Below are 115343 nucleotides of genomic sequence, written 5' to 3' on the forward strand. Positions count from 1 at the left end.
TGTACTCCAGCTGGCCGCGCATCTCGTCCGCGAACTCGAACAGGTCGAACCGCAGGTCGAAGATCGAGGTGGTGCGCACGTCGTCCAGTCGGGTCATCACCACGCCCGGCAGTTCGGCCCGGCGCCGGCGAGGAGGGATGTTCTGCAGGATGAACATCACCTGGAACAACGGGTTGCGGTTCACCACGCGCTCCGGCCGCACCGCTTCCACCAAGGATCTGAAGGGCAGGTCCCGGTGGACGAAGCCCTGGAGCGCGGTGGTGCGGGTACGACTCAGCAGCTCGCGAAAGGTGGGGTCGCCCCCGACATCGCCGCGCATCACCAGGGTGTCGGCGAAGTAGCCGACCAGCGGCCCCCACTGGGGCCTGTCCCGGTTGCCCACCGGGGTGCCCACCAACAGGTCCTGCTGACCGGTCAACCGCGACAGCAGTGCCGTGAATCCGGCGAGGGTAACCATGAACATGCTGGCCCTGGAGGACCTGGCGAGTCGGCTGAGCGAGGTGCGCAACTCGTCAGGTACCTGGAAGACGTACCGGTCGCCGCTGAAGTCCGCACCTTCGGACCGCGGACGGTCGGTGGGGAGGTCCAAGGCGGCGGGGGCACCGGCCAACTGCCTGGTCCAGTAGTCCAGCAGTGCCTTTCCCCGTGGGCCTGCGAGCCGTTCACGCTGCTCACGCGCGTAGTCGGTGAACTGCGCCACCAGCTCGGGCAACGGCACCTCGACGCCGGTGAGCTCGCCCGCGTACAGGTCCGCGACCTCTTGGAGCAGCACCTGCACCGACCAGCCGTCGGAGACGATGTGGTGGATGACAAGCGCCATCACGTGCCTCTCGGTGCCGGTGCGCACCAACTCCACCCGAAAGAGGGGCGGTCGACCGAGATCGAAGGGCCGGTGCGCAGCCTCGGCGACCGTCCGGTCGGCCGCCGCGCGGCGATCCGCGTCGGGCAGCCCGGTGAGGTCGGTGATGGTGAGCGGCACCTCGACCTCACCGACCAGCCGCTGGTGGGGTACGCCGTCGGCAACAACGACGCAGGCCCTCAGCATCTGCTGGCGGTGGACAACGGCAGCCAGCGCCCGCCGCAGGGCATCGACGTCCAGCGGACCGTCCAGCTGCCACAGCATGGTGGAGTTGTAGGCGGCGTTCCCGGGGTCAAGCCGGTCAAGCAGCCACAGCTGTTCCTGGGTGACCGACAGCGGAGCGAGCGCGTTCGGTGCCCTGGAACCGGGGCCCGGGCGGTGTCCGGCGGGTGTAGGACTATGCGGCATGGTGCGCCCCCGTGGTCGCGATGAGCGTGGCCAGCGGGATCCCGGGGTCCTCGGCGGCGGCGGCGACGACCGCGTTGAGCTCCGCCAGCAGCGACGTGGCGTCCTCGTCGGAGAATCGGGAGCGGCGGTGGCTGAGCAGCGCCCGCAGGTCGCCGTCCTCCTCGTAGAAGACGAGGTCGATGTCGTAGAGCGTGCCGGGATCGTGGTTGAGAAGCCGGGCCGTCAGGCCGGGGAAGGCCGGCGGTACTTCAGGGGTGCTCTGGTGTGAGAACAGCACGTTCACTGGGGAGCGGAAGCCCCCGCCGCGGCGCGGACCAAGCTGTTCCACCACCCGCTCGAAGGGCAGGTCGCGGTGTGCGTAGGCGCCCAGCGCGGCCCGGCGGACGTCCCCGAGCAGGTCCCGGAAGGCCGCCCCGGGGTCGACCTCGGTGCGGATGACCAAGAGGTTGACGAGGAAGCCGACCGCGGAGGCGAACTCGGGACGGCTGCGCACCGCTGTGCGCGTGCCGACCGCGATGTCAGTGGCACCCGACCGGCGGTGCAGCACCACGACAAAGGCCGCCAGTAGCAGCATGAACGGAGTCACCCGCTCGCCCCGGTACACGTCACGCATCCGGTCGTGTACGGCGCGCGGCACCGTACTCCACCGGGTGGCCACGGTCTCGCCGGCCCTCCCGTCGGAGTGTGCCCGCGCCCCGGCCGAGGCAGAGCGCGGACGGGGCAACGGCACCGGCTTCAGGCCGGCCAGCCGCTCCGACCAGTACTCCAACTGACGCTGATGGCCTGGGCTTTCGCTCCACTCGCGCTGCCAACGCACGAAGTCGGGGAACTGTGCCGCTGGCTCGTCAAGGTCCGCCGGTACGCCCTCGCGTTCGGCGCCGTACAGCACGGCGAGCTCGGGCAGCAGGACGTTCCACCAGGAATAGGCGTCGGACACCAGGTGGTGCATGGTGAGACGCAGGGCATGTTCCTCGCGCCCGAGGGCAACCACGAAGGCACGCACCACGGGACCTTGGGCCAAGTCGAAGGGGGTGGTCTGGTCGGCGGCCAGCAGCGACGCCAGCTGCGCCTCCCGCTCGGCTGCGGGGAGCCCGGAGAGGTCCATCACCGGTAGCTCGACGCCGCTGTCGTCCAAGACCTGCTGTACAGGGCTGCCGTCCACCAGCGGGAAGGTGGTGCGGAGCGCGGCGTGCCGGCTCCGCAGCAGTTCCAAGGCCCTTTGCAGCGCCGGGATGTCAAGCGGTCCTGTGAGCCGGAAGGTCATCGGGTCGGTGTAGACGGACGACCCCGACATGCGTTCCAGGAACCACATTCCCAGCTGACCGGGGGTCAGCGGATAGCGACCGCCTGCCCGGGTGGATGCGGCCGTCACGGCTTCTCCCGACGCGTGCGGGCGCTACGCGCGTTGGCCTGGGCCTCCCGCGCTATGGCCCTGAAGAACTGGGGGTAGCTGGGCGACGTGTGCTTTGCGTACGCCAGTGTCAGCTCGTGGCGGCCACGCAGCTGGTTGATCGGCACGATCATGGCAGCGTGGTGCTCAATGTGCAGGTTATTGCCGTTGGTGTACCAGGTACTGAACCAACTACCGGTGATTGAGCGCGTGTTGTGCAGCACGTCAGTGGACAGGTTGTCACAGAGGATGTGCTCGGGCAGCTCGATGAGAAAGTGCAGCGGCACCGCGACCAGCAGCGGAAGCAGCCAGAGCCACAGGACCACCTCGCCGTGTCCGAAGGCGGCTAGCGCCACGGCGGCGAGGATCGGCAGGGTGAACATCCGGTACTCGGCCTTCACTTCGCGCTCGCGGTCCTTGGAGATCTGACCGATGTCGTAGGACCACGTACCGGCCCAGCACCGAGAGATGTCCGCGACCGCGGCGGCCAGTCGACCGAAGGCGAACGTCTCCCGGACGAGCGCGGACCAGGTGACCGGCTGCCGCGAGTCGAAGCCGAAGAACTCCGAGTCCTGGTCCGTCCCCAGGTAGCGGTGGTGCTGCAAATGGCGCACCCGGTAGTGACTGTAGGACACCAGCATGGGCACTCCCAGCGGCACCCCGACCAGCCGGTTCAAGCGCGCCCTTCGGAAGGCCGAGTGGTGCAGGCACTGGTGCTGGAGTTCCAGCCAGTGGGCGTACATGGCGCCGATGAGCACCACGCCGAGCAGCCGGGCGGGCCATGCCTCCACGAAGAGGACGAGCGCCGCGCCAGCGGTCCACATGCCGTATGCGACAAGCAGTTTGGCGATGAAGACGCGTTCGTCGGCCGCACTGACCTTGGCCCGGCGGAACAGGTCCTTCGGCGACGCGGCACTCGCGTCGGGCGTCGTCATGGACGAGACACCTTCCTGCATCAGCCTCCCGAGGGAACACCACGACGACCTGGCGGCACGGGCCGGGCTGGCTACGGCGTGGACTCGATGAGGAACGGAGATCGAAGGTGTGCGGCCCCCGGACCCGGGCGGGCAGGGCGGACACGCACGCGTGAAGACGCCAGCGGCAGCGTCGGGGAGCCGCGGGCGCGCAGACGAGGGCCGGACGACCGGCCGGGACGTGGTGTTTCAGCGAGAAAGCACGGCGGCGGGGGCTCCCGGAAGCGACGGGAGTCGCGTCACCTCGGGAAGTTCGCGACGAGGCAGGCCGCTTGCGCGGCGGCGGTGGGCTGCTCGAAGAGCTCGTTGAGCAGCAGACCCTCCAGCTCCAGGGCCGTGTCCTGGTCGATGCCGTGAGCGGCGAGCAGCCGCCCGATGGCTTGGAGGGCGAGCAGGGAGTAGCCACCGAGAGCGAAGAAGTCGGAGGTCTCGGGGTCGATCTCGTCCGGCGCCACTTCGAGTACGTCGGACCAGATGTCCACGACGGCAAGTGTTGCCGTCGGCAACTCAACCGCCTCTACCGATGGCGTGGTCGCGGTGCTGCTTTCGTCCTGTATCACTTGCGGTTCCCCCATTGAGAACTCGGTGAACTAGCATCAACATGCTGGCTGTCGCAGGCGGGTTGGGAGTCAGCCACGCTGCCGGCGGCGAGTTGGTTGGAGCAGGCGTTCGCATCCAAGCACGCCCCTGACGCTCTCCGCAAGGGATCTGAATTCCTTGATCCGCACACGCTCTGGCCTGCACCGATACACCGGAGGCGGCGGTCAGGGCGACTGACTTGCGCGCGTGATCCCCTGTGGTACGGTACGCCGCAGCGATGGGATCATCCGACTTTCAGACCGGCGCAGTCTTCCTTGTTCTCGGGCGCTTCTCGTGTCGGTGCCATGACAAGCGCGTGACCCTCACGGGCCGCCCGTCGCCTTTCCCGACCGGGGGCCGCCACAGGCATTCGCCCCAGCGAATCACATTCGGCTAAGACAACGTGATCCCCGTGCCCGCGCCGGGATCCGCAGGGGGCAGAGGCGTGATACGAGTCGACCAGAGACCGGCCACCGGCACGACGGCCACCGCGTCCGCACGAACGCTCGGAGTGCTCGGCGGCATGGGGCCGGCAGCCACCGCGGAGTTCCTTCGGCTGCTCTCCCTCGCGGTCCCCGCGCGGTCGGACCAAGAGCACCCGCGCATCGTCATGCTGTCGGAGCCCGGGATTCCCGAGCGCACCGGCGCCATCCTCTCCGGCTCTGACGAACCGCTGCCGCGCATCCGCGCCGCCCTGGAACAACTCGCCTCCTGGGGTGCGGATTTGCTCGTGGTGCCATGTAACACCGCGCACGTCTTCATCGACCGACTCCAAGGCGGCCTGCTGCCCGTCCCCGTGGTGCACATCGCCGACGCCACATTGCAGGCCGCCATGCGTACCAGCCCAGCGGGCGGCTGGCTGGCGGCCACCACCGGAACCGTGCACAGCGGCATCTACCAGCGACGGGCAGCCGAACTCGGATACCGGCTGCTGATCCCGGACGACTCCGCGCAGGCCGAGATCCACCGGGCGGGTGTCCTGGTGAAGGCGAACCGCCCAACCGAGAGCGGCGCCGTGCTGGCCGCTGCGGTACGAGGGCTGTGGCAGCAGCACGACCTTCCGGTGATCACCGCATGCACCGAACTGCCCCTCGCCTACGAGGTTGCCGGACTGCCCGAGGAGCGCTCCGTGTCCAGTCTCGCCGCGCTGGTGACGGCCTGCGTGGACGATTTGTTCGCCCCGCGGGCCGCCACTCACCCCACCGGGGCCAGGAGTTGACCCGGCCCAGACGGGGTCCGCGACTACGACTGCCCGGCGAGGACCAGCTCGGCGACCTCGTCGGCGCGGGCGAACCGCACATCGCCCCGGGAGAGCGCGAACTGGATGAACTGCTCCAGGGCCCGCAGTCGCGAGGGCCGTCCGGTGAGGAACGGGTGCACGGTCAGCATGCACAACGAACCGAAGCCGCGCATGGCCTCCAGTTCGGCGGTCCACAGGTCAACCACCTTGGACGGCGCTTCGATCAGCTGGCCGATGTTCGGCTCGGGCAGAAAGGCGTACTGCTCCCAGTCGTCAAGCAACCACTGCACCGGCAGCTCGGCGATGGTCGCGCCACCGCCGCTCCGCAGCGCGTACGGGCGGTCGTCGTCCATCAGCGAGGAATCGTAACGCAGCCCGAATCCGCCCAGGAGATCAAGGGTGTACCGGGTCATCTCCCAGTTCGGCGCCCTGTACCCGACCGGCTGAACACCAAATCGGGAAAACGTCTCCAGGCTGCGCTCGATCTCCGCGCGCTGCTCGCCCTCGGAGAGGTGCACGGGGTGCCGATGGGTAAAACCATGCAGCGCGATCTCGTGCCCCCTTTCCATAACCGACTCCATCACAGAAGGCCATCGCTCAGCCGACACGCCGGGTACAAAAAAGGTCGCCGGCAGGCGGTATCTGTCCAGCAGGTCGAGTATCCGCGGCACCCCGGCCCGAGGCCCGTATGCCTGGTGGGACATGGTGGTGAGGTGGCTGATGTAGTGCTCTCCGCGGGCCAGCACGGGCGATTCGGCGTCCACGTCCACCCCGATCACCACCACGGCGGATGCGCCCTTGAGCCAGTCACCCGCCGGGCTCCGCTCCGGCCACCGGACTTGGGGAACCTGGATTTCATCCATCACTGAACAACCTTTTCCATGCGTTATCGGACAAGCCGTTGGACGGCGTTTCGGCGACACCCTAGCAATTCCACAAGGAATATAAGGAGGGAATCCAAGTGTCAAGTTCAGCGAATGACATTCAGGCTCCGGTCGCAGAGTACCGGGTCGTGATGAACCACGAGGAGCAGTATTCGGTGTGGCCGGCGGGCCGTGAGCTCCCGGCGGGCTGGCGGGACGCGGGAGTGCGGGGCGACAAGGAGACCTGCCTCGCCCACATCGAAGAGGTCTGGACGGACATGCGCCCGCTGAGCCTGCGCACGCAGCTCGCCGGTCCCGCGCCGGAAGCGGAGGCCCGGGCATGACACCGTCCCTGACCATCGGCGGCGCGGTGGTGCCCGGCGCAGCCGAACTGCCTGTGGAGGACCCGGCCACCGGTGAGCCCTTCGCTCAGTCCCCCGCGTGCTCCCCCGAACAGCTCGACGCCGCCGTCTCAGCCGCCGCCGCGGCCGCCGCGGACTGGTGCCGGCTGCCTGCCGACGAACGTCGCGCGGCCTTGCGCGCCTGCGGCGAGGCCCTCGGCGCACACCTGGAGGAGGTGGCCTCGCTGCTCAGCAGGGAACAGGGCAAGCCGCTGGCCGCCGCCCGGGCCGAAGTACGGCTTGCTGCTGACTGGTTCGAGCACACGGCCGGGCTGCGACTGGTCCCCGAGGAGCCGACCACCAAGGACGGTGCCCACATCACGGTGGAGCGGGTCCCACACGGGGTCGTAGCGGCGATCGCCCCGTCCAACTTCCCGATCATCCTGTCGGTCTGCAAGTTCGCCCCCGCGCTGCTCGCCGGCAACACGGTGGTCGTCAAGCCTTCGCCGGAGACCCCGCTCTCCACGCTGCGGATGGGCGAACTGCTCAACGACTGCCTGCCGCGCGGTGTGCTCAACGTCATCTCCGGCGACCACGCGCTCGGCCGGGCCCTCACCGCGCACCCCTCGGTGGACATGATCTCCTTCACCGGCTCGGTGGAGACCGGCCGGGCGATCGCCCGAAGGGCCGCCGACCGGCTGCTGCCCGTCGTCCTCGAACTCGGCGGAAACGACGCGGCGATTGTGCTCCCGGGTGCCGAGGTCACCGCGATCGCCCCGGCGCTGTTCCACGCCGCCCTCGCCAACAGCGGCCAGTTCTGCGCCGCCGTCAAGCGGATCTACGTCCAGCGGGAACAGGCTGAGGAACTCGTCGGGGCGCTGGCGGCCCTCGCCGCGGCCGCCGTCGTACGCCCCGGCAACGACGCCGAGGCCGAGTTCGGCCCACTGGTCAGCCGCGCCCAGCTGGAGCGCGTGGAAGCCCTGGTCGAGGACGCGGTCGCGCACGGCGCACAGGTGGTGACCGGCGGCGCCCGGCTGCCGGGCCCGGGACACTTCTACGCCCCGACCGTGGTGACCGGTCTACCCGAGGGCTGCGACCTGGAGGTGGAGGAGCAGTTCGGTCCGGTCATCCCGGTGATCGCGTACGACGACCCGGACGAGGCCGTCCGCCGGGCCAACGCCACCCGCTACGGCCTGGGCGCCTCGCTGTGGGGCCCGCCGGAGCTGGCCGAGGAGTTCGCCCCGCTCCTCGACAGCGGCACCGTGTGGATCAACACCCACGGTGATCTGCGGCCGGACGTTCCGTTCGGTGGCGTCCGGTCCTCCGGGCTGGGCGTGGAGTACGGCTACTGGGGGCTTGTCGAGTACACGCGGATCAAGGTCCGAAACAGCGCACGGCGCTGACCATGGGCGACAGGAGAGTCATGAGAGCCAGGATCCGCCGCGCGGCCGCGATGCTGGGCGCCGTCTGCACCGCTGCCGTGACCATGTTCGTGTTTGCCGTCGGCATCGGGCCGGTGCCCGCCCTCGGCACAGCCCTCATGCCCGGCGGCGGGGTGTGGCCGTCGGCCGAGGACGCACGGCTCCCCACGGACGAGCAGATCCGCATTCCCGGGCTGGACCGCCCCGTGGACGTGTCCTTCACAGCGGACGGCGTGGCCTCGGTCCGCGCCTCCTCGGACGAGGACCTGTTCACCGCGCAGGGCTACCTCGCAGCCCGGTTCCGCCTGGTCCAGATGGACGTTCAGCGGCGCCTGGGCAAGGGCAGGCTGGCGGAGTTGAACGGCCCCTCCGGTATCGACTCGGACATCTTTGAGCTGACTTTGGGCATCCACCGCACGGCGAAGGCCACCTGGGCGGCCACCCCCCGCGACGGCAGAGCCGCCAAGGCGCTCACCGCGTACGCGGCCGGCGTCAACGCGCGGCTTGCCGAGCTGGAAAAGAACGGGCAGTGGCCGACCGTCTACGGACTGACCGGCGTACGGCCGGAGCGCTGGACCCCGGTGGACAGCCTGGTAGTCCAGGGAGTACTCACCCAGACGCTGAGCTTCGACACCCGTCCGCTGACCTACGCCCTGCTGAGCACCTCGCTCGGTGCCAAGCAGGCGTCGGAGTGGTTCCCGGTGCTGCCCGCCAACAAGCAGCACCCGTACGACCCGGGCCCCTACAAGGACCTGGGCCTCGCTCCGCTCCACAGCCCCAACGCCAATGCGGCCGTGGTCGCGGACCGTCCGGGCGTCGCTGGCAACGGCACGTCCGCCTCGGCCGCTGACGCCCCCCGTTCCGCGTCCACCCCCGGCCCCGCCGCCACTGCGACCCCGGCCTCGGCACGCCCGGACTCCGCGGACCCGGCCACGACCAGCGAGGCGACCGCGGAGGCCGCCACCGCCGTGCTGCGGGACATGGCCAAACTCCCCGAGACCACCCGCCACCTCTACCCCAACAGCAACGCATGGGTGGCAAACGGCCCGGCGGCCGGCGGCGGGGCCCTCCTCGCCGGCGACCCGCATCTGAAGCTGGCACTCCCCTCGTACTGGTATCAGATCTCGCTCAAGTCCCCCGGCTACGACGTCACAGGTTCCAGCCTGCCCGGCATGCCCGCCGTCCTCATCGGGCGCAACGCCGACATCTCCTGGTCCATCACGGCCGTGCAGAACCAGTCCACCTTCTTCTATCGGGAGAAAACCGATCCCCGGCGTCCTGACTCCTACTTCTGGAAGGGCGCCTGGCGCCCCGTCGAGAAGGTCAAGTACACCATTCCGGTCCGCGGCGGCGCCTCCGTTCCGATCGAGGTCGGGCTCACCGTGCACGGTCCGTTGCTGACGAGCAAGGGCGAGACCACGTCGGTCGAGTGGATGGGCAATCGCCCCTCTCAGAACCTCGCCGCGCTGCTGGACCTGAACGCCGCCACTGACTGGGACAGCTTCCGCGACGCGCTGCGGAGCTGGCAGGCCCCGGCCCAGAACTTCGCGTACGCCGACAAGAAGGGCAACATCGGTGTGATCGCCCCGGGTTCCTACCCGCAGATCGCCTCCGGCGACGCCCGCGGTCCGCTCCCCGGCACGGGCGACTCGGACGTCGTCGGCGCGATCCCCTTCGAGGCGGTACCGCAGGTCTACAACCCGCCGTCCGGGTTTGTTGTCACCGCCAACCAACGACCGGTAGGCCCGGACTACCCGTACTACATCGGCCCCGCCGCGAACTTTGACGCCGGCTACCGCACGAATCGCATCCTCGCGGAACTGTCCCGGCCCGGCCGGCAGCACACCGCGGACGGCTTCGCGGCCCTGCAGAACGACGTCACCGACGAACTCGCACAGCGCATGGTGCCCAAGCTGCTCCAGGCGTTGGAGGGCGTCAAGTTGACGAAGCAGCAGAAGGCGGCCCGCGAGCTGCTGGCCGGATGGAACGCCTCCATGGACGTCGATTCCCCTGCCGCCACGATCTGGTTCGCCTTCTACGGCGGCTACGTCGAGGAGGTGTTCAGGCCGTGGTGGGACGCCGCCAAGGTACCGGTGGACATCGACCCGGCTGGGCTGGACCTACTGCGTACCCCGGTGGCTCTGATGCAGGCACTGGAGAAGTGGACTTTCACCAGCCCAAAGGACCCGGCGTTCACCGCCCCGGGCAAGACGCGGCGCACCGCACCCGACGCGATGCGCGCCGCGTTCACCGAAGCGGTCGCGTACCTGGACGGCCGGCTCGGCGGTAAGCCCGCCGAGTGGAAGTGGGGCCGCATCCACGAACGAGTGGTGCCCTCGCTGACCGGCGCGCCCTCTCTCGGCGAGGGTCCGTACCCGGCCGGGGGCAGCCCCTGGACCGTCAACGTCGCGGAGAACGGCCTGCGCTCCGACTACGGGCCCAGTCTTCGAATGGTCGTCGGCTGGAACTCGGCGGGCAAGGCGGACGCCCGCGCGATCTACCCCGGAGGCCAGAGCGACAACCCCGCCTCCCCTTGGTACAAGAACCTGGCTCCGGACTGGTGGGAGGGGTCGCTGCGCCCGCTGCGCACCGCCGACGAGCAGGGCGAGGGCGATATCCGCTGGACCTTGCGAAGCGAAGGGTGAGGTTATGCCGAAGACGACGGACACAAGAACGCAGGCCTCCGATCAGGACACTGACCCGTCCGTGGCGACACCCGGTGACCACACCCGCAGCTCCGACGCTGACGGGGGCTCGGACCCCACAACGACGGTCGACCGCGGCGCCCGCGCTCCACGCCGCCCGGTGGTCGCCGCGGTGACGGTCGGCGGCGGCATCGCGGCGACCGCCCTGGGCACGCTCGTCGGCCTCTGGTTCATGCCCTTCCTCGTCGGCGCAGTGGTCGGTGCTACCAGCCGGTTCCCCCGCAAGGCCCCCCGTACGTCCCGCGGCTACCTCACCGCGTCCGTGGCCGCGGTCCTGGGGTGGGCACTCCCGCTCGCGGTGCAGGCACTGGGCGGGGCTCCGGTGGCCGAGGTCGCCCGGACGACCGCCGCCCTGGCCGGCCTCCCGCCGCTCGCCGGCATCGTCCTGACCATCACCCTGCTGATCGCCCTGATCCAGGCACTGCTCGGAGTCTGGGTCGGGCGCACGCTGGCAGCCCCGACCGGGCAGCCGCCCGCCGCCCCGTAAGCAGCCGACCCGCCGCCCGGCCGAACCGGCCGCATCTGGCCCCCAGAGGGGAACACCGCATGATGCTGCCCGTCGGCGGCGGCGGGTCAACCGCGCCTTCGGACGTTCGCGGGGCATGGGACACATCCCCGTTTGTACCGTGTCTGAGGGGCCTCGAGGATCCCGGACAGCCCCGATGGCACGTTCTCCTCGACGACCTGTACGCCGGGCTCCGCGAACCCGCGAGCCGACGCCGCGTGTGCGCACCCCGAACCGCGTACCTGGTATCAGGTACGCGGTTCTTCGTCGTCGCAGGATGCGCAGCTCTGCTCCAGGAACACATCGCGTGCGATCATGCTCGCAGGCGGCGTCTTCCGCCCCGTCGAGCGCGAGCGCCCCGCCCTCTGCGCGAGATGCAGGGGCAGGGCGCTCGTTCACATCAGCTCAACTACCGACAAGTTGGCGAAGCACGTACTGCATGATGCCGCCGTTGCGGTAGTAGTCCGCCTCGCCCGGGGTGTCGATGCGCACCGGTGCGTCGAACTCCACGCCGGTGTTGGTGGTCACCTTCACCGTGCGCGGGATGCCGCCGTCGTTCAGCGCGGTGACGCCGGTGATCGAGAACGTCTCCTCACCGGTCAGGCCCAGGGACTCGGCGCCCTCACCTTCGGGGAACTGGAGCGGCAGCACGCCCATGCCGATGAGGTTCGAGCGGTGGATGCGCTCGTAGGACTCGGCGATGACGGCGCGCACGCCCAGCAGCGCGGTGCCCTTGGCGGCCCAGTCGCGCGAGGAGCCGGAGCCGTACTCCTTGCCCGCCAGGACGACGAGCGGGATGCCCGCGGCCTGGTAGTTCTGCGAGGCGTCGTAGATGAACGACACCGGCGCCTTGCCGTCACCCTCGGCTGCCCGGGTGAAGTCGCGGGTGTAGCCGCCCTCGGTACCCGGCGCGATCTGGTTGCGCAGGCGGATGTTGGCGAACGTGCCGCGGATCATGACCTCGTGGTTACCGCGCCGCGAGCCGTAGCTGTTGAAGTCGCGGCGGGCGACGCCGTGCTCGGTGAGGTACTGGCCGGCCGGGGTGTCGGCCTTGATGGCACCGGCCGGGGAGATGTGGTCGGTGGTGACCGAGTCGCCCAGCTTGGCCAGGACGCGGGCGCCCTCGATGTTGGAGACCGGCTCCGGGTCCGGGCCCATGCCCTCGAAGTACGGGGGCTTGCGCACGTAGGTGGACTCGGCGTCCCATTCGAAGGTGTCACCGGTCGGGACGGGCAGCGACTGCCACTGCTGGTCTCCGGCGAAGACGTCGGAGTAGGAGCGTCCGAACATCTCCTGGCCGATCGCGGAGGCGACGACCTCCTCGACCTCCGCCTCGGAGGGCCAGATGTCGCGCAGGAAGACGTCGTTGCCCTCGGCGTCCTGGGCCAGTGGCTCGGTGGTGATGTCGATGTCCATGGACCCGGCGATCGCGTAGGCCACGACCAGCGGGGGCGACGCCAGGTAGTTCATCTTGACGTCGGGGTTGATGCGGCCTTCGAAGTTCCGGTTGCCGGAGAGGACGGAGACGACGGCGAGGTCGCCCTCGCCCACCGCCTGCGAGACCTCCTCCGGCAGCGGGCCGGAGTTACCGATGCAGGTGGTGCAGCCGTAGCCGACGAGGTTGAAGCCCATCTTGTCGAGGTAGGGCGTCAGTCCCGCGCGGTCGTAGTAGTCCATGACGACCTTGGAGCCGGGGGCCAGCGTCGTCTTCACCCACGGCTTACGGGTCAGACCGCGCTCGACGGCCTTCTTGGCCAGCAGCGCCGCGCCCACCATGACCGACGGGTTGGAGGTGTTGGTGCAGGAGGTGATGGCGGCGACGGTGACGGCGCCGTGGTCCAGCTCGTAGGTCTCGCCGTCGGCGCCGGTGACCAGCACCGGCCGGCTCGGGCGGCCCCCCTCGCGGTCGGTGACGGCGGTGTGCCGCGGCTTGCCGGCGCCGTTCTCGCCGCTGGCGTAGGCCGGGGCGTCGGAGGCCGGGAAGGACTCGTCGCTGGCCTCGTCCACCGGGGACTTGGCCGCGTCGGGCGTCTGGCCGACGTAGTTCGGCAGGTCCGCGCGGAACTGCTGCTTGGCGCCGGACAGCGCGATGCGGTCCTGCGGGCGCTTGGGACCGGCGATGGAGGGGACGACGGTGGACAGGTCCAGTTCGAGCTTCTCGGAGAAGTCGGGCTCGGCGGACGCGTCCAGCCACAGGCCCTGCTCCTTGGCGTATGCCTCGACGAGGGCGAGCTGCTGGTCGTCGCGGCCGGTCAGGCGCAGGTAGTTGATCGTCTCGGCGTCGATCGGGAACATCGCCGCCGTGGAGCCGAACTCCGGGGACATGTTGCCGATGGTGGCGCGGTTGGCCAGCGGGATGGAGCTGACGCCCTCGCCGTAGAACTCGACGAACTTGCCGACCACGCCGTGCTCGCGCAGCATCTCGGTGATGGTGAGCACCAGGTCGGTGGCGGTAGTGCCGGGGGGCAGCTCGCCGGTGAGCTTGAAGCCGACGACGCGCGGGATCAGCATGGACACCGGCTGGCCGAGCATGGCGGCCTCGGCCTCGATACCGCCGACGCCCCAGCCGAGCACGCCCAGGCCGTTGACCATGGTGGTGTGCGAGTCGGTGCCCACGAGCGTGTCGGGGTACGCCCTGCCGCCGCGGACCATGACGGTGCGGGCCAGGTGCTCGATGTTCACCTGGTGGACGATGCCGGTGCCGGGCGGGACGACCTTGAACTCGTCGAACGCCGTCTGGCCCCAGCGCAGGAACTGGTAGCGCTCCTTGTTGCGCCCGTACTCCAGCTCGACGTTCTGCACGAAGGAGTCCGGGGTGCCGAACTTGTCGGCGATGACGGAGTGGTCGATGACCAGCTCGGCCGGCGCGAGCGGGTTGATGCGGGCCGGGTCGCCGCCCAGCTCCTTGACCGCCTCGCGCATGGTGGCGAGGTCCACCACGCAGGGCACGCCGGTGAAGTCCTGCATGATCACCCGGGCGGGGGTGAACTGGATCTCCTGGCTGGGCTGCGCCTGGGAGTCCCAGTTGCCCAGCGCGCGGATGTGGTCGGCGGTGATGTTGGCGCCGTCCTCGGTGCGCAGCAGGTTCTCCAGCAGCACCTTCAGGCTGTAGGGAAGGCGCGCGGAGCCTTCGACCTTGTCCAGCCTGAAGATCTCGTACGACTCGTCGCCCACCTGCAGCGTGCTGCGAGCGTCGAAGCTGTTCGCCGACACGACAGTCTCCTTCAGTGCATGAGTTCGCGCGTACCGCCGCCATCCTGCCTGCCCGCCCACCTTGCCCTACGAGCAAGGTGGGCCTAAGTTAGGCTTACCTAAGTCCCACGGGCGGCGGCACGCCCCGTCCTGTGATCTCTCAAGTTATCTCGATGTCGAGATAACTCTAGTACATCCCCGCCCCCACAGCCATGCCCGGCCCGCCGCCCGACGCACGGGCGCGGCGCATCGTCCACGCCGACGGGGGCGCCAGCGTGCGGTCGCGGCGCGGACTGGGACCCGCCATACCGACCCGACGTACCCGCTCCGGGCCAGCCCGACCCACAGCAGCGCGGCGCGTTTCCGCCGAACCCGGGACGGGCAGCCACCTCCGCCACTAGTGACACGCCATCGCCATCGCACAGTGATCGACAGGCGCCCATCTCACATGTGAGTTAATCTCGCCCGCATGAAGGATGACTACCTGGTCCGCATCGGACGGCTCATTCGCGACGCCCGCCAGCATCGCGGCTGGTCACAGACGCACCTTGCGGAAGCTCTGCGCACCAGTCAAAGCGCGGTGAATCGTATCGAGCGCGGACATCAGAACATCAGTCTTGAGATGATCGCCCGTATCGGGGAAGCCCTCGACAGCGAGATCGTCTCCCTCGGCTTCTCCGGCCCGATGCACCTGCGCGTCGTCGGCGGACGTCCGCTGTCGGGTGCCATCGACGTCAAGACCAGCAAGAACGCCTGCGTCGGCCTGCTGTGCGCGTCCCTGCTTACCTCCGGCCGGACGGTGTTGCGCCGCGTCGCCCGCATCGAGGAGGTCTTCCGGCTGCTGGAAGTGCTCAACTCCATCGGCGTGCGCACGCGCTGGATCAACGACGGCCTGGACCTGGAAATCGTCCCGCCCGCCGAGCTGAACCTGGCCGCCATGGATGACGACGCCGCCCGCCGCACCCGCTCGATCATCATGTTCCTCGGCCCGCTGCTGCACCGCACGGACAGCTTCCGCATCCCCTACGCGGGCGGCTGCGACCTGGGCACCCGCTCCGTCGAGCCGCACATGCAGGCGCTGCGCCGCTTCGGACTGTCCGTCACCGCCACCGACGGCGCCTACCACGCCGTCGTGGACCACTCCGTACGCCCGGACCGCCCCATCGTGCTGACCGAACGCGGCGACACCGTGACGGAGAACGCGCTGCTGGCCGCCGCGCGGCACGACGGCGTCACCGTCATCCGCAACGCGTCCTCGAACTACATGGTCCAGGACCTGTGCTTCTTCCTGGAGCGGCTGGGCGTGCGCGTGGAGGGCGTGGGCACCACGACGCTCACCGTGCACGGCGTGCGTGACATCGACGTGGACGTGGACTACTCCCCCTCCGAGGACCCGGTGGAGGCGATGAGCCTGATCGCCGCCGCCGTCGTCACCGGCTCCGAGCTGACCGTGCGCCGCGTGCCCGCCGAGTTCCTGGACATCGAGCTGGCCGTGCTGGAGGAGATGGGCCTGAACCACGACCGCGGCACCGAGTACGCGGCCGACAACGGCCGCACCCGCCTGCTGGACCTCACCGTGCGCCCCTCCAAACTGGAGGCGCCGATCGACAAGATCCACCCCCTGCCGTTCCCGGGCCTGAACATCGACCACGTGCCGTTCTTCGCGGCCATCGCCGCCAGCGCCCACGGCTCGACCCTGATCCACGACTGGGTCTACGACAACCGGGCCATCTACCTCACCGACCTCAACCGTCTCGGCGGCCGCCTCCAACTCCTGGACCCGCACCGGGTGCTGGTAGAAGGCCCCACCCGCTGGCGCGCCGCCGAGATGATGTGCCCGCCCGCCCTGCGCCCCGCCGTCGTCGTCCTGCTCGCCATGATGGCCGCCGAGGGCACCTCGGTGCTGCGCAATGTCTACGTCATCAACCGCGGCTACGAAGACCTCGCCACCCGCCTGAACTCCGTCGGCGCCCAGATCGAGACGTTCCGGGACATCTGACGAGCAGCTGCCGCACTTCGTCTGACCTGCTGCTCAGGGGCTGTCCCGGCCGCTCGTTGCCGCGTAGTAGTGCAGGTCCTGCACCTCGACTCTGTCCCTCACCTCGTACGGCAACTCGACCGTGGTAACGGTCGTGCTGCCCCGCAGGACCGTGGCCTCGCTGCTCCCGCTGCGCAGGGGCAGCAGCTTGGCGTGCGGTCCGGCAGGGGCCTCGTACGAGGAATCAGCAGTACCGACCGTGGCGCGGACGGTCGCGGGCGTGGTGAGGAAACTCAGCACTTCCACCGTGTCCCGGGGGGTGGCGCTGCCCTTGCGCAGGGACATCACCCGTTCCTGACCGCCCGTGGGCTGAGCGGCCGCGAACTGGGTGCGTGAGGTCAGGTACAGCGTGTCACGGACGATCTCCGGCGCTCTGCCCGTCTTGAACCGGGTGAGGTAATAGGAGGTGAGATCGAGGTAAGCGTGCCCGTTGTGCAGCGAGGGAGCGAAATGGCTGCCCTCGGAGTAGTCGTTCCACGTGGTCAGCTGCACCCAGTCCGCGCCGTCCTCGATAGCGCGGGTCCAGGTGGTGCGCAGGGTGGCGGTGTTGCCAGCCTCGTCGTAGATGCCCTGGTTGGGCCGGGTGTCCTGGACGGACACGGGCTGCATCCAGATCTTGCCCATGCCATGGGCCCGCTGGACGTCGCGCGCGGAGCCGCCCTGGCCGACGTAACTGCGGCTGCCCCACTCGGAGAATCCGTGACTGATGGGGGCGAACGACTCGTAGTGCGCGACGAAGTCGAGAAAGAGGGGAACGAAGGCGGTTCGGATGCCATGCCGGGTCTGGAGGACTTCGATCACCTCGGCCCACCAGCCGGCGCCCTTCTCCTCGGTTTTGAAAGGGGAGACGACGAGCCGACCGTCCCCGAGCCGATGCGCCGCCGGGGACTGTCCGAGGTCAGCGAGGGCGGCGGCAAGGGCGGCCGGATCACCCGACTTCAGTGAGGTCATATCCGGCATGAGCATGATCTTGAAGTCGGGATCGACATCGCGGGCCGCCTCCATCAGGAGATTGCACCGCTCCCAGTTCTTCCCGGAAAGGGAGAGGATGTTCAGCGTGAAGCCATCGAGGCCCGCGGCCCGTGCGGTGCGCACCTCCTGCCGCAGGTTGGCGAGCTCCCAGTCACCGCTCCTGGGCTCGACGGGCAGGGGACGGTCACGCAACAGGCCGCCGTACTCCTCGTGCTTGCCCTTCTCGCCGCTCGGGGTGAGGTAGTTGCGGGCGTAGTAGTCGTGGTCTGGCTTGGCGTTGTCGAGGGAGAGCGGGTACGGGGTGAAGTAGTGCGCGAACACTAGTTTTTTGCTCGCACGCAAGGTGGCGGGCGCGGGCATGTCGAAGGGAAGGGGCCCGTTGGGCCTCTTCCCTTCGGTTTCGCCGGGTATCTCCTTGCTCTGAGCGTCACCCTTGTCCTCACCCGGTCCCGTCTCCTGGCTGGAGGCGGTGGGCGAGGCCGGAGCGCTGGGTGCGGCTTCCTCGGTCGTGGGCCCGCCGGGATGGCTGGGCAGGGTGGATGGCCCGGCAGTGACGGGAGCCGCCGCCTCACCGGTTTCCGCGGTGGCGCCACGAGGGGGCCAGGACAGCCCTGCGGCGACGCAGACGCCGTACAGCACGACCGCCGACATCAGAACAGCGAGCAGCGGCCTGCGCCTCAACAAGCCGGCGGGCACACGCCGGTGTGACCCATGCCGCCTAGGACGATCCGTTCTCATCGCGTATCCCTCTCCCCTGAGGATGCCACCGCGAGGGTCCGCACTGACACAGCGTGACCTCCCACGGTACGGACAACCGTTTCCTCTCGCCCGGACGCCCCCACATGGACGTCACGCTTACCACAGTGACCACGCTGAGCGTAGGCCAGAGCGGCGAGTTACGGGGCCGTCTGCCCGGCATCGGCAGCGGATTCCCGGGGGAGGCTAGCGCGTCAAAGCCGTGATTCACCGCCACACCCCAGCCAGTGGGCATCTGCCCGCCTGGCTACGGCACCGTCAGTGGCCCGCCTCCGCGGGCATGGTTCCTGGGACCGGGTCCGCCAGCGACAGGGCACCGGTGAGCGGAGCTTTCCGGCAAGCGTTCAGAGGTGGGCGCCGGGGGCGGCGAGCTGGGTCGGGGAGAGAGCGGTGACGTGATCACCCCGGCCGCGCCCACCGCCGCCGTCCGGCCAGTCCAGCACACCGCTCCCGCAGCGCGGACTCACCCGGCCGGGCGGTGGCAGCCAGGCTGTCCACCGCCCGCTTCGTCGCCGGGTCAGTAGGTGCGGTTCAGTAGAGCTCGCCGGTGCCGGTCGTGGTGGGGAGGCGGTCGGCCGGAGCGGGTCCGAGCCAGCTTTCGAGCACCGGGTCCGCGGGGGCGGGGCCCGGCGGGTGGAAGGGAGCGGCGGTGAGCGGGGTGTTCGGGAAGCCGGGTTCCGGGGCAGGATCGGTGGCGTACTCCACCTGCTGGGTGGCGCAGTACAGCTCGCGGAACGCCACGGCTGAGCCGAACTCCTGGATCATGCGCTGGGAGTTCTCCCGGGCGAACCGCAGCGCGGCAGCGCGAACCGACGTCCCGGTGGTGTCGGCCTCGCGCATGAGGTCCCTAACGAGCGGGCGGATCTGCGCCGAGAGGCGGCCGCAGGCACCGGCGGGGCTGACCACCTCGCCCAGGATCACCCACCACGCTCCGGCGGCGGCCCCGGTGTTCGCGATGAAGTCCGGGATCACGGTGACCCCTCGGTGCAGCAGACGTTCCTCGGCCTCCGGGGTGATCGGCACGTTCGCCGCCTCCGCGATGAGCCGGGCCCGGATCTGGTCGCAGTTGTCCGCGGTGATCGTGTAGGAGACGGCGGCGGGCACCAGCAGGTCGACGTCCTGGCCCAGCCACGCGTCCCCGGGCAGCTGCACGTCGTCCTCGCGCAGCATCGAACGGTCGATGACGCCGGAGGCGCTGCGGGCGGAGAGCAGGAGTTCCACGTCCACGCCGCGCGCGGGGTTGAGGATCAGGCCGTGCGCGTCGGTGATGCCGGTGACGCGGACTCCGGCGCGGGCGAGGTAGAGCGCGGTGGAGCCGCCCATCGCGCCGAATCCCTGTACGACGGCGCTGGCCGTGGCGGCGGGGATGCCCCGCTGCTCCAGGGCCGCCAAAGCGGCTTCCGCCACGCCGAAACCGCCGACCAGCTCAGAGAGTTTCAGGCCCTCCGTGCGCGTGGCGAAAGCCTGCTTGATGCGGGCGCGCACGTCGGCCTCGTCCTCGGCGCGGACGACGGCGGCGTGGAAGGACGTCTCGCCGAGGCCCACCCGGGCGAAGCTGCGGTCGAGCTGCTCCTGCTGGGTGCCGAGGTCGCCCGCGGTGACCCAGAAGCGTTCCAGCAGCGGCCGGACCGCCTGGAGGAAGCGTTCCCGCACGTCTTCGGCGCGCGGGTCACCGGGGTCGAAATCGATGCCGCCCTTAGCGCCGCCGACGTGAATGCCGAAAGCGCCCATTTTCAGCGTCATTTCCCGGGCCAGCGCGGCCACCTCGTGAACGGTGCAGCCCGGGCGCATCCGCAGTCCTCCGGTGGCGATACCCGTGATCAGCTGGTCGATCACGACGTACCCCCGGGCACAGGTGTGGGTATCGCGCCATGTGACCTGAAGGTAGGGCTCATGCTCGACGGCCTGAAGCGGCGTCTCGACAGCGGTGTGCAGCATGTTGGCACTCACCCTTTCCAGCCACTGAACAGCGTTACCTGTGCGTGCGGTGCCGTGGGCGCTGCGCACCATGAAGGCGGGCAGCGGCCACGGTTGATCCGCGAGAAGAAAAATCCCTTCCAGCGATACGGGCTTTGTGACTCAGGGCAGTCATCGGGAACGGGCACGCCGAATTCACCCCGGCGACGGGCAACGCGAGTCACAAAGACCTGAAGACACAGAATGAGGTTTGGGAAAGCCGCAGAGAACGCTGTGAGTTGCGTTGAGCTGCGCCCTTAGCGCCCACTGTGAGGTCGCGCTTCCAGGGTTGTCAAGACACGACTTTGCCCCACTCCCCCACTCGGGTTCGGGGCGGAAGCGGGTTATTCGCTCAGGAAATCGAACGGGTCTCCCGGGTTTTGCGGCCGGACTCGCAAGGGGCCGGAATCAGCGCAGGTCAAAGGCGTGATGCTGAGGGACGAGCGGTCTCGGCCGTCCCGGACTCAGCCACCCCGGGGGCCGGATTCCGGGGCGGCGGCGCGGAAGGGCCCGGGCAGTGCGCGGGGCCGGACCCAGGGTCAGTCGCGCGAGCGGCGGGTGGCAGCGTCGCGCTGCTCGCGGCGGGCCCGCTCCTCGCGCTGCTTCTCCTTGACACGCGCCCCCTCCTTGCGGACCTCGGCCTGCGTGGCGCGCTCCTTGCGCAGCCACTCCGGGGCCTCCTGCTTCAGCGCCTCGATCTGCTCGGTGGTCAGCGGCTCGGTGACGCCGCCGCGTGCGAGGCCGGAGATGGACACGCCCAGCTTCTCCGCCACTACCGGGCGCGGGTGCGGACCGTTGCGCCGCAGTTCCCGCAGCCACTGCGGCGGGTCGGACTGGAGGGCGTTCAGCTCGTCGCGCGAGACAACACCCTCCCGGAACTCCGCGGGGGTGGCTTCGAGGTACACACCCAGCTTCTTGGCCGCGGTCGCGGGCTTCATGGTCTGGGTGCTCTGGTGCGACGTCATGGTGTCCAGGGTATCGAGCGCCCGCCGCGCCCCTGACCTGAGCCCGGTAGCCTGGCCTGGTGACCGGCTCGGAGACACCCCCCGCCCCGCCCGCGTTCCGGCTCGCGTACGTCCCGGGCGTGACGCCGGGCAAGTGGGTGCGGACCTGGCAGGAGCGCTGGCCGAAGACCCCGCTGCACCTGGTCGACGTCTCCGCCGCGGACGCCGCCGACACCGTGCTGCGCGGCGACGCCGACGCGGGTCTGCTGCGGCTTCCGGTCGACCGGGCGGTGTTCAGCGCCATCCCGCTGTACACCGAGACCACGGTGGTCGTGGTGCCCAAGGGCCACCTGGTGACGGCGGCCGACGAGGTGTTGGCCGGGGAGCTGGCCGACGACGTCGTCTTTCACCCGCTCGACGACACCCTCACCTGGGAGCGGCGCCCCGGCCGCCCGGCGCTCGAACGCCCCGCCACGACCGGTGACGCCGTGGAGCTGGTGGCGGCGGGCGTCGGCCTGCTCCTGGTCCCGCAGTCCCTGGCCCGCCTGCACCACCGGCGGGACCTGACCTACCGGCCGGTCACCGACGCCCCGCAGTCGAGTGTCGCCCTGGTGTGGCCCGAGGAGCGCACCACCGATCAGGTGGAGGACTTCATCGGCGTCGTGCGCGGCCGTACGGTCAACAGCACCCGCGGCCGCCGTCCCGCTGCCGCGGAGCCGTCGCGGGACAGCCGGCGGGGCGAACGGCAAGGCAAGCGTCCGGAGGAGCGCGCTCGTGGTGCGTCCGCACCGCGCGGGGCCGTCGGTGGCCGGACGTCGTCCGCCAAGAAACCCCGCCGGGGCTCCGGCCGCGGCAAGCCGCGCCGCCGCACCTGACGGGGCGCTCAAGGCTGCCCCGTCCTCCTCGCGGCTGCCGTAACGAGGGCCACGGGGTGGGCGTTCGGCGCGGCGTCCAGCTCGCCGTCCGGCAGGTCGCGCGGCGCGCGCAGGCCGAGCGCGGTGGCCGCCTGCTCGCAGCCCGCCCGCCGCTCGGCGTAGCCGCCCTCGACCAGTGGGCGCTGTGCAGCCGCAGCACGCCGTCGTCGCGGTGACGCACGGCCAGCTTCGCGGTGTGCGGCAGGGCGACGGGCAGGACGAAGCCGTCGCTGTGGTCGGTGTGCTCGCCGATCAGATTGACCCGACCGGGCGCGGCCCACAGGGCATCGGGCTCGCCGCCGTACACAGCGCGGAAACCGGCGCGGACGGCGGCGGGGGTGCGGGCACCGGGCGTGTGGGCGCGGATCATGAGGCCACCTTCCGCAGCCGCCGCGCCGCCGCTTCGGGCACGACATCGTTGACGAACGCACCCATGCCGGACTCGACCCCGGCCAGGTACTTCAGCTTGTCCGCACTGCGGCGGACGGTGAACAGCTCCGGGCGCAGCGCCAGGTCACCGCACCGGTGGCCGGGGCTGGCGCGGCGGCTCATGGCCGGGCGAGATGGCGGCTTGGGGCCGGGCCGGTCGCAAGGCGGGCGATTCGGGGCGCGAGGGCCGTGAGCGCGACGGGCGTACGCTGGCGGTATGGCTGGTTACCGGCCCGCGTCGCAGCCGCGCCGTGAGCGCCGCTACTTCGCCCTGATGGCGGTGTGCCTGACCCTGTTCGTCGGCGCCGGTGCGGTCGTGCGCCATTTCTCGGTCCCGCTGGCGATCGCGATGTGCGTCGTCGCCGCCGCGCTTTTGCCGGTAGCGGCCATCGCCGCGAACCGCCGGGAGCCGTCTGACCGGTGGTGGGACGAGGACCGCTAAGCCCTGCGGCGTTCCCTTCGTGGCTGCGTCTCGTGCCTGCGGCCGCGCCATGGCGCCTCACGGACCGGCGAGTGTGGCCACCAGGACGGCCTTGATGGTGTGCATGCGGTTCTCCGCCTCGTCGAAGACCACGGAATGCTCGGACTCGAAGACCTCGTCCGTCACCTCCAGCGAGGTCAGGCCGTGCCGGGCGTGGATCTCGCGGCCGACCGCCGTGCCCAGGTCGTGATAGGCGGGCAGACAGTGCAGGAACCGCACCTGCGGATTGCCGGTGGCACGCAGGACGTCCAGGGTGACGGCGTAGGGCGACAGCAGCGCGATCCGCTCGTCCCACACCTCCTTCGGTTCGCCCATGGAGACCCACACGTCGGTGGCGACGAAGTGGGCGCCGCGCACCGCCTCGGTGACCTCCTCGGTGAGTGTGACGCGGGCGCCGGTCTCCTTGGCGAGCGCGTGCGCGCGGTCGATGACGCTCTGCTGAGGCCACAGCGCACGGGGGGCCGCGAGCCGCACGTCCATGCCGAGCAGGGCGCCGGTGATGAGGTAGGAGTTACCCATGTTGGACCGGGCGTCGCCGAGGTAGGCGTAGGCGGTGGCGGCCAGCGGGCGGTCGCCGCTGTACTCGGTCATGGTGAGCACGTCGGCGAGCATCTGGGTGGGGTGCCACTCGTCGGTGAGGCCGTTGTAGACGGGCACCCCGGCGTGGGCGGCCAGTTCCTCGGCGACGTCCTGGCCGCTCCCCCGGTACTGGACGGCGTCGAACATGCGGCCCAGCACCCGGGCCGTGTCCTTGACCGACTCCTTGTGGCCGATCTGGGAACCGGCCGGGTCCAGGTAGGTGGTGGACGCGCCCTGGTCGGCGGCGGCCACCTCGAAGGCACACCGGGTGCGGGTGGAGGTCTTCTCGAAGACCAGCGCGATGTTCCGCCCGCGCAGGCGCGGCGTCTCCGTGCCCAGCTTCTTGGCGGCCTTCAGCTCGGCGGCCAGCCGGATCAGGGCGTGGAACTCCTCAGGAGTGAAATCCAGCTCCTTGAGGAAGTGGCGGCCGGTGAGGTCTGTCGCCATGGGGAGGCTCCTCGGTCACGTGCGGGAAGTCCCCGGAAGTATATACGATTCATTGCATCTCTATGCAGTCATGCTTGTGCAGGAACACGGTGGCGGCAGGGCGTGCTCACCGCGCTGCCCCGACGGCGTCCCGCTGCACCGGGCAGCTCATGCAGCGCGGGCCGCCCCGGCCGCGTCCCAGCTCGCTGCCCGGGATCTCCACTACCTCGATGCCCTGCTTGCGCAGGTGGGTGTTGGTGGTGACGTTGCGCTCGTAGGCCAGGACGACCCCGGGTTCCAGCGCCAGCACGTTGCACCCGTCGTCCCACTGCTCCCGCTCGGCCGAGCGCACGTCCTGCACCGCCGTCAGCACCCGGATGCCGTCCAGCCCGAGAGCGGCGGCGATGGCGTGGTGCATGTGCTCGGGCGGGTGCCCGGTGACCTTCAGCTCCTTGCCCGAGGCGGTCGGCTCGATCGTGTACGAGCGCAGCATGCCCAGACCCGCGTACTGGGTGAAGGTATCGCCGTCGATCATCGTCAGCACCGTGTCCAGGTGCATGAACGAGCGCCGCTTGGGCATGTCCAGCGCCACGATCGTGCGCGCCGAGCCCGCCTCGAACAAAGCCTGGGCCAGCATCTCCACCGCCTGCGGCGTGGTGCGTTCGCTCATCCCCACCAGCACCGCGCCGTTGCCGATCACCAGCACGTCGCCGCCCTCGATGGTGGAGGGGTGTGTGCTCTCGCCCCGCGACCAGAACTGGAAGCCGGCCCGCGTGAACAGCGGGTGATGCTGGTAGACCGCTTCGAAGTGCACCGTCTCCCGCTGCCGGGCGGGCCAGCGCATGGCGTTGATCGCCACCCCGTCGTAGATCCACGCCGAGGTGTCGCGGGTGAACAGGTGGTTGGGCAGCGGAGTGAGCAGGAAGTCGTCCAGGTCGGTGACATGGAAGCGCACGGACACCGGTTCGGCGTGCCGCTCCAGGAACTCCCGCTTCGTCTCGCCGCCCACCAGCACCCGGGCCAGCCCCTCGGAGTCCAGCTCGTCGTAAGCGGCGCGCAGGTGGTCGGCGGCCAGCGGACCGTAGGAGTTGTCATCGAAGACCCGGTCCAGGACCAGGGTCCGGGCGACCGGGATGTCCAGCGTCTCGGCCAGCAGGTCGGCGAACAGGTGCACTTCCACACCGCGCTCACGCAGCACGTCGGCGAAGCTGTCGTGTTCCTGGCGGGCACGCTGGACCCACAGGACGTCGTCGAAGAGCAGGTCGTCCTTGTTGGTGGGCGTGAGCCTTTTCAGCTCAAGACCCGGCCGGTGCAGGATGACACGGCGCAGCCGCCCGGCCTCGGAGTCAACGTGGAATCCCATGTCCTCATCCTGTCCGAGCCCGGCCCGCCCCACCCACGGATTGGCGTAGGTTGACCGTCCGTGATCATGTTCGTCGCCCGCGTGCGGTGCGCCGCGTGCTGTCCGACGTGGAAGGAGGTCTCGGCCGCCATGGCTGAGCTGTACCCGGAGATCGAGCCCTACGCGCACGGCATGCTCGACGTCGGCAACGGACACCACATGTACTGGGAAGCATGCGGCAACCCGGACGGGAAGCCCGCCCTCGTCGTCCACGGCGGCCCGGGCTCCGGCTGCACCCCGCACGCCCGGCGCTGCTTTGACCCGCGACGCTACCGCGTCATCCTGTTCGACCAGCGCGGCTGCGGCCGCAGCACCCCGCACGCAAGCGACCCGGCCACCGACCTCACCCACAACACCACGCACCACCTGCTCGGCGACATGGAAACGCTGCGCGCCCACCTGGGTATCGAACGCTGGCTGTTGTGCGGCGGCTCTTGGGGCTCCACACTGCTCCTCGCCTACGCCGAGCGGCACCCCGAGCGGGTGTCGGACATCGTCATCTCCGCCGTGACGACCACCCGGCGCACCGAGATCGACTGGCTGCTGCGCGGCGTGGGCCGGTACTTCCCGGAGGCGTGGGAACGCTTTCGCGCCGCCGCTGGAACGTCGCCCGGCGCCGACGGGTGCGCCCTCGCGGCCGCCTACGCCCGCCGCATGACCGACCCGGACCGCCGGGAACAGCAACGAGCCGCAGCCGACTGGTGCGCCTGGGAGGACGCCGTCATCTCTCTGGAGGAACACCACGGACCCACCCCGTACGGCGGTCGGCCTTCGGCTTCCCAGCTCGCGCTGGTGCGGATCGTCACGCACTACTTCGCGCACGGCGCGTGGCTGGAGGAGGGTGCGCTGCTCCGTGACGCCTACCGGCTGAGGGGGATTCCCGGCGTGCTCATCCACGGTCGGCTCGACCTCGGTTCGCCGCCCGACACGGCGTGGGCCTTGGCCCGGGCCTGGCCGGACGCCCGTCTGCTGATCTCTCCCCACGGCGGCCACCTCAGCACCGAGTGGTCCCGTGCCCGCCTGCTCACCGCCCTGGACGCGTTCGCCGAGCGGTGACGGGGGGCGGGGTGGCTGGTTGTGCCAGTGGCGGCCGGTGTTTGGGGCCCCTCCCCCTCCCCTCCCCAGCCGCCTCCGAGCGCCGCTTGCCCCGTGCGGTCGGGCCACAGGCCCGCTCGCGTGGGCAGCGTGTGCCTTCGCAGAGGCACACGCTGCCTCGCGCCTCGCGCCCCGGGTCCGGGCACCCGTACCGGCACTCTGGCTACAGGCCCGGGGAACAGGAGGCGCCCCGGCGGGTACGCCCGCAGCGTGCAGCGCACGCAGGGCGCTGACGCCTATGCGCCGTGCTGCTCACCTAGCGCCGCGGCGACGCGGGCGATGCTCGCGGGGCCGACACGGCAGCAGCCGCCGACCAGGCGGGCGCCCGCCGCACGCCAGCGGGGTGCGAGCACCGGCTCGTAGGTCGCCGGGCCCCGCCAGGCGGCGCGAACCGCGTCCCAGCCCTCGCCGCTGTTGGGGTAGGCGACGGCGGGCTTGCCGGTGAGGGATGTGGCCAGCCGCACCGCGGGCTCGACCTCCCGCGGGTCGCAGCAGTTGACGCCGGTGGCCACCACCTGGTCCCGGCCCGCCACCAGCGCGAACGCCTCCGACAGGGGCTGCCCCGCACGGGTGTGGCCGCCCGCCACGGTGTAGCTCAGCCACACCGGCACGCCGCAGCCCTCCGCCGCGCGCAACAAGGCCTCCGCCTCCCGTACGTCCGGCACCGTCTCCAGGGCGAGCACGTCGGGTTCGGCCGCCGCCAGGGCTTCGATCCGGGGGCGGTGGAACGCCGTCAGCTCGGCCGTCGTCCGCCCGTACCGGCCCCGGTACTCGCTGCCGTCGGCCAGGACGGCGCCGTAGGGACCGACGGACGCGGCCACGTAGACCGTCCGCTGACCCGCGGCGGCCCGGGCGAGGTGGACGCTGCGTGCGAACAGCTCCGCTGCCTTGGCCCCCCGCACTCCCTTCCGGGCAAAGCCCTCGAACGACGCCTGGTAGCTGGCGGTGATCAGGACCCGCGCCCCCGCCGCGACGTACGCCGCGTGGGCGGCCTGAAGCTGCTCCGGCGCGTCGGCCAGCAGCCGGGCCGACCACAGTTCGTCGGTCAGGTCGCAGCCCTGGTCGGCGAGTTGGTTGGACAACCCGCCGTCCAGGACGAGGGCTCCGGCGGCCAGGGCCGCGTCCAGCGGGCGCGCGGGGCGGGTCATGCCAGCTGGGACTGGACCTGCGAGGAGATCAGCTCCAGGTGGTCCAGATCGCTCAGGTCCAGGATTTGCAGGTACACACGTGAAGTACCCGTCTCGGCGTACCGGCCGATCTTGTCCACGACCTCGGCCGGAGAACCGGCGAGCCCGTTGTGCTTGAGTTCGTCCACCTCCCGTCCGATGGCGGCGGCCCGGCGGGCTACCTCGGCGTCGTCCTTGCCCACACAGGCCACCAGTGCGCTGGAGTACACCAGTTCGTCCGGGTCTCGCCCCGCCTCGGTGGCAGCCGCCCGCACCCGGCCGAACTGGCGGGCGGTGTCCTCGACGGAGGCGAAGGGGATGTTGAATTCGTCGGCGTAGCGAGCGGCCAGGCGGGGCGTGCGGGTCGCGCCCAGCCCCCCGATGAGCACCGGCACCTTGGGCTGGGCGGGCTTGGGCAAGGCTGGCGAGTCGGCCAGCTGGTAGTGCCTGCCCGCGTAGCTGAAGGTCTCCCCGACCGGTGTGTTCCACAGGCCGGTGATGATCGCCAGCTGTTCCTCAAGACGGCTGAACTTCTCCTTCGGGAACGGGATGCCGTACGCGGTGTGCTCCGCCTCGAACCAGCCGGTGCCGAGTCCGAACTCCACCCGCCCCCCGGACATGGCGTCCACCTGGGCGGCCTGGATGGCCAGGACACCCGGCAGCCGGAAGGTGCCGGCGGTCATCAGGGTGCCAAGGCGGATACGGCTCGTCTCCCGGGCGAGCCCCGCGAGCGTGATCCACGCGTCGGTCGGGCCCGGCAGGCCGTCCGTGTCCCCCATCGCCAGGTAGTGGTCGGAGCGGAAGAAGGCGTCGAACCCCAGCTCCTCGGTGGCCTTGGCCACGGCGAGCAGCGTCTCGTAGTCGGCCCCCTGCTGGGGCTCGGTGAAGATGCGCAGATCCATAGTGCCCATGGTGTCAGCCGGGTGCCGGGCGGTGGGTACGCGCTGACCGGCGCGGCGCTACGGCAGGCTGGCCAGGAGAGCCGTGGTGGACGTGGTGGTGTCGCCTGTGGCGTCCAGAGCTTCCAGGCAGTGCCAGTAAAGAGCCTCCTCCTCAGTCTGGGCCGCCACCTCGGTGAGCGTGGCGGCCAGTTCGTCCAGCAGCTCCGCCAGCTCACACAGTGTGCGCCGGGGGTCGCGTACGGCGGTGAGGCGGGCGGCGCGGGCCTCGGCCAGACCTGCTGGCCGCACGCCGGTGGCGTGCAGCGCGCCCGCCGCCGCGCGGGCCTCGGGTGGGCCGCACCGGGCCAGCAGACCGCCCACCGCCTGGGCGAGAGCCTGCGCCTGCCAGGCTTCCGCCACCACCTGGGTGCCGTCCCCACACCGGGCGAGCGCTGCCCGGTTCGCGCTGATGATCCGTACCGCATCCATCGGTCCTCTCCGTGCGCCGCGTGCTGTCGTGGCTCCACGGTGGCCCGGCGCAAAGGCGGGCGCCAGCGCCTGCTGGAAACGGTGGATAACGTGCGGGTTGTGGAAAACTCCCTCACCCGGCGGAGGGACGTCCCGCGCCGCCAGCGGGGTCCCGGCCGGCCCCGCCAGCGGGGCGGGGGCCGGGCGCCGGGAAGCGGTGGGCGTTGCGGTCGATCTTCGCGTCCAGGGCCGCCAGTGCGTCTACCCCCAGTGCCTCGCAGAACTGCAGCAGGTAGGCGAGTACGTCGGCCACCTCGTCCCGGACCCGGGCGGCCCGGTCCGGCTCGGACATCACCGCGGCCGATTCCTCCGCGGTACGCCACTGGAAGATCTCCAGCAGTTCGCCCGCCTCCACGTTCAGCGCGGCGGCCAGGTTCTTCGGGTTGTGGTACCGCCCCCAGTCGCGGGCCGCGGCGAACTCCGCCAGCCGCCGCTGCCGCGCCGCCAGTTCACCTGGTTCGCCCACCGGTGGCCGACTCCGTTCGCTCACCGGTCGCTGACCTCCGTGCCCGCGGGCGTGACCAGGAAGACGTCGGTGTCCACACGGTGCATGCCGCCGCCGAGACCGAACACCACGCCGCTGGCGAAGTCCAAAACGCGCCGCCCCACCTCGCCCTCTACCGCGCTCAGGTCGAGCAACACCGGGATCAGGGTCATCAGGTGCTCGGCGACGACGCGGGCGTCCGAGAAGGACTGCACCCGGACGACGACCAACTGCCGAGCGTCCTCCAGCGCTTCCGCGCCAATGTCCGCACCAGCCGGGGTCGGCAGGTGCGGAACGGTTTCCCACGCGTCCCAGGTGTGTTCGCCACGCAGCGGCACAACCTCGGCCAGGCCCTCCCACGACGCGTCCGTGGCGTCACTCGATATCCGCATCCCGCGAGTGTAGGAACAATCGCCGCGTTCCCGCGCAGAGCCCCGGCGTGTCGCGCGGGAACGAGGAGTTGGCCCTCCACACCGTCCTCCCCCGGACCTGGGCGCCCCCTGACCTGTGGCCATACCGCCGCCGCGTTTCGCGCCCGCGGGTATCCGGAAAGACTCGGGCGAGGGTCCGTCCCGCTCGCCTGCCGGTGCGAGCGAGCGAGAACGAGACCGAAGGCGGGGCACATGCCAGGTGGGCATGCCGGGCGCACTATAGAGGATCCTGGCGGTTCCCGGAGCAGTACCGGGAAAACCGCCCGAACGAGCGGCACGGTCCGTAACGTCACCCTCACCTCCGGTTCCAGTCGGGTGCCGGAGGGAAGGGGAGAGGACTGGCGTGCCCGGAATCGACGAGTGCCTGCTCACGGTTATGGCACTGCCCGGAGCCCGGGGTGCGGCGGTGGTCGACTGGACGAGCGGACTGCCGCTGGGAACCATCGGCGCCGCCGTCTCCGGCGATCACGAGGCGACCGCCGCGGACACCGCGGAGCTGGCCCGGATGGCCGCGGAGCAGCTGACGCTGACCGCACCGGACGACACGGCGGACACGGCCACGGGCGCGGACGTGGGTGCCGGTTCCGGAACCGGTGTGGCCCAGCCCGCCGACACGGCGGCGCGTGAAGCACCGCCGGTCACGTTGCCCGTCGAGGACGTCATCGTCACCGCACGCGACGGCTACCACCTGTTGCGGTACGTCGAGACGGCGTTCGACAGCAGCGTGCTGCTGCATCTGTGGCTGGACCGGCGCGAGGGCAACCTGGCCCTGGCCCGGCTCCGCCTCGGCGAGCTCGCCCGCGCCCTGGTTCTGGACTGAACGATGGCCCCCATACCTCCGCCGCCCCGCCGGGGCGCGCCCCGCCACGCGGCGTCACGCTCCGACCGCGCCCCGGCCGGCACCGCGCACACCGCCACCCCGCGCCCCGCCGACCCGGTGGGCACCGCTCCCCCGGCCCCCGGCCCCACGCCCGGCACTCCCGTGCCCGACGCTCCCGCGCTCGACCGTCTGCTGTGGGACCTCGCCGCTGAGCGGGCCTCCGGCGCCCTGGTCAGCCCGGCCGGTGCGTTGTACCTGCTCGACGGCCAGGTGGCGCATGCGGAGAGTCCGGCGGCCCCGGGTCTGGGCATCCTCTTGGTCCGCGCGGGCCGTCTGGACGCGCACGCCTGGCGGCACGCCCTCGACGTCAGCGGCCCGGACCGCTCCGTCGCCCACCATCTGCTCTCCGCCGCCCAGCTGACGCGCGGCGAACTGGAACTCGGTCACCTCGCCACCCTGCTGGACGCCGCCTACTGCGTGCGGGCCGCCGGCGACCTGGCGTGCCGCTTCCACGCCGGTGCCCGGCACTGGCTGGGCCCGGTGCGCAGCGTCCCCGTGCCCGTGCTGCACAGTGAGCTGCGGCGAAGGGCAAGGCTGTTGCACCGGATCTGGCCGCACCGCCAGCTCGACTCGGCCCCGCTGCGCCGTACCCACCGGGCCACCGCGACGGCGTCCGCCCCGGCCCGCCTGCGCCCCCGCGAGCGCGACGTGCTGCGGCTCGCCGACGGCACGCACACCGCCGTGGACATCGCCGCCGCGCTCGCCCGGCAGACCTACCGCACGCTGGTGGACGTCCGCAGGCTCGCCGCCGCCGGACTGGTGGAGACGCCTACCCCGGCGCCCGGGACCCCCCAGCCCCCGTTGCCGCCCCGGCCCGGCGCCGCACCGGCGCCGCCACACCGACGCCCACCCGAAGCACCGGACACCGCGACCCTGCGCCGCATCCGTGACGCCCTGGAGGCCCGCCTGTGAGCCCACGCCCACCCCTTACACCGTCACCGACCTGCCGTACCCCGCCGCCGACGAGTACGCCGTCATGAGGCGTGCCCTGCGGCCGGTGCGCACTCAAGGGAGACCGCCGATGCCCCCGCAACCCGCCCTGCCCCCGCGCCGGCCTCGTCCCGAACTCCTGGACGAGCTGACCCGGTTGCGCACCCGACTGCCGCAGGTCACCGGCGCGCTGGCGGCCAGTGCCGACGGGCTGGTGCTCGCCGAGGACACCGCACGGCTGGACACCGAGTCGCTGGCCGCGATCACCGCGGCGGCACTCGGCGTGGCGGTACGGCTGGCCGACGTCACTGGCCACGGCGCCTTCCGGGAACTGGTCGTGCGGGCCGAGAGCGGCTACGTCGCCACCTACGCCGCTGGCCGCACCGCCGTCCTCACCGTGCTCGCCGAACCGCGCGCCAACGTCGGCCGCATCCATCTGGAGGCCCGCCGCGCGGGCTCCCGCATCGGCTCCCTCCTCGAACCCGCCTCCTCCTGACCCGACCACGTAACCCACCCGACCCATCCGAAGGGACACCACCATGGCGAACACCGAGACCACGCTCAAAGAGGCGATGACGACGATCGACGGGGTGATTGGCGTCGCCCTCGTCGACTACGGCAGCGGCATGGCGCTCGGCACCCTGGGCGGCGGCAAGGAGCTGGACCTTGGCGTCGCCGCCGCCGGGAACACCGACGTCGTCCGCGCCAAAGTCCGCACGATGGAACACCTGGGCCTGAACGACGAGATCGAGGACATCCTGATCACCCTCGGCAGCCAGTACCACCTGATCCGCCTCCTCAGGCGCCGCGACGCCGGCCTGTTCCTCTACCTCGCGCTGGACCGCACTCGTGCGAACCTCGCCATGGCCCGCCACCAGCTCCGGCGTGTCGAAGCGGACCTGGAGGTGTGAGCCCAGGGGTGACCGGAGTGCCCCGCACCGGCTGACCGCCGTGGCCGAAGGCCCACGCCAGGCCCCCACGCCGCCACCCACGCCAGGCCGCCCGCCCGGGTCACCCGCGCCGGGCGGTTCGGCCGGACGGGATCGCGAGGAGTCGGCCCCGGGGGCGTGCGGGGTCGGCTACCGTGGCGGCATGAGCGCGCGTGAGAGCCGACCGGAGAGCCGGTGGCCGCTGCCGCCGGCCTGGATGTGGGCCTGTCAGGAGTGCACCGACCGCTATCGGGTAATGAAGGACACCCAGGAGGCGTCGGAGGAGTACGCGCGTCAGTGCGGCCCCGGCGTCGATACGGACCCGCTGGACTCGGTGGTCTCCAGCCAGATCCGCCTCGCGCGGCACTTGGCTGACGCGCACGGGGACCACCTTCCCGGCTGGGACCCGGCGTGCTCCGTGTGTGCCTCACACCAGAAGTCGATCGCGCGGGAGGAGCGGGAGGCGGAGCGGTCGGAGGACGGCGAGCTGCGCGTCGCCGCGATGGTCCGCCTCGGTGGCGAGCACCGCGCTCGCCATGTCTTCGCCCCGCCGAGCGTCGTCCAGGTGTACTGACGCGCACGGGCCGCCCGTCCGGAAGGGCGGCCCCGCGTGGCGATCCTGGGCGCAGCGCCCGCCAGTCCTGCACGAGCTACGCCTCGTCATGGCCTGGCGGCACCCACCCCGGACCGGTGCCGACGCTCCGCTCCAGGCCGCCGGTGAGTTCCTTCAAGCGTCGCCCGCGTCCCGGGGCCGCTCGCGTACCCGTCTGTGCGGCCCCGGGAGAGCGGCGCCTCGCCGCTTCAGCACGGGTGGGCGCAGGCGTCGAAACGGCACCGTGCCGATGCGACCCTCACGGGGACAGCCACCGCACCGGCCGGTCCAGAGGCGGTCTGTCGCGGCGCGGCTGGCTGCACGGTGACCTCGTGGGCTGGGTCGGCGGTGCGGACCGCGCGCGAGGCTTCGGCCGACGCGGGTGCGGCGGCGCGCTACATCCGGGCGGACATGCTGGATTACGCGGAGCCGGAGGGGTTCGACGTTGTACTGAACATGTTCGCCTCTTCGGCTACTTCGCGGACCCGACCGGGGGGCGCGCGTCCTGAGACGTGCGCCCTATTGCGGCACGGTTGCAGGAACGTACTATCACCAGGTCATCACCGCGACGGGAACCAGGAAGCCGGTGTGAGTCCGGCACGGTCCCGCCACTGTGACCGGGAGGTGCCGCCCCCGCAGCCGCTGGGGCCCCGTCGTCCGGGAGTCAGAGACTGGCCGGTCGCGGGCTCGTTCCGAGGAGCGCGGACTCCCCAGGAGGCTTCACGTGTACGACGGCACCACCCGTCCTTCTGCTGCCCTGCCCGCACCCACACCCCGCGCCCGCCACCTGCGCGGCGCGGCGCTGGCGCTGGCCACCGCCTTGACCACCACCGTGCTCGCCGGATGCGGCGACGGCACGCGGGACAGCGCCGAGGAGCGGCCCGCCCAGGCCACGGCCGAAGGCTTCCCGGTCACCATCGACAATTGCGGCGTCACGACGACGTATGAGGAGCCGCCCTCCCGGGCGGTCACCATCCACCAGCACCCCGCCGAACTCATGCTGGCCCTCGGCCTGGAGGACCGGATGATCGGCACCGCCTTCCCGGACTCGGCCGTTCTGCCCGAGCACCAGGAGGCGTACGAGGCCATACCGGAACTGGCCGAGAAGGAGCCGTCGTTCGAGTCCATCCTGGAGGCCGAGCCGGACTTCGTCTACGGCGGCTACGGCAGTGCCTTCGCCGAGGACGCGGGCCGCTCGCGCGACGCGTTCGCCGACGCGGGCATCGACACCCACCTCAACCGCGAGTACTGCGGTGAGGGCGAGGTGTCGATGGAGGACGCCTACGACGAGATCCGCACCCTCGGCACGATCTTCGGCGTCCAGGAGCGGGCGGAGGAGGTGGTGGCCGACCTTGAGCACCGCATCAGCGAGACGACCGGAGCGGTCGAAGAGGCGCCCAAGGTGCCGGTGTTCGTGTACGACAGCGGCGACAAGTCGGCGTTCACCGCCGGGGGCCAGGGCCTGGGCACCGAGATCATCCATCTGGCCGGCGGGCGCAACGTCTTCGCCGACCTCGACGAGGTTTTCGGCGACGTCTCCTGGGAGCAGGTCATCGCCCGCAAACCCGAGGTCATCGCGCTCTACGACTACCGGGGAGCCGGGAGCGTGGCGGAGAAGAAGGAGGTCCTGCTCTCCCAGCCCGCGCTGGCCGACGTGCCCGCCGTCAAGAACGAGCGGTTCGTCGTGCTGCCGCTGACCGCGACCCTGGTCGGCGTCCGGCCGCCGCACGCCGTGGAGGATCTCGCGCGCGGTCTGCACCCCGAGCGCTTCCGGTGACGCTGCCCACCGAGGCCGACGCCCCGGCGCCGACAGCCGTCGCCCCGCCCGGTCGCCCGCTGGCCCGGCGGCGGCGCGGCTACCCGCTGGCGCTGCTGGTCCTGGGCGCGCTGCTGGCCGCCTCCCTCACGGCAGGACTGGGCATCGGTTCGGTGTCCGTGCCGCCCGGCGAGGTGTGGGGCATCATCGGGCACGGTCTGGGCGTGGACTGGTCGCAGCCGGTGTGGTCCCCGGCGCGCGAGACGATCGTGTGGGACGTGCGGGCTCCGCGCGTGCTGCTGGGCGCGGTGACCGGAGCCGGGCTCGCGGTCGTGGGCGCGGCCATGCAGGCGCTGGTGCGCAACCCGCTGGCCGAGCCGTACCTGCTGGGCGTGTCCTCGGGCGCGTCGCTGGGCGCCGTCCTGGTGATCGTCTCCGGCGTCAGCCTGTTCGGCACGGTGTCGCTGTCGGTGGCCGCGTTCGCGGGGGCGCTGCTCGCACTGCTGTTGGTCTACAGCACGGCGCGCACGGGCGGGCGGATCACCTCGACGCGGCTGATCCTGTCCGGCGTCGCGATCGCGGCGGTGCTCACCGCCGTGATGAACCTGGTGCTGCTCACCGCCGAGCGCGGCAACGAGGCCCGTACGGTGCTCTCCTGGACGCTCGGCGGGCTGGGCGGCGTCCAGTGGGACACCCTGTGGCTGCCCGCCGCCGCGCTGCTGGCGGGTCTGGCGGTGCTGCTGGTGCAGTCCCGGTCGCTGAACCTGCTGCTGACGGGCGAGGAGTCGGCCACCACGCTGGGGCTGGACGTCGCCCGGTTCCGCGCGCGGATGTTCGTGCTGCTGTCGCTGGTGACCGGTGTGCTGGTGGCCTCGGCCGGGCCGATCGGTTTCGTCGGGCTGATGCTGCCGCACCTGGTGCGGCTGTTCGTCGGCGGCGACCACCGCCGCGTCCTGCCGACGGCGGCGCTGGGCGGTGCGGTGTTCCTGATCTGGGCCGACGTCGCCGCCCGGACGATCGCCGCGCCGATGGAGATACCGGTCGGCGTGCTGACCGCGCTGTGCGGCGGGCCGTTCTTTCTGTGGCTGCTGCGCCGGGACGCCCGGCGCAGCACGGACCGGGGGTTGGGATGAGCCCGGCCGAACTGGGCGTCGAGCACGTCACCCTGCGCGCGGGGGTTCATGCCCTGGTCCGCGACGTCTCGCTGACGGCCCGCCCTGGCGAGGTGGTCGGGCTGGTGGGCCCTAACGGCAGCGGCAAGTCCTCGCTGCTGCGGGCCGTCTACCGTGTCCTGCGCCCGGAGGCCGGGCACGTCCGGGTGGACGGCGCCGACGCCTGGTCGCTGCCGGTGCGGCGGCTCGCGCGCACCCTGGCCGCCGTGGTGCAGGAGCCGGGAGCGGACTTCGACCTGCGAGTGCGGGACGTCGTCGCGATGGGCCGCACACCGCACAAGCGGCTGCTCGACGGCGACACCGAGGAGGACGCGCGGCTGGTCGCCTCGGCGCTGGAGTCGGTGGACGCCACGGAACTCGCCGGGCGGAGCTTCAGTCAGCTCTCCGGTGGCGAGCGGCAGCGCGTGCTCATCGCCCGCGCGCTGGCGCAGCAGCCGTCCCTGATGGTGCTCGACGAGCCGACCAACCACCTGGACGTACGGCACCAGTTGGAGGTGCTTGGCATCCTGCGCCGGCTGCCCGCCACGGTGCTGGTGGCCCTGCACGACCTCAACCTGGCCGCCTACTACTGCGACCGCCTGTACGTCCTGTGCGACGGCGAGGTGACGGCGTCCGGCCCGCCCGGTGAGGTGCTGACGCCAAAGCTGCTGTCCGAGGTGTACGGGGTGGCGAGCGAGGTGGCGGTGCACCCGCTCACCGGAGCCCCGCACGTCACTTTCCTACCCCGCCAGACGCACGCCTGACGCGCTGCCCAGCCGGTGGGGTCGGGCGAAGTGGACGGGCGGGCCGCTCACTCGTGGTCGTGCGCCGGGGACGCGGGTGCCTGGGGCGCGGGGCGGGGCCGTCCGCCGTCGTGCCCGGAGACGACGACGGCGAGGGGGCACCACGGCAATACCGCACCGCACGAGGTGAGTACCGCCTGCGGTCACACGCCCTGTTCCGCCGCCAGCCGTCCGGTGCGGATGGCCGTCAGCAGCGCGGCGTGGTCGGCCTCGGTACGGTCCGCGTAGGCGACGGCGAACGCCGCCACCGCCTCGTCCAGATCCTCGTTCTTCCCGCAGTATCCGGCCAGCAACCGCGGGTCGGCGCTGTGCGCGTGGGCACGGGCCAGCAGCGCGCCGGTCATGCGGCCATAGTCGTCGAGCTGGCCCGGCTCCAGCGCGGCGGGGTCCACGCTGCCCTTGCGGTTGCGGAACTGCCGCACCTGGTACGGGCGACCGTCCACCGTCGTCCAGCCCAGCAGCACGTCGCTGACGACCTGCATCCGGCGCTGTCCTGACACCACCCGCTGGCCCTCGTGCGCCGCCCCGGGCGCCGCGAAGCCCGCCTCGGGCAGGTGCGGCGCGAGCACGGACTGCCGCGCCTCCTTCACCTGGAGCACCAGCGGCTCACCCCGGTGATCCAGCAGCAGGACCACGTACGACCGCGTTCCCACGCTGCCGGTCCCCACCACCCGGAAGGCGACATCCTGGATGGCGTACCGGGCGAGCAGCGGGCGCAGTTCCTCCGGGACGGTCTCGACGTACGGGCCGAGGCCGTGGGCGACGGCGGCGGCCTCGGCGTCCGGCACCCGGCGCAGCACCGGCAGCGCGTCCACGAACCGCAGGCCGCCCCCCGGGCACGGACGGGTGGACTTCGCGGCGAAACGCGCGCTGGTGTTGCCGAGCGCTTTGCGGGACACCCGTTCCAGCGTGCCGAGCAGGTCGTGGGCGTCGGCGTGGGAGACCAGCTCCTCGTCGGCGATGGCGTTCCACGCGTCCAGCGCGGGCAGCCGGGCCAGCATCCGCAGCGTGCGCCGGTACGCCCCCACCGCGTCGAAGGCGGCGGTGCGGCAGGCGTCCTCACCGGCACCGGCCGTCCGCCCGGCGAGCACGAGCGAGGTGGCCAGCCGCTTGAGATCCCACTCCCAGGGGCCGACGGCGGTCTCGTCGAAGTCGTTGAGGTCGATCACCAGGGAGCCGCGCGCGTCCCCGTACAGGCCGAAGTTGCCCGCGTGCGCGTCACCGCACAGCTGGGCCGCCACCCCGGTGACCGGGGTGGCGGCCAGGTCGTGGGCCATCAGCCCCGCCGAGCCGCGCAGGAACGCGAACGGCGAGGCCGCCATCCGTCCGACCCGGATCGGCCGCAGCCCCGGCACCCGGCCGCGGCTGGACTCCTCCACCGCGGCCACGGCGTCCGGGCGCCGCCCGTCCAGCACGCGCTGGCCCAGCGTGCCGTGCGCCGAGCGTGGCACCCGCTCCCGCAGCGCCTGCCCGGCCCGCTTCGGCGACTCCACTCCCCTGCTGTCGCCGCCCACCGCGAACCCGGCCACTCGCGGGATGCGGCCCGCCGAGCGCTGCTCCGGCAGCTCCTGCCGCGTCTCCACCATGCCCATGCCCCTCCTGCGTCGCGCGTACCGCCCCGACAGTACCGCCGCGTCTTCGGGGAAGTCCGCCCGGATCACCGGGGTCTACGGGTGCGCAGGTCGATGAGGGCGACGAGGAGCGCGGCGAGGACGAAGCCCACCGAGACACTCAGGCTGACCCGGAACGCCGTCGCCCAGTCCTGGTCCGTCGAGGCAAGCTGGGCGAAGAACACGCTTCCGGTGACCGCGATGCCCGCCGCCGAGCCGATGCGCTGCCCGGTTTGCAGCACGCCCGCCGCGCTGCCGCCCTGCTCCGGGGGGACGGAGGCCAGCGTGAGGGTCTGATTCGGGGCGATCACGAACCCGCCCCCCAGCCCGGCCAGCAGCAGCGGGGCAGCGACGGCCAGCCCCACAAACTCCCCATCAGCCACGGACACCGCGACCACCACCAGGCTCAGGCCACCGGTCACGCCCAGCAAGGCACCAACCACCAGCGCCCGGCCATAGCGTGTGACGAGCCGGCCGCTGAAGACGGCAGCGAGCGCGGACCCCAGTGCGAAGGGCGTGACCGACAAACCCGCTTCCAGCGCGCTGTACCCCAGCCCGGCCTGAAGGTAGAGCGTGAAGACGAAGAAGATCGAGGTGAACCCGGCGAAGTAGGCGAGCATCAGCAACGAACCCAGGGTGTAGGAGCGGAGCCGGAACAGCCGCAGGTCCACCAGCGGTTGCGCGCGGCGGGCGTGGACTCGCTCCCACTGCGCGAAGAGCAGGAGTACCAGGAGCGCGGCCGGGGTGAGCAGCCACTTCCCCGCACCCTCCCACTGCCGTTCCTGGACGAGCGGGAGCAGCGCCAGTCCGACGCCCAGCCCCAGCAGCACCACCCCGAGCGGGTCGAGGTCGCGGGCACACGGCCGGGTCGCGTCCGTCGGGCCGGGCAGCAGCCGGCCCGCCAGCACCAGGGCCACCAGGCACACCGGCAGGTTGACGAAGAAGATCCACCGCCAGCCGTGCCCGGGGCCGGCGAGGGCGATGATGCCGCCGCCCAGCACCGGGCCAACGGCGGTGGACACACCGATCACCGCGCTGTACATGCCGAACGCCCGGCCCCGCTCCGCTCCCCGGAACAGCTGCTGGATCAGTGCGGACACTTGCGGCGCGACGATGCCGCCAGCCAGCCCCTGCATCAGCCGCGCGGCGACCAGCCAGGTTGGGTTCTGCGCGAACCCGCACAGAGCACTGGCCGCGGCGAACAGCGTCAGTCCGGTCATGAACAGCAGCCGCCGCCCGCGCGCATCCCCCAGCCGTCCGGCCGGCACGAGCAGCAGCCCGAAGGCCAGCGCGTACCCGGCCACGACCCACTGGATGGCCCCGGCGCTCGCCGTCAGGCCAGCGCGGATCGAGGGCAGCGCGACGTTGACAATGGACACGTCCAGCAGCGTGATGAAGCCAGCCAGCAGACATACGGCCAGCGCTTTCCAGCGGCGCGGGTCGGGCTGCTCGGAGGCGGGGGCCGCAGTCGCCCCGGAATCACGCTGGTAGCTCACCCCTGTGCACCGTACCCGCTTCCGGCCCCCTCACCCGCCCCGCCCCGCCCCGCGAGTATGCGGGTGACCGCCCTTGCCCCGGAAAGCCTCGTGCGCGCCCCGAGGCGAGAACGCCCGCGAATCCCGGGTGCACCCCCGCCTCATTCCGCACACCCGCGAAACCGCAGTTCAGGAGCCCTTCGCGGCCGGTTCAAGGATCGCGACGCACTCCACGTGGTGCGTCATCGGGAAGATGTGGACACCCGAGTTAGGCAACAAAGTTCCAGGTCAGGGCCACTTTACCTCTGCGCTCCAGGAGGCCGTGCGTCAAACGAGCGTCACGAGCGCCAGCCTGCGTCACAGGTTGTCGTGCCGTTCCGGTGAGTCACCATACAGAAGCACTTTGTCCAGGCTAGCGGAAACGAGTATGGCGCCGCTGGCTACAGCCCGTGCGTAGACCAGCGGCAGGCGTTCGGCCGGGATCACGCGGTGGTCGATCTGGCAGGCGTGGCGCACAGCGCGTGCGGCCCAATCCGCATCCTCGCCCAGGGGATGGCGGCCGGCGGCCGTCACTGCTATGACCGGTGCTCCCACTCAGCGAGGCAGAACAGTGCCGTGGAGTCGAAGCCGCCCGACAGTTCGCTGCTGACTCTCGTTCGCCCCGTGCATGCTGCCGGACCGAAAGGCTGAGGGCTTCCCGTACCCGATCCGCGCCGACAGCCAGCGTGCTGCCTCGGTGCCGGCGGGCCACCAACTCTCGACCCGCCTCTATCGCCCGTTGCTCAGGACGAGAGACAGTGCCCCTGTGGGACTGTCTCGGTACCGCGCCACAGCCCACGCTCGGGTACGGGATGGGGCACGGGCTCCAGCAGCCGGAGCGCCAGCGCGGTTCGATCCAGCGGTGCCCCTGTCAGCCGTGCGAGCGTGCGGACCCGGTCGCTTGCCCAGATATGACCGACATGCTCTGCGTAGGACACCTGGTGTGTCGGCTCGAAGGGAAGGCACCCGACAGCCGCCGTAGGATGGCGTCCCGTCATATGGTGTAGGGAATCTTGGCTGGGGAGTACCTCTACGCCAACCGAGTGGCGACCACCGCTTTCACATGACCGGCACCGGCACCGGCGCATTGCGCTGCTCATGCTGTGTGTCCTCTCCTCTTGCGAAGCAGTGGGGAGACGATGAACAGTCGGGGCTGTCCACGCCCATACGCCGCTGCTGCGAGCGCACCGACGGCAAGGGCTGCGCCGATGGCAGCCTTCTTGCGCGAGCTTTTGCCAGCGGACCGGGAAGGGGACGCGGGGGCTGGTGGCTGGGTGATCATCCGGGGATATGGCCCCACGGCCGCCGTATAGCGGCGTCGGCAGACCTGCGCGACCCGTGCACGCCGCGCGGGTGGCAGTGCGGAGAGGCGGTCCATGAACATCGACTCGTACCGGTCGACCTCGCGGCGCAGCTCCGCGGCGGCCGCGTCGCCGAAGAGTTCCACGAAGGCGGTGTAGACGTTCAAGGTGCCCAAGGCGACGTCCTGTTCGTAATGCCCGAGGTCGTTCGCGATGTCCGCGAGCACTTCCACCGGCCAGAGCAGGTCTCGGGTCGCTGGGTCCATCGACCCTCCGCGCAGGGCGAAGGTCATGGCACGCAGCAGGCGTACGTCGGTGGGCCTCAGTTCGACCAAGGCCAGGGCGTCCTGACGGGTGACGGTGCCGCGCGACGTGGTGGCGTTCTCCAAGCGGATGAACCGCTCAGCCTCGTCGACCAGGAAGGCCACGTCCTCGTTCCATGCCCCCAGGGCCCGCAGCACCTTCTCGAAAGCCTTCTTGTACGTATGGAACGCCTCGTAGTCGCTGTTGCGCTCGGCGTCGAGGTCAACCGACGTGTTGCGTTCGGCCAGGGAGTCGACGCGGTAGACCAGGTACTCGACGCCGAGCAGCACCGGCGTGAGACGTAAACGCTGCCAGCGCGGCACCTCGTCCACGATGTAGTACATCCGCAGCACGTAGTCCCGTGTGATGCCCACCGCCTTCCCCAGCGGGGTAGACGCCAGGTGTGCCAAACCGTTCACCATGTTTCCTTTCCGGAGATATCCAAGGAACGGACGTCGACACGCCAGGCGACCGCGAAGCCGACCACGAGCCCCAGCAGGACGCCTCCCACGACGTCGACGGCGTGGTGGGCGTCTGCCAGCACGCGGGAGACGCCGACAGCCGCCACGAGGGTCGAGCCCAGGCCCACCCACAGCCACCACACTGGCGTGCTGGTACGCAGCACGACCAGGAGCACCATGAGAATCAGCGTCGCGGAGGCCATGTGCCCGGACGGGAAGCTGTACCCGGGAGGGGGGAGAGTACCGTCGACCGGCGGCGGCATCGGCCGTCCCACCAACGCTTCGAGCGCCTTCTCTGCCGCGAACTGCACGGTCAGGCCGGCGAGCACCCACATTGCGGCGCCGGGTCGGCGACGGCACAGCAGTAGGCCGAGGACCGTGAGCATGCCTGCCCCCAACAGGGCCGAGCCCACCGTGTCGGCCGGCCCGTCGGCGCCGAACCAGGAGCCGGCCAACGTCCCGAAGGCGCGGTCCGCGAATGCACGGGCGTTGCCGTCGAACGCGCTCACTGCGTCGTTCCCGGACGCCACCAGCGCGCTCAGCGTGGCGAGCGCCATCGTCGCGACTGTCGATCCGAGAAGATGCCGGGAGGCGGTCCCGGCTCCGGTGCCGGTCACGCCGTGGGCTCGCCGGGGGTATGCGCGGTCAGGTCGGCGTCGCCGGGCTTCCTGGTGGTGACGACCTTGTAGCGGTAGTCCCGGCGTGTTTCCTCGAAGTGGTCGACGGCCTGTTGGCGGGGCGCGTTCACGACCGTTCCCTTCTGTCGTCCGAGCACGGACGACAGCCCTGGTGCGAAGCGGAGATTCTCAGAGCCGGCGCCAAGGCGACATGCCGGCGGCCTTGATGGAGCGGTGGAGCAGGACGCAGTAGGCGACGTCAAGCAGAAACGTCCATCCGTACATGACGTTGATCAGCGGCGTCAGCGGATACGAACGGCTGCCCAACGACGTCCGCGTGAAATCAGACCAGCTCGTGGGCCAGGTCTGCTTCGGTGACGTGGTGACGGTGAGGGCCGTGGCGATCCAGGCACACAGCGTGCCCAGCCATTTGCCGATGGCAATGTACATCGACTGGCCCGCGGGCGAGCCGCGGTCCTCCAGCATCTTGAGGTACAGGATGGACATCATGAGGTTGATGCCGAATCCGGTGTACTCCCCATCGGGATCCGCCAGGTCGATGAACGCATGGTAGTTGACCGACAGGGCGGCAGCCACGCACACCCCGAAGAGTGGCCGGAAGTAACGGCCGAGCGCGCTGTTCGGGAACTGGGCCGCGCCGTACTTCCACACCTGCCAGGCGATCACCGCGTCGACCAGGAAACCGAAGATGCTCGCAGTGTGGAAGTAGTCGCCCAACGGGTCGAGGAGGAAGCCATAGGCGAACTCCCAGGTCAGATTGGCGAAGAAGGCGACGAGCGGCACACCGTACGTCTGGTCGGCGAATCCCCGGTAGACGATCGCCACGTAGGCCACCAGCCATCCGACCGCGCAGAGCATGCCGAACAGGACGACGGCGCTCGAGACCCCTTCAACCGCGCCCTCCTCCTCATGCCGGTCGGCCGCCGGTTCCGGGAAGGCGTCTCGGAGCGGGGCGCAGTGGAGCGTGAAGGCACGCTCGAGCCGCTCCCGGTCCGCCGCGCCCACCGATCGTAATCCCGCCTCGAACTGTGCTTCGAAGTGGGCGACTTCCTCGCGAAGTCGCTCCGGGGCGGCGTCGCCGTAGGCGTCGACGAAGGCAGCGTAGAGGTTGGTGCGTTTGATCGGACGGGTGGCACCGGCGTACTGCTTCAGATCCCATGCGAGGTAGGCCAGGGTCTCGGCGGGCCGCATCGTCTCGCGGAGCTCCTCGTCACCGTCGCGATCCCACGGCCGGCCGAGGTCGCGAACGAGGCGCAGTTCGCTGGGAGTCAACTCCAGGAGCCGCCGGAGTCGTTCCGGTTTCGCCACGCCATGGCGAACCTCGAATTCCACTTCGGCGAGTTCCGTGACGTCCCGACGGGCGCGCGCACCGTCGGGGATGCGCGCGCAAAGGCCGGCCAGCGCCTTCTCGATGCCTGCATCCCGAAGCCCTGCCAGGTATCCGGACAGATTCCCCCCGACGGGTTCCGGGGCAAGCTCCGCGAGGCGAGCGCGTTTCACCGTGAAGGCGAGATATCGCGCCGTCAACCGTACCGGCGTGGCCTTGAGTCGCTGCTTCAGGGACGAACCGAGGACGGGATCGTGCAAGCCCTCACTGATGGCGATCTCGATGCCGCGCCGAATCGGTGGGGCCACTTGGGTGACGGCCGAAGCCAACAACCGCTTGGCCCGCTGGGACGCCGCCGTCCTCAGGTTGCGCATCATGCTCAATCCAGCCTCCTAGAGCCGTTCCCCACACAGTGCGTCCAATCCGTGGACGTTCAACTGCCTTACCAGAATGACTTGTTCAGACAGCACTCACTTGACCGGGTGATGAACATGGTGTACCATCACAATCGCTCGCGCCGCCAGACGTACTCGCAAGATTGATACACAGGCTGTGTTTCATTTGGCACGAACTCCGCCCGTCCTGTGTCGCTTCTCCAGGTTCCGGCCACGTCCGACCAAATCACGGGGGATTACATGGATGATGGCGCCTTAGGGCACTCTTCGTCGATTTTAAGGTATGCGCTGTCGGCTGAAGAGGCCGATGGCCTATGTACGGTAGCTCAGACTGCACTGGCCGCTCAGGGTTCTCCTGCGAAGTCCCCTTTCTATGAGGGCCTGGAAGAACATGTCCATCGAATACCGGAGTCGATTTGCCCGGTATTGAAGGAATTCAAAGACTCGTCCTCGCTGGGCGCACTGCGGATCTCAGGGGTGCGCGTCGACCCCGACCGGTGCGGGCCCACGCCGGCCTCCTGGCAGGAAGCCGTCGACGACCGCCGCCAGGAGCTGGAGGAGGCGCAGCTGGCCCTGCTGGCCTCCGGTCTGGGCGAAGTCTTCGCGTGGCCGACCCTCCAGCGCGGCAGGATGGTGCAGAACCTCCTCCCGGTCGAGAGCGACAGGGAGCAGCAGAGCGGCCATGGCTCGGTCGCCCTGGACTGGCACACCGAGGACGGCTTTCACGAGGACAGGTGCCGCTATCTGGCACTCCTCGGCGTCAGGAACCTCGATCGGGTGCCGACCACGCTCGGCACGGTCAACGACCTGCGGCTGACCGGGGAACACCGGTCCGTACTCAGCGAGCGGCGCTTCCGCATCCGGCCTGACCTGGAACATCTGCGTCAGCTGGCCACGTTCGCCCCCGACAGCGAGATGCTCCGGCGTGCGCGCGAGATGCACGAGAACCCGGAGCCGGCCGCCCTCCTCTTCGGCGATGCCGAGGCCCCCTTCCTGCGGATCGACGCACCCTACACGACCGCGCCGGCTGGTGACGACGAGGCCGCCGAGGCGCTGGCTGCGATCGTCGACGAGCTCACCCGTGCCCAGCGGGACGTAGTGGTCGGCGAGGGTGACGTGCTGATCGTGGACAACTACCGTGCCGTGCACGGCCGCCGGGCCTTCGAGCCACGGTTCGACGGTACGGACCGCTGGCTGAAGCGCATGAGCGTGGCCGGCAGGCGTCTGCCCAAGGCGACCGCAGGCCCGGACGCGCGCGTACTGGCGATCTGAGCAGGCCCGTCGCACAGCGATCAATCCGCCGTCAACCTCCGTTTTTCATCGCCGCTGATCTGCGCCGTGGCCATTTCGTCCGGCGACCGGTTCGGCGTATCCACGGGGAGAGTGAGCGCTCGTGTCTTTCGCGATTGACAACGCAAAAATGGAAACTGACCTTCCGGTTCCGATGGAAGAACTCCGTCGCCAGGTCAACGAGAAGCTGCGCTCCTCTGTTGACTCGGTGGAGCCGCCTCAACTGCGTAAGGCCATGGCCTATTCGCTGCTGGCCGACGGGAAGCGCATCCGGCCGACTCTATGCCTGTTGACCTACGAGATATTCGACACCGACGTCTCGATCGCGCTTCCCACCGCCTGCGGCCTGGAAATGCTGCACACGGCTTCGCTCATCCATGACGACCTGCCGTCCATGGACGATGATGATTTCCGCCGCGGCAGCCCTTCCAATCACCGGGTGTTCGGTGAGGGTATGGCCCTGCTGGCGGGTGACGCACTGCTTGCCTATGCGCTGGAGTTCATACTCCGGAACTCCGGCTCACTGCGTCCGGAGATACTGCTGGCCGTCATGGCCAAACTGATCGAGGTGGTCGGCCCGTCGGGGCTGTCCGGCGGTCAGGCGATCGACCTCTACTGCCAGGGACGCGACGATGTCGCCCCGTGGACCGTGGAGGAGATGCACATCAAAAAGACCGGCGCACTCATCGAGGCGTCCGTGGTCACGGGGGCGATTCTGGGAGGGGCGCCGCAGGGCGACATTTCCCGGCTCACCACGTATGCACGGAATCTCGGGCTCGCCTATCAGATCGTCGACGACATTCTTGACGAGACGTCCAACTTCGACGAGTTCGGCAAGGAGGTCGGCCAGGACCGGGCCGCGGGCAAGTGGACGTACCCCCGGCTGGTGGGGGTGGAGGAGGCACGCGAGCGGGTACGCGGGCTTCTCACGCGGGCGGTGGCGGAGCTCGACGGATTCGGCGAGCGCGCGTCGATGCTCCGCTGGGCCGCCGAGGTGGTCCGTGGCCGGGTGGCGGCGTGATCGGCGCGGACGGCTCCCGGGAAGAGCTCCAGACCGTCTCCGCCCCGGCTGCTCCCCCGAACCCCGCCGGGGCGAACATCGCCGCCTCCTGGTATGCCGCGATCAAGAGCTCCCGCCTGGGCAAGGGGCCGCACCAGATGCGGCTGTTCGGGCGCGAGGTCGTGCTGTGGCGCGACCGGAAGGGGGTGGCGCGGTGCGTGGCCGCGCACTGCCCGCACCAGGGTGCCAACCTCGGCCTGGGGGACGTCGTCAAGGGCGAACTGCGCTGCCCCTTCCACCACTGGCGGTTCGACGGGAACGGCGTCTGCTCCGCGATCCCCGGTCTCTCGCGTCCCCCGACGACGGCCCGGATCAGCTCCTACCCCACCCGCGAGGCGTACGGGTTCGTCTGGGTCTGGTACGGCACCGCCGAACCCCTTTTCGAGCTGCCGGAGTTCCCGGCCCTGACCGAAAGACCCCGCCGGTACCTCGGGTTCACCTATGACGACGGGACCAGCGGGACGGTCCGCCAACTGCTGGAGAACGCGGTCGACCACCAGCACTTCAGCGCTCTGCACGGACTGGCCCTGGAAGAGGTCGATTTCCGCGTGCTGGCCAAGCAGTCCGAGGCGGCGGACAACGGCCCACCGCTGACGCGGGACGACGCCTGGTTCGGCGTGTGGTTCTCCGGCCGGCCGTGGCGGCCACCGCTGCGCCGCTCGCCTCTGGGCTGGATCACCGGCGTCGTCTCCACGTTCGCAATGGGCCGCCACATGCAACTGCTGGTCGACGGGTGGCCGGGCGGCCAGCGCTTCACGGCGTACGTCGACGGCACCGAGGTCTACAAAGTGATCATGGGCATTGTCCCCGAGGGGGACCGGGCCACTCGGCAGGTCGGCTGGGCCGGGGTGCGCCGCACCGGCAGCTGGCACCGAACCCTCTTCAACTACGTCCTGTTCTGGGTCCAAAACCGGGCGGGGACCTTCCAGGACGTACCCGTCTACGACTCGACCCGCAACGCCCAGCCCACCGTCTACGTGCGCTACGACAACGGGCTGCTCCGGTTCCGCCGCTACTACCAGTCATGGGTCGACCGCGCCACGGACGAAGGAAAGGCCGTCAAATGAGTCTCGCGCCGGTACGGGGACAGCCGCCCCGCGATCTCGAACCCCCGCGCGATCTGGCACGTGGCTGGTACGTGGCCGAGCGTTCCCTCCTGGTGGGACGACGGCCCCGGGCTGCCGTAGTGGCCGGACAGGAGGTGGTGCTCTGGCGCGCGGGAGACGGCGCGGCCGTCGTGATGGACCGCTTCTGTCCTCATCAGGGAGCCGCTCTGGAACTGGGGCGGGTGGTGGACGGAGAGCTGCGGTGCACGTTCCACCACTGGCGGTTCGACGGCAACGGGACCTGTGTGGCCGCCCCCGCGACCCGGCGGGTGCCGCGCGGTGCCTCGGCCCGGGTGCACCCCTCCTGGGAAGGACTCGGCTACGTCTGGACCTGGGTGGGCTCGGCGGTCCCCGAGTACCCGCCGCCGGACTTCCCGCACCTGGCCCGTCGATCCCCGGCCCACCGGCGCTACCGGTTCGCCTTCGACACCCCCGCGCCGGCACGCCGTGTGCTGGAGAACGGATTCGACGTGCCCCACTTCCCGGTGGTCCACGGAATCTCCGACGATCTGCGGCTCACCTGGGACTCCGAAATGGACCGGCACACGCTCGCGGCGCGCATCACCACGGAATCGATCAGCCTGCCGGCTCCACTCGACCGGCGGCGCGGTCTGGGGCGGCTCTGTCTTCACCTGCGCTCGACGCCGTCGTACCAGGTACTGACGTTCGAGCTCGACGACCGCCCGGTGGCGCACGAGTTGCTCGCCGTGACGCCGGTGGCGCAGGGCCGCACCACGATGCACGGCTGGACCGTCATGCCGCGGGGCGGCGGTCTGCTCGGCTCGTCTCCGGTCTTCTGGGGCTACCGGCTCCAGCACTGGTGGGGGACGCGGGCGGATCTGCGTATCTACCGGGACGCCGAGGAGACCGACGGTTCGATCAACACGGCCGACGACGTGGGTGTGTTGCGGTTCCGTCAGTTCCACCGCCGTTGGACCGGGCGGGGGAACAAGTGAGCGACTGGTCAAGGCCGTCGCGAGACGACGGCGGTAGTGTTCGGGAGGGGACAGGATGAGACACAGGACGTCTGAGCGGCTGGCCGCGTCGGCTCGGCCCGTCACGAACCTCGCCTCGGGCTGGTACGTCGCGCTGTCCTCGGCGGAGCTGCGTCGTCGGCCGCGCCGGATCACTCTCTTTGGCAACACCTACGTGGGCTGGCGCGGCGAGAACGGCCAGGCCCGTGTACAGAGCGCCGTCTGCCCGCACGCGGGGGCCGCCCTGCACGGCGGCAAGGTGGTCGACGGCACGCTCGAATGCCCCTTCCATCGCTGGCGGTTCGACGAATCCGGGGCGTGCGTCTTCGTGCCGGGGCGCCGCCCGCCGGCGCGGGCCGCCGTCGCCACGCTGCCCACCCGTGAACGCTCGGGCTATGTGTGGGCGTGGTACGGCAGCAGGACGCCCCGTTACGAGCCACCGGACCTGCCGGGCCTCGAAGCGCGGCGGTTCCCGGGCGTACGCAGTTTCCGGCTGGCGGACCCGACCCGGGCGACAACCCGGCGGATCCTGGAGAACACCTACGATCCGGACCACCTGGTGGCCTTGCACGGGCTGACGGTGACCGGCGAGGCCCGGATCGTGTTTCCGGACGGGCGCGAGAGGGCAGTGGGTGACGGAGCGCCGGACGACGGGCCGTCGGAACGCTGCGACGCGACCCTGACCTGGTCGGCATACCGGGGCGCACTGGGCACCCTGTCGAACGCGTTCGGGCTCAACGCGCGCGAGTTCACCCTGCGGATGCGCGGCTGGGCGAGCTGCCAGGAGATCGAGTACTACGCGGACGGCCGACGCCTGTACCGGATGATCCTGGCCGTCACCCCGGTCGGGGAGCACCACAGCATCCAGCACATCAGCGCCGCCGTCGACCCCGACGGAGCGGGGGCCCTGGGGTGGCTGCGTTCGCTCGTGCACCGAGCGGAAGTGCAGGTGGCCGCCCGTCAGGACCTGCCGGTCTTCGACACCTTGCTGCCAGGGGACCGGCACGGCATCTACGTGCCCGGTGACGAGGGCGTGCGGCGCTTCCGGCGTTTCTATCAGCAGTGGGTGGAAGTGGCAGAGCATGGCTGAGGGCGTGGTGAGCCTGACCGAGGCCGCGGGCCTACCCGTCGAACGGGTCGGGGGCAAGGCCAAGGGGCTGGGCCGGCTGATGGCGGCGGGTTTTCCCGTCCCCCCAGGGTTCTGTCTCCCGGTGGAAGTCTTCACCCCCGCGGCGGGCCTGGAGGAGGACGGGGAGAGCGCCGGCGGGTCGGGGCTGCGCGACGACGCGGTCGCTCAGCTACGGGACTGCTGGGAGGCCCTGCCCGCCCCGTACGGAGTCGCCGTACGTTCGTCGGCCACCAGCGAGGATGGTGCGGCGGGCAGTGCCGCCGGCCAGTACGAGAGCGTGCTCGGCGTCCGCACCTTCGAAGAGCTGCTGACGGCCGTCGGCCGCTGCCAACGCTCCCGGCACTCCGCCGCCGCCGGGGTCTACCGAGGCCGGATCGGCCTCGCCGAGCAGGTCCCGGCGATGGCCGTCGTGGTCCAGGCGATGGTGGTTCCCGACTGGGCCGGGGCGCTCTTCACCGCGGAGGCCCCGGTCGCCGACGGCGACCACCTGGTCCACGTGGAGGCGGTCGAGGGGCTCGGCGCGCAGCTCGTGGACGGGAGGGTGGACCCGCACCGGGTGGCGTTCTCCCGGAAAGAGCCGCACGCGCCCGTGTTCAGCACCGCGTTCGCGCAGCGGATGGGCGAGACGGACGGGAGCGGGGGCCCACTGCGCTCACTGGTCCGCACGGCTCTGGCGGTGGAGCGGGCGCTGGGCGCACCGCAGGACATCGAGTGGGCGCTGGACGACGCCGGACTGCACCTGCTGCAGGCTCGCCCGATCACCGCCGCCGTCCCGCAGCCGACGCAGTTCGGCGACTGGGCGAGCGAGGTCCCCGGTGCGCGGTGGGCCCGGATGAGCATCTGCGACTCATGGCTGTCCGATCCGCTCTCCCCTCTCTTCGCCACCACCCTGTTCCCGGCGCTCATCGACCGGTGGGCGACCAACTGGGGCGGTCCGCACAGACTGCGCGCGCGCAGCCCGCTGATCCCGGAGCCGATGCACGGGACCGTGAACGGGTTCGCCTATCTGCGCTTCGACTTCCCCCTCTCCCGGTATCCGCTGCGCACCCTGCGACTCATCGCGCGATGGCTGTCCTTCCACCTCTCGCCGGTGGAACGGCTCTGGCGGCACGAGGTACTGCCCGCGCTCCGGGCCGGTTTGGACCGGGCACGGGACACGCCCCTCGAAAGCCTGACACCTGCCGAGGTGCTGCGACGGATCCGGACCATCGAGGACCTCAGCGCCCGCTACTGGGCGGTGATCGGCGGCCTCGCCTGGCACTGGAACACCAGCGAGTGGCTGCTGGGGGTGGTATTGGCACGCGGCGGCCGGCACACCGCCGGGCTCACGACCGGATCCCTGCTCGTGGGCGACGACCGGCTCGCCCACCAGGCCGACCGCGCCCTGGACCGGGTCGCCGCGGCCACCCCGGAGGACGAGGAAGAACTGCTGCAGGAGTACCTGCGGCGCTTCGGGCACCTGGTGTACAGCCTCGACCCGGCCGAACCCACCGCGGTCGACGACCCTTCCATGCTCCGTTCGGTGATCGCCGGCCGCCGCGGCGGCGGCGACCCGAGCGCCCTGGCACCGGCATCGAGCCCCGGCGGAGCCCCGGGTCTCCGGCTCGGACGTGGTCCGGTCGGGGGGCTGCGGCGCGGGGTCCACCGGTGGGCGAACCACTGGAGCGGAGTACGGGACGAGGCCCTTCACTCCTTCACGCTTGGCTGGCCGTTCATGCGGGCCGGATATCTCGAACTCGGCCGCCGATTGGTCCTCGCCGGCCTGCTCGACGCCGACGACGACGTGTTCTACCTGACCGGTGAGGAGCTCAGCGGCTGGGTGAACGCCGGTGTGATCGACCCGCGGTGGCGCGAACTGGTGCGTGAGCGCCGACTGCGGCGCCAGCGACAGCGGCGGCTCGATCCGCCCGATGTGGTCCCCGCCGACGCTCGGATCACGCTCTTCGGGTCCGACATCACCTCCTTGGCGCTGTTCGGGACCAAGCGGGGGGAGAACAAGGGAGACGGGCTGAGCGGATCGGCGGTGAGCCCGGGGAGCTACACGGGCCGGGCCCGGGTGATCCACGAGTTCGCGGACGCGGGCACGCTGGAGAAGGGGGAGGTCCTCGTCGTACGCCAGATGACGCCGGCCTGGGCGCCGCTGCTGGCCCGGGCCGGCGCGGTGGTGGCCGACGTCGGGGGCGCGCTGTCCCACGGCTCGGTGGTGGCGCGCGAGTACGGCATCCCGGCGGTGATGGGCGTGCGGACCGCGACCTCGCGGATCGGAACCGGGGACATGCTGGCCGTGGACGGCGACGCAGGGACCGTGAGGTTGCGGAGCGAACCGTGACCCGGACCGAGTCCCCGCCGAAGATCACCAGCACGCGCACCCGGGTGATCCAGGCGCTGCTGTTCGTGGCGGTGGGCATCGGCCTGGTGATCACTCTGCGGGGTCTGGACACGGCCCGTCTGTGGGCGGCACTGAAGGCCGCCGACTGGCGCTGGCTGGCTGTGGCCATCCTGGCCAACGTGGCGTCGCAGGTGACCCGGGCCGTCGGCTGGAACGCGATGTTCACCGAGGTCCGGATCCGGTTCCCCCTCCTGGTGCGGATCGAGTTCGCCGTCCAGGCGGCGGCGGCCGTCACCCCGGAGGGGGTGGGCGAGTTCCTCCGGGTCGGCTACCTGCTGCGCGAGGGGGTGGCCCGGTCGGTGACCGTCACGCTCATGATGGTCCGCAAGTTCTTCTCCAGCCTGGGTCTGGTGCCCTTCCTGGTGTTCATCTGGTGGCCGGGGAGCCACGTGCCGGGCTGGGCGGTGGCCGTCGCCTGGGTATATGCGGCCGTACTGACGGTGCTGTCCGTACTGATCGCGGGGGTCGCACGCACCCCGTCCGCCCCCGCCCGGGAGGGCCGGCTGCGCAAGATCGTGTTCGACGTGCGCACGGCACTCGGCCCGGTCCGCCGCCCGCGCGTCTTCGCGGAAGTGGGGGCGGCCGCGCTCATCACCCGGGCCCTGGACTTCCTGGCTGCGGTGGCCATCGCGAAGGCTCTGGATCTACAGCCGCCGGTGGCCGTCCTCGTGCTCGTACTGCTGTCGATCGAGGTCTCCAATACCCTGCCGACCCTGCCGGGCCAGCTGGGTACCTTCGAGGTGGCCGTGCTGGGCGCGGCAGCGGGCACCCTTGGGCAGGCTGAGGGTTTAGCCTTCGCGCTGGTTTTCCATGCCCAACAAGTGCTTCCCCAGATCCCGCTGGGGACCATCGCAATGGCCGACAAATCGATTTTACGGAACCGATCGAAACGGGGTACATCATGACCGAACTGTGGAACACCGATAGCCCCAAGGTAGTTACGCTACCCTCCGGGCGGATGATTCGCGGACGCGGGCTCAGATCCGATCTACCGGAGGGGCAGACCCCTACGTTTGCCGTGCATTTGACGGATCACGAACCGCCCAAGCCGCCGTGGGAGTCCCTGTGGATTCCCTGGCGGGATTTCTGGCTTCCCGCCGACCCTGTGGACGCGATGCGCAAACTTCGCATCGCCTACGACCGCGCCGCGGGCGAACGCGTGGAGATCTGCTGCGGGGGCGGCATCGGTCGGACCGGCACAGGACTCTCCGCGATCTGCGTCTTCGAGGGCATGAATCCCAAGGAGGCGGTCAAATGGGTGAGGCAGAACTACCATTCCCGTGCGGTCGAAGTACCGTGGCAACGGCGTTTCATCCGCCAGGTCTACGCTGCCGACGCGTCCGGCTCGGGGCGGTGATCCCTTCTCGATAACGCTTCGTGACGGTCTGCGCTCTTCGTTCAGGTGGTACGTCCGAGTGCAGTTGGAGCAGGACGAGGGCGGCGCGGGCGAACCCGGTGATGTCACTGGCCCGAGTTCGACGAACTTCGGAGCCTCTGGAGCAACGACATGCCCGCTGGCCTGTGGCTTCACCTTCTCGGCTGCCGCAGGTCGTTGCTCTAGGCGCTCGCGTTTCCGCAGGTGGCGGAGGATCTCCGGTGCGGTCTCCGAGGACCTAGCCGAGGGCCGTCTCGAAGCCGCTGCGTGATCGACGATAGAGCGTCGAGCACGGAACTCGCCCTGAGGCTGCCAACTTCCCCCGCTTCAGGGAAGTTTGCCTCCATCTTCCTACGGCCCATTGTTGGCCGTCCGCCTTCGACGTCGCGGGGATTCTCTATCCTGCGGCCGCCTCGCGGTGGATGACCATCCGCTTGTTGGCCCATCGGCGTCGGATGTACCGGCGCCTGACACCTCTGTGGACGGCTCTGCACGAGGCTTCCCCGGAGGACTCCCTCCACCGCACGCCGGCAGGAGGCTGGCGCGACGCGCTGCGCGTCCGTGGGACTCACCGCCGGTACTACCAGCTAGCCATCGAGTGCCGGGACGGTCTCGTACGGCTCAGCCCCTATCTCGCAGAGATGGAGGCTCCCATGGAACCCTCGGCCCCACTCCCACCAGGGCGTCGGCTTTCGACCCGAACGTCCTCACCTGCATGCCCACCCTTGAACTCGGCATCGACATCGGCGACTTGTCTGCGGTGCTTCTTGCCTCCATGCCGCCCGCACCTGCCAACTATGCGCAGCGGATCGGCCGGGCGGGCCGCAGCACCGGCAACTCGCTCACCGTCACCTTTGTACCGCGGGGCGCCCGTAGCCACTACTACCTGCACGTTCCGGAGCAGATGCTGGCGGGCCGGATCATCCCGCCGGACTGTTACCTGGACGCCTCGGAGATTCTGCGCCGCCAGTACCTGGCCTTCCTTTTCGACCGCGCCGCGGACCGCAGCCTGTGGGACGGCACGTCGATCCCCGAACGCCCCATGCCGCCGCGCATCGGTGAGCTCTTCGGACATGGCCTGGCCGAGGACGGTTGGTTCCGGCGCTTCCTCGACGTCGCGGGCACCCGCCATGCCCAGCTGTCCGCCGCGTTCATCGCTCTGTTCCTCGCGATGACCCCGGCCGTGGCCCAGGGTGTCCAGCACTTCGCCGCCCAGGGCCTGGAGGAAGCCGTCGGAGCCGCGGCCAGCGCGTGGAACAAGCGAGTGGCTGCCCTGCGCTCGAGGATGCGGCAGATCGGCCGGGCCTTCGACGCGTTGTCGACCGCTTCCGGTGATCCTGAACGCGACAAGCAGCGGCGCCAGCTCTTCGCGGAGCAGCGGACCGTACGCAAGCGCCGGGACGCTCGTCTCGGAGAACTCGATCAACGCCCTGGTGCGGCTGGGCCTGCTGCCCAACTACACCCTCCACGACGACGCGACCGTCCTGGACGCCACCTTGTGGTGGAAGGACAGCGACGGGGAGTTCGACGAGAGCTCGACCGACTACGGCCGGGGCTCCCGGCTCGCGCTTACCGAACTTGCCCCCGGCAACATCTTCCACAGCGACGAGGGCTGAGGGCGTGGCGCCGCTCCAGCAGCGGCCTGCCCTTCGGCGTCGAGTTCGCCCGCGTGGCGACGATCCGCACGATCAACCTCGGCCCCTCAGCCGCACCTGGGTCGGCCCACGCGATCCGCGGAGAAGACGTCCAGGTCTCCGGCTTCGAGACGTGCCTGGAATGCGGAGGTGTGCGCGGCACCCACCCGCAGGCATGGGACCCCTCGGCCCAGCGGATCGGCACCCGGCATGCGTACTGGTGCTCACACCGCGACGACGGCGTCGCCCACGAGCCGACGGAGAAGCTGCTGCTCGCCCACGAGCTCACCACCCAGGCGCTGCGCATCCTGCTGCCCGTCTCCACGATGGACCTCGCCGACCGCCTCATCTCCTTTTAGGCGGCCCTGCTCCTGGGCATCACCAAGCACTTCGGCGGCGCTCCCGACCACATCCGTGTGGTCACCGACAGCATGCCCGGCGACAGTCAGGAACTGCGACGACGGTTCCTCGTCCTGCACGATTCGATGCCCGGCGGCACCGGCTACCTGGAGCACCTGGCGGACGCCGCGGTGCTGCACCGCGTCCTGACCCTCGCGCAGACAGCGCTACGGGACTGCCCCTGCCAGAAGAGGAGCAGCGCACGCCCTGCCACCGCTGTCTTCTCCCCTTCGTATCCAGCAGCGAACATCCGCACGTCTCGCTGCGCATCGCGAAGGAACTCCTGGACGAGATTCTCAAGGACTGGGCGGTCGAAGCGGTCGACACTCTCTCTGGCGTACGCATCGACCAGCTCGTCGACAGCGAGCTGGAGGACCGGTTCGTCCGCACCCTCATCACCTGGGGCCGCAGAGACGAGGAGGACGGATCGGTCGCCGCCAAGGCCGGCCAGGGCGGAGTGGAGCACGAACTCCGTTTCACCCGCGGTGATGCGGCCACGCGCTGGCGCATGCGGGACCACGTACGGTTGAACACCTCCGTGCCCAGCGAACCCGACTTCCTCCTGGAGCGGACCGACGGCCCAGCGGAACGGGTCGCGGTCTTCCTCGACGGCTTCGCCTTCCACGCGAGTGAGAAGGTCAACCGCATCGCCGACGACGCTGCCAAGCGAGCGGCCCTCTGGGCGGACGGCCTGTTGGTGTGGCAGCTGACCTGGGACGACGTCATGACGTGGACAGCGGGTGTCGGCAACGCGGCGGAAGGGCAGCAGGTTCGTGCCCATGCCAGGCCACTTCACACAGATGCCGCACTCCAGCTCGCCCGCCAGATCCACCTAAGCCTGATCGGCCAGACCCGCCCCAACGACACCCTGACCCGGTGCTGCGCAACCCGGTCGAGACCCTGCTGGAGTTCCTCGCCGACCCCGATCGGGCCAAGTGGGCTCGACGGGCAGCCGGCCTGCTGGACGGCTTCGGAGCAGCGGCGCGCCCCAGCCGGTGGACCGCGAAGAGACCGGACGAGTGCTTCCCGACGTACTGCGGGGCGCGAGCCTGTCGGCCTCGGCCTCGGCCGCAGAGGCCGTCGCGTTCGACGCCCGCACCACAGGCCAGACGCGGATCATCGGCCTCCTGGACCGTCGGCCTGAGCCGCGCAGCAAGCAACCGGACATGCGGGCATGGTCCGCACTGGCCGTGCTCGACGACCGGCCGGAAGCCATCACAGGCAACGGGCGCAAGGACCGCTGGGTGGACTGGCTGAGCTGGTCGAACCTGCTGCAGTTCCTGCAGCCCGCCGCTGGCGACGAGCTCCCCCGCTCCTTCCACCAGGTCGCAGTGTCCACCAGCGACCAGGTCGATCCGCATACCGTGGCTCTGCTGACCAGTGCGCTGCCCACAGAGGCAGGGGCCCCGCAGCCGCTGCCCCAGGCATGGACCGAAGCGATCGAATGGGCCTCGTCCCAGGTCGAGGATGTCCTTCTCGCTCTCGTCAAGGAAGCCCGCCATGGACGCATCGACGTGCCGGAAGTCGGCTTCGAGTACGGAGACCAGGCGATGCAGGCCGAACTCGCTTGGCCAGACGAGAAGGTCGCTATCTTCATCGACCTGGACCAGCAGCGAGACGCCATCTTCGCGCGCGACGGATGGTACGTCGCGAGAGCCGGCGCCGTGAATGAAACTGAGCTCATCGAGAAGTTGGAGGGGAACCGATGTCCGGCGCCAAGGTGATCATGGCGGACGTCTTCGGGAAGTCCTATGACGCGCTGGACGGCTCCGTCCAGCCGCAGGTGCTGCAGTTCGTCATGAAGATGCAGCGCGACCCGGACTCCAACGGCCTCAACCTGAGCCGCCGAAAGGCGCCAAGGACAGGAGGGTCCGCACCACACGCGTCACCGACAACTACCGGGCCGTGCTCATGCATTACGCCGACCGCATCTACTACCTGGTCGCTGTGCTGCCTCACGAGGACGCCTACGACTTCGCCGCGAACATCCTCTTCGACATCAACAAGGTCACCGGCGGCATCGAACTGATCAACCTCGGCAGCCTCTATGGCACGCTCAGCGGACAGCCGAAGGCCGCCGACATCGCGCCCGATACCCCGTCGCTGTTCGCCGGCGTCTCCGACGCTGATTTCGAACGACTGGGCGTCCACACCTCTATCGTTCCGGCGCTCCGCGAGATCCGCAGCGAGGACGCGGTCCTCGGCATCGTCGAGACCCTGCCCAAGCTGGCTCGCGACGTGATCCTGTGCCTCGCCGACGGCATGCCCGTCGAAGAGGTCTGGGAGCAGGTCAGCTCGCTCGCGGCCACCGCCGAGGAAGTCGACACCCAGGACTACGAGGCCGCGATCGAACGCCCCGCCACCAAGGAAGCCTTCGTGGTCACCGGCGACTTCGCCGAGTTCGGGCGGATCCTCACCGAGCCCCTGTCCGCCTGGCGGATCTTCCTGCACCCAGCACAGCGGGCGCTGGCTGAGCGCAAGACCCCCTAGCACCTTGCCGCACCCGTACAGTCAGGAGGCCGCCCGACCAGCGGCGCAATGGACCTGATGGCCGATCAGAGCAAGCGTCAAATGAGCGTCAACATGCCTCGCAGAGCGTCATTCCAGCGTCAAGATATCGCCCGTAACACCCATAGTGCACATAACGCACATCACTCAAACTCGCAGTTCAGGAGCCCTTCGCGGCCGGTTCGAGGATGGCGACGCACTCCAGGTGGTGGGTCATCGGGAACAGGTCGAAGGCGCGGAGGAAGCGGGGGTGGTAGGCGGAGGCGGCGAAGTAGGCGAGGTCGCGGGCGAGGGCGGCGGGGTCGCAGGCCACGTAGGCGATGCGGCGGGGGCCCATGGAGGCGAGGAGTTCGACGGTGGCGCGGCCGGCGCCGGAGCGGGGCGGGTCGAGGACGACGATGTCGGCCTCGGTGATGCCGGTGCGCGGCAGCACGCGTTCGACGCGGCCCTGTTCGACGCGGACGCGGGGGAAGTCGGCGAGGTTGTGGCGGGCGTCCTCCACCGCGCGCTTGCTGGACTCGATGCCGAGCACGGCGCCGCGTTCGCCGACCCGGTCGGCCAGGGCGCCGGCGAACAGGCCGACGCCGCAGTAGAGGTCGAGCGCGGTTTCGCCCTTGCGGGGAGTCAGGCCGCGCATGACGGCATCGACGAGAAGGTCGGCCGCGGCGGCGTGGACCTGCCAGAAGCCGCCCGCTCCGACGCGCCAGGTGCGGCCGTCGGCACGTTCGCGGACGAACGGGCGGCCGTGGACGCGGTGCACGGTGCGGGACTCGCCGCCCCGGCCGCGCTGCTCCTCGGCGCGCAGCACGGAAACCGGGCGGTCCAGCTCCACCAGCGGCAGGCGGCCGCCGGACGTGGGGGTGACGATGACCTGGCGGTCGGTGGAGCCGGAGGCGGCGATGGCGTCGATGGAGGCGGTCTGCGGCCAGGTGCGGCGTTCGATGCCCAGCTCGCTGACGCCCTCGGAGGCGATGAGGCAGTGGCCGACGGGCTCGACCTCGTGCGAGCGGTGCCGGCGGAAACCGGCGCGCCCCTCGGCGTCGATGGCGTACTGGACGCGGGTGCGCCAGGCGGGGACCTCGCCCGCGGGCACCTTGTCGCCGGGGACGGGCTCGACGGTGCCGTCCCACGAGACGTCCTCGGGCGTCAGCCCGGCCAGGCGGGCGAGCTGTTCGGTCAGCACGTCGGCCTTCAGGCGGCGCTGGGCACCGGGCTTGGCGTGCTGCCAGTCGCAGCCGCCGCAGCGGCCCGGGCCGGAGAAGGGGCAGGGGGCCTCGATGCGGTCCTTGGACGGGTCGAGGATGGTGACGGCGTCGGCGCGCAGGAAACGGGCGCCGACGTCGCCCTCGGTGACGCGGGCGATGACGCGCTCGCCGGGGAGGGTGTGCCGCACGAACAGCACCTGGCCCGCCTCGGACCGGGCGACGCAGTGGCCCCCGTGGGCGACCGGCCCGACCGTCACCTCGAACTCCTGCCCGACGGCGGACTCGGCGGAGGTGGCGGGCTCGGGCGAAGCGGGGTTCGTCCCCTGGGATGCTGCGGTGGACATGGCGTAGAGCTCCAGGGAAACGGGGTGCGGGAGGGGCAGCCGTCCAGTCTAGTGGCGCGCCGGGTGCCGCCACACCTCGGTGGCGGAGCCGCAGGTGTCGGCGGGTAGCGTTACGGTGTTCATCCAGGTGATCGCAGCAGGGGAAAGGTGTGAGGTAGCGGCCTCATGCACATCGTCATCATGGGGTGCGGCCGGGTGGGCGCCGCACTCTCGAAGACCCTGGAGGACCAGGGCCACACCGTCGCCGTGATCGACCGCGACCCGACGGCGTTCCGCCGCCTGGGCTCCGGCTTCGGCGGACGGCGGGTGACCGGCTTCGGCTTCGACCAGGACACCCTGCGCGAGGCCGGGATCGAGGAGGCGGGCGCCTTCGCCGCCGTCAGCAGCGGTGACAACTCCAACATCATCGCCGCCCGCGTGGCCCGCGAGATGTTCGGCGTGCAGAACGTCGCCGCCCGCATCTACGACCCGCGCCGCGCCGAGGTCTACCAGCGCCTGGGCATCCCGACGGTCGCCACCGTGCGGTGGACGGCCGACCAGATGCTCCGCCGCCTGCTGCCCGCCGGTGCCGAGCCGCTGTGGCTGGATCCGACCGGCGGCGTCCAGCTCGCCGAGGTGCACGTCTCGCCCGAGTGGTTCGGGCTGCCGGCCGCGCGGCTGGAGGCCGAGTCCGGGGTGCGCATCGCCTTCATCACCCGGCTGGGCGAGGCCATGCTGCCCGATGCGCACGCGGTACTGCAGGAGGGCGACCTGGTGCACGTGATGATGCGCAGTGACCAGGTCGGTGAGGTGGAGGCCGTCTTCGACCGCGGCCCGGGCGACGCAGGGGAGCAGCAGCGGTGAGAGTTGCCATTGCCGGAGCGGGTGCCGTCGGCCGGTCGATCGCCGGCGAGCTGCTGGAGAACGGGCACGAGGTGCTGCTCATCGACAAGGCGCCCACGGCCATCGCCGTCGAGCGGGTGCCGCTGGCGGAGTGGCTGCTGGCGGACGCGTGCGAGATCTCCGCGCTGGACGAGGCGGCCTTGCAGCGCTGCAACGTGGTGATCGCGGCGACGGGGGACGACAAGGTCAACCTCGTCGTCTCCCTGCTCAGCAAGACGGAGTACGGCGTGCCGCGCGTGGTGGCGCGGGTGAACAACCCCAAGAACGAGTGGCTGTTCAACGAGGCCTGGGGCGTGGACGTGGCCGTCTCGACACCGCGGCTGATGTCGGCGCTGGTCGAGGAGGCCGTCAGTGTGGGCGACCTGGTGCGGCTGATGCGCTTCAGCCAGGGTGACGCGAACCTGGTGGAGCTGACGCTGGCCCCGGAGGCCGCGCTGGCCGGTACGCGGGTCGGTGACGTCGCCTGGCCGCAGGACACCACGCTCGTGACGATCATCCGTGGCACCCGCGTGCTCCCGCCGAGCCCACAGGACGCGCTGGAGGCCGGTGACGAGCTGCTGTTCGTCGCCTCCCCGGCCCGTGAGCGGGAGCTGGAGGACCTGTTGTCGGTCCACCGAGGCCCGGCGGACGACGACGCGCTCTGACGCGCGGCACGCGATCGGCGTGCCGCCCGGGCGCCCGGCGTGGGTGGCGCACCCCGGCCCTGCCCGCCCCGGCGGGCCGGGCATCGGGGGGGCTGACGCCCGGGGGACCCTCGCGGTCGGCGGGGTCAGCCCTCCCGTGGCGTATCGACGCGGACGGTCCCGGCGCCGTCCACCGGTCCGCCGTCCGCCGGGCGGGCGGCGAAGTCCTCCCGCCCGGCGCGCTCGCGCGCCTCCGCCTCGGCCTGCTCGCGCCGCTCCTCGGCCTCCATCTCCGCGAAGACGTCGATGGGCGGCGGCGCCTTTACCAGGAAGATCCAGGTCAGGTAGACGCACAGCAGGAACGGCGGAATGCCCAGCGCCACGCGCAGCCAGCCGAGCTGGGTGGCGTCGCCCCACAAGTAGATGGGGAAAGTGATCGCCGACTTGGCCAGGAGGACGAAGCCCCACGCGTAGCTGGCCTTGGTGTACGCCTTCTTGCGCCCCGGGTTCCGCGTCCGCCAGGAGAGGTTCTCCTTGAACAGCGGTCCCAGGATGACGCCGAGCAGCGGTACGCCCGCGAGGGAGCTGCCGATGTAGGCGATGGCCAGCACCAGCGTGTAGAGCATGCCGGGCAGGTAGAAGTTGCGGGCGTCCCCGGACATCATCGCGAAGACGGCGCCGAGGAGAACGCCGAAGACGCCGCTGAACGCGTGCTTGACGGTGTCGCGGCCGAGCAGGCGCAGGACGGCCATGAGCGCGGAGAGCCCCAGCGCGGCGATCGCCGAGACGTGGATGTCGCGGTTGACCGTGTAGCTGAGGACGAAGACCAGCCCGGGGACGGTCGTCTCGATCATGCCCCGGACGCCGCCGAACGCCTCCAGGAACGCCGCCTTGGTGACCTCCTGATCGGCGGGCCCCGGCTGCCCGGCCCCCGGCGACCGTTCAGCCGCGAGTGGCGAGAGCGGCGCCTTCGGCCCGTCCGGCTCCGGCTCCCCCGGCCCGGTGGCCGGCTTGTCGAGTGAGGTCACTCACTGCTCCTGTCCCAGGGTCGTAGCTCGTACTTGGGGTTGAACAGCACCCGGCGGCCGCGGTTCATCGCGATCCGTCCCGAGGCGATCAGCGTACGGCCCGGTTCGATGCCCGCGATGGCGCGCCGCCCCAGCCAGACGACGTCCAGGGAGTCGGAGCCGTCGAACAGCTCGGCCTCCAGCGCGGGCACCCCGGCCCGGGGCCGGAGTGTAACGGTACGCAGCGTTCCGGTCACCTTGACGATCTGCCGGTCGGAGCAGTCGCAGATCTTGGTGCAGCCGCTGAGCGCCGTGTCGTCGCGCGGCGGCGCGGGAACGTGCTCGTCCGGGTGCTGGAACCGGCCGAACAGGCGCCGTATCCGGCCGTTGGCCCGCTTGCCGGCGACGTCGGAGTTGCTACTACCGCTCATACGTGCCAGCGTACGGGGCCGCTCGGCGCAGGCGGTAACCCCGGTGAGCAGCTTCACGCTTCTGTTGCCGAGCCGTGCTCCGCTCACCCTCTGCGGTGCCGGGCCGGGAGCGGTCCGGGCACGCCGGGCGCCGGAGGATTCACCGCTCGAAGCGGTACCCCCATGCCCGGCTCGGTGGGGAAGAGGCGCGGGGCGGACGGGCGGCCACCGCCCCCGCTCGGCGGGGAAGGCGAAAGGAGACCGGGCGGGAGGCGTCGGCCGGGCGTCCGCGTCAGCGGACTTCCGTGGTCTCCGGGCCGCGCTGGAGCTTGTCGATGCCGCCGGCGAAGCGGGAGCCCTGGGTGGCGTCGTCCTGGCGGACGCCGTCGGGGACCATCTCCGCGTCCTGCGGGAGCTTGAGGACGATCGGGTCGCGCGGGGCCATCGGCGCGTCGCCGCGCACGATCACCGTGTCGCGGAAGATCTGCTCCAGCACCCCGGCCGCCTGCGGCTGGACCGCGCCCTGTCCCGAGATGACGCCGCGCAGGAACCAGCGCGGGCCGTCTACGCCGATGAAGCGCACGACCTGCACGCCGTTCTTGCCGTCGGGCAGCCGTACCGGCACCTGGGCGCGCGTCTCCCAGCCCAGCGGTCCCTCGACCTCGTCGACGACACCGCCCTGCTGGGTGATGCCCGCGCCGATCTCCTCGCGGATCTCGTCCCAGATGCCCTCGCGTTTGGGCGCGGCGAACGCCTGGAGCTGGATGGCGCTGTCCCGCAGGACGACGGTGGCGGCCACGATCGCGTCCCCGGCGACCTCGACGCGCAGTTCCATGCCCTGCACGCCGGGCACGTACAGGCCGCCGAGGTCAACCCGGCCCTCGGCGGGCTTGCTGATCTCGGATACGTCCCACGGGCCGTCGGGGCGGGGGGCGGGGGGAAGCTTGACGCGGGAGGCGGCATCGCCCGCGCCGCCCGCCGCCGCGCCGCCCGCAGCCGCGTCGTCGGCCGCGGCCTCCTCGGCGTCCGCCGAGGTGATGTCCGCCGAGAGCCCGGCGTTCTGCTCGGCGTTCTCGGCCTTTTCCGCACGCTTGCGACGTCCGAACACGTCACTGTCCCTTCAGGTCGGCGGCCTGGCTGCCGTCGACCGCAACGTTGGTGTTGTATCCGCCCGTGGAACCGAAGCCCCCGGTTGACCGCGCCGAGCCCGGCAGCTGAGCCACCTCGTGGAACCGCACCTTCTCGACCTGCTGGACGACGAGTTGGGCGATGCGGTCGAAGCGGGCGAACCGCACGGTCTCGCGCGGGTCCAGGTTGACCACGATCACCTTGATCTCTCCACGGTACCCGGCATCGACGGTTCCGGGGGCGTTCACCAGGGCGACGCCGAGGCGGGCCGCGAGCCCGGAGCGCGGGTGGACGAAGGCGGCGTAGCCATCGGGCAGCGCGAGCGCCAGCCCGGTGGGCAGGACGGCGCGTTCACCGGGCGCCAGGTCGCGGCCCTCGGTGGTGACCAGGTCGCAGCCCGCGTCACCGGGGTGGGCGTAGGCGGGCAGCGGTACCTGGGCGTCCAGGCGGCGGATGAGGACGTCCACGGGCTGTTGCGGCGCGCTCACGGGTTGACCTCGAAGGCGCGGGCCCGGCGCAGCTGGTCGGGGTCGTTCATCGCGGCCTGGATCTCGTCCGGGCGGCCGTTGTCGATGAAGTGCTCGACCTTGACCTCGATGAACAGGCCGTCAGCCCGTACGGCCACCGGTCCGTCGGCGCCACCGACGCGGCCGACGGCGGTGCAGTAGATCTTGCGGCCGTGCACGGCGGTGACCCGGGCGTCCAGGTGCAGCACCGAGCCGACCGGCACGGGACGCTGGAAATCGGTCTCCAGCCGGCCGGTGACGGAGATGGTGTGCATCAGCCAGTTCAGCGCGCCGAGGGTCTCGTCGAGCGCGGTGGCCAGCACGCCGCCGTGGGCGAGGCCGGGGGCGCCCTGGTGCTCGGGCTTGACGGTGAACTCGGCGGTGACGCCCACCCCCTCGGCCGCCCGGGCGTCCAGGTGCAGGCCGTGTGGTTGCTGGGAGCCACAGCCGAAGCACTGGTCGTAGTGGGAGCCGAGCGGCTCGCCCGGCGCGGGCGCGTCCGGGTGGCGCACGGGTGGGCGTGCGTCCGCCGGTGGCGTCAGCGAGGTTCTCTGAGAGGTCACGTCAGCAGACCCTACCGCCGCCGCCGCGCTGCCCGTACGGGTGCCGGGTTCGCGGGGCGCAGGCCCTCGCATCGCCGGTGCGGACCGCGCGCCGGTGACGTGCCAGGGTTGGCCGGTGACGTGCCAAGGTTAGTGGCATGCAGCCGTACGACGAACGTCTGACCGCACCCCGCTCCTGGTGGCTGACGCTGCCCCTGCTGGCCGGGCTCACCCTGGGCCTGGTGGTGCTGCCGCTCGGCCCGGTACCGATGCTGGTGGCCCTGGTGGCGGGCGCGGCGCTGGCCGCGGCGGGGGTGAGCGCGTACGGGTCGGTGCGCATCCGCGTGATCGCCGGCTCGCTGGTCGCGGGCAACGCGCGCATCCCGCTGAGCGCGCTGGGCGAGACGAGCGTGCTGGACGCCGAGGAGGCGCGGGCCTGGCGGACGCACAAGGCGGACCCGCGCGCCTTCATGGTGCTGCGCGCCTATGTGCCCACGGCGGTGCGGATCGAGGTCACCGACCCGCAGGACCCGACTCCGTACGTCTACCTGTCTACGCGGCGGCCTCAGCGGCTGGTGTCGTCGCTGGGCGCCCCGCCGCCCAGCGACCGCTGAGCGGCGGGCGGCAGCTTCTCCCACGGGACCTGGCGCTTGCGCAGGTCGGCGCGGATGTCCTGGCTGAGCTTGCGCGTCTCACGGCGGTTCATGGCCGCGCCCGCCACCGCGCCGATCAGGAACGGCGTGAGGGTGGGCAGGTTGCGCAGGGTGCGTTTGAGCAGCCGCTTCCGCAGCTCGCGGCGCAGCTGCACGCCGAGGGCGGCGTTGAGCGTGGCCGGGACCATCGGGTCGATGCCCCGCTGGTGGGTCCACGCGGCGAGGTAGGCCATGCCGCGCTGACGGGCGTTACCGGGTGGGCGCTGCCCGTAGAGCTCGTGCAGTTCGGCGATGAGCTTCAGCTCGATGGAGGCCACGCCGACCGTCTCCGCGGCCAGCTCGGCGGACATCGCGGGGGGCACCGGCAGCATCGCCGCCGCGCCCACTCCGGCGCCGACCGTAGCGGAACCTTTCAGCGCCGTCGCCACCAGGGCGTCGGCGATCTCCTCCGGCCCCTTGCCGGGGTACTGCGCGCGCAGCGTGGCCAGGGAACGGACGGGGATGCGGGGCGCCGTCTGGATGAGACGGTCCGCGGCGATCCCCGCGAGGGCCCGCACCGTGCCGCGTTCGGCGCGCGTACCGTCGCCCCGCACGGCCTCGGCCTGCCCGGACGGCGTGGGCGCGGCGGCGTCCTTGCGGCGTCGCCGCGGCAGCCCGCGGCGTCCGGACGGCTCGGGGAGTGCGCCACCCGGCCGTGCCGCGCCCGCCGCGCGGGCATCGCGGGGTACGGGCGAGGCGTCGCGTGCGCGGCCTCGCCCGGCATCACGTGCGTGGTCGCCGGTCACCGGCCCGTCCGCCGTCAGGCCGCGCAGTCGCGACAGATCGGCTGGCCGTTCTTCTCGGCGGCCAGCTGCGAGCGGTGGTGCACCAGGAAGCAGCTCATGCAGGTGAACTCGTCCTGCTGCTTGGGCATGACGCGCACGGCCAGTTCCTCGTTGGAGAGGTCCGCGCCGGGCAGCTCCATGCCCTCGTTCTGCTCGAACTCGTCTACGTCGACGTTCGAGGCCGACTTGTCGTTCCGCCGGGCCTTCAGTTCCTCGATGCTGTCCTCGTTGAGGTCGTCATCGGTCTTGCGTGGAGTGTCGTAATCCGTAGCCATGTCTGTTCTCCCCCTCTGGGTTCAGTGACGTCTCAGCGCACGTAACGCGTGAGGGGCCGGTCTTTGTGCCCGTCCCGAGGCGGAGATTTTGCCTCACATCAAGTCCTGTTACTGAAACGACACCCAATCGGCTCCCGGAAGGGGTGTCCGGCTGGGGCGCCGCCTGAGGGTACTGCGTCCCTCCTGGCGCTCGTCAGGCGGGCCGTCTCGGGTACTTCCCGCGATCACGACCTGCGGAAACCTCGACTTTACGGGCATTTCTGACGACGTGCGGATCACGGAGCGCGCCCGGCCGGGGTTTCCCGTGTCCTGCCTCACATACCCGGCCGGGCGCGGGCCAAGAGCCGCAAACCGTCCCTTTACCCGCACATTACGCTCGCAGCGAACACGGCGGGACGGGCAGGGCATGCCGGACGGGGCCTTTCACTGAACGGAGACGATCCGTCACACCGCCAGCACGCGGCGTCCTCACACCGGGAGGGTGACGCGCATGCGCAGGCCGCCGTCCTCGCGGGGTGTCGCCGTCACCGAGCCGCCGTGCGCGCGGGCCACCGAGCGCACGATGGACAGGCCGAGCCCGACGCCCTTGTCGCTGCCGGTGCGCTCGGTACGCAGCCGCCGGAAGGGCTCGAACAGGTTGTCCACCTCGTACGCCGGTACCAGGGGCCCGGTGTTCTCCACCGTCAGCACCGCCTGTCCGTGCACCACGTCCGTGCTCACCGCCACCCAGCCGTCCTCGGGCAGGTTGTAGCGCACCGCGTTTTGCACCAGGTTCAGCGCGACACGCTCCAGCAGGACGCCGTTGCCCTGGAGGTAGGCGGGCTTGCGGACACCGCGCAGGGTGACGCCCTTGCCCGCCGCCTCGCCGCGCACCTGTTCCACGGCCTGCGAGGCGACCTCGGCCAGGTCCACCGGCTTGCGGTCGACGAGCTCGTTCTCGCTGCGGGCGAGCAGCAACAGGCCCTCCACCAGCTGCTCGCTGCGCTCGTTGGTGGCCAGCAGCGTCTTGCCCAGCTGCTGGACCTCCGGTGACGCCCCGGGGTCGGACAGCTGCACCTCCAGCAGCGTGCGGTTGATCGCCAGCGGGGTGCGCAGCTCGTGCGAGGCGTTGGCGACGAAGCGCTGTTGCGCGGTGAAGGCCCGGTCCAGCCGGTCGAGCATGTCGTCGAAGGTCTCAGCCAGCTCGCGCAGCTCGTCGTCCGGACCCTCCAGCTCGATGCGCCGGTGCAGGTCCGACCCGGCGACCTGGCGCGCGGTGCGGGTGATGCGGCCCAGCGGCGCCAGCACCCGGCCGGCCATGACGTACCCGAAGGCGAACGCCGCGACGGCCAGGCCCAGCAGCGCCAGCAGGGAGTTCTTCAGCAGCGTGTCGAGCGCGAGCTGCCGCTGGATCGCCAGGCACTGCCGCACCGCCTCGTTGGCGTCGGTGCCGCTGGGGATGTCGCACACCTCCGAGGTGAGCCGGACGCTGCCGCCGTTGCCCAGCACCACGTGGATGGGCAGCGCGGCCCCGTCCTCCAGCGCCTGGGCGGCCAGCAGGTAGATGATCGTCAGCAGCAGCATCCCGGCGACGAGGAACATGCCGCCGTACAGCAGGGTGAGCCGTATCCGGATGGTCGGCCGCAGCCAGGGCAGCGGGCCGCGCGGCACGGGCGGGTCCCAGGTGGGGCGCGGGGGCGTGCCGGGCGGGCCAAAGAGGCGGCCGTGCGGTGGGCGCTGGGGCGGCGTCGGGTCCGGCGTCGGGTGGGGTGGGGGCGAGGAGGTCATGCGGTTGCGCTCCAACGTGGGGGCGAGCGGACGCTCAGGTGCGTCGCTCAGAGGCGGTAGCCGGCACCGGGCACGGTGATGATGACGGGCGGCTCGCCCAGCTTGCGGCGCAGCGTCATCACGGTGACCCGCACGACGTTGGTGAACGGGTCGGTGTTCTCGTCCCACGCCTTCTCCAGCAGTTGCTCGGCGGAGACGACGGCTCCCTCGGCGCGCATCAGCACCTCCAGCACCGCGAATTCCTTCGGCGCCAGCTGCACCTGGCGCCCGTCGCGGAACACCTCGCGGCGGCCCGGGTCCAGCTTAGTCCCGGCGCGCTCCAGCACGGGCGGGAGCGCGACGGTGGTACGCCGTCCCAGCGCGCGCACGCGGGCGGTCAGCTCGCTGAACGCGAACGGCTTGGGCAGGTAGTCGTCCGCGCCCAGCTCCAGGCCCTCGACGCGGTCGCTGACGTCACCGGAGGCGGTGAGCATGAGCACGCGCGTGGGCAGGCCCAGCTCCACCAGCTGGCGGCACACGTCGTCGCCGTGGACGAGTGGCAGGTCGCGGTCGAGGACGACGACGTCGTAGTCGTTCAGGCCGATCCGCTCCAGGGCGGCGGCCCCGTCGTAGACGACGTCGACGGCCATGGCCTCGCGGCGCAGCCCGGTGGCCACGGCGTCAGCCAGCAGCTGCTCGTCCTCGACGACGAGTACACGCACGGCACGGTCCTTCCCCTGGGGTGACGGAGGTCTGCGGGCGGCCCGGGACACGGGGCGCCCGGCTCCATCCTGCCCCGAACGCCGATAAACCGTCCGTAAGGGGCAGCCCGGCGGGGATTCAGCGGGGACTCGGAGGGGATTTTCCGCGGCTTGAGGTTTCCCTGAGGAACGGCTTGGGGAGGAAGCACTGCACACCCTCGATCACGCCCCGTAGGCGGCATGCCACCCGCGGCCCGTACCGGTACGCCCGGACGACTCCCCGGCCACCGCACGCCGAAGGGGACCACGCCGTGATCGCCTTCACCCCCGGCACACCCCCGTGCCGCCGACCCACGACGAGGGGCGCAACCATGGACGCGTTCACCGCAGGGCTGCTGCAGCGCATAAGGAGCACGGAACACGACCTGAGCCGCGCTCGCGAGGCCGGGGACGACTTCCTCGCCGAGGTGGAACAGGCGGAACTGGAGGACCTGCACCGGATCGCCCACGAACACGGCGTCGAGGTCTCCGTCGCGCACTGACCGGCCCTCGCCCACCGGTGCGCCCCGGCCCACGAGCCGTGCCCCCTGGCCCGCGTGGCCCTCGTCCCAACCGGGCGGGCCACGCGGGCTTCTGCGGGCCAGCACGGCCTCCGGCGGTCGGCGCGGGCGCTCAGGGGCCACCCGGGCGGGCTCTCGCCCGCCGTGCCGCGTCCGTGCGTCGAGCCCGCCGGACCGGCTACGCGCCCAGCGACAGCAGGGTCTCGCGCAGCACCCCGTACAGCTGCGGTGCGGCGGCGAGCGTCAGCGCGCTGTCGGGGCGGCTGCCCGGCTCGCGTCCGCCGGTCAGCGCCCCGGCCTCGCGGGCGATCAGCTCCCCGGCCGCCCAGTCCCACGGGTGCGTGCCGCGCTCGTAGTAGCCGTCCGCGCGGCCGCAGGCCACATCGCACAGGTCCAGCGCGGCTGAGCCGGAGCGCCGGATGTCCCGCACCCGGGGCAGGAGTTCGCGCACGATCGCGGCCTGCTCGGCCCGCGTCGTCTCGACGTAGTTGAAACCGGTCGCGATGAGCGCCTGGTCCAGGGACGGGCCGGGGCGGCAGCGCACCGGGTGACCGTCGCGCCGTGCGCCCTGCCCGAGCGCGGCGTGGTACACCTCACCGCGGGCCGGGGCGGCGACGACGCCGACGACCGGGTGCCCGTCCAGCTCGGCCGCGACCGACACCGCCCAGTCCTGCCGTTCGTACAGGTAGTTGACGGTGCCGTCGATGGGGTCGATGACCCAGCGCACACCGGTGGTGCCCGGGGCGCTGGTGCCCTCCTCCCCCAGCAGCCCGTCCCCGGGCCGCCGCTCGGCGAGGTAGCCAGTGATCAGCTTCTCGGCCGCCAGGTCCATCTCGGTGACGACGTCGATCGGGCTGGTCTTGGTGGCGGCCACGCCCAGGTCGGCCGGGCGGCCTTCGAGCAGCAGCGCGCCCGCCCGCCGCGCGGCCTGAAGCGCGACGTCCAGCAGCTCCGCGCGCAGGGCGTCGGTCAGCCGGTGCGGTAGGTCCGGGCTCGGGGCGGGGTCCGGCTCGCTCATGCCGGGGCTCCTCTCAGTGGTGGGGGCTGTCGGCGCCCGCTGCGGCGGGCCGGGGGGTGCGGGCGGGACAGCAGCCGGCGGGGCACAGGTCGTGGGACGGGCCGAGGGCACCCAGCGCGCGGCGCTCCGGCGACTCGCCGCGTTCGGTGGCCGCCCGTTCGAGCACCAGCTCGCGCAGCCCGGCGACGAAGCGCGGATCGGCGCCGACGGTGGCGGAACGCACGGCGGGCAGCCCCAGCTCCCCGGCCATGGCCATCGCCTCGGTGTCCAGGTCGTAGCGGACCTCCATGTGGTCGGAGACGAAGCCGATCGGCACCATGACCGCGGCCCGCGCCCCGGCGCCGTGCAGTTCCCGCAGGTGGTCGCAGACGTCCGGCTCCAGCCACGGGATGTGCGGGGCGCCGCTGCGGGACTGGTAGACCAGCTCCCACGGCCGCTCCACCCCGGTGCGCTCGCGCACGGCGGCCGCGATCAGACGGGCCACGTCCAGGTGCTGGGCGACGTACGCGCCGCCGTCCCCGTCGTGAGCCTGGGGCGGCCCGGAGGTGGCGGCTGCGGCCGTCGGGATGGAGTGGGTGGTGAACACCAGGTGCGCCGCGTCCCGGACGTCCCCGGGCAGCGCGTCCAGCGCGGTGAGCACGCCCTCGGTCATCGGGGTGACGAAGCCGGGGTGATTGAAGTAGTGCCGCAGCTTGTCCACGCGCGGCACCGCAAGACCTTCCGCGGCGAGCGCGGCCAGCGATTCGGCCAGGTTCTCCCGGTACTGGCGGCAGCCGGAGTAGGAGGCGTAGGCGCTGGTGGCCAGGACGAGCACGCGGCGGCGGCCGTCGGCGATCAGCTCGCGCAGCGTGTCCGTCAGGTACGGGGCCCAGTTGCGGTTGCCCCAGTAGACCGGCAGGTCGATCCCGTGCGCGGCGAAGTCCGCGCGCAGCGCGGCCAGCAGCTCACGGTTCTGCGCGTTGATCGGGGAGACACCGCCGAAGCGGAAGTAGTGCTGCCCGACCTCCTCCAGGCGTTCGCGCGGGATGCCGCGCCCACGGGTGACGTTCTCCAGGAACGGGACGACGTCGTCCGGCCCCTCCGGGCCGCCGAAGGACAGGAGCAGCAGGGCGTCGTAAGGCTCGGGGCGCACGTCAGGCATGGGCTCGATCCTGCCACCCGAAAACGGGCGGACGGACGACGGCCCACCCCGTAAGCTGTATTCGAACTCACGTGCCTTACCTCCTCCTCGTAGGCGAGCCTCCCCGTGCCCCACATATACCGCGCGATCTTCGCCGCGCCCGGAACCCTCGGCTTCTCCGCGGCCGGTCTGCTCGGCCGGCTGCCCATCGGCATGCTCGCGATCGGCATCGTGACGATGGTCTCCGAACTCACCGGCGCCTACGGGCTGGCGGGCGCCCTCGCGGCGACCGTCGCGCTGTCCTCGGCCACGCTGGGGCCCCAGGTGTCCCGGCTGGTGGACCGGTACGGGCAGCGCCGCGTGCTGCGCCCGGCGGCGCTGGTGACGGTCTCCTCGGTCGCGGGCGTGACGGCGAGCACGGTGCTCGGCTGGCCGGTGTGGACGCTGTTCGCCTGCGCGGCCGGCGCCGGATGCGTGCCGAGCCTGGGGGCGATGATCCGCTCCCGGTGGGTGGCCATCTACCGGGAGCGCCCGCGCGAACTGCACGCCGCGTACGCGTGGGAGTCGGTCATGGACGAGGTGTGCTTCATCTTCGGCCCCGTCCTCGCGATCGGCCTGTCCACCGCCTGGTTCCCCCAGGCCGGGCCGCTGGCCGCCGCCTGCTTCCTGCTCACCGGCGTCTTCTGGCTGACGGCGCAGCGGGCCACCGAACCGCCGGTGCACGCGCCGGGAACCCGGGCGCGCGGCACGGCGCTGCGCACGCCGGGCGTGAAGGTGCTGGTCGCCACCGGGCTCGCGCTGGGCGCGATCTTCGGCTCCATCGACGTCGTCACCGTCGCGTTCGCGGAGGACCAGGGCCGCAAGGCGGCGGCCAGTCTGCTGCTGGCGGGCTACGCGCTTGGCTCGTGCGCGGCGGGCGCCGTGTTCGGCCTGGTGCACCTGGGCGGAGCCGTGCACCGGCGCTGGCTGGTGGGAGTGTGCCTGGTCGCGGCCGGGATGGTGCCGCTGCAGTTCGTGCACAGCCTGCCCGTGCTGGCGCTCGCGCTGTTCCTGGCCGGGCTGAGCATCGCGCCCACCATGATCACCACGGTGACGCTGGTGGAGCGGCTGGTCCCGCGCTCCCAGCTGACCGAGGGCATGACGTGGACCAGCGCCGGCGTCACCGTCGGCATGGCCCTGGGTTCGGCCGCCGGCGGGCGGGCGGTGGACGCGTTCGGCGCCGAACAGGCATACGCGGTACCCGCGGCGGCCGGGGCGGGCGCGGTACTCGTCGCCCTGCTCGGTTTCCGCCGCCTCGCCCCGGCGCGGAGCCAGCCGTCACCACCGCAGGCCGGGGCGGCGCGTCAGGCCGCCCCTCAGCCCCCCGGACCCAGGTCCGCGCCGCTGGCGGAAGCGGCCCCGGGCACGTCCGCCGACGCTCAGCGCGCGCCGGACGCGTCCGGCGCGCGCTGAGCGCGCCGCCCCGAACGGCCCGGGCACGGGCGCTGGCTCCGCGCGACGGTCACGGGGGGCACCGGGACTGTGGGGCTCAGTCCGCGACGCGGCCCTCGCGGGCGACGAGGGCGAAGGGGTGGCCGCCCGGGTCCGCGTACAGCCGCACGTCGTGCGTGCCGCCGTTGTCCTTGGTGTCCAGGGGCCGCCCACCGAGGCTGACCACCTCACGTTCGGCCTCGTCCATGTCCCGCTGCGCGACGAGCACCTGCAGATGCGCCTGCTGGGACTCGTCCGGGCGCGGCCAGCTCGGCGGCGCGAACCCGTGGTCGCGGCGGATCGCCAACGCGATCCCCGCCGGCGTCGTCAGCTGGATGTAGTCCGGGTTCAGGCCCAGCTGTGCTTCCGCGTCGAGCAGTTTGGCGTAGAACTCGGCCAGGATCTTTGGCTCCGCACTGTCCAGGACGAGCACGCTGGTCTTCTCGACCGCCATGGGCCTTCCTCTCCCCGCGTGCGGGCCGGGCGGCCCGCGACTGCCAAGCCCTCTACCCGGGAAAGACGTTCGCACGCCGCACGCGAGTATGATCCGGTCCACCGCCGCCGGCAGGGAGGACCAAAGTGAGTGTGTCGCTCAGCAGCAGCACGGCCCGGGGCCGGCGGGAGGTCTGGCGGAACTGGGCCGGTTGCGCCAGCGCCCGGCCCCGGCGCACCGTCACGCCGTCCACCACCGAAGCGCTCGCCGAGCAGGTGCGCCGGGCCGCGGCGGAAGGGCTGCCGGTCAAGGCCGTCGGTTCCGGGCACTCCTTCACGGCGGTCGCCGCGACGGGCGGGGTGCTCGTGCGCCCGGAGCGACTGAGCGGCGTCCGCACCATCGACCGGGCGGCCGGGACGGTGACGGTCGCGGCGGGTACCCGGCTCAGGCAGCTCAACCAGGTGCTGGCCGGGGAAGGTCTGTCGCTGGCCAACATGGGCGACATCATGGAACAGACGGTCTCCGGCGCGGTGAGCACCGGCACCCACGGCACCGGCCGGGACTCGGCCGCGCTCGCCACGCAGATAGCGGCGCTGGAGATGGTGGTCGCCGACGGGACGGTGCTGCGCTGCTCCCCCGCCGAGAACGCCGACGTCTTCGCCGCCGCCCGGGTGGGCCTCGGCGCGCTGGGCATCATCACCGAGCTGACGTTCCGCGTCGAACCGCTGTTCTGGCTGCACGCCCGCGAGGAGCCGATGCCCCTCGACCGCGTCGTCGCGGAGTTCGACGAGCTGACGGCCGTCAACGAGCACTTCGAGTTCTACTGGTTCCCGCACACCGGCAACTGCAACACCAAGCGCAACAACCGCACGCCGGGCCCGGCGCGGCCGCTGCCCCGCCTGCGCGGCTGGGTGGACGACGAGCTGCTGTCCAACGGCGTCTTCCAGGCCGCCTGCTCCCTGGGCAAGGCGGTGCCCCCCACCGTGCCGTACCTCGCCCGGGCCGCGAGCCGCGCCCTGTCCGCCCGGGAGTACACCGACATCCCCTACAAGGTGTTCACCAGTCCGCGCCGGGTGCGGTTCCTGGAGATGGAGTACGCGCTGCCCCGCGAGGCGGCGATGCCCGCCCTGCGCGAGCTGAAGGCCATGGTGGAACGCTCGGCGCTGCGCATCGGCTTCCCCATCGAGGTGCGCACCGCGCCCGCCGACGACATCACGCTCTCCGCCGCCTCCGGCCGGGACACCGCCTACCTGGCCCTGCACGTCTACCGCGGCACGCCGCACGCCGCGTACTTCACCGCCGCCGAACGCATCCTGACCGCACACGGCGGGCGGCCCCACTGGGGCAAGCTGCACAGCCGCGACGCCGCGTACCTGGCGGGGGCTTACCCCCGGTTCGGCGAGTTCACGGCCCTGCGCGACCGGCTCGACCCTGAGCGGCGCTTCGGCAACGACTACCTGCGCCGGGTCCTGGGCGACTGAGGCGGGACCGCCGTCACGGCCACTGCTCGCCGCTGCCGGGCACGCTACGGGGCCTGCCCGGCGGACGGGTCCTGCTCCGTGCCGCCACCGTCGTCCGGCCGCGCCGTGTCCGCGCTCTCGCCGCCGGTGCCGGTGGAGCCGTCCGGGTCGCCGGTAGCGGCGCCCTCGCCCGGGTCCGGTGTCGGCGCCGGTGTGGCGGACTGCCCGGAGCCGTCGTCCGGGGCGTCCTCCTGGTCACCGGGTGCGGTGCTGGGCGTGCCCGCACCGTCCTGCGGGTCCGGCGTCGGCTGGGTCTCGCCGGGCGCCAAACTGGGTGCCTCGCCGGGTGACTCCGGTGGCGACTGCGAGCCCTTTGGCTGGTCGTCCTGCTGGCGCGGGGCTTCCTGCTCGGTGTCGGCGCTACCGGACGAGCCGGAGCCGAACACCTGGCCGACCGAGGTGGAAGCGCCCTTGCCGCCGGACACGCTGTCGCCGCTGACCAGTTCATACACCGTCAGTCCGGTAACGGCTACGGCGAACACGAGCACGGCGGGCAGCAGCATCCGCTTCCAGCCGCGCCGAAGGGCGCTGGACGCGGGAGCCCCGGAAGCTTCAAAGGCGCCGGATTCCACCGGGACCGTGCCCTCGGCCAGCGGCACGGGCCGCGTCGTGTCCGCCGCCACCGACGTGGGACGCGCGGCCGCCCCCGGTTTGCGCACCGCCACCACCGTGACCTGCTTCACCTGCTGCCCGGTCCGCCGGAACAGGTGCTGGAACAGCGGCCCGCCGGTCGTCGCGACGAGGCTCATCACCCCGGCGCCGATAAACGTGCCGTAGACACCGAGCTGGCCGGCCACGACCGCGGCGATCACCGCGGCCACCGCGCTGGCGGCCACCTGCGGCAGCGTCAGGTCGATGGCGCGTTCACGGGACGGCTCCCCGTCCCGCTGCCCGACGCCGCCGGGCCGTTCTGCCGTGTCCGACTTCTTGTCCATCTCCGCCTCAGGTCGCACGTCTTTTCCACTGGGCACACATGAGGGACCGTCCGACCGGTGCCATGAGTTCCGATTCCGCCGCTTCTGTGAACACCGCCACGCCGGACGGCGGCACGGGGAAGGCGGATTTATCCCTGGATCACGCCAACTCCCCTCCGGGTCCACGAGACCGGCGGCGCGCCGAACCACCCCGGATGGCTCTAATGGAGTAGTGTCGCATCCTGGCCTCGGCCTGCCCGGCCGGTGTGGCAGAACATGAGAGGATCTGTCACCCTGGGTGGCCAAACGGTCACCGTGTCACAGCAGTGGGCCGGTGGGCTGGCCGGACACGCCGGGCAAGTCGGCAAAGGTAGTGGCAGGCTGCACCCCGGGCAGGCCACACTCGTCTAGCGGGAGCAGCGACGCACGTGACGTCGGCAGGCACCATCCGGGAGGTTCCCATGCCCGAACTGCGTGTCGTGGCCGTCAGCAACGACGGCACACGGCTGGTGCTCAAGGCTGCCGACAACACGGAGTACACCCTCCCCATCGACGAGCGGCTGCGCGCCGCCGTCCGCAACGACCGGGCCCGGCTCGGGCAGATCGAGATCGAGGTCGAAAACCACCTCCGCCCCCGCGACATCCAGGCCCGCATACGAGCCGGGGCCACGGCCGAGGAGGTCGCGCAGTTCGCCGGCATCCCCGTGGAGCGGGTCCGCCGCTTCGAGGGCCCCGTACTGGCCGAGCGCGCGTTCATGGCCGAACGCGCCAGAAAGACACCGGTGCGGCGCCCCGGCGAGAACACCGGCCCGCTCCTCGGCGACGCGGTGACCGAACGCCTGCTGGTACGTTCCGCCGACAAGGACACCGTGCGCTGGGACTCCTGGCGGCGCGACGACGGCACCTGGGAGGTGCTGCTCGTTTACCGCGTCGCGGGCGAACTGCACTCGGCGAACTGGACGTACGACCCGCCGCGGCGGCTCGTGCAGGCCCTCGACGACGAGGCACGCGGCCTGATCGGCGAGAGCGACGACACCCCCGAGCCGAGCATGCCGTTCATCCCGCGCATCGCCCGGCTGCCGCGCGAGCGCGGCGGGGACGACGCCGGGAGCGGCGGCCCCACGCGGCCGGAGCGCGCCGAGCACCCCGACCGCGAGGAGCGCGACTCGCTCACCAGCCTGCTGGAGGCCGTGCCCAGTTTCCGCGGCGACATGGTGGTGCCCGAACCGGCGTCCGCCGACGGCGAATCGGCCACGGCGCCGGAGGATGCGGACGCGGCGGACGACCGCGAGCCGCTGGAGACGCCCGCCCCGGCCGCGAGCGCGGGCGCCGCGTACGCCGACGTGCTGATGCCGCGCTCGGTCGGCGGCCACCGGGACCGGCTGACCGGCACGACGGACCGTCAGGCCGAAGCCGACGGCGTCCGCCCGGGCCGCCGCGCGGCCGTCCCCAGCTGGGACGAGATCGTCTTCGGCACCCGCCGCAAGAAGGAGTAACCCGCCCCGCCCGCACCCCGCTCCGGTTGTCGGCGGCCGGGGCGTCTCCCGCCACGGAAGGCGCCTCGGCGGCCGGGGCGTCCGGGGATACCGGACAAGGGCACACCTCCCCGTGGCGCCACCGCACGGCAGACGGCCGCTCCCCCGCCCGGGACCGGCGGGGTGAGGCGTGCTGGGCGGTCAGGCGCGGGCCACCGGGCGGGAGGGGTCCGCGCACCACTGGGACCAGGAGCCGACGTACAGCGCCGCCTCGACGCCGGTGAGGGTCAGCGCCAGCACCTGCTGGGCCGCCGACACCCCGGAGCCGCAGTAGACGCCGACCTCCGTACCGGGGACCGCCCCCAGCGAGGCGAACCGCTCGGCCAGCTCGCGCGGTGGGCGGAACGTGCCGTCGGCGTTGAGGTTGTCCCCCGTCGGCGCCGATACCGCGCCCGGGATGTGCCCGGCCACGGGGTCGATCGGTTCCACCTCGCCCCGGTACCGTTCGGCGCTCCGGGCGTCGAGCAGCACGCCGCGCCCGGCCAGCGCCACGGCCCCGGCGGCGTCGAGCAGTGGCAGGCCGCCCGGCTCGGGGGCGAAGTCGCCGGGTGACGGCGTCGGCGCCCTGGTCGTCAGCGGCCCGGTCCAGGCCGCGAGGCCGCCGTCGAGCACCCGCACCGCCGGGTGGCCGGTGTAGCGCAGGAGCCACCAGGCACGGGCGGCGGCCCAGCCCTGGCCGCCGTCGTAGACGACGACGGGGTGGCGGGCGCGGACCCCGGCCCGGCGCATGGCCGCGCCGAACTCGGCCAGGTGAGGCAGCGGATGGCGGCCACCGGCGCCGGGTGGCCCGGCCAGGTCGGCGTCGAGGTCGATGTACACCGCGCCGGGGAGGTGTCCGGCGTCGTACGCGGGACGTCCGGGCGGCCCGCCCACCTCGTAGCGCACGTCCAGGAGAGTCGGCGGGGCGTCACCGGTCAGCTCGGTCTGGAGGTCCTTCGCCGTGATGAGGGCTGTCATGCGGGCATTCTGGCGTACCGGGAACGTGAGGTGTGGCACCGGGATTCCCTCGCGGCCCGGGTACCCGTTCTCGTCGGAGAGTGCGACGATGACTACCCACCGCACGCATCCGTACACGCGCACCGCACGGGCGGCGCCGCCCGGCCGCACGCCCACCGCGCGCACTGCACGACCGCAACGATGATGGTCAAAGGAGACGACCGCAGATGACCGAGGAAGCCGACCGGTTCACCCCGGGCACCCCCTGCTGGGTGAGCCTGATGGTGCACGACCTGGCCGCCAGCGAGAAGTTCTACCACGAGCTGTTCGGCTGGGAGTTCGAGGAGGGCCCGGCCGCACTCGGTCCCTATGTCCAGGCCCGGTTCGGTGACCGGCAGGTCGCGGGGCTCGGGGAGATGCCCGAGGGCCGCTCGCTGCCGGTGGCGTGGCTGCCGTACCTGGCCAGCGACGACGCCGACGTCACCTGTGCGCTGGTGCGCGACTGCGGCGGCACCGTCGGGGTCGGCCCGCTGGATTCCGGGCAGGACGGGCGTATGGCCCTCGCCGCCGATCCGAGCGGCGCCGCGTTCGGCGTGTGGCAGGCGGGCGAGCACGCCGGTGCCCCCTTTGACGGCAGCCTCGGGACGCCGGTGTGGAACGAGCTGCTCACCCAGGACGGTTCGGCGGTCAGCCCGTTCTACGCGCGGGTGTTCGGGCTCCGGGCGGAGGCGCTGGATTCCCCGGAGGCCGGGGAGGGCGACTACCGGACGCTCAGCGTGGCCGGGCGCCCCATCGGCGGTATTCGCGGCCTGGGCCGTTCGCTGCCGCGTGACCTCGGCCCGCACTGGCGGACGTACTTCGCCGTGGCCGACGCCGACACGGCGGCAGGCCGGGTGCAGGAACTGGGCGGCCACGTGGTGCACGGGCCGCGCGACTCGCCCTACGGCCGCCTCGTCCACGTCACCGACACCGAGGGGGCACACTTCTCGCTCATCGACATGCTCGACCCGCGCGACGCCGTCACCCGGCCGGTGCGCTGAACCGGGCGGACCGCGAGCGACCAGCCGAAGCGGCCGGTCAGCGGCGCGGCCCCGGCACGGCGGTGGACGTGTCCAGCGGCAGCACGTCGGGGGCCAGCGCTCCCGCCCGCGCGGCGGCGGTGAGGCGGCGCCGGTGGTGGCGGCGGCACAGCACCTCGTAGCCGACGTCACCTCCACCGCCGCCCGCCCCGGCCGGGCCGCCACCGGAGCCGTCCGCGCCGTCCCGCCCGGCGACGTCACCGACCACGACCTGCGCGCCTTCCACCACCATCCGCCCGCCGACGGTACGGGCGTTGTGCGTGGCCCGGGCGCCGCACCAGCACAGCGCCTCGACCTGCAGCACCTCCACCCGGTCGGCCAGTTCGATGAGGCGCTGGGAGCCGGGGAACAGGCGGGTGCGGAAGTCGGTGGTGATACCGAAGGCGTAGACGTCGATGCCCAGGTCATCCACGACACGCGCGAGCTGGTCGATCTGCTCCTCGGTGAGGAACTGCGCCTCGTCGGCGATGACGTAGTCGGCACGGCCGCCGGCGGTGAGGTGGCGCACGAGGTGGGCGTGGAAGTCGAAGCCGTCGCCTGCCTCTACGGCGTCGGTCACCAGGCCCAGGCGGGAGGAGAGCCGCCCCGCGCCCGCCCGGTCGTCGCGGGTGAAGATCATGCCGACCAGGCCCCGCGCGGTCCGGTTGTGCTGGATCTGCAGGGCGAGGGTGGACTTGCCGCAGTCCATCGTGCCGCTGAAGAAGACCAGTTCAGGCATGGGCGGGCGTGCCCTTTCGTCGTCGGGGCCAAGGGGTGGAGGGGGCGGGGGTTCCGGGCGCGGGCGCCCGGCGTCGTCAGGTGCGGACTTCCAGCAGCGGGACGAGCTGTTCGGCGGCCGTGACCGAGCCGTGCATGCCGATCAGCGCGGACTCCTTGGGCTCGGTGGTGGTGGCGACGACAGCGGCGGAGCCGTTCATCGCCACCACCACATCGCCGATGCGGCCGTAGACGCGGTCGTCAACGCCCGCGCCGGGCGGACCGAACCAGCCGAGCGCGATGGCCTCGTCCCGGGTGGCCACCCAGGCGTGCTCGGCCAGCACCTCGCGCCACACGGCGTGCACGTCGGACGCCGCACCCGGGACGGCGTACAGGTGCCGGGCGCGGCCCTCACCGCCGAGCGTGCGCACCCCCGCGCTCAGCTCCCAGTCCTCGTCGAAGTCGAAGCGGGCCTCGGGCCCGGCCGGAACGTCCACCATGCCGTGGTCGGCGGTGACGTAGAGCACGCTGCGTGGCGGGAGCTGCCCGGCGAGGCGCTGCGCGAGCCGGTCCACGTAGGCGAGCTGGCCGCGCCAGGCGCCGGAGTCAACGCCGTAGCGGTGGCCGTTGCCGTCGAGGTCGGCGTAGTAGGTGTAGACCAGTGAGCGGTCGGCGGCGGCCAGCCGCTGGGCGGCCAGGTCCATACGGTCCTCGCCGGACAGGCGGCCCAGGAACGTGCCGCCGGACAGCGCGATCTTGGTGAGCGGGGTGTGCTCGAAGTGCGGCGCGGAGACCTGACTCGTCTCCACGCCCGCCGCCTGCGCGAGCTGGAAGACGGTCGGGTAGGGCTGCCAGGCGTGGGGATCGGTCCACGGTTGCCAGCGCAGCTGGTTCATCAGCGCGCCGCTGTCCGGGTCGAGTACGGCGTACCCGGGCAGGCCGTGCGCGGCGGGCACGCGGCCGGTGCCGACGGACGCCAGCGAGGTGGCGGTGGTGGAGGGGAAACCGGAGGTGAGCGGCTGCCCGCTGCCGCCGGTGGAGCTGGGCAGGAGCGAGGTGAGGAACGGCGCGTGCTCGGGATGGGCACGCAGCACGTCCCAGCCCAGGCCGTCCACGAGGAAGACGCAGGCCCGGTCGGCGGGCGGCAGGTCCAGCCGCGTCGCGAGCCCGGGGATGCCGAGCCCGGTGGCGACGGCGGGCAGCACGTCGGCCAGGGAGGCGGTGCCGTAGGCGGGCACGGGCGCGGTGCGCGGGTCCAGCGGCGCGGGTTCGGGCCAGTGGGCGTCGGCGGGGGCGGGCTGGGCCATCAGCGGGCGGCCACGGTGGCCTCGGACAGGCTCTGCGCGAAGTGGAGCGCCTGGCGCACGGTGTCGGGCCCGTCACCGGCCTCGCTGACGCGCAGCGAGAGGTCGTCGGCGGTGGTGGAGCCGGTGTAGCCGTGGTCGGCCTCGCAGTTGGGGTCGCCGCAGGCGGCGGGTTCGAGATCGACGCGGCTGACCGCGCCCCAGCCGATGGTGAGCACCACCTCGCGCGGCAGCGTGCCGGGCTGGTAGGACTCGGGGTTGGCCACGACCCGGCTGAGCACCACCGAGGAGATGCGCTCCAGCCGCACGGACTCGGTGGAGGTGGTGGCGTAGGGCACCGGGGAGCTGCTGTCGGCGGCCTGCTCGTCGGTGTGGCTGACGATGAAGCGCGTCGCGGTGAGGACGAGGACGGTGACGTGGCGGCGGACCTCGTTGGCGTCGAAGGTGGTCTCCTGGTGGACGAGGAACGAGCTGACGGGCTCGCCGCCCACCGCGGCCTCCACGGCCTCGGCCACCAGGGCGGGGTAGTAGCCGCTGCGTTCGATGGCCGTCCGCAGCCCCTGCGTCGTCGTTCCAATCTTCGCCATGCGGCCCATCCTACGGCCCGGGCGGTGCCGCTCCGGCGGCCTGCGCCGGGGCGTCACCAGGCGGACAGCCGGCGGGGGCCGAGGTCAGTGGTGGCCGGTGGCGGGGCGAGGCGGACGGCGGCCCCGAGCACGGTCAGTCCGCGCGGGGCGACGACGACGGGCTCCAGCTCGACGGAGACGATCTCGGGGTGGTCGTCCACCAGCCGGGAGACCTTCAGCAGCAGTTCTTCCAGCGCGGCGGTGTCCACCGGCTGCGCGCCGCGCCAGCCGAAGAGCATCGGCGCGGAGCGGATGGCCCGCACCAGGGCCGCGGCGTCCCGGTCGGTGACGGGCACCAGCCGGTGGGCGACGTCGCCGAGCAGTTCGGACGGCGGCCCGGCCAGGCCGAAGGCGAGCACGGTGCCGATGGAGGGGTCCACGGTGGCCCGGACCACGGTGTCCACCCCGCGCGGCACCATGGCCTGTATCACCGGTCGCAGTTCCTCGGGCCGTCCCAGGGTCGCGGTCAACTCGTCGTAGACGCGGCGCAGCTGGGACTCGGTGACGATGTCCAGCCGGACGCCGCCGAGGTCGGCGCGGTGCCGCAGGTGTGGTGCGGTGGTTTTCAGCGCCACCGGGTAGCCCAGTTGGGCCGCGGCGCGGACGGCGGCGTCCGGGTCGGGCGCGGGACGGGCGGGGAGCACCTCGATGCCGTAGTGGACGAGCAGGGCGGCGGCGTCCGCGGGGGTGAGGGCGAGGCTGCGCGGGCGGGCGGTGACGGTGGCCCCAGCGGGCTGCGGCGGTGCGCCCGTCCCGTACAGGGCGCGGGCCACCGCCACGGCGGCCGCTGCCTCGTTGACGCCATCGACCGGGACGCGTCCGGGCTGCGCCGCCTCGCGCCGCCACTGGCCGTAACGCACCGCCTCGGCGAGCGCGCGCACCGCCCGCTCCGGCGTCGGGTAGGCGGGGATGCGGCGGGCGCTGAGCGCCTCCTCCAGCCCGTCGATCGCGGTGTGCGCGACGGCGACGGGCTTGCCGGAACCGGCGGCGGCGCGGTGCAGTGCCTCGGCCAGCTCCTGCGCCCCGTCGCGCTCCACCCACGGGATGGCGGTGACGACGACGGCGTCCGTGCCCGGGTCGGCGAGCGCGGCGGACAGGGCACGGTGGAAGTCGCCGGGGGTGGCGGCGATGGTGAGGTCGAGCGGGTCGCGCGGGGTCAGGCGCTGGGCGAGGCAGGCGTCGTAGGTGAGCAGGCCCAGCGACTCGGCGTTGCCGAGTGTGGCCACGCACGGCCCGGCGGGCAGGGGCTGGAAGGCGAGCTGGAGCCCGGTGTCGATCAGCTCGGTGTAGGTGTCCACCAGCAGCACTCCGGCCTGGCGCAGCAGGTCGGTGACGGTGGCGTCGGAGGCGCGCATCGCGGGTGCGGCGTGGCCGGGCGGCGGGGCGCTGCCGCTGTGCCGGGCACCGCGCACCACGACGACCGGCTTGCGCAGTGCCGTGCGGCGCACCAGGCGGGTGAACTTGCGCGGGTTGCCGATGGACTCCAGGTACATCAACGCGACGTCGGTGTCCGGATCGTCATCCCAGAACTGCAGCATGTCGTTGCCGGAGACGTCGGCGCGGTTGCCGGCGGAGACGTAGGTGGACAGCCCGGTACCGCGCCGGTGCAGCCCGGCCAGCAGGGCGATGCCGATGGCGCCGGACTGGGTGAACAGGCCGATCCGGCCCCGCGCGGGCGTCTGGCCCGCCAGGGTGGCGTTGAGGCGGACGTCGGGCGCGGTGTTGATGACGCCGAACGCGTTCGGGCCGATGATGCGCATGCCGTAGGAGCGGGCCTTGCGCACCAGGTCGCGCTGCGCGGCCCGGTCGAACCCGGCGGAGAGCACCACCAGGCCCTGCACACCGTGTTCGCCGCAGGCGGTGACGGCGTCGTCCACCGTCTCGGCCCGCACGGCCAGGACGGCCAGGTCCACCGGCTCGGGGATGTCGCCCACCGAGCGGTGCGCGGGCACGTCGGGCAGCCCCTCCAGCCGGTCCGCGCCCTGCGGCAGCCGCGCGTTGACGGCGTACAGGCGGCCGGTGTATCCGGCGCTGACCAGCGATTCCAGCACGGTGCGCCCGGCACCGCCCGGACCGCGGCGGACGCCGACGACCGCGACGGAGCCGGGCGCCAGCAGCCGCTGCACCGAGCGGGCCTCCGCACGCTGTTCCCGGCCGCGCATGACGGCCAGCGACCGCTCGGTGGGCTCCAGGTCCAAGGTGAGGTGGAGCGAGCCGTCCTCGAAGCTGCGCTGCTGGGAATAGCCGGCGTCGGTGAAGACCTTGGCCATCTTGGTGTTGGCGGGCAGCACCTCGGCGGTGAAGCGGCGCACGCCACGTTCGCGGGCGCAGGCGGCGATGTGCTCCAGCAGCGCGGAGGCGACGCCACGGCCCTGGTGGGCGTCCTGCACCAGGAAGGCGACCTCGGCCCGGTCGGCGGGCGCGGAGGCGGGGCGGCCGAGCTCGTCGATGCGGTCGTAGCGGACGGTGGCGATGAACTCCCCGCCCACGATGGCGGCCAGGCCGACCCGGTCCACGTAATCGTGCTGGGTGAAGCGCCGCACGTCGCGGTCCGACAGGCGCGGGTAGGGCGCGAAGAAGCGGTAGTACTTCGACTCGTCGGAGACCTGTTCGTAGAAGCTCACCAGGCGGTCCGCGTCCTCGGTGGTGATCGGCCTGATCCGGGCCGTGCCGCCGTCGCGCAGGACCACGTCGGCTTCCCAGTGGGTGGGGTAGGCGCGCTCGGTGGGCGTCTGCATGCGCCCCAGCGTACGGCGCGGGGCCCGGCCGTGTGAGGCCGCGTGGATCCGGGCGGCGCACGGGCCTGGCGTGCGCACTGTGCGGCGGTCGGGGGCGCGGAGGCCGCATGTCAAAATGGTCTAGACAGGTATCACCACCGAAGGGCATCACCATGGCTGAGCGCCGCGTCAACATCGGCTGGGCCGAGGGGCTGCACGCCCGTCCCGCCTCGATCTTCGTCCGGTCCGTGACCGCCGCGGGCATCCCCGTCACCATCGCCAGGGGCGACGCCGCTCCGGTCAACGCCGCTTCGATGCTCGCCGTGCTCGGGCTCGGCGCTGAGGGCGGCGACGAGATCGTTCTCGCCTCCGACGCCGAGGGTGCCGAAGCGGCACTGGACCGCCTGGCCCAGCTCGTCGGCGAGGGCCTGGAGGAGCTGCCCGAGACGGTCTGACCGCCGGCCGCGCGCGAAAAGGCGGTACGGGTGTTCTTCCGGGCACCCGTACCCGCCTTTTCTTCTCCCGCACGCAGGGTCATTCCGGTGAGGGCGCGCACTGCGGCACACTTTCCCTCTGCGGATCAGCGCGGGATTCTGGAATCCGACAGGGGAAATCAGCGCGAACGCTTCCCCTACACACTTTGTATACCCGCCGTGTTAAACGGGACCGCGCGCTGTGTTGACAACAGGTTTCGCCGTTCTCACCACGACCGCGCGGCGCGCACGGCGCAGGGCATCGCCCCGCTCGACGTGGGCCGCGGCCAGCGCGCGGGCGGCTTCGGCGTCCTGGCGGGCAACGGCGTCCACGATCGCGGCGTGCTCCCGCCACACCGCCGCGGCACGCTCCACGGGCTCTCCCCCGTAGGCGGACTCGGCCGCGTACAGCCAGGTGACCTTGCGCCGCAGCTGCACCAGCAGCGCGGCGAAGGTGGGGCTGCCGGACGCCTGGGCGAGCGTTTCGTGGAACCAGTTCCCCAAAGGCCGCAGTTCAGCGGTGTGGCCGAGCTGGGTGCGCTCACGGCCGAGCCGGACCAGGCCGCGCAGCACCTTCAGGTGCGCCTCACTCCTGCGGTGTGCGGCCCGGGCCGCGCCCAGGGGCTCCAGCTGCGCCCGGATGTCCAGCAGGTCGGCCGCCTCGTGCTCGGAGAGCCGCGCGACGCAGGCTCCCGCGTTCCGCCGCGTGGTGACGAACCCCTCCGACTCCAGCGTGCGCAGCGCCTCGCGGACCGGCACCCGCGACACCCCGTAGCGCCGCGCCAGCAGTTCCTCGGTGAGGCGCGTGCCCGGCGGGAAAGCGCCGGAGACGATGTCGTCCCGAACCGCTGTGCATACCGTGTGCGCGGAAATGCGCATGCCCCGACCTCCGCCGTCGTCCCCACGTTTTCGTGATGCCGATGCTGCGCACTGTATTCCACGAGGGAGCGCATTCCGATACTCAGCTGGAAATGCGGCGGAAAAACGCCGAAGGCCCTCCGGCGGGCGGGTGCCGGAGGGCCTTCGCGAACGCGTACGCGGGAGCGCGGGGTGTTCCCGTGCGCGGGCGCCGGGGCACCGGCGCCGAGCCCGGGGTCAGGACAGCGGGACACCCTTGGCGCGCAGGTAGCTGACCGGGTCCATGTCCGAGCCGTATGCCGGGGAGGTGCGGGCCTCGAAGTGCAGGTGCGGGCCCGTGGAGTTGCCGGTCGAACCGACCTTGCCGATCTCCTCGCCCTTGCCGACCTGCTCACCGAGGGTGACGCCGATCTTCGAGAGGTGACCGTACTGGGTGAAGGTGCCGTCCGCGTGCTTGACGACGATGTTGTTGCCGTAGGCGCCGCCCCAGCCAGCGGTCACGACAGTGCCCGCACCGATGGACTTGACCGGGGTACCGGTGGGCGCGGCGAAGTCGATGCCGCTGTGCTTGCCGGAGGACCACATGGCGCCACCACTCTTGTAGGGGGTGGTCACGTTGCCGCCCTTGACCGGGGCGACGAAGGCGGCGCGGGCCGCGGAACGGTCGGCGCGGTCGCTGCGGCGATCGGCCTCGGCCTTCTTCTCGGCCTCCTTCTCCGCCTTCGCCGCCTTCTTCGCCTCGGCCGCCTTGGCCTCGGCAGCGGTCTGCTGGGCGTCGGCCTGGGCCTGGACGTGACCGGCGAGGGACGGCCCGAGCGAGACGGCTTCGGAGAAGCCGTTCTTGAACTCGGCGGCGGCAGCCGGTGCGGCAAGGGTACCCGCCAGGCCGACGGCCACGGCGGCGGCAGCGGTGCCCATGCGGACAGCGTGAGCAGGGCGGATCGTGCCGGTAACGCGGGTGAACGCCATGCAGGCGTGCTCCTTTCCTTCCTTCTCGCCTACCGGGTTAGCTGACGGGTTCGGAGCAGGAAGGTCTCCTACGGGCACACGGCCCGATTCACCCCAATGGGACTGAGTGGGTCCCCGGCTCCCCTGGGCGGGGACTCGGCGATTACTGGACGTCGGCCGCGGGTGCGGTCACTTCTGACGAACAGCGAGAACGACGCTAAACGGGACATCTCCGCACGGCCAAGAAAAACGGGCGTTTTGTCGCCCACGCCACACGCGCGCCGGGCGCACCCAGACCCGGCACACAAAGCTGGACTGTCCATTATTTTCGCAGGTCAGGACGCCACTGATACCGCGCCGAAGCGCGCTGCCCCACCGGCTTCAAGCACCTGAACTACTGCGGCCTTCCCGCGCCGGACAGACCAGAATGGTGACCCGCACCACCCCATTCCAGCCACGCGTGGGACGGCGTTCTCGTGACCGCGGTCACGAAAATGGCCGCCCTTCTGTGGCCGCTGTCACGCGAGCTTCCCAAGGATTCCAGGACTCTTTGTGGCCACTGTCACGAGGGTTTTACCGGCAGCCACGTGCTTTCTGTGGTTGCTGTCACGCCCACCTGTGCACACGGCGTCACGGCCCACCTTTCACCGGTCATCCCCCCCACCCGGAGCCCGCACCCGCCTCGGGGCAGCCCCCCGTTTCGAGGTGTCGCCGCAGGCCAGGCGCCACCGCTGGCACGGGGCTCGCTTTGCCGCCGCAACAGCCAGCAGCCCCACACGGCAGGGGTCCGGCGGAAATGATTCCACCGGACCCCTGCCGGACGACCCCGTACCTACAGCCCGTCCCGAGCCCCCGGGTCCCGGGACGGGGGCGGGGCGGGACGGGGACCCGCCTAGCGAACGACCCGCACGGGCCCGATCCCCAGCGCCCGCACCGGCTCCTCGATCTGCGCCGCGTCCCCGACCAGCACCGTAACCAGCCGGTCCATCGGGAAGGCGGCCACGGCAGCCGCCGTCGCCTCCACCGTGCCGGTGTCCGCCAGCCGCTGGTAGAGCCGCGCCTGGTAGTCGTCGGGCAGGAACTGCTCGACCTGATCGGCCAGGGTGGACGCCACCGCCGCCGCTGTCTCGTACCGCAGCGGGGCGACGCCGACCAGGTTCTGCACCGCCGTGTCGCGCTCGTCGTCGGTCAGGCCCTCAGCCGCCAGCGTGCGCAGCACCTGCCACAGGTCGGCCAGCGCGGGCCCGGTGACGTCGGTGGCCACCGAGCCGTTGATGCCCAGCAGCGCCGTGCCGTTGCCGTCCGGGGTGGAGCGCAGCACCTGGCCGTAGGCGCGGACGCCGTAGGTGTAGCCCTTCTCCTCGCGCAGCACGCGGTCCAGGCGGGAGGTGAGCGTGCCGCCCAGGCAGTAGACGCCGAGGACCTGCGCGGGCCACACCGCGTCATGCCGGTCGGCGCCGGTGCGGCTGATCAGCAGCTGCGTCTGCACCGATCCGGGCCGGTCGACGATCACGACGCGCCCGGTGTCGTCGGCGGTGACCGGGGTCACCGGGTGCGGCTCGGCGGGCGAGCCCGTCCAGGCGCCGAGCGTGTCGTCCAGCGCGGCGCGCAGGTCTACCCCGGTGAGGTCGCCGACCACCACGACGGTGGCGGTCGCCGGGCGCACATGGGCCTCGTAGAAGGCCCGCACGGCGGCGGCGTCGATGCCCCGGACCGTCTCCTCGGTGCCCTGGCGCGGGCGGGACATGCGCGAGTCGGCCGGAAAGAGTTCGGCGGACACGGCGATGGCCGCCCGCCGGGCGGGGTTGGCGAGCTCATGCGGGATCTCGTCGAGCCGGTTCGCCACCAGCCGGGCGACCTCGGCCTCCGGAAAGGCCGGAGCGCGCAGGGCGTCGGCGAGCAGGCTGAGCGCCTTCGTCAGGCGGGAGGCGGGCACCTCCAGCGACACCCGGATGCCAGGGTGGTCGGCGAACGCGTCCAGCGTGGCGCCGCAGCGCTCCAGCTCCGCCGCGAACTCCTCAGCCGTGTGCTTGTCGGTGCCCTCGCTGAGCGCCCGTGCCATGATCGTGGCCACGCCGTCCAGCCCGGCCGGCTCGGCCTCCAGCGGCGCGCGGAGGTTGATCTCCACGGCTACGACCTGCTGGCCCGGGCGGTGGCAGTGCAAAACGGTCAGCCCGTTGGGCAGCGCGTCCCGCTGTGGCGCGGGGAAGTTCCACGGGGTGGGCTGCCCGCCCACGGGGCGCGGGTGGAACGTCATGGCGGGCGTGGTGGCGGTGGTGGTGGCGTCGCTCACTGCGCGGCCCCTTCCTGCGTGGTGTCGTCCTCGGCCGCCTGAGCGCCACCGGTTGGCTCGTAGACCAGGACGGCACGGTTGTCCGGGCGCAGCCGGGCGGCGGCCACGGCCCGCACCTCCTGTGGGGTGATCTCCAGCACGCGCTGGACGGCGGTCAGCGCGAGCTGCGGGTCGCCGAAGAGGACGGCGTAGCGGCACAGCTCGTCGGCGCGGCCACCGACCGTGGCCAGGCGGTCCAGCCACTCGCGCTCCAGCTGTGCCTGGGCGCGCTCCATCTCCTCCGGTGTCGGCCCCTCGGCGGCGAACCGGGCGAGCTCGTCGTCGATCGCGGCCTGGATGTCGGCCGACGCGGCGTCGCCGGACGCCTTCACATCCAGCCAGCCCATCGACGGCGCGCCAGCCAGCCGCAGCAGCCCGAACCCGGCGGTGACGGCCAGCCGGTCGCGGCGCACCAGGCGGTTGTACAGACGGGAGGACTCGCCGCCGCCGAGCACGGTGAGCGCCAGGTCCGCTGCGTCGGCCTCGCGGGTGCCGTCGTGCGGGAGCCGGTAGGCGGCCATCAGCGCGCGGGAGGGCACGTCCTCCTCGACGGTGCGGCGCAGCTCCTCGCCCATCACCTCGGGCAGCGAGCCGTCCCGGGGCGGCTGCTTGCCGTCGTGGGAGGGGATGCTGCCGAAGTACTTCTCGATCCAGGCGAGTGTCTGCTCGCTGTCGATGTCGCCGACGACGGCGATCACCGCGTTGTTCGGCGCGTAGTAGGTGCGGAAGAACTGGCGGGCGTCCTCCAGGGAGGCCGCGTCCAGGTCGGCCATGGAGCCGATGGGGGTGTGGTGGTACGGGTGGCCCTCGGGGTAGGCCAGAGCGAAGAGCTGCTCGAACGCGGTCCCGTACGGCACGTTGTCGTACCGCTGGCGGCGCTCGTTCTTCACCACGTCGCGCTGGTTCTCCATGGACTCCTCGTCCAGGGCGGTCAGCAGCGAGCCCATGCGGTCGGCTTCCAGCCACAGTGCCAGCTCCAACTCGTGGGCCGGCATGGTCTCGTAGTAGTTGGTGCGCTCGAAGCTCGTGGTGCCGTTGAGCGAACCGCCGACTCCCTGGACGAGTTCGAAGTGCCCGTTACCTGGCACCTGCGCGGAGCCCTGGAACATCAGGTGCTCGAAGAGGTGCGCCAGGCCGGTGCGGCCCTTGACCTCGTGGCGCGAACCGACGTCGTACCAGAGGCAGACGGCGGCGACGGGCGTGAGGTGGTCCTCCGAGAGCACGACGCGCAGGCCGTTGGCCAGCCGGTGTTCGGTCGCTGTCAGCACTCCCGTGTCGGGCGGAGGTGTGGCCGTGGGGCCCATGGGCGGCAAGTCCCTTCGTTGGCGGTGTGGCGTTGCGAAGTGAGGCGGTTGATGTGCGGTGTCGCGGGCGGTCTGCGTGGGTTGTTGCGGAGGGTCGGTAATGGGTGGTGCGTGGAACGATGGCTCCGGGGCGCGGGCCGTGACGGCGTGGGTGGCAGCGGGCCGACCGGTCGGGGGCGCCCCTGTCACTCTATGCAAGCGCGCGGGCCCTTCGCGAAGTTCCCGGTGATTCACCTGGGCCTCCGGTGGTCCGTTCCCCGGTGTGGACGGCACGTCCCGGCGGTGAGCCGAGGGGCTGCGGGCACGCGCCAGGCGGGGTGGCGGCGGGCGATGTCGGCGGCTGGGTCCACAATGGTCCGCGTCAGACCCGCACGTCCGCTCGGGGCGCCCGGTCCCTCCCGGCCCGGCGTCCGGCCGCGCGACCGTAGCCAGCGAAGGAGCAGCAGCCGCGATGGCCCGCCGCAGCACCAAGACACCGCCGGAGGATTTCGAGGAGCGCATCCTCGATATCGACGTCGTGGACGAGATGCAGGGCTCCTTCCTGGAGTACGCGTACTCGGTGATCTACTCCCGTGCCCTGCCCGACGCGCGGGACGGGCTGAAGCCGGTGCACCGGCGCATCCTCTACCAGATGCACGAGATGGGCCTGCGGCCCGAGCGCGGTTACGTCAAGTGCGCCCGCGTGGTGGGTGAGGTGATGGGCAAGCTGCACCCGCACGGTGACTCGGCGATCTATGACGCCCTGGTGCGCATGGCGCAGCCGTTCTCGATGCGGGTCCCGCTGGTGGACGGGCACGGCAACTTCGGCTCCCTGGGCAACGACGACCCGCCGGCGGCCATGCGGTACACCGAGTGCCGCAGCGCCCAGGCGGCCGGGCTCATGGTCGAGTCGATCGACGAGGAGACGGTCAACTTCGCGCCCAACTACGACGGCAGCGAGCAGGAGCCGGTGGCGCTGCCGTCGGCCTACCCCAACCTGCTGGTCAACGGCGCTTCGGGCATCGCCGTCGGCATGGCGACGAACATGCCGCCGCACAATCTCGGCGAGATCATCGCGGCGGCCCGCCACCTCATCAAGCACCCGGGTGCCGACCTGGAGACGCTGATGCGGTTCGTGCCGGGCCCCGATCTGCCCACCGGCGGACGGATCGTGGGTCTGGACGGCATCAAGGACGCCTACACCAAGGGCCGCGGCACCTTCCGCATCCGGGCGACGGCGGAGGTGGAACAGGTCACAGCGCGCCGCAAGGGCCTGGTGGTGACGGAACTGCCGTTCACCGTCGGCCCGGAGAAGGTCATCTCCAAGATCAAGGACCTGGTCAACGCCAAGCGTCTGCAGGGCATCGCGGACGTCAAGGACCTCACCGACCGCGAGCACGGGCTGCGGCTGGTCATCGAGGTCAAGAACGGCTTCCACCCCGAGGCCGTGCTGGAACAGCTCTACAAGCTGACGCCGATGGAGGAGTCCTTCGGCATCAACAACGTGGCCCTGGTGGACGGGCAGCCGCTCACGCTCGGACTGAAGGAGCTGCTGGAGGTCTACGTTGACCACCGGTTCGAGGTGGTACGGCGGCGCAGCACCTTCCGGCGCCGCAAGCGCAGCGACCGGCTCCACCTGGTCGAGGGACTTCTGGTGGCGCTCGTTGACATCGACGAGGTCATCCGCATCATCCGCGCGAGTGACAACGCCGCCGAGGCCAAGGAGGGGCTGATCGCCCGCTTCGGCCTGTCGGAGGTGCAGACGCAGTACATCCTCGACACCCCGCTGCGCCGCCTCACCCGCTTCGACCGGCTGGAGCTGGAGGCCGAGCGGGACCGGCTGGGCCAGGAGATCGAGGAGCTCACCCGCATCCTGGAGTCCGACGCCGAGCTGCGCAAGCTGGTCTCGTCCGAACTGGCCGCGGTAGCGAAGAAGTTCGGCACCGAGCGGCGCACGGTGCTGTTGGAGTCCGGCGGCGCACCGGTCGCCACCGTGCCGCTCCAGGTCGCCGACGACCCGTGCCGCGTGCTGCTGTCCTCCACTGGCCTGCTGGCCCGCACCGCACCGGAGGGCGCCGCGTTCAACGAGAGCGCCAAACGCGTCAAACACGATGTGATCGTCTCCGCCGTCCCCGCCACCGCGCGCGGCGAGGTCGGCGCCGTCACCTCCACCGGACGGCTGCTGCGCCTGTCCGTCGTGGACCTGCCGCAGCTGCCGGAGACGGGCGCCTCACCCAGCCTGTCGGGCGGCGCCAAGGTGTCGGAGTTCCTCAGCCTGGCCGACGACGAGTCGCTGCTGTGCCTGATGACGCTCGACGAGTCCTCCCCCGGCCTCGCGCTCGGCACCGAACAGGGCGTGGTCAAGCGCGTGGTGCCCGACTATCCGGCCAACAAGGACGAACTGGAGGTCATCACCCTCCGGGAGGGTGACCGCGTGGTCGGCGCGGTGGAGCTGCGCACCGGCGAGGAGGACCTGGTGTTCATCACCGACGAGGCCCAGCTGCTGCGTTACCCGGCGGGCCAAGTGCGCCCGCAGGGCCGGGCGGCGGGCGGCATGGCCGGAATGAAGCTGGGGCCAAACGCCAGGGTCATCTCGTTCACGGCGGTGGACCCGGCGGCCGACGCCGTCGTCTTCACCGCCGCCGGGTCGCGGGGCACCCTGGCCGACGAGCTCGGCACGGCCAAGCTCACGCCGTTCGACCAGTACCCGCGCAAGGGCCGCGCCACCGGCGGTGTCCGCTGCCAGCGGTTCCTCAAGGGGGAGGACTGCCTGACGCTGGCCTGGGCCGGGCCCGCACCGGCCCGTGCGGCGACGAAGACGGGCGCTTGGGCGAAGCTCCCGGAGCTGGACCCGCGCCGCGACGGTTCGGGCGTGCCGCTCCAGGGCGCCGTTGACGTGCTGGGCGGGCCGCTGTGAGCCGCGGTAGGCGGTGAGCGCGGTGGGCGCCGCCCGGGGTCAGTCCCGGGCGGCGTCCGCGTATCCGGCGGTGTCGGGGGCGACGTCGGTGGCGGAGCCGGTGTCGTCGCAGGGGCCGGTGTCGTAGGGGGCGGTGTCGCAGGGGCCGGTGTCGTAGGAGTCGGTGTCGTAGGAGTCGGTGTCGCAGGGGGCGGAGGTCTCGTCCGGCTCCTCGGTCTCGGCCCCGGCGTCGTCGCCCGCGTCCGGCATGTCCACGTACCGCAGTACGCCCCACATGCTGCTCGGGTCCGCCCGGTCGGCGTCCGGATCGGGCGAGGCGCACGCCGTCAGGCCCGCGTGCAGGGCGTCGGTGTCGATTCCGGCACCGATCAGCACCAGTTGGGTCGCCCGCCTCCCGCTCCGGGGCCACGGCTCCGGCGTGAAGCGCAGGAAACCGCCCACGGCGTGCACCGTCCAGCGTTGCTGCCCGCCGTCGCCGCTGAACCGCACGTAGCCCTTCAGCCGGTACAGCCCGGGCGGGCGCTGGTCGAGGAAGGTCAGCAGGCGGCGCGGATCGAGCGGGGGGCCGGCGGTGAAGGCCACGGTGTCGTAGGCGGTGTGCGGGTGGGCATGGCCGTCGTCGCCAGCGCACAGGTCCTCGAAGGAGAGCTGACGCACGGCCTGTTCACGTTGCCGCGCGGCGTCCCGGTCGAACAGCAGCTCCGGGTCGAGGCGCCCGTGCTCGGCGCTCACCACGGGGGTGCCGTCGGCCAGTTCGGTGAGCCGTGCCCGCAGCGCCGCACGCTCGGCGGCGGTGACGCGGTCCGTCTTGTTCAGCACCACCAGGTCGGCGACCCGCACGTGCCGCTCCAGCTCCGGGTGGCGGCGGCGCACGGCGTCGAACTCGGCCGCGTCCACCACCTCCACCAGGCCGCCGTAGGTGATGCGCGGATCACGGCTGGCCAGCAGCATCCGGATAAGTGTCTGCGGCTCGGCCAGGCCGCTCGCCTCGATGACGATGAGGTCGATGCCCGCGGCCGGGCTCGCCAGTTTGTCCAGCGTGTCGTCCAGGTCGCCGGTGTCCACCGCGCAGCACAGGCAGCCGTCGCCGAGCGACACCATGGAGTCAACCTGTCCGGCCACCGTCATGGCGTCGATCTCGATCGAGCCGAAGTCGTTGACGACGGCACCGATGCGCACGCCCCGCCGGTTGCGCAGCAGGTGGTTCAGCAGAGTCGTCTTGCCGGAGCCGAGGAAACCGGCGAGGACGATGACCGGAATGCGCTGCGTGACCACCTGGTGCCCTCCCTGTCGTGGAACAGCAGTCGATCGTAACGGAGGTTACGCTCGCCTCTGTGACGACCTGCGCCCTCGCCTCCCTGCTGGGGGACGAACCACTCGCGGCCACCGCGGCGACAGCCCGCACCTGGCTGCTGCTGGAACAGCCGGGCCCGTGGGGTGCGAACGCGCCGCACGACAGCCACCTGGACCCCGCCGCGGCGCACGCCCTGGCCACGGCGGCCGAGGGCACTGGCGTGCGCGTCGCACTCATCCGCCGCCCCGGCCGGCACGCGGACCACGGTGGTTCCACCCGGCGCCGCGTCTACCTCGCTCACACCGTGCCCGGCCGCTCCTGGCTGCGCGCCTGGCACACCACGGACCCCGCCGCGCTGGCCGCACTCGACTTCCCCGCGCTCGGCACCGGCGACCACACCGGTCTCGGTGAGCCGTACCGGGGTGACCCGCTCGCCCTGGTGTGCACCAACGGCCGCCGCGACCGCTGCTGTGCCGTGCTGGGCCGTCCGCTGGCCGCTGAGCTGGCGGCGTCCGGCGGCGCGAACGTCTGGGAGATCACCCACATCGGCGGTCACCGCTTCTCCCCCACGCTGCTGGTGCTGCCGTACGGATACGCCTACGGGCGGGCCGACGCGCCGCTGGTGAAGAGCGTGCTGACGGCGGTACGGCGCGGCCGCGTCGTCCTGGACCACTGCCGGGGCCGCTCCGCGTGGGACCAACCGGGACAGGCCGCGGAGCTGGCGGTGCGCGAGGCGACCGGTGAGACGGACATCGACGCGCTGTCCGTCACCGGGACCGACGACACGGTAACGGTCAGCCACCGCGACGGCCGCACGTGGCACGTCACCGTAGCCGCCGCCCCCGGCCCGCCCACGCCCGCGAGCTGTGGGACGCCTCCCGCCCCGCAGGCCCGCGTGCGCGCCGTCCGGATGGAATCCCGGCCCCCTCCGCACAGGCGGCCATGACGCGCGGCCGAGCGGCAGGCGACGACGCACTCGCGTGACGGGAAGCCGGGGGCCGGGAGCGCGCGCCGGGCTCCGCGACGGCACCGGGGGGCACTACACCGCGCCCGCGCCCGTCAGCGCGCGGACCTCTGTCTCCGCCTGCTGGAACGGGTCCGGCCGCCCCGGGTCCGTCAGCGTGCCCAGCCACCCGCACACGAAGCCCAGCGGGATCGAGACGATGCCGGGGTTCTGCAGCGGGAAAAGCGCGAAGTCGAGGCCGGGGAGCAGCGAGTCCGGGTGGCCGGAAACCACGGGTGAGAGGGCCACGAGGGCCAGCGCGGGCACGAGCCCGCCGTACACGGCCCACAGCGCGCCCCGGGTGGTGAACCGGCGCCAGAACAGCGTGTACAGCAGCACCGGCAGGTTCGCGGACGCCGCGACGGCGAAGGCGAGGCCGACCAGGAAGGCGACGTTGAGGTTCTGGGCCAGCAGCCCGAGCCCGATGGCCAGCGCGCCGATCCCCACGGCCGCCACCCGGGCGACGGCCACCTCGCTGGGCCGGTGCCGCACGCCCCGTCCACCCCGCCGGGGCCGCTGCCTGAGCGAGCCGTACAGGTCGTGCGCGATGGCAGCGGAGGAGGCGAGCGTGATGCCCGCGACGACGGCGAGGATGGTCGCGAAGGCCACCGCGGCGACCACCGCGAACAGCACCGTGCCGCCCGCCGTGCCCGCCCCGCCGCCGAGGAACCGCGCGAGCAGCGGCACCGCGGTGTTGCCCGCCGCGTTGTCGGCCCGCACGGTGCCGGAACCGAGCAGCGCGGCCGCCCCGAAGCCGAGCACGATCGTCATCAGGTAGAAGCTGCCGATGAGCCCGACCGCCCAGATGACCGAGCGCCGCGCGGCCCGCGCCGTCGGCACGGTGTAGAAGCGGGACAGGATGTGCGGCAGCCCGGCCGTGCCGAGCACCAGCGCGAGGCCGAGGCTGATGAAGTCGGCGCGCGAGGTCCAGTCCTGCCCGAAGAGCAGGCCCGGGGCGAGGAAGGCGTCGCCGTGCCCGCTGCGTTCGGCGGCCCCGGCCAGGAGGGAAGCCGGGTCGCCGCCGAAACGCAGCAGGACGAGGACGGTCAGGGTGAGCGCACCGCCCATGAGGAGGACGGCCTTGACGATCTGGATCCAGGTGGTGGCCCGCATGCCGCCGCACACGACGTAGACGACCATCAGCGCGCCGACACCGACGACCGTCCATGTGCCCGCGGCCCCGACGGTGTCGCCCAGCAGCAGCGTGACGAGCGTCCCGGCGCCCACCATCTGCGCCACCAGGTACAGCAGCGAGACGAGCACCGACGCCGTGCCCGAGGCCACCCGTACGGGTCGTTCGCGCAGTCGTGAGACCAGCACGTCGGCCAGCGTGAACCGGCCGCAGTTGCGCACCAGCTCAGCAACGAGCAGCAGCACGACGAGCCAGGCGACGAGGAAGCCGACGGAGTACACCATGCCGTCGTAGCCGTAGAGCGCGATCATCCCGGCGATACCGAGGAAGGAGGCGGCGGACATGTAGTCGCCGGACAGGGCGAACCCGTTCTCCATCGGCGAGAACAGCCGCCCGCCCGCGTAGAACTCCTCCGGCGAGCCCTGCCGCCGCCGTCCGGCCCACGTGGTGATGGCCAGGGTGACGGCGACGAAGACGCTGAACAGGACGATCGCGGGCAGCCGGTCGTCGTTCCAGTTCACTGGACCGCCTCCCGGGTGCGCTGCTGGGTTTCCCAGCGCAGCTCCAGCGCGAGCCGGTCGCGGCGCAGCCGGGCGTGCCAGGCGTAGGCGCAGGTCACCACGGCGGTGGTGAGGAACTGCGCCAGTCCTGCCAGCATGCCGATGTTCACGGGCCCGCCGCCGACCGGACGGGCCATCAGGCCGGGCAGCGTCGTGGCCGTGACGATGTAGGCCAGGTACCACAGGAGGAAGGCGGCGGTGACGGGAAAGACGAACCCGCGGTGCCTCCGCCGCACCTGCTGGAACGCCGAACTGCGGTGCACCGCGAGGTAGACGGCGGCGCGCGCGTCGGGCGGCAGGGTGGCGGCCGGCGGGCGCCGGTCCGTCCCCGGGGCGGCCCCGGCGTCCGGCCCCGCGTCCGGGCGGTGCGTCCTCGGGCCGTGCCCGGCGCCCGCCACGGGCGGCCCCGGCGTCCCGGGGGCGGGCACGGCGTCGTCAGCGTCCGCCGGCCGGGGCGCGAGAGGCGGCAGGGGCTGTGCGTGCCACGGGACGGCGCCCTGCGCAGGAGCGTTCCTGCGCGCTGGACCGGCGGCGTCGCCCGGCGGTTCCGGCTCAAGGCTGCCGGAGGCGACCGCGTCGTACCAGGGGTCCTCGTACCGCAGCCCGCCGCGGCCGTCGTACCCGTCCTGCTCGCTCACCGCACGCTCCTCGCTCGCTGGTGAGCCCCAGCATGGCGAGGCACCCGGCCCGAAACGCGGCAACCGGACGACCTTCACCATTTCAGGTGACGCCGAGCGGGAACCGCCGCCGGTTCCGGGCCGCGCGCACTCACCCGGCGCGGCCGCCGGGCGCGTCAGACGTCGATGCGGGAGCGGTCCAGGGTGGCGGCGGAGGTGGTGATGAACTCCTTGCGGGGCGCGACCTCGTTACCCATGAGCAGGTCGAACGCCTTCTCAGCCGCCTCCAGATCCCCGATGTTGATCCGGCGCAGGGTGCGGCGGCGCGGGTCCATCGTGGTTTCGGCGAGCTGGTCGGCGTCCATCTCGCCCAGCCCCTTGTAGCGCTGAATGGACTCCTTGAAGCGGACGTTCTGGCTCTGCAGCTCCAGCAGCGTCTGGCGCAGCTCGCTGTCCGAGTAGGTGTACAGGTACTTGTCCTGGCCCTTCTTGGGATTGACCAGCTCGACGCGGTGCAACGGGGGCACCGCGGAGAAGACGCGGCCCTGTTCGACCATGGGCCGCATGTAGCGCTGGAAGAGGGTCAGCAGCAGGCAGCGGATGTGTGCGCCGTCTACATCGGCGTCGGCGAGGAAGATCACCTTGCCGTAGCGGGCCTGGTCGATGTCGAACGTCCGCCCCGACCCGGCTCCTATGACCTGGATGATCGCCCCGCACTCGGCGTTCTTCAGCATGTCCGACACCGAGGACTTCTGGACGTTGAGGATCTTGCCCCGGATCGGCAGCAGCGCCTGGAACTCGGAGTTGCGGGCCAGCTTGGCGGTGCCGAGCGCCGAGTCGCCCTCGACGATGAACAGCTCGCTGCGGTCCACGACGTCGCTGCGGCAGTCGGCGAGCTTGGCGGGCAGCGCGGAGGACTCCAGCGCCGTCTTGCGCCGCTGCGCCTCCTTGTGCTGCCGCGCGGCGATGCGGGTGCGCGCGGCGGCCACGGCCTTCTCCAGCACGGCGGTGGCCTGCTGGCGGGCGTCCCGCTTGGTGGAGGTCAAAAACTCCTTCAGCTCGCGTGCGACCACCTGTCCGACGATGCGGGAGGCGGCCGAGGTGCCGAGCACCTCCTTGGTCTGCCCCTCGAACTGCGGCTCGGCCAGCCGGACGGTAACGACGGCTGTCAGGCCCTCCAGGGCATCGTCCTTGACGATGTCGTCCTCGGCCACGCGCAGCAGCTTCTTGGCGCGCAGCACCTCGTTCACCGTACGGGTGACCGAGCGTTCGAACCCGGCGACGTGGGTGCCGCCCTTGGGGGTGGCGATGATGTTGACGAAGGAGCGCAGTGTGGTGTCGTACCCGGTGCCCCAGCGCAAGGCCACGTCCACGGCCAGCTCACGGGTGACCTCCTTGGGCATCATGTGGCCCCGGTCGTTCAGGACGGGCACGGTCTCCTTGAAGGTGCCCTGCCCCTTCAGGCGTACCACGTCGCTCAGCGCGCGGTCGGGGGCCAGGTACTCGCAGAACTCGCTGATGCCGCCGTCGTAGCGGAACACCTCCGCGACGGGCCCCGTGTCGTCCAGTCCACGCTCGTCACGCACGGTGATCGTCAGCCCGGGGACGAGGAACGCCGTCTGCCGGGCGCGGGCGTGCAGCGTCTCCAGGGAGAGCCTGGCGTCCTTGAGGAAGATCTGCCGGTCCGCCCAGTAGCGCACCCGGGTGCCGGTGCGGGTCTTGGGGATCTTCTTGCCCTTCAGCAGCCCCGGCGAGGGGTCGAAGGGCGCCTCAGCACCGGGCTCGGTGAAGATGCCCGGCACACCGCGGCGGAAGCTGACGGAGTGGGTGCGCGCGTTCCGGTCCACCTCGACGTCCAGGCGGGCGGACAGCGCGTTGACCACGGAGGCACCGACACCGTGCAGACCTCCGGAGGCCGCGTAGGAGCCGCCGCCGAACTTGCCGCCCGCGTGCAGCTTGGTCATGACGACCTCGACGCCGGACAGCCCGGTCTTGGGCTCGACGTCGACGGGGATGCCCCGCCCGTTGTCCCGCACCTCCACCGAGCCGTCGTCGTGCAGGAGGACGTCGATACGGTCACAGTGCCCGCCCAGGGCCTCGTCAACCGCGTTGTCAATGATCTCCCACAGGCAGTGCATGAGGCCGCGGCTGTCGGTCGAGCCGATGTACATGCCGGGCCGCTTGCGGACGGCTTCCAGCCCCTCAAGCACGAGGAGATGCCGCGCGGTGTAGTTGGAACCGTCCCGGTCCGCTCCGGTCAGCAGCGCTGTGGACGACGGCACAGACGTCTCGGCGGTCACGCGGTTCGCTCCTCGCTGAATCCATAGGGGTGGCTTACTTGCCGCACAGAGAGTACCGAGGGACGAGAGCCCAGGTGAGCCGCCACCCACGGGTAAACCTATGCTAGAGGAGCATCGCATGCACGTTCGATAACTTCCGGGCATGACGTGCACATCACGTTCCCTTTGAGGCATGAACCATTTAGGCTCCGGGCACGTCCTCCGATACAAGAACGGGTGGTCGGCCGGCCAACCTGAAGCTGTGACCGGACGAACTGCATGAGACGTACACGCAACTAGTAACCTGCACTTACGGCTCTTTCGCCGCCAACCGGCAACATCCGTCCCTCGGGAACGGGAAGACCCCGAGGAAAACGCACCGGGCAGGAACATACTCGGGCTGGTTGGATGTTGACCCTGGTACGACAGCTCGTCGAGCTAGAGATGAGGCGACGTGACTACTGTTCTGACACCCGCGAGCCCGCTGACGGCGGCGGACCGCTGTGACCGCTGCGGCGCCCAGGCTTACCTGCGCGTCGTACTGGAGAGCGGTGGCGAGCTGCTGTTCTGCGCGCATCACGGCCGGAAGTTCGAGCCGGAACTGAAGAAGATCGCCACTGAGATACAGGACGAGACGGAGCGGCTCACCGCCACTCCCGCGAGTGCGTCCGAAGACGAGCGCTGAGTTCGCCCGCCGAACGTAGCCACCGTCCCAGACGAGCGTTCCGACCCTAGGGTCGGCGAAGGGTGGCCACCCGATCCGGGTGGCCACCCTTCGCCGTCACCAAGTGATTCTGGTCACATTCGCTTCTCGATCATCGCCCGATGCTTGCCGACCCGCGTATAGACACCGGGCAGCCCCTTCTCGCCGCAGCCGATCCCCCACGAGACCAGACCAATCAGCCGTCCCCCGGCGACCAGGGGGCCGCCGCTGTCCCCCTGGCACGCGTCCTGACCGCCCTCCGGCAGCCCGGCACACACCATGGTGTCGGCCTGATAGGTGCCCGCCACACCGCCGGGATAGGCCGACGCGCAGCGGCGGTCATCCAGCACCTGAACCCGGGCCGCGCGCAGACTGGTGGCATAGCTGCCGTTTCCCTGCGTGTCGCCCCAGCCGTAGACACGTGCCGGAGTGCCGGCCTCGTAAGCGGCGTCACCGGCCCTGGCCAGGGGCAGCGCCGCAGCCCGAGGGAGCGGACGGGCCAGGGTGAGGACGGCGAGATCGCCGGCGTTCGTCCGGCTGTTGTACCCCGGGTTGACCCACACCTCGGCCACGTCCACCTCGCGCCCCGTGCGCGTCCGCAAGTCATCGCGTCCACTGATCACCCGCAGGTCGTCCACGTGGGAGTGGTGCCTGCCCAGCACCTCCACGCCGAGGCAGTGGGCCGCGGTGACCACGGCCCGCGGGCTGACGAGGACACCACCGCAGAACTGGCCGGAACGGCCGGAGCCGAACAGGTCCCGGCTGGCCAGGGCAACCGCCCAGGGATGGTTTCCGGTGCTGGCGGGGCTCCCGCCGATGACCCGCTGCGTCACCGGCGGCGCAGCGGACGCGGAGCCGGGCAGCGTAGCGGCGGCGAGGGTGGCGGGCAGGGCCAGGCTGAGGGCGCCGAGCACCAGGCGCGAAAGAGTTCTCATATGGCTTCCTGACTCTACGCACTCAAACGCTCACAGAGCCTTCACCACGCGCGCATGTCACCCCTTCACCGCGCCCTCCCGCGTCCTCTCCGGCGGGGGCGGCCCGGCGGCTGAGCCCGGACACGCGCAGCCCAGCCCAGGTCCCAGCACCCAGAGCGCACCGTGGGCCGCCCCCTGCGTCAAGGTGCGGCCCACGGTGGAACGGTCCGGCGTTAGTCCAGGTAGTCCCGCAGTACCTGGCTGCGGGAGGGGTGGCGCAGCTTGGACATCGTCTTCGACTCGATCTGGCGGATGCGTTCGCGCGTGACGCCGTAGACCTTGCCGATCTCGTCCAGCGTCTTGGGCTGTCCGTCGGTCAGACCGAAGCGCATGGAGACCACGCCCGCCTCACGCTCGCTGAGAGTGTCGAGCACGGAGTGCAGCTGCTCCTGGAGCAGCGTGAAGCTGACGGCGTCGGCCGGGACGACGGCCTCGGAGTCCTCGATGAGATCACCGAACTCGCTGTCGCCGTCCTCACCCAGCGGGGTGTGGAGGGAGATCGGCTCGCGGCCGTACTTCTGGACCTCGACGACTTTCTCCGGCGTCATGTCCAGCTCCTTGGCCAGTTCCTCCGGGGTGGGCTCACGGCCCAGGTCCTGGAGCATCTGGCGCTGGACGCGGGCCAGTTTGTTGATGACCTCCACCATGTGCACCGGGATGCGGATGGTGCGCGCCTGGTCAGCCATAGCGCGAGTGATCGCCTGCCGAATCCACCAGGTGGCGTAGGTGGAGAACTTGTAGCCCTTGGTGTAGTCGAACTTCTCGACCGCGCGGATCAGGCCCAGGTTGCCTTCCTGGATCAGGTCCAGGAAGAGCATGCCACGGCCGGTGTAGCGCTTGGCCAGCGAGACCACCAGGCGGAGGTTGGCCTCCAGCAGGTGATTCTTGGCCCGGCGCCCGTCCTCGGCGATGATCTCCAGCTCGCGCTTGAGCTTGGGGGCCAGCTTGTCGGCGTTCGCCAGCTTGTCCTCGGCGAACAGCCCGGCCTCGATGCGCTTGGCGAGCTCAACCTCCTGCTCGGCGTTGAGCAGCGGGACCTTGCCGATCTGCTTGAGGTAGTCCTTGACCGGGTCGGCCGTCGCGCCAGCCGCGGCCACCTGCTGGGCGGGCGCGTCGTCCTCGTCGTCGTCGGAGAGCACGAAGCCCTCACCGCCCTCGCCCTCGGGCTTGGGCTCGGTCTCCTCGGAGCCGCTCTTGCCGGGCTTGGGCGCTGACTCCTCCTGGGTCTCCTCGCCGCCCTCCAGCAGCTCGTCCACCACGGACTTCTTGGCGGTCGTCTTCTTCGCGGCTGTCTTCTTGGCGGCGGCCTTCTTCGCCGTCGTCTTCTTCGCCGCCGTCTTCTTCGCGGCGGCCTTCTTCACCGGCTTGGGCTCACCCGGAGCGGCGACCGCGTCCGGCTCCGGCGCGGCCTGAGGCTCGACGGTGGGCTCCTCGGCCGCCGGGGCGGGGGCCGCCTGCTTCGCGGCGGTCTTGGCGGCGGGTTTCGCGGTACGCCGGGCCGGTGTCTTTGCCGCGACGCTCTTGCGGGTGCGCTTGGGCGCCTCGGCGGCACTCACCATCAGCGTCACACCCTCCTCGTCGAGGATCTGGTTGAGGCTGCGCAAGACGTTCTTCCACTGGGTCGGCGGAATCTGGTCAGCCTCGAAGGCCCGACGCACATCGTCGCCGGCGATCTGCCCCTCAGTCTTTCCCCGCTCGATGAGCGCCATCACAGACTCGGACTCGGCGATCTCCGCGGGGAGCGTACGGGATGTGCTGGCCGACACGAACAACCTCTCGAAACGATGGAAACGACTTCGACCCCGTCCGTAGCCGGACGGGACCGACGAGCTCCGGTGAAGATGAACCGGCTGCCCGGGGTAACGGTGCAGGGAGGAATACAACGGCGTTACGGGAGGCCGTATTCCCTCTGCGGCTGCCACCTCTAGAACCATCGCGCTCTGGGGGAAAAGCGTTACGGACTTCCCGCGTGTCCCGAGTCACAGGGCATATGGGGCGATAGGCCACCAAGGCCGTGCGGGCGGAGGACGTCGGCTGGCCTCACGTGCTGGCGCCGGACCCTGCCCAGGAGCCTGGCGCCAGCACGTGAGGCGGAGGACGACAACGGACCGCGGCGGTGTCGCCAGGGGCATGACGAGACCGCGAGGGGTTCAGTGCTCGCGCGGAGCCGGCACCACGTGACCGTCGGCGGAGGGCGCTCCGGCGGTGGGCTCAGCGTGCACGGCGAGCAGCTGGCGCATCGCCGCTTCGGCGGCAGCGGGCTCCCCGGCGTCAAGGGCGTCGACAATGCGTCGGTGCTGGCTGACAGCGGCCTCGGTCGGGCGCTCACACCCGGTCGCCGCACCGCCGGAGACATGCAGTGCCGCGCAGACGATGCCCGACAGGTGTTCCAGCATGCGGTTACTCGCGGCCTGCAGGAGCAGGGAGTGGAACTCGGCGTCGGCCCGGGAAAAGGTCAGGCCGTCACCCTGCGGGAGCGCCCGGCCCATGATCTCGACCATGTCGGCGAGCCGCTGCTGGAGCTCGTCCCGGCCGTGTCCGACGGCCAGCCGGGCGGCCAGCGGCTCGATGGCGGCCCGCAGCTCGCGCAGTTCGCGGCGCTGGTCGTCGCGCTGGGGGCCGAAGGCCCGCCACTCGATGATGTCGGGGTCGAGCAGGTTCCAGTCGGTCACCGGCCGCACTCGGGTGCCGACGTTCGGCCGCGCGCTGACGAGGCCCTTGGCCTCCAGCACGCGCAGCGACTCGCGGACCACCGTGCGGGAGACCTCGAACCGCTGGCCGATCTCCTCGGGCACTAGGGGCCGGTCGGCGCCCAGGTCGCCGGAGACGATCATCTGGCCCAGCTGCTGCACCAGTTGGCCGTGCAGGCCACGGCCACGGTTGCCGGGCGTGCGGCGGCCAGCCCGGCCCATGTCGGAGTCTCCGCCGCCCCAGGCCGGGACGCTGGTGGTGGCCCGCGGAACGCCGGTGGACTCCGCGTAGGAGTAACGGTCCAGCTCACCGGGGCCGGAGTCGGCGGTGCGGGCGGCGGTCATCGTGGAGTGCGCAAGGGTAGTCACGCATCCTTTGTCGGCGGCCTTCCGGTCGGCCTTGAGGGCTTTGGTGAAAAGCACACGAAAGGGTGATCACCGGACAGTGTGCGATTGACGCTGGTCAGCGGCCCCCGCCAGGCCCGTCCAGCGCGCCCGACTGCGCAGCCGCGTGCAGGCGCAGGCGCAGAACAGCACGGCCAGCGAGACAGCGAGTGCACCGCTGACGGGCTGGGAGACCATCCGCGCGGCGGTCGGAGCCCACTCCTCCGCGCCGCCGGGCCAGCGCACCAGGAAGTACGGTTCGAGCCGCTGTGCGAGGGCGCCCACCGCACCCTCGCCGGAGCGCGCCAGCACCGCCCGCACGGCCGGTGCCACACCCAGCGGCACAGCGAGGACCGCCGCCGTACCCAGGAGCGTGGAGCGGAACACGGCTGCGGCCAGCACGCCCGCCCAGGCACAGCCCACGGCGAGCGCGCCCGTCGCGGCAAGCCCCAGCCCCCAGTGGGGCGGCAGGCCCAGGAAGCCGGAGCCGTAGAAGACGGTCAGGACCGCACCGTTGAGCGCGGCCGTCGTCACCGTCAGCAGCACGGTGGCGCACGTGGTGACGGTGAGCTTGGCGAGCAGCAGCCCGAGACGGCGCGGCACCGGCACCTGGGCCGGGGCGAGGGCGGGGTAGCGAAACTCCTGGCCGAACGCGAGGGCGCCGAGGAGCCCGGCGGCTGCCGCCAGCGGCGGCAGGGGCAACTGCTCGGGCCAGCCGGTGAGCGCGCGGACTCTCGCGGGTTCGCCGCCTCCGTAGCCGAGCACGAGCGCCGCCACTAGACCACCGGCAAGCGCGACGGCGGCGATGAGCCAGCCGCTGCGCACACCCACCATCCGGTGCCATTCGTACCGCAGCGGGCGGCACGGGCCCGCTGGAGGCACCGCGGGCAGCCGTGGCCAGTTCCCCGCCGGACGCACCGGGGTGGCCCCCGTTTCTGTGGCGGTCACCTGGCCCGTTTGCGAAACGGCGTCCTTTGGCGTACGGGGAGCCGGGGGAGTGTGGCCGTCGGCGCGGTCGAGCGGCACCGGGGGGTCTGCGCAGTCCCCTACCTCGTCGGCGAGCCGGTGCACGAGGATGCCGTGCCGGTAAGCCGTCTCCCCCACCATCGCGCAGGTGCTGTTGTAGACGCAGACCCGGCCGCCGTTCTCCTGCACCACCTCCACGGCGGTGGCTTCGCCGTCCGGTCCGCCTGCGCTGTTCGACCGCCGGGAGTCCACGGCGGACGTCTGCCGCGCCACCGCGAAGAGCTCCGCGCGCGCCGCACTGCGAGCCTCCTGGGTAAGTACCGCGGCGAGCCGCCTGGCGTGCGGCGTGGTGACCGCGACCCGCGGCCGCAGCCGGGTGCGCGCGAAGGCCGTCACCTCCTGGTCGGCCCGGAGCCTGCCGTCTTCGAGCGTGACCACCCGGTCGGCCAGGCGTGCCGCCTCCTTCGGGTCCCGCGTAGTGGCCAGGACCAGCCCGCCCTGCTGGGCGTACCCCCGCAGCAGGTTGTACAGCCAGGCGGCTTCCCTGGGCGTCAGCCCGTGCCCAGGGTCGTCCAGGACGAGTGTGTGCGGGTCGCCCAGGAGTGCCGCCGCCAGACCCAGCCGTCGGTCCATGCCGAGCGAGAAGGCGCCGAGGCGCTGTTCGGCGAGGCCGCTCAGCCCCACCACGTCCAGCAGCTCGTCCGCACGTGACGTCGGCACTCCCGCAGCGGCCGCCAGCATGCGCAGGTGCCCCCGCGCCGTGCGGCCCGGGTGGCCGGGCACATCTCCGAGGAGCACGCCCACCTCACGGACCGGAAGCGGCATCTGGCGCAGCGGCCGTCCGCGGAACAGCGCCACACCCCGGCCGCTCTGTAGCTGGAGCATCAACCGCAGGGCCGTACTCTTGCCCGCCCCGGCGGGCCCGAGGAGCGTGGTGATGCGTCCGGGCCGTGCCTCGAAGGTGAGGTCGTCGACGGCGGGCAACCGGCCGCGGCGGGGGTCGCTGGTGAGCCCAATCGCCTGAATCATCGCTTCTCCCGCTGAGCGCATGAGGGACGCCAAGCATGGTAACGCGACATTTCGGACTTTACGGGCGGCGCGCGGCCCAGGCGTAATGTGTCGCTTTTCCGAGGACCGATGTATCGCTCCTCGTTCACACCTCGGGTCGCAGCATGGGCGGGTTCAGGAGTGTCGCCCCGCCAGCACGGAACAGCTGGGCCGGTCGCCCTCCTTGACGCGTCGTCGTCCCGCCGGTCGGCACCAGGAAGCCCGGGGTCCCGGTGACCTTCCGGTGAAAGTTACGCGGGTCCAGCGCCACGCCCCACACCGCCTCGTACACCCGGCGCAGCTCGCCGACGGTGAACTCAGCGGGGCAGAAGGCGGTGGCGAGCGAGGAGTACTCAATCTTCGAGCGCGCCCGCTCCACGCCGTCACCGAGGATGCGGGCGTGGTCAAAGGCCAGCGGCGAGGAGGAGGCGTCTTCCCGCTCGGCCCCCGCAGAGACCAACAGCCGTTCCACCGGTGCCCACCGGGCCGTCTTCGCGTCACCACCGGAGACGGGAGCCGGAAGGTCAGGAGCCAGGACCAGATGAGCCACGCTGACCACCCGCATACGGGGGTCACGGTGCGGATCGCCGTAGGTGGCCAGCTGTTCCAGATGTGCGCTGTGCCCGTCCGGCTCCTGCACCTGGAGCCCCGTCTCCTCGGCCAATTCACGGGCGGCCGCCGTACTGAGGTCTTCATCCGGCAGGACGAAGCCTCCGGGGAGCGCCCACTGGCCCTGGAAGGGCGGCTCACCGCGACGCACGGACAGGGCACACAGAGCGTGCTGGCGCACGGTGAGCACGACCAGATCGACGGTGACGGCGAAGGGCGGGTAGGCCGACGGGTCGTAGGGCATGCCATGATCATAGTCGTCTCCCTGACGATAAACAGGGGCATCCTCCACCGCGCCCCGCGCTGGTGCGCTTGGCTCACTCCCACCCCCGGTGCGCTGCTCCGTTCGCCGCACGCTGCCCCCGCAGACACGACCGCAACGGCTCCGGGTCGAGACCGCTGTTGCACGCCGAGTGCAGCAGCCGGGCGAAGACGCAGCCCGGGTCGGTCTGCAGGGCCTGGCCGAGTGCTACCCGCGCCCCCGTAGCGTCTCCGCTGGACCAGGCAACCCACCCAGCGAGCGTGAGGGGCGCGGCCGCGTATTCCACATACGCGCCCACGCAACGACGACTGACCGCCCGCCACAGGCGCAACGCCGGTTCGGCATCCGCTCCCTCCATCCACTCGGCGGCCCGGTCCCGGGTGACACGGTCCTGCAGTCCCACAATGAGCGTCGCGGCCTCCTCGTCGGCCAGGGCCGCGTCATCCCGGGCGTCGGCCTCGGCCGTGCCCGGCCCCGCACCTGGCGGCGCCGTGCGAAACCGCGCGAGCAGGCGCTCGGTGACGCCCAGTACCTCCGAGCGCACTCCGTCCCTGGTGTACTCGCCGAGCATGCGGGGCAACAACGCGGAACCGGCGGCGTCCAGCGCCTGCTCCTGTGGGCCGGCCCGGGGCGGGCCGAGCGGGGTGAGCCGTGCCGTCAGGTCCTTGAGCGAGCCCTGTACCCGGATACCGGCGTAGGCGGCGGCCGCCGCCATGGGCGACGCGCCCGGCGGCGCCAGGGCCGAGCCCGTGGGCGGACAGCAGGCTGGCTGGGAGCAGCAGTAGGAGAAGTATCGCCCGCCGGAGATACACAGGGCTTCATGCACGGGCATGCCCAGCTTTTCGCAGGCGGTGCGCAGCTCCCGGGCGAGCGGCCGCAGCCGTTCGCTGGCGTCCTGCGGTGGCTCCCCCTCGTCCGGCTCCCGGCAGAGGTAGAGCACCGCCCCGTCCGGGTGATCCCCGCGTGCGGTGCTGTTGGCCCGCAGGCACTCGGCAACCTGCTGTGCCGTGTCGGACCACTCCTGGCGCACGGAGGGGATACCCACGCGGATGCGCCCGCCGAAGCGGCCGGACTCACCGTGTACCGCGACGAGCACGATGGAGTCGTCCGGGTGGTAGCCGAGCAGGTACGGAAGAGCGTCGGCGAGTTCACCAGGGCCGCGGAGCGTGACGTGCGGCTCGGTGGAGGGGTGGAGGGGGCTCAGGTGGCCGAGGGGCCGGTCGTTGTGCGTCATGGCTCCGACGATGGCAAACCGACGTGTTCACCCGTCCACAACGCATGACCTATGGTCGTACTGATCGGATGGTAGCCAGGTTGTCCACACCTGCGATTCGCCGCTGTCCGTCCCGTCGGGTTGCATGGACGCCATGACTGCGAACCAGTTGCGTACCGCCGCCGACGCCATCCTCGCCCGGCTGGTCGGGGATACCACCGGTGAGGCCCGGTTGCGGGAGGACCAGTGGCGGGCCGTGCAGGCCCTGGTGGCTGAACGCCGCCGCGTGCTGGTCGTCCAGCGCACCGGGTGGGGGAAGTCGGCGGTGTACTTCGTGGCCACGGCGCTGCTGCGCGAGCGGGGCAACGGTCCGACGGTCATTGTCTCCCCGCTGCTGGCGCTCATGCGCAACCAGATCGAGGCGGCCGCGCGTGCCGGAATCGTCGCGCGCACGATCAACTCGGCCAACGTCGAGGAGTGGGAGGCCGTACGCCGCGCGGTGGCCGACGGCGAGGTGGACGTGCTGCTCGTCTCCCCCGAGCGCCTCAACAACCCCGACTTCCGGGACCACGTGCTCCCGGCTCTCGCGGCCTCGACCGGTCTGCTTGTGGTGGACGAAGCACACTGCATCTCCGAGTGGGGCCACGACTTCCGGCCCGACTACCGCCGGCTGCGCAGCATGCTGACCACTCTGCGTCCCGGCGTTCCGGTCCTCGCCACGACGGCCACAGCCAACGCGCGCGTGACCGCGGACGTGGCCGAGCAGCTGGGCACTGGGCCCGGCGACGAGGCCACGGAGGCCCTCGTCCTGCGCGGCCCACTGGACCGGGCCTCGCTGAGCCTGTCCGTGCTGGAATTGCCAGACGCCACCCACCGGATGGCCTGGCTAGACGCCAACCTTCCGGAACTGCCGGGGTCCGGGATCATCTACACGCTCACGGTGGCAGCGGCGGAAGAGGTGGCCGCCTACCTCCGGCAGCGAGGACACCAGGTGGCCTCCTACACCGGCCGCACCGAGAACGCCGATCGCCAGGCCGCCGAAGAGGCGCTGCTCGCCAACCGGGTGAAGGCCCTGGTAGCCACGTCGGCACTCGGGATGGGGTTCGACAAGCCGGACCTGGGCTTCGTGGCACATCTCGGTTCGCCGTCCTCTCCCATCGCCTACTACCAGCAGGTGGGGCGGGCCGGGCGCGGCGTCGCCCACGCCGAGGTGCTGTTGCTGCCGGGGCGCGAGGACGAGGCCATCTGGCAGTACTTCGCTTCCCTCGGTTTCCCGCCCGAAGAACACGTGCGGCGCACCCTGGCCGTGCTGTCGGAGGCCACGGGGCCGGTATCGGTCCCCGCCCTGGAGCCACGCGTGGAACTGCGCCGCTCCCGGCTGGAGATGATGCTGAAAGTGCTGGACGTGGACGGCGCGGTGCGCCGGGTGCGCGGCGGGTGGACGGCCACCGGTCAGCCCTGGCACTACGACGCTGAGCGCTACGCCTGGGTGGCCCACCAGCGGGCGGCCGAACAGCAGGCCATGCGCGAGTACGTGACAACCTCCCGGTGCCGCCTTGAGTTCCTGCGCCAGCAGCTGGACGATCCTGAGGCGGCGCCGTGCGGCCGCTGCGACAACTGCGCGGGGCAGCGCTTCACCAGCGACATACCCGCCGACGCGCTCAAGGCCGCCACCGGTGAGCTGGCCCGTGCCGGGGTGGAGGTCGAGCCCCGGCGGATGTGGCCCACCGGGCTCTCCGCCATCGGCATCGACCTGCGCGGCCGCATTCCCACAGCTCAGCAGGCAGCACCGGGCCGGGCGATCGGACGGCTCACGGACATGGGCTGGGGTAACCGCCTGCGTCCTCTGGTCGGCCCGCAGGCGCCGGACGGACCAGTGCCGGAGGATGTGGTGGGCGCCGTGGTGGAGGTGCTGTCCGACTGGGCCAAGGGGCCGGGAGGCTGGTCCTCGCAGGAAGCGGAGGCCCGGCAACGGCCCGTGGGGGTCGTGACACTCAGCTCACGGGCACGGCCGACGCTGGTCCGTTCGCTGGGTGAACGCATCGCATCTATCGGGCGGATACCGCTGCTGGGGACGATTGAGACGGACGCGGGCGGTGTCGAGCTCGCCACTGAGCATGCCAACAGCGCGCGTCGGGTACGGGCCCTGCACGAGGCGCTGCGCGTACCGGAGGCGCTCGCCAGCCACGTGGCCACCGCCGCGGGGCCGGTGCTGCTCGTCGACGACTACACCGACACCGGGTGGACGCTGGCTGTCGCGGCACGGTTGTTGCGGCGAGTCGGAGCCCAGGAGGTGATGCCCTTCGTCCTGGCGGTCCAGGCCTGAGACCCGCCTCAGGGCACGGACCGGTCAGTCGGTGGCGTGGCTGGGTGGACTGGCCCATCGACCGAGGCCGCCCGGCGGAATGGACCGTTGCCGCAGCCGAGTTGGCCAGCGACAATGGCCTTATCCCAACTCGGACCGCACCGTCTGCTGGGCCGGTCGTGGCGTGCGCCCCTGCCCGACACCACCAGCGCCTCCCTGGGGCAGCGAAAGGGGAGAACTCATGACCGTCGCCGTCTCCGTCCCTGCCACCGGCACTGCCTCACGGCTGGCCCGCACCATGGAGCCCGCCGAGTGGGCGGCGGCCGGGATACCGCTTCTGCGTAACCCACGGGAGGTAATCGTCGGCTTGTATGAACGACACCGCCCGGCTCCGCTGACCGCCGTGGTGGCGGTGCTCGGTCCTGAGGAACGGCTGGTAGCCAGCGCATCCTTCCGGCCCGGCCGCCTCACCTCGGACGGCTGGCAATACCGCAACGCGCTGCTGGCCCAGCTGCGTCGCGTCCTGCCCCACGACCTGCGGCTGCGCCGCCCGATACGCACCGCGGTGCTGCTGTACTGCCGCGAGGGAGAGGACAGCTGGAACGAGGAAGACGGCGCCTGGATGTGGGGGCTGCGGGACGCCTGCACTCTGCACGGGCTGCGCTGCGGCCCGTACATCACCCTCACCCCCCACGGCTGGCGCGTGTTCGGGGAAGAGCGCGGGGGACGGCGCCCAGCCGCGGTACCTCTCGCGGACCCCGGCCAGGCGGCCTAGCCGGGGTCTGCGGTCAGAGCAGGCTGCTCAGGCGCTGGGTGTCGCCACAGACGACGAGGCGGGAGGCGGCTCGGGCCAGCGCGGCGGGCAGGGCCTCCGCGATCCGGGCATCGCTGCCCCCGTTGACCGCGAGCACCACCACGGGCCGCGCGGTGAGGCGGGCGACAGCGGAGGCGTGGGCGCAGAAGACGTCATCGCCGGACGCCTGCTGGTTCCAGTACGCGTCGTCGCCGAAGGACAGTTCGTGCTGCGCCCACGGGTGCGCGTCGCCGGTCGTCAGGACCAGGACGTCTCCCGGCGCACGGCCCTCGTCCAGCAGACGGTCGACGGTCTCGTCTGCGATAGCCACAGCGGTTTCCGGCGTGGCGGCCACCAGCTGGATCTCCGCCGCCGACGGCGGAGCCGGCGCGGTAGCGGTGGCGACGGCCGTGGGCGCGACGGCGCGGGCGGTGGCCGGTCGGCCGGGACGCGGACGGCTGCGGTCACCGCGCGGCGGCGCGGGACGCGGACCAGGACGGTCCAGGGCGGTGGGACGAGGCGGCGGGGAAGGCAGAGCGGCGCCCGCGGGAGTGCGGGGGCCGGGAACGCTGGTGCGGATCTGGGGCTCCTCGGAGCTGTGCGGCATGGTTGATGTCTATCAAACGCGGTCGGGCGGCGACGCGGCGGGTGCACCGCCGGGAAGTCGGCGGCGGGTCAGAACAGTTCAGCCTGTTCCAGGGCGGGTTCGCCGGTGGCGGGCCCGGGAAGGGAGGCGAGGGGATGCGGCTTCTTCAGGTGCCGCCAGCGCGGCAGGGCGTCCAGGTACGCCCAGGTCAGGCGATGGTGCGACGTGGGCCCGAGATCGCGCAGTGCCGCGCGGTGGGCGGGCGCCGGGTAACCGGCGTTCCCGGCGAAGTCGAACTGGGCGTGGTCCTGGCCAAGTTGGCCCATCAGCTCATCGCGCTGGACTTTGGCGATGACCGAGGCCGCCGCCACCGGAACGCAGGAGCGGTCGCCCTTGATGACGGTCCGCACCTGCCACGGCGCACCGAGGTAGTCGTGGGCGCCGTCCAGGATCACGGCGTCCGGACGCTCCGGCAGCGCCTCCAGGGCCCGGACGGCGGCCAGCCGCAGCGCGGCCGTCATGCCCAGCGCGTCGATCTCCTCCGGCCAGGCATGGCCCAGGCCATGCGCGGTGACCCAGCCGGTCAACACCCCGGCAAGCTCGGTTCGCCGGGGGCGGCTGAGCAACTTGGAGTCGGTCAGGCCCTCGGGCGGACGGCGCAGGCCGGTGATCGCCGCGCAGACCGTCACCGGGCCCGCCCACGCCCCGCGCCCCACCTCGTCCACACCGGCGATCAGCCGGGCCGAGGTCGTCGCCCGCAGGGAGCGTTCGACGCGGTGAGTGGGTGGTTCGTACGGCACGATCTCAGCCTACTCGGCCCCCGGAGCCCACACGGACAGGGGTGCCGAGCCGGTCCGCTGGCCAGGCCCGGGCGCAGCTCCCGGCGTCCGGGGAGGGGGTGGGGTACGGACGGGAAGCCGCGAGCCCAGGACGCTTGCGACGGACAGCCCGCGCAGGCTCGCCCGGGAGACGGTGCGGCGGAGGGTGTCGGCAGTCGTGGCGAGGGCGCCGGATTCGGGGACGCCCCGGCGGGGTCCGGCCAGCGGCACGCCAGACTCAGAGCGCCCCGTATGGCTCCGGCAGGCACCAGCGCTCGAAGGGACGGTCCAGGTGGTAGCGGCCGTCCGGACCGAGGAGCAGCGCGCGGGTCTCGCCGTTGCCGGGGTTGGACAGCGACTCGAACTCCGCCACGCTCCAGTGCATCCAGCGCATGCAAAAGAGCCGCATCGTCAGCCCGTGCGTCACGAGCAGGACGTTGGGCGGGTGGTCGTCGGCCTGGAAACTGCGCCACAGGCTTTCCAGAAAGGCGCCTACCCGGTCGTAAACGTCAGCGCCGGACTCGCCCTGGGAGAAGCGGTAGAAGAAGTGGCCGTAAGCGTCGCGGGCCGCCTTCTGCCGACGCACGTCGGCCCAGTCCTGCCAGTTGCCCCAGTCCTGCTCGCGCAGCCGGGGTTCCTCGCGGACCCGGACGCGCGTGGGGTCCAGACGCAGTTCGTGGAACGTCTCGTGGGTGCGCCGGTAGGGCGAGACATAGGCGGACACGCGTTCGTCACCAAAGAGCGCGCGCAGTTCCTCACCGGCTCTGGCGGCCTGCTGCCGCCCGGTGGCGGTCAGCCGCAGGGCGTGGTCGGGCACGCGTGCGTAGACCGAGTCGTCGGCGTTTCCCTCGGACTCGCCGTGCCGCAGGAGAACGATGCGCCGGGGACGTGCCATGAGGCCAGCGTAGGCGGTTCCGGCTGGGCCGTGCGCACCGGCGCGACCGCTCCGGCGGCACCCGCTCCAGCAGTTCCCGCGCCGACGGCACCCGCGTCATACCGTCCAGCTCGGCTGGAGGTCGATGACGTCGCCGGCGACGGCGGTGATGTCGGCGCCCGTCTGGGCGCGCAGAGACAGGCGCTCGATGCGCTCGGAGCGGTACTTGCCGTGTT

General features: G+C 71.7%; 103 protein-coding genes, 3 pseudogenes and 2 riboswitches (2 of these 108 only partly in view). Of the genes and pseudogenes, 45 read left to right on the top strand and 61 right to left on the bottom strand.

Features of this window, described 5'->3' with window-relative positions; all coding sequences use genetic code 11:
- The 4 genes from JJV70_RS01170 to JJV70_RS01185 all read right to left on the bottom strand — a co-directional run.
- Positions 1-1267, bottom strand: partial view of a condensation domain-containing protein gene (locus JJV70_RS01170; protein WP_219045589.1) — the 5' portion only. The gene continues 170 nt to the left of window position 1, outside the view; only the first 1267 of its 1437 coding nucleotides appear in the window; it begins with the start codon at positions 1265-1267; the stop codon falls past the left edge of the window.
- Complete coding sequence (locus tag JJV70_RS01175; RefSeq protein WP_219045590.1) at positions 1257-2639, bottom strand: condensation domain-containing protein; 1383 nt, start codon at positions 2637-2639, stop codon at positions 1257-1259. The genes JJV70_RS01170 and JJV70_RS01175 overlap by 11 nt, the downstream gene beginning before the upstream one ends.
- A complete protein-coding gene (locus JJV70_RS01180; protein ID WP_219045591.1) occupies positions 2636-3592 on the bottom strand; it encodes a fatty acid desaturase in 957 nt (318 codons plus the stop codon). Before JJV70_RS01180 ends, JJV70_RS01175 begins: the two co-directional genes overlap by 4 nt.
- 278 nt (positions 3593-3870) lie before the next feature.
- Positions 3871-4113, bottom strand: coding sequence for an acyl carrier protein (locus tag JJV70_RS01185; protein WP_219045592.1), 243 nt, complete (start codon positions 4111-4113; stop codon positions 3871-3873).
- A 608-nt stretch (positions 4114-4721) separates the two neighbouring features.
- On the opposite strand from JJV70_RS01185, the gene JJV70_RS01190 reads away from it, so the two are divergent.
- Positions 4722-5429: an amino acid racemase gene (locus JJV70_RS01190; RefSeq protein ID WP_308294640.1), complete on the top strand. Its 708-nt coding sequence runs from the start codon at positions 4722-4724 to the stop codon at positions 5427-5429.
- A 23-nt stretch (positions 5430-5452) separates the two neighbouring features.
- On the opposite strand, the gene JJV70_RS01195 is transcribed toward JJV70_RS01190, so the two are convergent.
- Complete coding sequence (locus JJV70_RS01195) at positions 5453-6313, bottom strand: polysaccharide deacetylase (RefSeq protein ID WP_219045594.1); 861 nt, start codon at positions 6311-6313, stop codon at positions 5453-5455.
- Positions 6314-6432: 119 nt separating this feature from the next.
- On the opposite strand from JJV70_RS01195, the gene JJV70_RS01200 reads away from it, so the two are divergent.
- The 4 genes from JJV70_RS01200 (at position 6433) to JJV70_RS01215 (ending at position 11267) form a co-directional block, all read left to right on the top strand.
- Positions 6433-6657 carry an MbtH family NRPS accessory protein gene (locus JJV70_RS01200; protein WP_219045726.1) on the top strand — a complete coding sequence of 75 codons (225 nt, stop codon included), beginning with the start codon at positions 6433-6435 and terminating at the stop codon, positions 6655-6657.
- Positions 6654-8057 (top strand): aldehyde dehydrogenase family protein, encoded by a 1404-nt coding sequence (locus JJV70_RS01205; RefSeq protein ID WP_219045595.1) that lies wholly within the window; start codon positions 6654-6656, stop codon positions 8055-8057. Before JJV70_RS01200 ends, JJV70_RS01205 begins: the two co-directional genes overlap by 4 nt.
- Before the next feature lie 20 nt (positions 8058-8077).
- Positions 8078-10720: a penicillin acylase family protein gene (locus tag JJV70_RS01210; RefSeq protein WP_219045596.1), complete on the top strand. Its 2643-nt coding sequence runs from the start codon at positions 8078-8080 to the stop codon at positions 10718-10720.
- Positions 10721-10781: 61 nt separating this feature from the next.
- The gene (locus JJV70_RS01215; RefSeq protein ID WP_219045597.1) at positions 10782-11267 is read left to right on the top strand and encodes a hypothetical protein; all 486 of its coding nucleotides are present in this window, start codon (positions 10782-10784) and stop codon (positions 11265-11267) included.
- 423 nt (positions 11268-11690) lie between these two features.
- On the opposite strand, the gene JJV70_RS01220 is transcribed toward JJV70_RS01215, so the two are convergent.
- Positions 11691-14513, bottom strand: a complete 2823-nt coding sequence (locus JJV70_RS01220) for an aconitate hydratase (RefSeq protein WP_219045727.1) — start codon at positions 14511-14513, stop codon at positions 11691-11693.
- Between the two features lie 433 nt (positions 14514-14946).
- Here JJV70_RS01220 and JJV70_RS01225 point away from each other — a divergent pair, with 433 nt between their 5' ends.
- The gene (locus tag JJV70_RS01225) at positions 14947-16476 is read left to right on the top strand and encodes a UDP-N-acetylglucosamine 1-carboxyvinyltransferase (protein WP_219045598.1); all 1530 of its coding nucleotides are present in this window, start codon (positions 14947-14949) and stop codon (positions 16474-16476) included.
- A gap of 33 nt (positions 16477-16509) precedes the next feature.
- Here JJV70_RS01225 and JJV70_RS01230 read toward each other — a convergent pair whose 3' ends face one another.
- The 3 genes from JJV70_RS01230 to JJV70_RS01240 form a co-directional block, all read right to left on the bottom strand.
- Positions 16510-18138: a glycoside hydrolase family 71 protein gene (locus JJV70_RS01230; RefSeq protein ID WP_219045599.1), complete on the bottom strand. Its 1629-nt coding sequence runs from the start codon at positions 18136-18138 to the stop codon at positions 16510-16512.
- Between the two features lie 636 nt (positions 18139-18774).
- Entirely contained in the window at positions 18775-20181 is a 1407-nt protein-coding gene (locus JJV70_RS01235) for a Glu/Leu/Phe/Val dehydrogenase dimerization domain-containing protein (protein ID WP_257573123.1), read from the bottom strand.
- Positions 20182-20738: 557 nt separating this feature from the next.
- Entirely contained in the window at positions 20739-21164 is a 426-nt protein-coding gene (locus JJV70_RS01240) for a DUF5997 family protein (protein ID WP_219045600.1), read from the bottom strand.
- Positions 21165-21223: 59 nt separating this feature from the next.
- Here JJV70_RS01240 and JJV70_RS01245 point away from each other — a divergent pair, with 59 nt between their 5' ends.
- Positions 21224-22018, top strand: coding sequence for a LysR substrate-binding domain-containing protein (locus JJV70_RS01245; protein WP_308294625.1), 795 nt, complete (start codon positions 21224-21226; stop codon positions 22016-22018).
- A gap of 56 nt (positions 22019-22074) precedes the next feature.
- Complete coding sequence (locus tag JJV70_RS22345) at positions 22075-22233, top strand: hypothetical protein (RefSeq protein WP_257573215.1); 159 nt, start codon at positions 22075-22077, stop codon at positions 22231-22233.
- Here JJV70_RS22345 and JJV70_RS22350 read toward each other — a convergent pair.
- Positions 22197-22427 (bottom strand): annotated as a pseudogene (locus JJV70_RS22350) (galactokinase family protein); the annotation flags it as partial. The gene JJV70_RS22345 and the pseudogene JJV70_RS22350 overlap by 37 nt on opposite strands.
- A pseudogene (locus JJV70_RS01255) lies at positions 22424-22567 on the bottom strand (galactose-1-phosphate uridylyltransferase); the annotation flags it as partial. The pseudogenes JJV70_RS01255 and JJV70_RS22350, both read right to left, overlap by 4 nt.
- Before the next feature lie 136 nt (positions 22568-22703).
- Here JJV70_RS01255 and JJV70_RS01260 point away from each other — a divergent pair.
- On the top strand, positions 22704-22928 hold the full coding sequence (locus JJV70_RS01260) for a DUF3099 domain-containing protein (RefSeq protein WP_219045602.1): 225 nt from the start codon (positions 22704-22706) through the stop codon (positions 22926-22928).
- 57 nt (positions 22929-22985) lie between these two features.
- On the opposite strand, the gene argF is transcribed toward JJV70_RS01260, so the two are convergent.
- Complete coding sequence (gene argF, locus JJV70_RS01265; protein WP_219045603.1) at positions 22986-23993, bottom strand: ornithine carbamoyltransferase; 1008 nt, start codon at positions 23991-23993, stop codon at positions 22986-22988.
- A gap of 106 nt (positions 23994-24099) precedes the next feature.
- Entirely contained in the window at positions 24100-25335 is a 1236-nt protein-coding gene (locus JJV70_RS01270) for an arginine deiminase (protein WP_219045604.1), read from the bottom strand.
- Between the two features lie 129 nt (positions 25336-25464).
- Here JJV70_RS01270 and pip point away from each other — a divergent pair, with 129 nt between their 5' ends.
- Positions 25465-26430, top strand: a complete 966-nt coding sequence (gene pip / locus JJV70_RS01275) for a prolyl aminopeptidase (RefSeq protein ID WP_219045605.1) — start codon at positions 25465-25467, stop codon at positions 26428-26430.
- Between the two features lie 275 nt (positions 26431-26705).
- Here pip and mmuM read toward each other — a convergent pair whose 3' ends face one another.
- The 5 genes from mmuM to JJV70_RS01300 all read right to left on the bottom strand — a co-directional run bounded on the left by mmuM (position 26706) and on the right by JJV70_RS01300 (position 29920).
- On the bottom strand, positions 26706-27617 hold the full coding sequence (mmuM, locus tag JJV70_RS01280) for a homocysteine S-methyltransferase (protein ID WP_219045606.1): 912 nt from the start codon (positions 27615-27617) through the stop codon (positions 26706-26708).
- Complete coding sequence (locus JJV70_RS01285) at positions 27614-28537, bottom strand: LLM class F420-dependent oxidoreductase (RefSeq protein ID WP_219045607.1); 924 nt, start codon at positions 28535-28537, stop codon at positions 27614-27616. Before JJV70_RS01285 ends, mmuM begins: the two co-directional genes overlap by 4 nt.
- 57 nt (positions 28538-28594) lie before the next feature.
- Positions 28595-29005: a DUF6099 family protein gene (locus JJV70_RS01290; protein WP_219045608.1), complete on the bottom strand. Its 411-nt coding sequence runs from the start codon at positions 29003-29005 to the stop codon at positions 28595-28597.
- Between the two features lie 112 nt (positions 29006-29117).
- Positions 29118-29510, bottom strand: coding sequence for a nucleotide pyrophosphohydrolase (locus tag JJV70_RS01295; RefSeq protein WP_308294626.1), 393 nt, complete (start codon positions 29508-29510; stop codon positions 29118-29120).
- Between the two features lie 20 nt (positions 29511-29530).
- A complete protein-coding gene (locus tag JJV70_RS01300; RefSeq protein ID WP_219045609.1) occupies positions 29531-29920 on the bottom strand; it encodes a cell division protein SepF in 390 nt (129 codons plus the stop codon).
- 382 nt (positions 29921-30302) lie between these two features.
- Between JJV70_RS01300 and JJV70_RS01305 the strand changes: the two genes are divergently transcribed.
- The 8 genes from JJV70_RS01305 (at position 30303) to JJV70_RS01340 (ending at position 36961) form a co-directional block, all read left to right on the top strand.
- Positions 30303-30779: a hypothetical protein gene (locus tag JJV70_RS01305; protein WP_219045610.1), complete on the top strand. Its 477-nt coding sequence runs from the start codon at positions 30303-30305 to the stop codon at positions 30777-30779.
- A gap of 3 nt (positions 30780-30782) precedes the next feature.
- Complete coding sequence (locus tag JJV70_RS01310) at positions 30783-31751, top strand: transcriptional regulator (RefSeq protein ID WP_257573125.1); 969 nt, start codon at positions 30783-30785, stop codon at positions 31749-31751.
- A 109-nt stretch (positions 31752-31860) separates the two neighbouring features.
- The gene (locus JJV70_RS01315) at positions 31861-32265 is read left to right on the top strand and encodes a roadblock/LC7 domain-containing protein (protein ID WP_257573126.1); all 405 of its coding nucleotides are present in this window, start codon (positions 31861-31863) and stop codon (positions 32263-32265) included.
- Between the two features lie 43 nt (positions 32266-32308).
- On the top strand, positions 32309-32680 hold the full coding sequence (locus JJV70_RS01320) for a hypothetical protein (protein WP_219045611.1): 372 nt from the start codon (positions 32309-32311) through the stop codon (positions 32678-32680).
- Positions 32681-32861: 181 nt separating this feature from the next.
- Positions 32862-33272, top strand: coding sequence for a hypothetical protein (locus JJV70_RS01325; RefSeq protein WP_257573127.1), 411 nt, complete (start codon positions 32862-32864; stop codon positions 33270-33272).
- A 555-nt stretch (positions 33273-33827) separates the two neighbouring features.
- A riboswitch (cobalamin riboswitch) is annotated at positions 33828-33985 on the top strand.
- A 29-nt stretch (positions 33986-34014) separates the two neighbouring features.
- The gene (locus JJV70_RS01330) at positions 34015-35067 is read left to right on the top strand and encodes an ABC transporter substrate-binding protein (RefSeq protein ID WP_219045612.1); all 1053 of its coding nucleotides are present in this window, start codon (positions 34015-34017) and stop codon (positions 35065-35067) included.
- Entirely contained in the window at positions 35064-36179 is a 1116-nt protein-coding gene (locus JJV70_RS01335) for an iron ABC transporter permease (protein ID WP_219045613.1), read from the top strand. Before JJV70_RS01330 ends, JJV70_RS01335 begins: the two co-directional genes overlap by 4 nt.
- Positions 36176-36961 (top strand): ABC transporter ATP-binding protein, encoded by a 786-nt coding sequence (locus tag JJV70_RS01340; protein ID WP_219045614.1) that lies wholly within the window; start codon positions 36176-36178, stop codon positions 36959-36961. The genes JJV70_RS01335 and JJV70_RS01340 overlap by 4 nt, the downstream gene beginning before the upstream one ends.
- Before the next feature lie 182 nt (positions 36962-37143).
- On the opposite strand, the gene JJV70_RS01345 is transcribed toward JJV70_RS01340, so the two are convergent.
- From JJV70_RS01345 to JJV70_RS22360, 6 genes are all read right to left on the bottom strand, one after another.
- Entirely contained in the window at positions 37144-38586 is a 1443-nt protein-coding gene (locus JJV70_RS01345; protein ID WP_257573189.1) for a DUF2252 domain-containing protein, read from the bottom strand.
- Positions 38587-38657: 71 nt separating this feature from the next.
- On the bottom strand, positions 38658-40106 hold the full coding sequence (locus JJV70_RS01350) for an MFS transporter (protein WP_219045616.1): 1449 nt from the start codon (positions 40104-40106) through the stop codon (positions 38658-38660).
- Between the two features lie 1114 nt (positions 40107-41220).
- Positions 41221-42150, bottom strand: coding sequence for a hypothetical protein (locus JJV70_RS01355; RefSeq protein WP_219045617.1), 930 nt, complete (start codon positions 42148-42150; stop codon positions 41221-41223).
- Positions 42144-42746: a phosphatase PAP2 family protein gene (locus tag JJV70_RS01360; protein ID WP_219045618.1), complete on the bottom strand. Its 603-nt coding sequence runs from the start codon at positions 42744-42746 to the stop codon at positions 42144-42146. The genes JJV70_RS01355 and JJV70_RS01360 overlap by 7 nt, the downstream gene beginning before the upstream one ends.
- 56 nt (positions 42747-42802) lie before the next feature.
- On the bottom strand, positions 42803-42937 hold the full coding sequence (locus tag JJV70_RS22355; protein ID WP_257573128.1) for a hypothetical protein: 135 nt from the start codon (positions 42935-42937) through the stop codon (positions 42803-42805).
- Between the two features lie 58 nt (positions 42938-42995).
- Entirely contained in the window at positions 42996-44537 is a 1542-nt protein-coding gene (locus JJV70_RS22360) for a hypothetical protein (RefSeq protein ID WP_257573129.1), read from the bottom strand.
- A 252-nt stretch (positions 44538-44789) separates the two neighbouring features.
- Here JJV70_RS22360 and JJV70_RS01370 point away from each other — a divergent pair, with 252 nt between their 5' ends.
- From JJV70_RS01370 to JJV70_RS01415, 13 genes and pseudogenes are all read left to right on the top strand, one after another.
- Complete coding sequence (locus tag JJV70_RS01370; protein ID WP_257573130.1) at positions 44790-45821, top strand: TauD/TfdA family dioxygenase; 1032 nt, start codon at positions 44790-44792, stop codon at positions 45819-45821.
- A gap of 121 nt (positions 45822-45942) precedes the next feature.
- The gene (locus JJV70_RS01375) at positions 45943-46860 is read left to right on the top strand and encodes a farnesyl diphosphate synthase (protein WP_308294627.1); all 918 of its coding nucleotides are present in this window, start codon (positions 45943-45945) and stop codon (positions 46858-46860) included.
- The gene (locus tag JJV70_RS01380; RefSeq protein WP_219045619.1) at positions 46857-47966 is read left to right on the top strand and encodes a Rieske 2Fe-2S domain-containing protein; all 1110 of its coding nucleotides are present in this window, start codon (positions 46857-46859) and stop codon (positions 47964-47966) included. Before JJV70_RS01375 ends, JJV70_RS01380 begins: the two co-directional genes overlap by 4 nt.
- Positions 47963-48961 carry a Rieske 2Fe-2S domain-containing protein gene (locus tag JJV70_RS01385; protein WP_219045620.1) on the top strand — a complete coding sequence of 333 codons (999 nt, stop codon included), beginning with the start codon at positions 47963-47965 and terminating at the stop codon, positions 48959-48961. Before JJV70_RS01380 ends, JJV70_RS01385 begins: the two co-directional genes overlap by 4 nt.
- 55 nt (positions 48962-49016) lie before the next feature.
- Positions 49017-50069, top strand: coding sequence for a Rieske 2Fe-2S domain-containing protein (locus JJV70_RS01390; protein ID WP_219045621.1), 1053 nt, complete (start codon positions 49017-49019; stop codon positions 50067-50069).
- Positions 50062-52437: a PEP/pyruvate-binding domain-containing protein gene (locus JJV70_RS01395; protein ID WP_219045622.1), complete on the top strand. Its 2376-nt coding sequence runs from the start codon at positions 50062-50064 to the stop codon at positions 52435-52437. The genes JJV70_RS01390 and JJV70_RS01395 overlap by 8 nt, the downstream gene beginning before the upstream one ends.
- A 44-nt stretch (positions 52438-52481) precedes the next feature.
- On the top strand, positions 52482-53402 hold the full coding sequence (locus JJV70_RS01400) for a lysylphosphatidylglycerol synthase transmembrane domain-containing protein (protein ID WP_219045623.1): 921 nt from the start codon (positions 52482-52484) through the stop codon (positions 53400-53402).
- On the top strand, positions 53399-53854 hold the full coding sequence (locus JJV70_RS01405) for a protein phosphatase (RefSeq protein ID WP_219045624.1): 456 nt from the start codon (positions 53399-53401) through the stop codon (positions 53852-53854). The genes JJV70_RS01400 and JJV70_RS01405 overlap by 4 nt, the downstream gene beginning before the upstream one ends.
- A gap of 473 nt (positions 53855-54327) precedes the next feature.
- Positions 54328-54501, top strand: a pseudogene (locus JJV70_RS23095) (DUF6545 domain-containing protein); the annotation flags it as partial.
- Positions 54471-55865, top strand: a complete 1395-nt coding sequence (locus tag JJV70_RS22365) for a helicase-related protein (RefSeq protein ID WP_308294628.1) — start codon at positions 54471-54473, stop codon at positions 55863-55865. The pseudogene JJV70_RS23095 and the gene JJV70_RS22365, both read left to right, overlap by 31 nt.
- A 57-nt stretch (positions 55866-55922) precedes the next feature.
- On the top strand, positions 55923-56435 hold the full coding sequence (locus JJV70_RS22370) for a DUF1998 domain-containing protein (RefSeq protein WP_308294629.1): 513 nt from the start codon (positions 55923-55925) through the stop codon (positions 56433-56435).
- Positions 56436-56924: 489 nt separating this feature from the next.
- A complete protein-coding gene (locus JJV70_RS22375) occupies positions 56925-57629 on the top strand; it encodes a hypothetical protein (protein ID WP_257573132.1) in 705 nt (234 codons plus the stop codon).
- Positions 57630-57810: 181 nt separating this feature from the next.
- The gene (locus JJV70_RS01415) at positions 57811-58395 is read left to right on the top strand and encodes a hypothetical protein (RefSeq protein ID WP_257573133.1); all 585 of its coding nucleotides are present in this window, start codon (positions 57811-57813) and stop codon (positions 58393-58395) included.
- A gap of 178 nt (positions 58396-58573) precedes the next feature.
- On the opposite strand, the gene JJV70_RS01420 is transcribed toward JJV70_RS01415, so the two are convergent.
- On the bottom strand, positions 58574-59962 hold the full coding sequence (locus JJV70_RS01420; protein ID WP_219045625.1) for a class I SAM-dependent RNA methyltransferase: 1389 nt from the start codon (positions 59960-59962) through the stop codon (positions 58574-58576).
- Positions 59963-60127: 165 nt separating this feature from the next.
- Between JJV70_RS01420 and JJV70_RS01425 the strand changes: the two genes are divergently transcribed.
- On the top strand, positions 60128-60805 hold the full coding sequence (locus JJV70_RS01425) for a TrkA family potassium uptake protein (RefSeq protein WP_219045626.1): 678 nt from the start codon (positions 60128-60130) through the stop codon (positions 60803-60805).
- Positions 60802-61488, top strand: a complete 687-nt coding sequence (locus tag JJV70_RS01430) for a TrkA family potassium uptake protein (protein WP_219045627.1) — start codon at positions 60802-60804, stop codon at positions 61486-61488. Before JJV70_RS01425 ends, JJV70_RS01430 begins: the two co-directional genes overlap by 4 nt.
- Before the next feature lie 125 nt (positions 61489-61613).
- Here the strand turns inward: JJV70_RS01430 and JJV70_RS01435 are convergent, their stop codons facing one another.
- The 5 genes from JJV70_RS01435 to JJV70_RS01455 all read right to left on the bottom strand — a co-directional run bounded on the left by JJV70_RS01435 (position 61614) and on the right by JJV70_RS01455 (position 65081).
- Positions 61614-62495 (bottom strand): DUF3159 domain-containing protein, encoded by an 882-nt coding sequence (locus JJV70_RS01435; RefSeq protein WP_219045628.1) that lies wholly within the window; start codon positions 62493-62495, stop codon positions 61614-61616.
- Positions 62492-62905 carry an OB-fold nucleic acid binding domain-containing protein gene (locus JJV70_RS01440; protein WP_219045629.1) on the bottom strand — a complete coding sequence of 138 codons (414 nt, stop codon included), beginning with the start codon at positions 62903-62905 and terminating at the stop codon, positions 62492-62494. The genes JJV70_RS01435 and JJV70_RS01440 overlap by 4 nt, the downstream gene beginning before the upstream one ends.
- Before the next feature lie 271 nt (positions 62906-63176).
- Positions 63177-63992 carry a DUF3710 domain-containing protein gene (locus tag JJV70_RS01445; protein WP_219045630.1) on the bottom strand — a complete coding sequence of 272 codons (816 nt, stop codon included), beginning with the start codon at positions 63990-63992 and terminating at the stop codon, positions 63177-63179.
- Between the two features lies 1 nt (position 63993).
- Positions 63994-64500, bottom strand: a complete 507-nt coding sequence (gene dut / locus JJV70_RS01450) for a dUTP diphosphatase (protein ID WP_219045631.1) — start codon at positions 64498-64500, stop codon at positions 63994-63996.
- Positions 64497-65081 (bottom strand): PaaI family thioesterase, encoded by a 585-nt coding sequence (locus JJV70_RS01455; protein WP_308294630.1) that lies wholly within the window; start codon positions 65079-65081, stop codon positions 64497-64499. Before JJV70_RS01455 ends, dut begins: the two co-directional genes overlap by 4 nt.
- A 137-nt stretch (positions 65082-65218) precedes the next feature.
- Here JJV70_RS01455 and JJV70_RS01460 point away from each other — a divergent pair, with 137 nt between their 5' ends.
- Positions 65219-65674, top strand: a complete 456-nt coding sequence (locus tag JJV70_RS01460; RefSeq protein WP_219045633.1) for a DUF3093 domain-containing protein — start codon at positions 65219-65221, stop codon at positions 65672-65674.
- Here JJV70_RS01460 and JJV70_RS01465 read toward each other — a convergent pair.
- From JJV70_RS01465 to JJV70_RS01480, 4 genes are all read right to left on the bottom strand, one after another.
- Entirely contained in the window at positions 65626-66498 is an 873-nt protein-coding gene (locus JJV70_RS01465) for a hypothetical protein (RefSeq protein ID WP_219045634.1), read from the bottom strand. The genes JJV70_RS01460 and JJV70_RS01465 overlap by 49 nt on opposite strands.
- Positions 66499-66512: 14 nt before the next feature.
- Positions 66513-66812 (bottom strand): DUF4193 domain-containing protein, encoded by a 300-nt coding sequence (locus tag JJV70_RS01470; RefSeq protein ID WP_219045635.1) that lies wholly within the window; start codon positions 66810-66812, stop codon positions 66513-66515.
- A 468-nt stretch (positions 66813-67280) separates the two neighbouring features.
- A complete protein-coding gene (locus JJV70_RS01475; RefSeq protein WP_219045636.1) occupies positions 67281-68579 on the bottom strand; it encodes a HAMP domain-containing sensor histidine kinase in 1299 nt (432 codons plus the stop codon).
- 47 nt (positions 68580-68626) lie between these two features.
- Positions 68627-69280 (bottom strand): response regulator transcription factor, encoded by a 654-nt coding sequence (locus JJV70_RS01480; protein ID WP_219045637.1) that lies wholly within the window; start codon positions 69278-69280, stop codon positions 68627-68629.
- A 350-nt stretch (positions 69281-69630) separates the two neighbouring features.
- Between JJV70_RS01480 and JJV70_RS01485 the strand changes: the two genes are divergently transcribed.
- Positions 69631-69801 carry a hypothetical protein gene (locus JJV70_RS01485; protein WP_219045638.1) on the top strand — a complete coding sequence of 57 codons (171 nt, stop codon included), beginning with the start codon at positions 69631-69633 and terminating at the stop codon, positions 69799-69801.
- A gap of 196 nt (positions 69802-69997) precedes the next feature.
- On the opposite strand, the gene JJV70_RS01490 is transcribed toward JJV70_RS01485, so the two are convergent.
- Together JJV70_RS01490 and JJV70_RS01495 are read right to left on the bottom strand one after the other, a co-directional pair.
- Positions 69998-70792 carry an inositol monophosphatase family protein gene (locus tag JJV70_RS01490; RefSeq protein WP_219045735.1) on the bottom strand — a complete coding sequence of 265 codons (795 nt, stop codon included), beginning with the start codon at positions 70790-70792 and terminating at the stop codon, positions 69998-70000.
- A 58-nt stretch (positions 70793-70850) separates the two neighbouring features.
- Positions 70851-71978: a ferrochelatase gene (locus JJV70_RS01495; RefSeq protein ID WP_219045639.1), complete on the bottom strand. Its 1128-nt coding sequence runs from the start codon at positions 71976-71978 to the stop codon at positions 70851-70853.
- 105 nt (positions 71979-72083) lie between these two features.
- Here JJV70_RS01495 and JJV70_RS01500 point away from each other — a divergent pair, with 105 nt between their 5' ends.
- Positions 72084-73409, top strand: a complete 1326-nt coding sequence (locus tag JJV70_RS01500; protein ID WP_219045640.1) for an MFS transporter — start codon at positions 72084-72086, stop codon at positions 73407-73409.
- 76 nt (positions 73410-73485) lie between these two features.
- On the opposite strand, the gene JJV70_RS01505 is transcribed toward JJV70_RS01500, so the two are convergent.
- Entirely contained in the window at positions 73486-73881 is a 396-nt protein-coding gene (locus tag JJV70_RS01505; RefSeq protein WP_219045641.1) for a VOC family protein, read from the bottom strand.
- A 125-nt stretch (positions 73882-74006) separates the two neighbouring features.
- On the opposite strand from JJV70_RS01505, the gene JJV70_RS01510 reads away from it, so the two are divergent.
- Positions 74007-75341, top strand: coding sequence for a D-arabinono-1,4-lactone oxidase (locus JJV70_RS01510; protein ID WP_308294631.1), 1335 nt, complete (start codon positions 74007-74009; stop codon positions 75339-75341).
- A 44-nt stretch (positions 75342-75385) separates the two neighbouring features.
- On the opposite strand, the gene JJV70_RS01515 is transcribed toward JJV70_RS01510, so the two are convergent.
- Complete coding sequence (locus JJV70_RS01515; RefSeq protein ID WP_219045642.1) at positions 75386-76333, bottom strand: hypothetical protein; 948 nt, start codon at positions 76331-76333, stop codon at positions 75386-75388.
- A 389-nt stretch (positions 76334-76722) separates the two neighbouring features.
- Between JJV70_RS01515 and sepH the strand changes: the two genes are divergently transcribed.
- The gene (gene sepH, locus JJV70_RS01520; protein ID WP_219045643.1) at positions 76723-77790 is read left to right on the top strand and encodes a septation protein SepH; all 1068 of its coding nucleotides are present in this window, start codon (positions 76723-76725) and stop codon (positions 77788-77790) included.
- A gap of 180 nt (positions 77791-77970) precedes the next feature.
- Here the strand turns inward: sepH and JJV70_RS01525 are convergent, their stop codons facing one another.
- The gene (locus JJV70_RS01525) at positions 77971-78786 is read right to left on the bottom strand and encodes a sulfurtransferase (RefSeq protein ID WP_219045644.1); all 816 of its coding nucleotides are present in this window, start codon (positions 78784-78786) and stop codon (positions 77971-77973) included.
- A 206-nt stretch (positions 78787-78992) separates the two neighbouring features.
- Between JJV70_RS01525 and JJV70_RS01530 the strand changes: the two genes are divergently transcribed.
- Entirely contained in the window at positions 78993-79805 is an 813-nt protein-coding gene (locus tag JJV70_RS01530) for a VOC family protein (RefSeq protein WP_219045645.1), read from the top strand.
- Between the two features lie 37 nt (positions 79806-79842).
- Here JJV70_RS01530 and JJV70_RS01535 read toward each other — a convergent pair whose 3' ends face one another.
- From JJV70_RS01535 to JJV70_RS01550, 4 genes are all read right to left on the bottom strand, one after another.
- Positions 79843-80562, bottom strand: a complete 720-nt coding sequence (locus JJV70_RS01535; RefSeq protein WP_219045646.1) for a thymidine kinase — start codon at positions 80560-80562, stop codon at positions 79843-79845.
- A 76-nt stretch (positions 80563-80638) separates the two neighbouring features.
- Complete coding sequence (locus JJV70_RS01540; RefSeq protein WP_219045647.1) at positions 80639-81847, bottom strand: alkaline phosphatase family protein; 1209 nt, start codon at positions 81845-81847, stop codon at positions 80639-80641.
- On the bottom strand, positions 81847-82431 hold the full coding sequence (locus JJV70_RS01545) for a DUF5998 family protein (RefSeq protein ID WP_219045648.1): 585 nt from the start codon (positions 82429-82431) through the stop codon (positions 81847-81849). Before JJV70_RS01545 ends, JJV70_RS01540 begins: the two co-directional genes overlap by 1 nt.
- A gap of 53 nt (positions 82432-82484) precedes the next feature.
- A complete protein-coding gene (locus JJV70_RS01550; protein WP_219045649.1) occupies positions 82485-85208 on the bottom strand; it encodes a bifunctional GNAT family N-acetyltransferase/acetate--CoA ligase family protein in 2724 nt (907 codons plus the stop codon).
- A 152-nt stretch (positions 85209-85360) separates the two neighbouring features.
- Here JJV70_RS01550 and JJV70_RS01555 point away from each other — a divergent pair, with 152 nt between their 5' ends.
- Positions 85361-85642, top strand: coding sequence for an HPr family phosphocarrier protein (locus JJV70_RS01555; protein WP_219045650.1), 282 nt, complete (start codon positions 85361-85363; stop codon positions 85640-85642).
- 201 nt (positions 85643-85843) lie between these two features.
- On the opposite strand, the gene JJV70_RS01560 is transcribed toward JJV70_RS01555, so the two are convergent.
- The 4 genes from JJV70_RS01560 to JJV70_RS01575 all read right to left on the bottom strand — a co-directional run bounded on the left by JJV70_RS01560 (position 85844) and on the right by JJV70_RS01575 (position 91102).
- Entirely contained in the window at positions 85844-86539 is a 696-nt protein-coding gene (locus JJV70_RS01560; protein WP_219045651.1) for a GntR family transcriptional regulator, read from the bottom strand.
- A 216-nt stretch (positions 86540-86755) separates the two neighbouring features.
- Positions 86756-87487, bottom strand: a complete 732-nt coding sequence (locus JJV70_RS01565) for a M23 family metallopeptidase (RefSeq protein WP_219045652.1) — start codon at positions 87485-87487, stop codon at positions 86756-86758.
- Between the two features lie 11 nt (positions 87488-87498).
- Positions 87499-87638: riboswitch (cyclic di-AMP (ydaO/yuaA leader) on the bottom strand.
- Between the two features lie 720 nt (positions 87639-88358).
- Positions 88359-89759: a pitrilysin family protein gene (locus JJV70_RS01570; RefSeq protein ID WP_308294632.1), complete on the bottom strand. Its 1401-nt coding sequence runs from the start codon at positions 89757-89759 to the stop codon at positions 88359-88361.
- The gene (locus JJV70_RS01575) at positions 89756-91102 is read right to left on the bottom strand and encodes a pitrilysin family protein (RefSeq protein WP_219045653.1); all 1347 of its coding nucleotides are present in this window, start codon (positions 91100-91102) and stop codon (positions 89756-89758) included. Before JJV70_RS01575 ends, JJV70_RS01570 begins: the two co-directional genes overlap by 4 nt.
- A gap of 451 nt (positions 91103-91553) precedes the next feature.
- On the opposite strand from JJV70_RS01575, the gene JJV70_RS01580 reads away from it, so the two are divergent.
- Entirely contained in the window at positions 91554-93998 is a 2445-nt protein-coding gene (locus JJV70_RS01580) for a DNA topoisomerase (ATP-hydrolyzing) subunit A (RefSeq protein ID WP_219045654.1), read from the top strand.
- Positions 93999-94037: 39 nt separating this feature from the next.
- Here JJV70_RS01580 and JJV70_RS01585 read toward each other — a convergent pair whose 3' ends face one another.
- On the bottom strand, positions 94038-95273 hold the full coding sequence (locus JJV70_RS01585; RefSeq protein ID WP_308294633.1) for a GTP-binding protein: 1236 nt from the start codon (positions 95271-95273) through the stop codon (positions 94038-94040).
- Positions 95274-95332: 59 nt separating this feature from the next.
- Here JJV70_RS01585 and JJV70_RS01590 point away from each other — a divergent pair, with 59 nt between their 5' ends.
- Positions 95333-96238: a sucrase ferredoxin gene (locus tag JJV70_RS01590; RefSeq protein WP_219045655.1), complete on the top strand. Its 906-nt coding sequence runs from the start codon at positions 95333-95335 to the stop codon at positions 96236-96238.
- Between the two features lie 93 nt (positions 96239-96331).
- On the opposite strand, the gene JJV70_RS01595 is transcribed toward JJV70_RS01590, so the two are convergent.
- The 3 genes from JJV70_RS01595 to JJV70_RS01605 all read right to left on the bottom strand — a co-directional run bounded on the left by JJV70_RS01595 (position 96332) and on the right by JJV70_RS01605 (position 100904).
- The gene (locus tag JJV70_RS01595; RefSeq protein WP_308294635.1) at positions 96332-97948 is read right to left on the bottom strand and encodes a cation acetate symporter; all 1617 of its coding nucleotides are present in this window, start codon (positions 97946-97948) and stop codon (positions 96332-96334) included.
- The gene (locus JJV70_RS23445) at positions 97945-98625 is read right to left on the bottom strand and encodes a DUF485 domain-containing protein (protein ID WP_374227223.1); all 681 of its coding nucleotides are present in this window, start codon (positions 98623-98625) and stop codon (positions 97945-97947) included. Before JJV70_RS23445 ends, JJV70_RS01595 begins: the two co-directional genes overlap by 4 nt.
- Before the next feature lie 155 nt (positions 98626-98780).
- Positions 98781-100904, bottom strand: a complete 2124-nt coding sequence (locus JJV70_RS01605; RefSeq protein WP_219045656.1) for a type IIA DNA topoisomerase subunit B — start codon at positions 100902-100904, stop codon at positions 98781-98783.
- Positions 100905-101337: 433 nt separating this feature from the next.
- On the opposite strand from JJV70_RS01605, the gene JJV70_RS01610 reads away from it, so the two are divergent.
- A complete protein-coding gene (locus JJV70_RS01610) occupies positions 101338-101568 on the top strand; it encodes a hypothetical protein (protein ID WP_219045657.1) in 231 nt (76 codons plus the stop codon).
- Positions 101569-101681: 113 nt separating this feature from the next.
- Here JJV70_RS01610 and JJV70_RS01615 read toward each other — a convergent pair whose 3' ends face one another.
- The 6 genes from JJV70_RS01615 to JJV70_RS01640 all read right to left on the bottom strand — a co-directional run bounded on the left by JJV70_RS01615 (position 101682) and on the right by JJV70_RS01640 (position 109752).
- Positions 101682-102521, bottom strand: a complete 840-nt coding sequence (locus tag JJV70_RS01615) for a trypsin-like serine protease (protein WP_219045658.1) — start codon at positions 102519-102521, stop codon at positions 101682-101684.
- A 212-nt stretch (positions 102522-102733) separates the two neighbouring features.
- Positions 102734-104326, bottom strand: a complete 1593-nt coding sequence (locus JJV70_RS01620; protein WP_219045659.1) for an RNA polymerase sigma factor — start codon at positions 104324-104326, stop codon at positions 102734-102736.
- 384 nt (positions 104327-104710) lie between these two features.
- Positions 104711-105673, bottom strand: coding sequence for a FadR/GntR family transcriptional regulator (locus tag JJV70_RS01625; protein ID WP_308294636.1), 963 nt, complete (start codon positions 105671-105673; stop codon positions 104711-104713).
- Positions 105674-105685: 12 nt separating this feature from the next.
- Positions 105686-107629 (bottom strand): ATP-binding cassette domain-containing protein, encoded by a 1944-nt coding sequence (locus tag JJV70_RS01630; RefSeq protein WP_219045661.1) that lies wholly within the window; start codon positions 107627-107629, stop codon positions 105686-105688.
- A 124-nt stretch (positions 107630-107753) separates the two neighbouring features.
- Positions 107754-108500, bottom strand: a complete 747-nt coding sequence (locus tag JJV70_RS01635; protein WP_219045662.1) for an NUDIX domain-containing protein — start codon at positions 108498-108500, stop codon at positions 107754-107756.
- A gap of 73 nt (positions 108501-108573) precedes the next feature.
- A complete protein-coding gene (locus JJV70_RS01640; RefSeq protein ID WP_219045663.1) occupies positions 108574-109752 on the bottom strand; it encodes a DUF4192 domain-containing protein in 1179 nt (392 codons plus the stop codon).
- A gap of 133 nt (positions 109753-109885) precedes the next feature.
- Between JJV70_RS01640 and JJV70_RS01645 the strand changes: the two genes are divergently transcribed.
- On the top strand, positions 109886-112057 hold the full coding sequence (locus JJV70_RS01645; RefSeq protein WP_219045664.1) for a DEAD/DEAH box helicase: 2172 nt from the start codon (positions 109886-109888) through the stop codon (positions 112055-112057).
- 220 nt (positions 112058-112277) lie between these two features.
- Positions 112278-112811, top strand: coding sequence for a hypothetical protein (locus tag JJV70_RS01650; protein ID WP_257573136.1), 534 nt, complete (start codon positions 112278-112280; stop codon positions 112809-112811).
- A gap of 13 nt (positions 112812-112824) precedes the next feature.
- On the opposite strand, the gene JJV70_RS01655 is transcribed toward JJV70_RS01650, so the two are convergent.
- The 4 genes from JJV70_RS01655 to JJV70_RS01670 form a co-directional block, all read right to left on the bottom strand.
- Entirely contained in the window at positions 112825-113436 is a 612-nt protein-coding gene (locus JJV70_RS01655) for a hypothetical protein (protein WP_219045665.1), read from the bottom strand.
- A 68-nt stretch (positions 113437-113504) separates the two neighbouring features.
- On the bottom strand, positions 113505-114215 hold the full coding sequence (locus JJV70_RS01660) for a ribonuclease HII (protein WP_219045666.1): 711 nt from the start codon (positions 114213-114215) through the stop codon (positions 113505-113507).
- A gap of 256 nt (positions 114216-114471) precedes the next feature.
- The gene (locus tag JJV70_RS01665) at positions 114472-115128 is read right to left on the bottom strand and encodes a histidine phosphatase family protein (RefSeq protein WP_219045667.1); all 657 of its coding nucleotides are present in this window, start codon (positions 115126-115128) and stop codon (positions 114472-114474) included.
- Positions 115129-115224: 96 nt separating this feature from the next.
- A protein-coding gene (locus JJV70_RS01670) for a YdbC family protein (RefSeq protein WP_219045668.1) crosses the window boundary here: on the bottom strand, positions 115225-115343 show its 3' portion. Its footprint extends 490 nt past the window's final position; only the last 119 of its 609 coding nucleotides appear in the window; the start codon falls outside the window, past its right edge; the stop codon is at positions 115225-115227.

The organism is Streptomyces sp. JJ66, from assembly GCF_019303495.1.
GTDB lineage: Bacteria > Actinomycetota > Actinomycetes > Streptomycetales > Streptomycetaceae > Streptomyces.

What these genes read in the sequence shown, in the direction of transcription:
- JJV70_RS01180 (WP_219045591.1), bottom strand. Translation starts at nt 3,592, where the DNA reads ATGACGACGCCCGACGCGAGTGCCGCGTCGCCGAAGGACCTGTTCCGC.
- JJV70_RS01195 (WP_219045594.1), bottom strand. Translation starts at nt 6,313, where the DNA reads ATGGATGAAATCCAGGTTCCCCAAGTCCGGTGGCCGGAGCGGAGCCCG.
- JJV70_RS01205 (WP_219045595.1), top strand. Translation starts at nt 6,654, where the DNA reads ATGACACCGTCCCTGACCATCGGCGGCGCGGTGGTGCCCGGCGCAGCC.
- JJV70_RS01210 (WP_219045596.1), top strand. Translation starts at nt 8,078, where the DNA reads ATGAGAGCCAGGATCCGCCGCGCGGCCGCGATGCTGGGCGCCGTCTGC.
- JJV70_RS01225 (WP_219045598.1), top strand. Translation starts at nt 14,947, where the DNA reads ATGAAGGATGACTACCTGGTCCGCATCGGACGGCTCATTCGCGACGCC.
- JJV70_RS01230 (WP_219045599.1), bottom strand. Translation starts at nt 18,138, where the DNA reads ATGTCGGCGGTCGTGCTGTACGGCGTCTGCGTCGCCGCAGGGCTGTCC.
- JJV70_RS01235 (WP_257573123.1), bottom strand. Translation starts at nt 20,181, where the DNA reads ATGCTGCACACCGCTGTCGAGACGCCGCTTCAGGCCGTCGAGCATGAG.
- JJV70_RS01240 (WP_219045600.1), bottom strand. Translation starts at nt 21,164, where the DNA reads ATGACGTCGCACCAGAGCACCCAGACCATGAAGCCCGCGACCGCGGCC.
- JJV70_RS01260 (WP_219045602.1), top strand. Translation starts at nt 22,704, where the DNA reads ATGGCTGGTTACCGGCCCGCGTCGCAGCCGCGCCGTGAGCGCCGCTAC.
- argF (WP_219045603.1), bottom strand. Translation starts at nt 23,993, where the DNA reads ATGGCGACAGACCTCACCGGCCGCCACTTCCTCAAGGAGCTGGATTTC.
- JJV70_RS01270 (WP_219045604.1), bottom strand. Translation starts at nt 25,335, where the DNA reads ATGGGATTCCACGTTGACTCCGAGGCCGGGCGGCTGCGCCGTGTCATC.
- pip (WP_219045605.1), top strand. Translation starts at nt 25,465, where the DNA reads ATGGCTGAGCTGTACCCGGAGATCGAGCCCTACGCGCACGGCATGCTC.
- mmuM (WP_219045606.1), bottom strand. Translation starts at nt 27,617, where the DNA reads ATGACCCGCCCCGCGCGCCCGCTGGACGCGGCCCTGGCCGCCGGAGCC.
- JJV70_RS01285 (WP_219045607.1), bottom strand. Translation starts at nt 28,537, where the DNA reads ATGGATCTGCGCATCTTCACCGAGCCCCAGCAGGGGGCCGACTACGAG.
- JJV70_RS01290 (WP_219045608.1), bottom strand. Translation starts at nt 29,005, where the DNA reads ATGGATGCGGTACGGATCATCAGCGCGAACCGGGCAGCGCTCGCCCGG.
- JJV70_RS01300 (WP_219045609.1), bottom strand. Translation starts at nt 29,920, where the DNA reads ATGCGGATATCGAGTGACGCCACGGACGCGTCGTGGGAGGGCCTGGCC.
- JJV70_RS01310 (WP_257573125.1), top strand. Translation starts at nt 30,783, where the DNA reads ATGGCCCCCATACCTCCGCCGCCCCGCCGGGGCGCGCCCCGCCACGCG.
- JJV70_RS01315 (WP_257573126.1), top strand. Translation starts at nt 31,861, where the DNA reads ATGCCCCCGCAACCCGCCCTGCCCCCGCGCCGGCCTCGTCCCGAACTC.
- JJV70_RS01320 (WP_219045611.1), top strand. Translation starts at nt 32,309, where the DNA reads ATGGCGAACACCGAGACCACGCTCAAAGAGGCGATGACGACGATCGAC.
- JJV70_RS01325 (WP_257573127.1), top strand. Translation starts at nt 32,862, where the DNA reads ATGAGCGCGCGTGAGAGCCGACCGGAGAGCCGGTGGCCGCTGCCGCCG.
- JJV70_RS01340 (WP_219045614.1), top strand. Translation starts at nt 36,176, where the DNA reads ATGAGCCCGGCCGAACTGGGCGTCGAGCACGTCACCCTGCGCGCGGGG.
- JJV70_RS01345 (WP_257573189.1), bottom strand. Translation starts at nt 38,586, where the DNA reads ATGGTGGAGACGCGGCAGGAGCTGCCGGAGCAGCGCTCGGCGGGCCGC.
- JJV70_RS01355 (WP_219045617.1), bottom strand. Translation starts at nt 42,150, where the DNA reads ATGGTGAACGGTTTGGCACACCTGGCGTCTACCCCGCTGGGGAAGGCG.
- JJV70_RS01360 (WP_219045618.1), bottom strand. Translation starts at nt 42,746, where the DNA reads ATGGCGCTCGCCACGCTGAGCGCGCTGGTGGCGTCCGGGAACGACGCA.
- JJV70_RS01370 (WP_257573130.1), top strand. Translation starts at nt 44,790, where the DNA reads ATGGATGATGGCGCCTTAGGGCACTCTTCGTCGATTTTAAGGTATGCG.
- JJV70_RS01385 (WP_219045620.1), top strand. Translation starts at nt 47,963, where the DNA reads ATGAGTCTCGCGCCGGTACGGGGACAGCCGCCCCGCGATCTCGAACCC.
- JJV70_RS01390 (WP_219045621.1), top strand. Translation starts at nt 49,017, where the DNA reads ATGAGACACAGGACGTCTGAGCGGCTGGCCGCGTCGGCTCGGCCCGTC.
- JJV70_RS01395 (WP_219045622.1), top strand. Translation starts at nt 50,062, where the DNA reads ATGGCTGAGGGCGTGGTGAGCCTGACCGAGGCCGCGGGCCTACCCGTC.
- JJV70_RS01405 (WP_219045624.1), top strand. Translation starts at nt 53,399, where the DNA reads ATGACCGAACTGTGGAACACCGATAGCCCCAAGGTAGTTACGCTACCC.
- JJV70_RS01420 (WP_219045625.1), bottom strand. Translation starts at nt 59,962, where the DNA reads ATGTCCACCGCAGCATCCCAGGGGACGAACCCCGCTTCGCCCGAGCCC.
- JJV70_RS01425 (WP_219045626.1), top strand. Translation starts at nt 60,128, where the DNA reads ATGCACATCGTCATCATGGGGTGCGGCCGGGTGGGCGCCGCACTCTCG.
- JJV70_RS01440 (WP_219045629.1), bottom strand. Translation starts at nt 62,905, where the DNA reads ATGAGCGGTAGTAGCAACTCCGACGTCGCCGGCAAGCGGGCCAACGGC.
- JJV70_RS01460 (WP_219045633.1), top strand. Translation starts at nt 65,219, where the DNA reads ATGCAGCCGTACGACGAACGTCTGACCGCACCCCGCTCCTGGTGGCTG.
- JJV70_RS01470 (WP_219045635.1), bottom strand. Translation starts at nt 66,812, where the DNA reads ATGGCTACGGATTACGACACTCCACGCAAGACCGATGACGACCTCAAC.
- JJV70_RS01475 (WP_219045636.1), bottom strand. Translation starts at nt 68,579, where the DNA reads ATGACCTCCTCGCCCCCACCCCACCCGACGCCGGACCCGACGCCGCCC.
- JJV70_RS01485 (WP_219045638.1), top strand. Translation starts at nt 69,631, where the DNA reads ATGGACGCGTTCACCGCAGGGCTGCTGCAGCGCATAAGGAGCACGGAA.
- JJV70_RS01495 (WP_219045639.1), bottom strand. Translation starts at nt 71,978, where the DNA reads ATGCCTGACGTGCGCCCCGAGCCTTACGACGCCCTGCTGCTCCTGTCC.
- JJV70_RS01505 (WP_219045641.1), bottom strand. Translation starts at nt 73,881, where the DNA reads ATGGCGGTCGAGAAGACCAGCGTGCTCGTCCTGGACAGTGCGGAGCCA.
- JJV70_RS01525 (WP_219045644.1), bottom strand. Translation starts at nt 78,786, where the DNA reads ATGACAGCCCTCATCACGGCGAAGGACCTCCAGACCGAGCTGACCGGT.
- JJV70_RS01530 (WP_219045645.1), top strand. Translation starts at nt 78,993, where the DNA reads ATGACCGAGGAAGCCGACCGGTTCACCCCGGGCACCCCCTGCTGGGTG.
- JJV70_RS01535 (WP_219045646.1), bottom strand. Translation starts at nt 80,562, where the DNA reads ATGCCTGAACTGGTCTTCTTCAGCGGCACGATGGACTGCGGCAAGTCC.
- JJV70_RS01540 (WP_219045647.1), bottom strand. Translation starts at nt 81,847, where the DNA reads ATGGCCCAGCCCGCCCCCGCCGACGCCCACTGGCCCGAACCCGCGCCG.
- JJV70_RS01545 (WP_219045648.1), bottom strand. Translation starts at nt 82,431, where the DNA reads ATGGCGAAGATTGGAACGACGACGCAGGGGCTGCGGACGGCCATCGAA.
- JJV70_RS01550 (WP_219045649.1), bottom strand. Translation starts at nt 85,208, where the DNA reads ATGCAGACGCCCACCGAGCGCGCCTACCCCACCCACTGGGAAGCCGAC.
- JJV70_RS01555 (WP_219045650.1), top strand. Translation starts at nt 85,361, where the DNA reads ATGGCTGAGCGCCGCGTCAACATCGGCTGGGCCGAGGGGCTGCACGCC.
- JJV70_RS01560 (WP_219045651.1), bottom strand. Translation starts at nt 86,539, where the DNA reads ATGCGCATTTCCGCGCACACGGTATGCACAGCGGTTCGGGACGACATC.
- JJV70_RS01565 (WP_219045652.1), bottom strand. Translation starts at nt 87,487, where the DNA reads ATGGCGTTCACCCGCGTTACCGGCACGATCCGCCCTGCTCACGCTGTC.
- JJV70_RS01575 (WP_219045653.1), bottom strand. Translation starts at nt 91,102, where the DNA reads ATGGGCCCCACGGCCACACCTCCGCCCGACACGGGAGTGCTGACAGCG.
- JJV70_RS01580 (WP_219045654.1), top strand. Translation starts at nt 91,554, where the DNA reads ATGGCCCGCCGCAGCACCAAGACACCGCCGGAGGATTTCGAGGAGCGC.
- JJV70_RS01615 (WP_219045658.1), bottom strand. Translation starts at nt 102,521, where the DNA reads ATGAGAACTCTTTCGCGCCTGGTGCTCGGCGCCCTCAGCCTGGCCCTG.
- JJV70_RS01630 (WP_219045661.1), bottom strand. Translation starts at nt 107,629, where the DNA reads ATGATTCAGGCGATTGGGCTCACCAGCGACCCCCGCCGCGGCCGGTTG.
- JJV70_RS01635 (WP_219045662.1), bottom strand. Translation starts at nt 108,500, where the DNA reads ATGCCCTACGACCCGTCGGCCTACCCGCCCTTCGCCGTCACCGTCGAT.
- JJV70_RS01640 (WP_219045663.1), bottom strand. Translation starts at nt 109,752, where the DNA reads ATGACGCACAACGACCGGCCCCTCGGCCACCTGAGCCCCCTCCACCCC.
- JJV70_RS01645 (WP_219045664.1), top strand. Translation starts at nt 109,886, where the DNA reads ATGACTGCGAACCAGTTGCGTACCGCCGCCGACGCCATCCTCGCCCGG.
- JJV70_RS01650 (WP_257573136.1), top strand. Translation starts at nt 112,278, where the DNA reads ATGACCGTCGCCGTCTCCGTCCCTGCCACCGGCACTGCCTCACGGCTG.
- JJV70_RS01655 (WP_219045665.1), bottom strand. Translation starts at nt 113,436, where the DNA reads ATGCCGCACAGCTCCGAGGAGCCCCAGATCCGCACCAGCGTTCCCGGC.
- JJV70_RS01665 (WP_219045667.1), bottom strand. Translation starts at nt 115,128, where the DNA reads ATGGCACGTCCCCGGCGCATCGTTCTCCTGCGGCACGGCGAGTCCGAG.